The sequence below is a fragment of the Desulfovibrio sp. Fe33 genome (genome assembly GCF_028532725.1).
In the GTDB taxonomy this organism is placed as follows: Bacteria; Desulfobacterota; Desulfovibrionia; order Desulfovibrionales; family Desulfovibrionaceae; genus Pseudodesulfovibrio.
Genome location: NZ_JAQKGU010000008.1, coordinates 1 through 115,343 on the forward strand (window position 1 = coordinate 1; position 115,343 = coordinate 115,343).

Genomic DNA, 115,343 nt, shown 5'->3' on the forward strand with positions numbered 1-115,343 from the left:
CGAGAACGTGTGAGTTTGGTTTGTTGATTCCCCAAAGGGGAGAACTCCTCTTTATCTCCTTGAGGAGGAAAATCAGGTTGTGAAAGCCGCTTCGCGGCGGTAGTCGGGTGATTTCGCCTCCGGCGGGCAAGGGCTCGCACCCTTGCATCCCCTTTTGCGCCTTCGGCGCGGGCTTTTCGCTCTGCGGCGTTCTGCCGAGAACGTGTGAGTTTGGTTTGTTGATTCCCCAAAGGGGAGAACTCCTCTTTATCTCCTTGAGGAGGAAAATCAGGTTGTGAAAGCCGCTTCGCGGCGATAGCCGGATGATTTCGCCTCCGGCGGGCAAGGGCTCGCACCCTTGCATCCCCATTTGCGCCTTCGGCGCGGGCTTTTCACTCTGCGGGAGTTCTGCCGCGAAAGTTGGGGAATATGTAAATCCCAAAAAAAAGGGGCCCGGCATATGCCGGGCCCCATGTCTTTCGCGAGTTCGCGTCTGTGTGATTACAGGACGCGGAACTTTTTGACGTTACCGGTCTTGTTGTCGATGACGTGCACGCCGCAGGCGATGCAGGGGTCATAGGAGTGGACGGTACGCAGGATCTCGACCGGGCGTTCCGGATCGGCGATCGGGGTGTTGTCCAGCAGAGCCTCTTCGGTCGGGCCGGGCACGTTCATGTCGCAGCGGGGACCGAGGTTCCAGGTGGACGGGACCACGAGCTGGAAGTTGTCGATCTTGCCGCCCTTGATGTTGATCCAGTGGCTCAGGCCACCGCGCGGGGCGTTGACGAAACCGACACCCTGAGCTTCGGAGGGCATATCCCAATCCTTGCAGATGTCGAGGTCGCCCTTGGCGATGTTTTCCTTCAGATCGTTGACCATGTCTTCGGTCTTCAGGCAGGTGATGAGGCACTCGATACCACGGGCGCCGGTGCGGCCCAGGGTGGAGAACAGGGCCTCGGGGCCGACTTCCAGTTTGCCGAGGACGAAGTTGACGTACTTGACGAACTCGGGATGGCCCAGGCCGTAGTTGACCAGGCAGGTGGCCAGGGGGCCGACCTCGGTGGCGCGACCGTCATAACGGGGAGCCTTCATCCAGGAGTACTTGGTCTTGTCGTCCAGGCTGGTGTACATGGGATCCGTGACACCGGCGTAAGGATGCTTCGGAGTGTCGTCCTTGTACCAGGAATGCTTGACGTGCTCCTCGATCTTGGAAGGATCGAAGGCCATCACGTTCTTGATGTCGCGGTCGAAGATGACACCGGGCTTGACGTAACGGGAGTTCAGGTCGGCTTCGCCGCCCTGAGCCGGGTATTCGCCGAAGCTCATGAAGTTGGTGGTGCCGCCGATGGAGGCCCAATCCTTGTAGTAGCTGGCCACGGCAATGAGGTCCGGGATGTAGCAGTCAAGAATGAAGTCCTTGATGTCGGCGTACAGGGCCAGGAAGTCATTGATGTACTTGTCGGTCAGGGCTTCGTAACAGGTCACGCCGCCCATGACGGTGAACTGGGTGTGCGGGTTCTTGGCGCCGAACACTGCCATGGCGCGAGCGGCCTTGACCTGCAGATGCAGGGCGTTCAGGTAGTGGTTGGTGGCAAGCAGGTTGACCTCGGGCGGCAGCACGTAAGCCGGATGGCCGCCGAGGAAGTAGGCGTTGGTGAAGATGCCCAAACGGCCGGACTCGACGATGCCCTTGACGGTGTCCTTGGTCTTCTGAAGCTCTTCCTTGGAAGAGACGATCTTCGGATTCGGACGCACGGTCTTGGCGACGGCGACGGCGATTTCAGCGGTCTTGTTGACGTCGGCGGACAGGCAGCCGGCCACGTCGACGAAGTCCAGGGCATGAAGATGATAGAAGTGCACGATGTGGTCATGCATGAACTGCGCGGCCATCACCAGGTTGCGGATGATGGTTGCGTTGTGGGGCAGCACTTTATCCACGCCGACGGCGTTGTCGACGCAGCGGATGGAAGCGAGCGCGTGCGTGTAGGTGCAAACGCCGCAGGAACGCTGGGTGAAGTGCTGGGCATCGCGGGGATCACGACCCTTGAGGATGATCTCCAGACCGCGGAACAGCTGGGAGCTGCTGCGGACATCAACGATCTTGCCATCTTCGACCACGGCTTCAATGCGCAGGTGACCCTCGATCCTGGTGACCGGATCAACTACGACATCGTGTTTCCCGTGCGCCATCGGGGCGGCTTTAGGGGAGCAACCGGACATATTGTATCCTCCTTGAGAATTCTGATTCTGTCTGCGTTAGTTGAACGAAACCCGTACGGACGACCGATTAAAGTTCGGTCAGATCGGCGTACATGTAGGTTTCGCCGTCCCAATCGGCTCCATCCCAGAAATCGGGCTGCGAGCAGCCGATGCAGGGATGACCGGCCTGGACAGGCCAGTTGTACTGGTTGAACTTGACCGTGGGGCAGTTGTTGAAGGTCTCGGGACCACGACAACCGAGTTTACGCAGACACCAGCCCTTGCGAGCCTCTTCGGAACCGAAGGAAGGTGCGAATTCGTCCATGTCGAAGTGCTCCTGCCTCGGGCAGTTGTCGTGTACGGTCTCGCCGTAGAAGGGGATCGGACGCCCGACATCGTCGAGCTCGGGGATGCCCTTGGTGAGGAAGTGCACGATGGTGCCGACCAGGGAGAACGGGTTCGGCGGACAGCCGGGAACGTTGATGATGGCCTTGCCGGGGAACAGCTCACCGACGCCCTTGACGGCGGTGGGGTTCGGAGCGGCTTTCTGGACGCCACCGTAGGAGGCGCAGGTGCCGTACGTGATGGTGGCGGCGGCCGCGTTGACTACCTTGGTGGTGGTCTCCAGCATGGTGTGACCGCCGACCTTGCCGTAAGCGCCGGGCTCGTTGGCGGTGCCGGCCGGAGCGGTGGGCACGCCACCCTCGATGACGGCGACGAAATTGCCGGCGTTGACCGTATCCCACAGGGCCTTCTCGGCGGCGTGACCCGCAGCGGCCATGATGGTCTCATGGTAGTTCAGCGAAATGTAATCCAAGATGAGGGCATCGATATAAGGCTCGACGGTCCTCAGGATGGATTCGGAACAACCGGTACATTCGGCGTTGTGCAACCAGATCACGTTGGGCCTGTTGTCGGCCGTGAGGGCTTCCGCAATTCTCGGGGCAAAAGCAGGCCCCATGCCCATCACTGCGGCCACGGTTCCGCAGAACTTCATGAAATCACGGCGAGAAACGCCGCGTTTTTCCAGCCGTTCCACGGCTCCTTCCTTGCCATGACCTACGGAAAATTTCATAGAACACCTCCGTAATAAAATGAGTCTGTTATGAAGAGAACACCGTTATTCCCAGCATAACCGTCGGGCACACGCCCGAACTCGCACCTAAGCCATCTCCTTGCCACGAATACCGTATGCGTGACACGATTCGCATTCTTTTTCCAAGTTCGTGCTATAACCCCCCGGAAAAATTAATTAACAAAGTCGTATCGCGCTTTACAAACAAAATCAATAGGCAACTTCAAAAAACTTTCAAGCGAATCGGCAAACTAGGACTTGACAAGAACACGTGACAAAAATCACAGAATGCTTTCCTCTCAAGCGTCAGCGGACAAAACCTTGCTGCCGGGCCGCTCCCAAACAGAGCGTCGCGGCCGCCCCTTCGCAACGACGGGTGACGGCTTCTGCGAATAATCTATAATTGAATGCATTCTTCCACTAAGGATAATATTCCGATACGAATAGAAGACTAACCCTCGACCCTTTGGGAGGTCTTCCGCTTGGCCGTCATCTTCGCTCTTTCCGCTTTTCCCATGAACAAGGGGGGCTCCACATCGTGCATCCGCGAGCCCCTCGCCTCGAACGCCGCCTCGCCATCGAATCTGAGGAACCTCCGCCCTACTGATTTGGGCTTCAATACCGGACGGAAGCAAACCGTGAAAACGACCGGCGGCGGGCATGGACGGCCCGCCTTCGGAATCCGTAGATTCCACGGCGTGGTAAACACGCAGGCTTGAGGAGAGCGTCCGCCCCATGACCGCCGAAAACAAAAAAACCGAACGGGCACAGGCCCATGAACGCAGGCCCCCGACCAGGTTCGGCGCAAAATCCCTGATCTTCAAGGCTCTGGTGCGCTTCCTGCCCCTCGCGCTCGCAGCCGCCCTGCTGCTCATGCTCCTCACATGGCATTTCACCCGGCGTGATCTTCTGGCCGATATCGACACCGAGGTCGGTATCTTCGCCACAGCCACCTGCCGGGTCCTGGACGGACTCCTTTGGAACTTCCATACAGAGGAAATGGTCAGCGCCCTGGGAGCCATTTCGAGCCATACCGCCATACTCGGAGCCGAGGTTTACGACGAAAACGGCAAGCTCTTCCTTGCCTACGGCATAACGCCCGAAGATCGCGTCGGGGGCCTGCTGACCGTTTGGCGGGACATCTATCGCCGACAACCGGACGGAAGCCGCACGGACATGGGCAAACTGGCCATCCATTACACATACACCTTCGCCGAGGAGCGGCTTAAGCTGGCCCTCCTGCGCGACATGGCCCTGGTTACGCTCATCATAGTACTCACTTTCTCCGGGGCCGCCTACGCCTTCAACAGAGCGGTGAACCGCCCGCTCAAAGCCCTGCGGAAGGCCATCCGGACCACAACCGAAACCGGCCGCCGAACCGAGGCCGAATGGCGAAGCGACGATGAAATCGGCGAGGTCGTCCAGGCCCACAACGACATGCTCGAACGCCTCGCCGACCGGAACGCGGCCGTAATCAAGAGCGAAAAGGTCTATCGCCAGCTCTTCGAAAACGCGCAGGTCGGCATCTACGTGACCAACTCAAACGGCGTCATTCTCGGAGCGAACAAAACCCTGGCGGCCATACTGGGCTATGAGTCCATCGACGAGCTGCCGGAAATCGACGTATCGTCCCATTATGTCGATCCCGACGACCGAGTCAGGCTCTGGACGCGCCTGGGTGAAACCGGCGAGATATCCCGCTTCAGGCTTCGTTTGCGCCGGGTGGACGGAGGGCTCATATGGGCGGAGATGTCCGGCCGGATGAACCCGGACGGCACATTCAACGGCATTCTCCAGGACATCACCGACCGGGTGGAAGCTGAACGGGCCATGGAGGAACGCGACGAGCTGTACCGCGCCTTTTTCGAGGAAAACAAGGCGGCCATGATTCTCCACGATCCCCTGAACCTGTCCATCCAGTTCGCCAACCCGGCCGCCTGCCGGTTTTACGGCTACTCGAACGCGGAGATGACCTCCATGACCATGCGGGAGGTGGACTGCATGACCGACGCCCAGGTTTACCAGGAACTCAAGGAGGCCACCGAGGAGCGGCGCAACTACTTCAAGCACGTGCATACCCTCAAGGACGGCACCCGCCGGCACGTGGAGGTATTCACCGGACCCGTTTCGCTGGGGCGACGCCAGCTCCACTACTCCATCGTCCACGACGTGACCGACAAGCGGCGTCTCGAAGCCAGGCTGCAACGCATGGCAACCCGCGACCAATTGACCGGATCGTACAACCGCCACGCCTTTTTCCAGCGCGCCAAAAACGAATTGGCCCGCGCGAGAAGATTCTCTCACCCGTTGTCCGTACTCATGTGTGATCTCGACTTCTTCAAGGAAATCAATGATACATACGGGCACGCCGTCGGCGACGAAGTCCTGCGCGCCTTCGCCTTGCGCTGCCGGGCCGACTTCAGACAAAACGATATCTTCGCCCGCCTGGGCGGAGAGGAATTCGCCGCCCTGCTGGTGGAAACCGACGCCGGGCAAGCCATGACGGTGGCCGAACGCATCCGGGCCACGGCCGAGGCCATGGTCATCCCGACCGACGCGGGGGACCTTACCGTCACCGTTTCCATCGGGGTCGCGGCCCTGCGCGCCTCGGACTCCGTCAACGACCTGCTCAAACGGGCCGACGATGCGCTGTACGAAGCCAAGAAATCCGGCCGCAACGCCGTGGCCGGGCGATAGGCCGCCCTGTTCATTCGACGCCCGGCGCGATGCGCAAGGAGAACAACCGTTGTGAACGAATTCATGCTGGTCGAGATAAACACGGAACGCTGCCTGTTGCGCCCATGGAGAGTGGAGGACATTCCCCTGGTGCCGCCATTGGCCGACACCCGCGACATATCGTGGAACACTTCCTTCCGGTTCCCCTACCCCTATGACGAGGAGGCGGCCAAACGCATGATCCAATGGAGCCGCGACGGAGCGGGCGAGAACAAATGGCAGTTCGCCGTGTCCAGCGACGGGGAGCTTGCTGGCGGCTGCGGGGCCATCCGGGGCGTCGGCGTGGAGGCGCACACAGCGACCGTGGGATACTGGCTCGGCACCGCATGGTGGGGCCGGGGCCTGGCCACCGAGATGGTCGCCGCGCTGATCCGCTACATGCGGGAAGAAACCGACGTGGAGCAACTCTCGGCCAGTTGCTTCGGCTGGAATCCGGCTTCCCGCCGGGTGCTTGAAAAAACCGGCTTCGCACATGAGGGAGTGCGCCGGGGCGTGGTCCGCAAATGGGGAAGAACCACGGACCTGTGGATGTACGGCCGCCCCCTCTAATCGAGAGCCACCAGCTCAAGGTCGCCCCACACGGCCACTTTGGCGTCATACTGGGCGAAAACTCCATCCAGCCCGAGGGGAGCCAAATCCCGCGCCCGGCGAAGCACGCGGTCCAGGTCTCTCCCGGTATTGAGCATGTTGCACAGGGCCGTGGCCGCTGCATCGGCCAGCCGCGCATCCCGCGAACGCACCGCCACGAGGTCGCCGGACCCCAGGCTCAGGGAGTGGCCGATAGTGCCGCTCGAGGCGCACAGGGCGACGGGAAAGGCCCCGGCTTCGATGCGAAGACCCACGGACGCCCCGGAACCCGGATCAGCCAGCAGGGCCGCAACCCTTTCGCGCGTGGACCGAAGATAGGCGTCCCCGCCGTTTTCCACCAAAATGTTCGGGCTGTGTTCGGCGAACGCATCGCCCACGGCCTGGGCCACCGCACCGGCAACGGCGGCCATTGGGCCGACTCCGCAGACCTCGGCGGCCGAAGCCATGGCCCGAACGATCTCCGGCGCATCGCCCGGAACGGCCACCGGCTCCAGACTCTCGGCAAACTCGGGATGAAACAGTATCCAATTCTTGATCTCGCCGCGTACCTGCGAGACGAATGCTGCGATTTCATTGTGTAAATCGATTTCGGCCACCACAAGCAAATCCGTCTGCTCAACCGCAACCTGAAAACGGACCTCGCCCTCACGCGGACGGATCGCCCTGCGGTACCCCCGATCTGTGGAAAGATGCCTACCGGCCGCCATCAACCCCTCCAACGCCTTGTTCCCAATACGGAACAACTTACGAACACCATTACAAACACCTTATCCACAGTCGGAAAAACAACGAACAAGAAACGAACATACTTTCCACACACGCTTCAGCGGAGCCGAAACGTTCCGGAGAAAGATCGGGAAAGAGAGCCAACGCCCCCCTTCCCGTCCCTAGAACCCCTCGTCCGAGTTGATGAGAACAATCTTGATGCGTCCCTTGGGGAAGGACTTTTCCGTAATCGCCCAAACGTTGCAGATGCGGTCCGGGGAGGAGCAATCCATACAGTAGCCGGTCTTGACGCAGGGCGTCTTCGCGTCCAGCCGCATGGTATTGACCGGGGCCACGTACTCCTTGATCCGCTCCATGGCCCGCTCGAGGTCGGGAACAAGCTTGTTGCGGCCGACGAGAAGGACCACGTTGCGCGGTCCGAAAGAGATAGCCCCGGTGCGGTTGCCGCACTTGTCGAGGTTGACCAGGTGGCCGTCGCGCGTAACGGCGTTGGTGCCCGCAAAAAAGCAGTCGACCAGCAGAGATTTTCGGCGCAACTCGTACTTCTCCTCGGGAGAAAGGGCCTTGTCCCAGGTGTCCAGCGCCTCGAAGTCGGGACAATCGCGCAGGTACTCGTAGAGCCCGGAAGCGGCCAGCGTGGCTGACCCGCCCCATGAAACCGTCTTCGGCGCGAGCGCGGGCAATATTTCGTCGATCACGATGGCGCGCGCGTCGTCCAGAGACGCGGCCAGATAGGCGTCGAAGCCGTTATTCTCAAGCTGCTCCATGAGATCAGCAAGGTTCAGACTCCAATAATTGTCCATGGGTTTGTCCATGAGGCCTCCGGGATATATTCCCTAACTATGGTTAAGATCGGAACAATCGCAAAAACGGGCATTTTTTCGCTCGCCAAGCGAAGGAAAAACTTGTAGCAGAAAAGCCGCTCGGCCGAAAGTCGGCAGTCGGGATCGTTCCCAAAATACAGCTTGACGACCCTCATGACAGCGGTTATATGCTTCCGTTCGACGCAACTTCTAGCATAATATCACTCTTTAGGAGATAATTGGATATGAAACGTACTTACCAGCCCAGCAAATGCCGTCGCAAAAGAACCCACGGATTCCTGGTGCGTTCCCGCACCAAGAATGGTCGCAAAGTGCTTGCGCGCCGTCGCGCCAAAGGTCGCAAGAGATTAGCCGTCTAACTTGGAACAAGGAGCGCCGGCTGCTCCGAAGCCCTGAATTCACAGCTTGTTACGAGCAGGGCAAGAAGCATTTCACGAAAAGTTTCATCCTGTTCATCCTCAAGCGCAGCGACCTCTCAGGCGGATACCGCCTGGGTCTGACTGTCAGTAAAAAGATGGGGCACGCGGTGGCGCGCAACCGTATAAAGAGGGTGGTGCGCGAGTATTTCAGGCTGCATCAATTCGATTTTGATTTGCCTCTGGATATTGTCATTGTTCCGAAGCGGAACCTTGAGGCCAAGCAGCTGACCCTCGCTCTCGCCACGGAAGAGTTCACCCCGCTTTTGGGCCGCTTGTGCTCGAAAGCGGAGGCCTCTTAGAGAGGAAATGATGCGCTCGCTATTCTTGGCGCTCATTTGGTTTTACCAGAAACTCATCTCCCCCTTGCTGCCTCCGGCCTGCAGGTTCTATCCGACGTGCTCCCAGTACGCCAAGGAAGCCCTGATCAGACACGGCGTCATCAAGGGGTGCCTTCTTACGCTTTGGCGTCTCCTCCGTTGCCAACCTCTTTGCCGCGGGGGATATGACCCCGTCCCGGCCGTTTGGCCCGACTCCACAACCAAAGCGAGATTCACCCCATGGAGAAGAAGGAGCAAATCCGTCTTGTAATTGCCCTGGTCCTGAGCTTCATTGTCCTCTTCGGATGGCAATACATCACTGGACCCTCGGCGGAAGAAAAGGCGGAAATGGCCCGCAAGGCCGCCGAAGCCGAACAGAAGACGGCCGCCCTCACCGAGCAGTCCCAAGCCGCCAAGGCCGCTGCGGAAACCGCTCCCGTTCCCGAATTCATTCCCACCGACGGTGTGCCCGTGACGGTGGACACCCCGCTGTATACCGCCGTGTTCACTTCCCAGGGCGGCGTGCTCGAAAAGTTCATACTGAAGAACTACCGCGAGACCATCGACGCGGATTCCCCCAATGTCGACCTGGTGGGCGCCAACGCCTTCGCCAAGGGACCGCTGGGTCTTATTCTGACCCTGAACGACAAGGAATACCACACCTGGAAGCGCGGCAACTGGGCCTTCACCGGTTCCGACCTGACCCTCGCCGAGGGCGACGGCACCAAGACCCTGACCTTTACCGGCCAGGTCGACGGCTATCGCGTGGAACGCGTCCTGACCTTCCATGCCGACACCTATCTCATCGACGAATCCGCCACCATCACCAACCTTAACGCGATCGGCGCGGAGGGCGCGATGTCCTTCACCGCCGCCGCCAAGTCCATGTCCGATGAGGACGACCGGTACAATCCGACCAAGGTCGCCTTCCTGACCAGCGACACCCGCAAGGAAGTGAGCGACCGCGACGACCTGCGGGATGAAGGGCTGTCCGCGCCCGGCGGCCTCAAGTGGGGGGCCATCGAGTCCAACTACTTCCTGTTCGCGATCATGCCCAAAACCGAGGACGCATCCATGTCCGCGGGCCTTCAGGACAACGTCTTCCGCATGGCCGTGACCGACAAGGCCACGTTCCTGCCGAACGTCGCCAAGACCTTGAAGACCTCCTATTTCGTCGGTCCCACGGATCGCAAGATGCTCGCCCAGATGCCCAACGATTTGAGCGACGCGGTCAACTTCGGCTGGTTCGACTTCCTGGCCAAGCCCCTGCTGGTCGGTCTGAACTTCTTCTACGGCTTCATCGGCAACTACGGCGTGGCCATCATCATCCTGACCATCATCATCAAGCTGCTCTTCTGGCCCCTGTCCCAGAAAAGCTACGCTTCCATGGAGCAGATGAAGAAGCTTCAGCCCATGGTCGCCAAGCTGCGCGAGAAGTACGGCGACGACAAGCAGCGTCTCAACCAGGAGACCATGGCCCTTTACAAGACCTACAAGGTCAACCCGATGGGCGGCTGTCTGCCCATGGTCGTCCAGATCCCCGTCTTCTTCGGCCTCTACAAGGCCCTGCTCGGCGCGGTGGAACTGCGACACGCTCCCTTCATCGCCCATGTGCCCTTCACCGACCTTCCCTGGCTGGCCGACCTGTCCGCCAAGGACCCGTATTACGTCACGCCTATCATCATGGGCGCGTCCATGTTCCTGCAGCAGAAGATGACCCCGAGCGCGGGCGATCCCACTCAGCAGAAGATCATGCTGTTCATGCCGCTGGTCTTCACCTTCATGTTCCTGCAGTTCCCGTCCGGCCTGGTCATCTACTGGCTCTTCAACAACCTCCTGTCCATCGGGCAGCAGTTGATGATCGCCAGAAAGTCCAAAGCCAAAACGGCCAAGAGCAACGACTAACGCCTCCGGGGGGCTTATCCGCCCCGGCTTGATAAGGATATGAGAATGAGCGACTTCAAGGAATTCCAGGGAAAGGACCTGGACGAAGCGATCGAAAGCGCCTGTAACTATTTCAACTTGCAGCGCGAACGCCTGGAAATCGAAATCCTGTCCGGAGGCTCCTCCGGAATCTTCGGCCTCATGGGCGTGAAGAAGGCCAAGGTCCAGGCCCGGCCCCGTGCCCAGGTGAACGCTTCCGACATCCTCAACGGCGAGGCCAAGCAGTCCAAGCCCGCGCGTCAGGCCAAGCCCAGACGTGAGAAAGAACCCGCACCGGCTCCGGTCGAGGTTGCGGAACCCGAGGAGACCTTCGAAGAGGAGCCCAACGGCAACCTCATCGAGGAGGAAGTATTCAACGACATCAACGGCAACGTGGCCGAACCCGAGCCGTCCGACGAGGCCCCCGCACGCAAGCCGCGCGAGAAGAAGCCCCGCCAGCCCCGGAACGAGAAGAAGGGACGCGAACGCAAGCCGCGCGAAAAGAAACAGCGCGAACCCCGTGACCCCCGAGAGCCCCGTGAGCCCCGCGAATCCAATGAGTTCGATGAGGCCCACGAGGAGCATCCCCGCACCGACATGTCGGCGTTCGATCCGATAGCCCTGGAAAACGCCGTACGCGAGGTCATGAACGAAATGCTGACCCCCATCGTGGGCGAAACCTCCGTGGAAATCACCCTGGAGTCCGACCGGGTCAAGGTCTTCATCGACGACGAAGAGAACTCCGGCCTGATTATCGGCCGCGAGGGCCAGACCCTCTCCTCCATCCAGTACCTGGTCAACCGCCTGGTCTCCCGCAAGATGGGCGACTCGGTGCGCATCCAGGTGGACACCGGCGACTACAGGGAACGTCAGGACGACAAGCTGCGGCAGATCGCCTGGCACCTGGCCGAGAAGGCGGACTCCCTTGGCAGGACCCAGTCCACCAAGCCCCTGTCCTCCTATCATCGTCGGGTCATTCATCTGGCCCTGCAGGACAACGAGACGGTCTTCACCCGCTCCAAGGGTGACGGTCCCATGAAGCGCGTGCTCATCGTCCCCAAGAGCCGGAAGAGCAACGGCCGCGCACGCTACTAGCGGCGTCGGCTTCGGACGACGGCTTCACGGCTTCCGGACTACTCCGGTCGGCGCGGACCTCCGCGCATCGGATCGGGCATGTCCGGGAAAACGAATGCGCCGCCGGATTGAAAGTCGTATATTTGAAGGGCCGCTCCCTGTAGCGGCCCTTTTCCTTTTTGCCATTCCCCCGAAGCTCCTGTAAGGAATCTCCATGCTCGATCCCAGGCTTTCCAAGGACACCATCGCGGCCATAGCCACCCCGCCCGGCGACGGCGGCGTGGGCATCGTCCGCATCAGCGGCCCGCGCGCCCGCGACATCGTCCGGGCCATGTTCCGGCCCGCGCGGGAGACCTTCACGGACTTCCGGCCCTACCGGCTGCACTACGGGCATGTGACCGACGCGGACGGCGCGGTTCTGGACGACGCCCTCTGCGCCTTCATGCCCGGTCCCAACTCCTACACGGGCGAAGACGTGGTCGAGGTCAACTGCCACGGCGGCCGCGCCGTGCTCGGAGCCGTGCTCCAGGAAGCCCTGGACCGTGGCGCACGTCTGGCCGAACGCGGCGAATTCACCTATCGCGCCTTCATGAACGGCCGGATGGACCTTTCCCAGGCTGAAGCCGTGGCCGAGATGATCCACGCTCCCACCAAGGCGGCCATGCACCTGGCCCAGGTCAAACTCTCCGGCCTGCTCGGCAAAAAGATAACAGATCTTCGCGCCAGACTTGAAACGTTGCGCGCCCAACTCGCCGTGGCAGTGGATTTTCCCGAGGAAGAGCTGGAATGCCTGTCCCCGGAACAACTGATCGGGACCGTGGGGGAAGTGCGAGATGAAATCGGCTCGCTGCTCAAGGCGGTGGACCGCACCCGCGCCTGGCGCGAAGGGGCGCTGGTCGTCCTGGCAGGCCGGGTCAACGCAGGCAAGTCGAGCCTCATGAACGGGCTGCTCGGCCGCAACCGGGCCATCGTCACCGACCAGCCGGGCACCACCCGCGACTATCTCGAGGAAACCCTGAACCTGGACGGCCTCACCGTGCGCCTGGCCGACACCGCCGGCATCCGCGCCACAGAGGACGCGATCGAAGCCGCCGGTCTGGAAATGGGTCGCGAACTCATGGACCGCGCCGACCTCGTCCTTATCCTCGCCGACGGGTCCGTCCCTGTTGACGGCGACACCCTGGAAACGGCACGGCGTATCGGCCCTGAAAAGGGACTGGCCGTGCTGAACAAGGCGGACCTCGGCGCTTTCGACGCGAATAACGGCGAAGCGCTTGCCGAACTCGGTCTGGAGACCGTCTCCGTCTCGGCCAAGAGCGGCGCGGGTCTGGACCTTCTGTCCTCCCGCATCCGTGAACGCGTCCTTGGGAACGCGGGCCAGCCCGATCCCGATGAACTCGCCCCAAACGCCCGCCAGGCGGCCGTGCTGACCGAAGCCAACCGCGAGCTGGCCTGTCTGGCCGAAGACACCGAGGCCGGAATCCCATACGATCTCCTGAGCGTGCGGCTGGAAACAGCCTGCAACGTGCTCTCCGGCATCACCGGCGAAATCGCGGCAAACGACATCCTCAACTCCATCTTCGACTCATTCTGCATAGGTAAATGACATGACTACGGAACCCGAACTCATCGATGTGCAACATGTGACCTGCGGCCTCGTGCCGCTCATGCAGACCTATCTGGAGGGGACCGAACCCGAGGTTGAATCCGTGTCCTTCAAGGTCAGGCAGGGCATCCAGACCGAACTGTGGAACTCCTTCGGCACGGGCAGCCGATGGAGGCTGACCGAGATAACTTCGGACCTCTTCTTTGACGTGGCCACCTTTGTGCGCGTGGAAGTCTCCGCCCTCGACCCCCTGGGTCTGATGGAATTCTAGACGCCAAACGTCACCGTCGATTCACCGCCCCGTCACCGGGCGGTGCTACGCTACTCCTCCACCGACATTGAACGCATCACAGGAGGATGGAATGCATCGACTATTCTTCGCCGTCTTGAGCGTCATGCTCATGGCCGCCTCGGCCCATGCCCTCGAACTGACTCCCGCCGGGACGTATTCATCCGGCATCTTCAACGAATCCGCAGCCGAAATCGTGGCCTTCGACCCAGAGGGGAAACAGGTCTACGTGGTCAACGCCCACAAGAACGTGGTGGACGTCCTCGACGTTTCGGACATCGCAAAACCCGTCAAAAAGACCAGCTTCGACTTTTCCCGATACGGCAAGGGGGCCAACTCGGTGGCCTACCATGACGGCATGATCGCCGTGGCCGTCGAGGCCGATCCCAAACAGGCACCCGGACACGTCGTCGTGGTGGACCGCATGGGGCGCACCCTGGCCGCCTTCCGCGTGGGCGCGCTGCCGGACATGGTCACCTTCTCGCCGAACGGCAAGTACATCCTGGCCGCCTGCGAGGGCGAACCCAATGACGACTACTCGAACGACCCCGAAGGCTCGGTCAGCGTCATCGACATCTCCGCCGGACTGGACAAGGCCGTCAACCACAGTGTCCGGTTCACCGCCTTCAACCCGGTCAAGGAACACCTCCAGGCACAGGGCGTGCGTATTTCCCACCCCGGCTCCACCGTGGCGCAGGACCTTGAGCCCGAGTATATCGCGGTGTCCCCTGATTCCCGCCTCGCCTTCGTGACCTTGCAGGAGAACAACAGCGTGGCCGTGGTGGACATCGCCGAAGCCCGCGTGACCAAGATACTGCCCCTCGGCCTCAAGGACTGGTCCGGACTCGTCATGGACGCCAGCGACAAGGACGGCGCCATCAACCTGAAGCACTGGCCCGTATACTCGGCCTACATGCCCGACGGCGTCTCCGCCTTCGCCATGGACGGTCGCAATTATTTCATCACCGCCAACGAAGGCGACTCCCGAGAGTACGGCGACTATGCCGACGAAAAGCGGCTGGGCAAGGCGGACCTCGACTCCAAGGCGTTCCCCGACGGCGAAGCTCTCAAGGACAAGAAGGCCCTGGGCCGCCTCAAGACCATTCCCGATCTGTCCGACACCGACGGAGACGGCGACTACGACCGCATCGTGGCCTTCGGCGGACGCTCCTTCTCCATCTGGGACGAAAACGGCGGCCTGGTCTTCGACTCCGGCGACATGTTCGAGCGTTTCCTGGCCCGCGACCATGCGGAATGGTTCAACGCCACCAATGACGAAAACAAGTTCGACGACCGTTCGGACGACAAGGGGACCGAGCCGGAATCCGCCGAGATCGGCGTCATCGACGGCCGCACCTATGTCTTTGTGGGCCTTGAGCGGATGGGAGGCATCATGGTCTTCGACATCACCGATCCCCGCAAGCCCGCCTTCGTCACCTATAGGCTGGACCGCGACTTCTCCGGCGACCCGGGAAAAGGCACCGCAGGCGACCTCGGCCCCGAGGGACTTCTTTTCGTGCCCGCCTCGGAAAGCCCCTCCGGGACTCCCCTGCTCATCGTCGGGAACGAAGTCTCCGGGACCACGACCATCTACACCGTGCAATAATCCCGCCCCCGCCCGCGACACGAAAAGCCCCCGCCGATCATCCGACCGGCGGGGGCTTCATTTTCGCATATGGCCGCTAGGCGTCTGTGGGGAGTTCCTCCTGGCCGTCCTTCCCGACATCCGGGGCGAGGAATCTGAGGACCAGATAGCCGAGCACCCCCGAAACCAGGGAGGCGAAAAGAATGGCGATCTTGGCCAGGGCCACCAGGTTCGTGCCCTCTTCAAACGCAAGATTGCCTATGAAGATGGACATGGTGAAGCCCACGCCGGCGAGGCAGGACGCGCCCCATAGATGGACCATGGTGGTCCTGTCCGGGAACGAGGCCAGCCCCAACTTGTTGATAATCCAGCACGCCCCGGCGACACCGACCTGCTTGCCCACCACGAGGCCGATGAACACGCCAAGGGAAACCGGCGTGAGCAGTTCCTGGAAGACGTTCGCATCCAGCAGCACGCCCGCGTTGGCCAGGGCGAAGACGGGCATGATGAAGAAGGACACCCACGGGTGCAGGGAATGCTCGATGTTCTGCAACGGCGTGGTGGCCGCATCGTATGCGTGCTCCATGGAGTGCAGGGCCATCTGCTGCTCCTTGTTGGTCAGCACGGTCTTGCCGGGCGTGATGGCCATTTCGAAGACCTCGGCCGCTTGGCGCAGTTCCTCGACGAAGGTGGAGCAATTCATGCGAGTTCCGGCCGGGATGGTCATGGCCGCCAGCACGCCCGCGATGGTGGCGTGAATGCCGGACATGAGGAAGGCCAGCCAGACCACGACGCCGAGCACCATGTACGGAATGGAGTTGCGGATGCGCCAGCCCAGGTTGAGCATGAGCATGAAGGCGAGCGCGGCCAGCCCGATGAAGAGGGCCAGCAGATTCAGGGTGTCGGTGTAGAAGACGGCGATGACCAAAATGGCCCCGATGTCGTCCACGATGGCCACGGCGGTCAGGAAAATCTTGAGCCCAACAGGCACCCGGCTGCCCAGCAGGGACATTATGCCCAGGGCAAAGGCGATGTCCGTGGCCATGGGGATGCCCCATCCTGAAGCCGAATCCAGGCCGTTGTTCAGGGAAAAGAAGATGAGCGCGGGCACGGCCATGCCGCCCACGGCAGCGGCCACGGGCATGATGGTCTGGCTCGGCGTGGACAATCCGGCCACCATCAATTCGCGTTTGATCTCCAGCCCGACGAGAAAAAAGAAAATGGCCATGAGGCCATCGTTGATCCACAACAGCGCGGGTTTGGACAGAATCCAATTGCCCACGCCCACAGTCAGCTTGGTCTGCCACAGCGCATGGTAGCTTGCCGCCCAGGGCGAGTTGGCCCAAACCAGGGCGGCAACGGTGCAGACCATCAGCGCGATGCCGCCTGCGGCCTCCATACGGAAAAATTTATCAAATGAACTCAGTACGTAATGGACCGGCAATGGCCTGTCCTGGGGTCGCCTCATAGGTCGCTCCTGTTGCGGTTACGGTAAATATTATAACACCATTCGCCCCGAGAGCAACACCCCGTGATAATTTCGCCGATATTTCCAAGAGGTTTCCGCATTGCCGCCCCATTCCATCCGCTCGGCCCAAGCCGTTCGGCCGGGGCGAATCCCGCGCCGGAAAGCTGCTCCAGCGCATACCGTCCCCGCGTCCACAGCGGCCCGGTTGAGGAAATGGCGCGTGCGAAGCTTGCCTTCGGCCCCATGGAAGCTTACTAGTCTGTTTTCCGTTTTTGATTAAATTGGAGGAACCATGCGCAAAGACGTAACCCAAGACAAGTCCGTGATCTCCGACATTCTGGACAGAGCCGAGGTCGTCTGGCTGGCTCTTTCCGACAAGGACGGCCCCTACTGCGTCCCCGTCAATTTCGCCCGGGACGGCGACACGCTCTACATCCACTCCGGCATGAAGGGCCGCAAGGCCGCCTGCCTAAATTCGGGCGCGCCCCTGGCTTTCTCCGCGGCCGTGGACATAGAGCTCCGGACCAGCGACGAAAACGCCTGCAAATGGGGATACCGCTTCCGCTCGATAATGGGCGGCGGCACGCCCCGCGCACTGGACGGCGACGATAGAATGCGCGCCCTGGACCGCATCACCCGCAAGTACGCGGGCCGGGAACTCCCCTACAACGAACAGGTTTTGGGCATCACCGCCGTGTACGCCATCGATATCACGTCCGCCACCGCGCGGATCAAGTAACGAGAGGAAACCATGATTACCTTTTTCATCGGCGACTCCCTGACGCTGGGCTGCGGCGACGCGACCGGGCTCGGCTGGCCCGGCAGAATCGCGACCGCGCTCATGCGCGGCGGCCAGGACCTCACCTGGTACAACCTGGGCGTCCGGGCCAACACCACCATCAAGATTCTCAACCGCTGGCGGGACGAATTCGCTCTCCGCTTCCTGCCGGGCCAGAACACCCGCCTGATATTCTCCTTCGGCGTGGCCGACATCGCCAACGACGTTCCCACACAGACGTCCTTCGACAACGCCGAGGCGATCCTGTCCGAGGCCAAGGGCATAGGCCCCACCCTGTTCATCGGCCCCACGCCCGTGGGCGACCAGGACAGGACAGAGCGCATCACGCGGCTCTCAATGGGATTCGAGTCCCTGTGCGACCGGCTCGGCGTGCCCTGCGTCCCGGTAATCCAATCTCTCAAGGACTCAGCGCCCTACGCGTCCGCGCTGGCGGCCTACGACAACGTCCATCCCGCGGCCGGGGGCTACGAAACCCTTGCCGAGCTTCTTCTCAAATCCGACACGGTGCGTAATTTCTTCGATCTGGAGAACGACAATGACTGATCTGAAATCCTTTGCCAGCGACAACAACGCGGGCGCCCACCCGGCCGTAATGGAGGCCGTTGTCCGGGCCAACACCGGATTCCGCAAATCCTACGGCGACGACGAACTGTCCATCCACACCGACGAGGTGTTCAAGGAATTCTTCGGCTCCCAGGCGCGCATCCACTACGTGACCACCGGCACAGCGGCCAACGTGCTCGGCCTGCGCTCCGTCACTCATACCTACAACTCCGTGCTCTGTGCCGCCCAGGCCCACATCAACAACGACGAATGCGGAGCGCCCGAGGCGTTCGGCGGCATCAAGCTGGTGCCCATTCCGTCCAAGGACGGCAAGCTCACGCCGGGTATGGTCGCCCCCTATCTCGGCCACATCGGCTTCGTCCACGCATCGCAGCCCAAGGTCATTTCCATCACCCAGCCCACGGAACTCGGCAAGCTCTACACCTTGAAGGAGATCGAGGACCTGGTGGAGTTCGCCCATGACCGCGACCTGCTCGTGCACATGGACGGGGCGCGCCTTGCCAACGCCTGCGCCGCGCTCGACTGCTCCTTCTTCGACATGACCACCGCGCTCGACGTGGACTTCATTTCCTTCGGCGGCACCAAGAACGGCTGCCTCATGGGCGAGGCCGTGCTGTTCCTCAACCCGGACATAGGCGAAGGGTTCCCCTACCTGCGCAAACAGGCCATGCAGCTGGTCTCCAAGATGCGTTTCGTCTCGGCCCAGCTCGAAGCCTACCTGGCCGACGACCTGTGGCTCAAGAACGCCACGCACGCCAACGCCATGGCCAAACGGCTGGCCGACAAGGCGGGAGCCATCGAAGGCGTGGACATCAAGGGAACCGTGGACTGCAACTCCCTGTTCGCGCACATCCCGCCACGGGCCACGGAAATCCTGCTGGAAAAGTATTACTTCTATGTCTGGGACGAGCACGACCACACCGTTCGCTGGATGACCTCCTGGGCCACCACCGAGGAAATGGTCGACGAATTCGTGGCAGACCTGCGCAAAGCCGTGGAGGCCGCCAAGTGACCAGGGAGCTGAAACGAATCTGCGTCTACCTGGGGTCCAACCCCGGCAACAACCCGGCATATGTGGCCGCCGCCGTGGCCCTCGGCCGCGAACTGGCCGCCCGCCACATCGGACTGGTCTACGGGGGGTCCTCCACCGGTCTCATGGGCCGGTTGGCCGACACCTGCCTGGCCGAGGGCGGGGAGGTCATCGGCGTCATCCCCAAGCGTCTGGTGGAAAAGGAAATCGCCCATAAGGGGCTGTCCGAGTCCCATGTGGTCAATTCCATGCACGAGCGCAAACAGCTCATGGCCGACTTCTCCGACGCCTTCATCGCCCTGCCCGGCGGCATCGGCACCCTTGAGGAGTTCTTCGAGGTCCTGACCTGGAACCAGCTCGGCTACCACGCCAAGCCGTGCGGCCTGCTCGACGTGTCCGGGTACTACGCCTGCCTGACCGACCATCTCAACCGCATGGTCGACGAAGGGTTCCTCATGGCCGACCACCGCCGCATGGTCCTTACCAGCCCGGACCCGGGCGAGCTTATCGATCGCTTTGCGAATTACGTCCCGCCGCAGGTGGATAAATGGATTGAGATAAAGAAGGGGTTGTAGCCTGCGGCAGGTAGAGTAAAAAAACTACCCGTAAGTTGCTTGAAACAACTCCCTTTCTTCTCTGCTTGCAGGACGAACAGGAATCACCCGAACGGTTTCATCGGGGCGCATAGTCGTGACCATGAATACCACGTTGTTTTGGTCATCGTAGCAAAGATGGTTGTGCCTAACTTCATCACCGTACTCGTTATTTGCGACAACTTTTTTTCTGGTCATCATTGGTGATAACGAGAAAGGTTGTATGATTCTGTTCAAAAAATCGACTCCGCTTTCTAGAGCGTATCCATGCTTTTTACGGTTTATTTCGTCCTTGTCCGGGTCGTAGTCTATCTTTGTACTTCCAAAAACAATGCGGAAGTCCTCGTCTTCAATTCCAAGTATGTCGACGATGTTCATGGTCACCTCTTTTGTTACAGACTCGGTTCTCCAGAGCAGTAGCCGCAAGCCAAACAGTGCTCCTCAGCTTCTTTTAGGCTCAAAGCGAAATCTCGAACTGCACCAAAACCTACGTCAAAGAGATTTGGAGAGTCGTGGCTTAACTCATTGATTAGGTTGTCGACTCCAAAAACTCTCATGACCAATTGCTCTGCCCGTGCCTTTTCCAAGGCTGGATGTCCATTTTGTGAAGACATCAACGCTCCTGCCAACACTTGTTTAAGTTTAGTCGGGTTGTTCAGACCATTCTCTGCGCAGGCTTTCTTGGCAGCTCTGTAATAGGCGTTGCTTTCAGATGGCTTTGAAAAATCGAGCAAATCTTTAATGGTGTATCGATTGTCGACCTTATAAGGGAGATACATCTGGAATCGGACGATCATCCTTTTCATAAAGGATTCAGTGACTATTCGTAAAAGACTTCCAAGAGTAAGATATCTTTCCTCTGTCAATGCAGTCTGAATGTGATCCCAATTCCCATTGAGTGTTGTAAGTGTTGGGCCAGTCTCAGGAGTCCACGAACCATACTTAGTTGCTTTCCAGGACTTCTTCAGGCCGAGCGCATCGGCTTTGTTGAGTAGAATCTTTCCCCATCGTTCATCGTGGGTAGTCACCAATAGTTGATAGTCTTGGAACTGATGCACAAGCAACTCCGCAATCCTGTCTTGATGATCACGGTCAATGCTGGAGACGACATCGTCTAGGACCAGAAGCGTCCCTTTGGGATTGAATTCTTGGACAGCGGCAAGATAGACAGCCAGTCCAAGGGAATCCAAATGGCCCTCGCTTAAGAAAAGTTCGGGGTTGGCGTCAACGACACCAAGAAAGTCAACTCCTAGTCTAAGGAGCCATGCCCTCCCCTGTTGGGGAGTGATGAATATGTCTTTACACTCTGGAGCTTCCCCACAACCTTCGTGCAGAAAATTATATATTTTTAAAACCCTACCCTTAAACCGCTGTAGGCTGTCTGCTAATGATTTTGAGTAGGCTTTATTATAGGTCTTTTTGATTCTGTCGGCCAAGCTCGCAAATCTTATCGCTGCAGCAACTTCCTCTTCAAGGGACTCGATAGCTTTTGCATGCTTATTAAGCATTGTGAGAGACACATGTAGCCCAACAATATCTCTGTCTAATCTCTTCTCTAAGATATCCTTTTCATTCTGTAATTTCTCTTGAAGTTTTTCGGCGATGCTCCTGTTAAGCTGGCACCCATCTGCAAACTGGGTGAATGCTTCATTGTTATCTCCGATGAATTGTTCAACGCCTTCCAGAACAATGTGCTTTAGCCAAGCGTATGTTGCACTCCATAGTTCTTTTTCTCCGTCAGAACTGAAGTGTTCAGCACAGCTTTCGAGGACTTCGAGGTAGTTGTCTCTTGCTTTCGCGAGCGCATCGGTGAATCTAGCCAGCATCATCCTTTTTCGACTTTGCGCTGACCTGAGGTTGGCAAGACTTTCTTCCCGTTGACGTAAATCATCAAGCAATTCAACCGGAGAAACCCCGTTACCACATAACGGGCAGAGATTTTCATTTGGGTGTTTCTCAAAAAAGCTTATTCCTTCGTTAATAATTGCCCATTTTTCTCCATCTACCGAATTTTTAAGAGCCTGTTCTACATCCGAGTATGCCTCTTCCAATAGAATTAATTCTTCTTCGTAGTTCGGAGGGAAGGTTGGGCTGAGGCTTGCAAGTCCTAAACAGACTTTATCCAAAAGAACCTGGTCGGCTCCTCCAATTTTTGGGGAGAGAAGTTCTATTGCCGTCGGAATGTCATCGACTGAGTTGATTGCAGGCAGGTCTATTCTTACAGCTAATACAGATGCCGCTTGAATGCCTTGTATGAGTGATTTTGGCACATCGCCATCAGGCAGGGAGCATTGCTCCAACTTCCCTTGCAATAGCTGCTGAACTCTATCTAATTCGAGTTTGGCTTCATTGTGAGCCTCATTGAACGCCTCTTTCTGGCGTTCTAAATTATCCATGCCCAACAGTGCCATAAACGCTTTAAATCTATCGCCCGGACGAGCTTGAATGAAAGCGAGCAAACGATTCCGCCTGAGAATAAAACTCTCAACAGAGGGATAGCCAGCAAAGCCTCCTTGCCCTGGTGGTGTCCAAATCGGTGCCCCCCCCTTGGGGATGTCTACAACAGATGGGTCTCCTGAGCGTGGCCAAATAGAAATTTTGGGGTCGTTAGTCGCATATACGTTTGGTAAAGAGGATGCGTCTTCTAAATGAGAAACAGCTCCTTGGAAAAAAAGCTCAATGCCGTCGGCTATGGATGATTTCCCCTTTCCATTGCCGCCGACGATGAGGACATTGTTCCCGTCAAATTGAACGGTACAAGTGTTAGCTCCGAGTCCGCGGAACCCTTGGAATTGGATGGCCTTGATTTTGGAGAAGATCATCCTTCACCCTCCAGACCTTCTTCATAGTCACACAGAATATTAAGAATTTTATGAGGGTCGGGGTATTTTTCATTGAGGTAAGCAGTGAGCTTGTCCCTGACTTGATCACAAATAGCTTGCTCTTTCTTTAGCCCGCCATCGAAATTGCTTGCCAGCTCATTCATCAGATAGCTTTTTAAACCAGCTGCTTCAGCCTTCTCCTCGGGGGAGAGTTCCTTGACATCATCTCCTTGCATGTTTCAACTCCCGAATGTTTGTGAATTCAATGGTGCATTTTGGTCTATACATGTTTTATGAATTGCATACACTAAAGTTGATTTTACTCAATAAAGTCAACGATTATCTTTGCTAGCTGCTTTTTGAAATTAGCTCGTTATAAATTTATTGTTGAGCTGGTCAAGTTCTGCCTATAGACGATTCCGGCTCTGGGTTTGGGGAATACCCATCAGGCACCCCAGGATATCCCCTTGCACTCAAATGTATATCAAGCGCGTATATCAAAGCCTTATGGAGTGAACTTGGCTGTCGCCGTAGATGTTCAATAAGACGCTGATATTATGTATAGTTTTGCAGTGGGCGAACGAAGGCCATGTGCTCCTTGAGCATTTGACCTGGAACCAGCTCGGCTACCACGCCAAGCCGTGCGGCCTGCTCGACGTGTCCGGGTACTACGCCTGCCTGACCGACCATCTCAACCGCATGGTCGACGAAGGGTTCCTCATGGCCGACCACCGCCGCATGGTCCTTACCAGCCCGGACCCGGGCGAACTTATCGATCGCTTTGCGAATTACGTCCCGCCACAGGTGGATAAATGGATTGAACTGAAAAAGGGCCTCTAGAAGAGGCCCTTTTTTGTTCATTAGGTCGGGAGCCTTCCGCCCCCCGGATTCCCGGCACCCGTTATTGCAAGTGCCCGGGGTTGTGGAGTTGGCGCTGGTCCGCCGGAGGCGGGCTCCATTGGTAGGTCCAGGTCTCGGACAAGGCCCGCCCGCCGGATTTGAGGACCAGCCGCAGATTGATCGGGCGCTCGCTCTCGTCAGGCGGGACGAGATCGAAACGGACACGGTATCCGTTGGCGGAATGCAGCGGCAGGACCGAGGTCAGCTCGATCTCACCGGCCGAAGTCTCGATGGCGGCGGTGACCTTTTCGCCTTTGGCCAACCCGGTAAGCGGACCGCCGGAAAAATCCACCACGAATCGCTTGCTGTAGTGCGTGCGCCGTTTGCCCACTTCGCCGCCGAGTCCGGTGAACGTGTCCGCGACATGGGCCAGTTCTTCGGGGCCGGGCAAAGCCGTACCCCAGAGCAGATCATAGCTGAAGAGCAATTCCTGGCCCGGCTCCACTGGTTTTTCCGGATTCCAGAAGGCCACGATATTGTCGAAAGTCTCGTCCAGGGCAGGAATCTCCACCAACTGCACCGTCCCTTTGCCCCAGCCGCCTCGCGGGACGACCCACAGGCCGGGCCGCTTGTCGTAGTATACGCCGTCGTCCTGATAATGATCGAAATCCTGGTCGCGCTGGAGCAGGCCGAAGCCCTTGGGATTCTCGTCCATGTATGCGTTGAAGCGGAGGTTGCGCGGATTGTTCAGAGGCCGCCAGATCCATTCCCCCGTCCCGGTGTGCATGGCCAACCCGTCCGAATCGTGAATCTCGGGCCGCCAGTCGTAGCCGGTGCGCCTGTCGTTCTCTCCGACCATGAACATGCTGGTCAACGGAGCGATGCCGAGACGTTCAACCGCAGTGCGCGGATAGAGCGCCGTGTCCACGCGCATGGACAGCGTGTCGCCGGGGGTTATGTCGAAGCGGTAGGCCCCGGTGATGCTGGGTGAATCGAGCAGCGCATAGACCGTGGCGGTATGGCTGCCCGGCTCCGGGCGCTGGAGCCAAAAGGCGGTGAAGGTCGGAAACTCCTCGGGCCTGGGCAAGGCGGTGTCCACCGCCAGACCGCGCGCGGACAGGCCGTACTGCATTTCCTTACCCACGGCGCGGAAATAGCTCGCCCCGAGAAACGCGACAACATCGCGCTCCCAATCGGGACTGAATTGCATACGGAAGCCCGCGAACCCCATGTCCTTGGGCAGCTTGTCCGGGTCGATGCCGGACTTGCCGTAGTCGAACAGCCCGGCATCGTAGCCGACCATTTTCACCTTGCCGCCGTTCAATTCATAGATGGCCACAGGCCGCTTGAAATACAGGCCGAGGTGAAAAAGCGTGGCCTGGAATTTCGAATCCCGGTCGCGCCACAGGGCATGATCCTTGTTGAAGCGGATGGCCTGGTATTGATCCCAGGTCATGTTCCCGACAGCCTCGGGAACCTCGCCGTCATGGTCGGCGTACGGCTGCTGGGCCAGGGCGCGGGCCATGCCCTTGAGCGCGGCGTAGTCGAAGGAAGCGGCGGGAGGCGAATCGGCAAAGGCGCAGCCCGAAAAGACGGGCAGCAGCAGGCCCGCTGCGACGAACAGCAAAACGGCCAGGGACCGAATGCGGCGCGGGGCGGGCGTCGTGGTAGATGAAATGGCCATGGGGCTATCTCCTTGTATTGAGACTGGTGCGAACCACCCGGGCACCCGAATTGTTCCGGGGGAATGGCAAAAGATAAAATGTAGGGGGAATCGATGGTCGAAGCATAGCTCAGGCATCCTGACAGTTCCTCGGTGGACGGCAACGGTTTCCCCTTCTATGGGAATGCCGGAGAACCTGCAAGCAAGTCCAATGGGACCGAGGCCGCAAGGCGTTTTTAAGCCTAAATCGGCCGAGACACGATCATTTGCACATACCGGCCCCTTCGAGCACCTTGAGCCAGACGCCGGGGCCGAAACCCAGAACAACGCTGTCGCCCGCCACCAGAATGGGGGTGCCGGGGAGATGGGCCGCTTTGGAGAGTTCGGCGCTTTCCAGCACGTGGACCTCATGGTCCTTTTGAAGCCGCAAATACAACGCATCGAGCGTCGTGCCGTCGAGCAGTTCGGGAAAGGCCTCGGTGAACTGGGCCAGCACGATCATGCGCGCCTCCATGAGGTCTTCCGCCTTGGGCTGCCGAAGGTCCTCGTAGGCGAAATCGACCAATTTGCGCAGACGCTTCGTGCCTGCCGCGTCCTCCATGATCCAGGCGGCCATGTCGGAGCCGATAAAGCTTCGGCGCGGGAAAAAGGAAAGGCGAAGCTTGCCGTACAGCTTGGGATACTCGCCCAAAAGCTTGTGGGCCAGTCGGCAATGCCAGCATAGGGGATCGGTGACCACTACCACGTCCAGCTCGCCCTGGCCGCGCATCTCCACCACAGCATGGTCGAAGAGCGCACGGAACTCGGGCGAACAGCCGTTCGGAGCCCCGGCCTTCTTGTGGTCACGAGCCCTATCCCGGCTCTCGCTTTCGGCATGAGCGGCGGGGTTGTACTTGTCGGGCGGCAGGTCGCCGACCCGCTGACAACCGGCAAACAACCCCAGGGCAACGATCAGCAACGGCAGAAGTGTAAGCTTGGTTCGCATTTGCTCAACATATGCTCTAAACGCCGGAAAGCCAAGCCCGGGGCTGCAATACGGACGGCCCTCCGCCGCCCGTGGTCAGGCGGCGGCGTTGCCGATCCGGCTTACCGGCGCAGGCCGGTTGGCGTCTTGGAAACGGGCCGTACCCTCGCGTCCCATGAACCGGGACAGGACCTTGGGGTCCGATTTGTGAAGATCCACCAGGATGAGCCCGTCCATGCAGTTGCCGAAATCCGGGTCCATGTTGAAGCCGATGATCTTGCCGCCCAGCTTGAGGTACTGTTTGAGCAGCACCGGAATGGACCGGCCGTCCTCCACGTCGCGCACGAAGTCGGCCACGTCCTCGGGGTTGTCGAAAACCGCCTCGGGCAGGGAGAAGTCGAGCCTTTTCAATTTCTTGACCTTGGGCGGCCGCTTGGGAAGGGCCATCCGGGCCAGCTCGGGCATGGAGCAGTGGCGTTCCATGAAGCCTACGATAAGTTCCCGGGCGATCACCGAGTATTCGCTGGAAATGGACACGCAGCCGAAGAGCCTTGAATAACGGGGATTGCGGACCACATACTCGGCCAAGCCTTTCCACAGCATGAGCAACGGCTGGTAACTGCGCTGGTATTTGGGAATGACGAAGGAACGGCCCAGCTCCAACGCGGGTCCAAGCCCCTCGAGGAAGCCGGGGCGGTAGTCGAAGAGCGTGGAAGTGTACAGCCCGGAAGCGCCCTGCTCGGCAATGATCTCGTCGGTCCTGGCGAAACGGTACGCCCCGGCCACCTCCCGCTCCTTCCGGTTCCAGAGGACCAGGTGGTGGTAGGTGTCGTCGAACTTGTCGATGTCCATGGCCCGGCCGGTGCCCTCCCCAACCTGGCGGAAGGTCTCCTCGCGCTGTATTCCGATCTCGCGCAGCAGCCGGGGAATCATGAACGCCTGGGCGTGGAACACGATGAAGTCGGCGCTTTCGAGCAGGATGTTTTCATCCGGCAGGGTAGCCACTTCGGAGGCGAGGATATGCTTGCCGCGGGAATTGGCGATGGGTTCCATGCGACGCCTGGATTCGCGGGGCTTGAAATTGAAACGGGGCTTGCGCTCGCGGCGCAAAAGATAGGTGCGGAAACGAAGGTAGTCCACAACCGCCTGGTCGTCGCCGTGCTCGGCCAGCTTGTCGTGGCCGATGACCGTGCCCAGGCGCACGCCGATAACGTCGCGGGAGGCGTGCTTCAGGTTCTCATGGGGCAACAGCACGGTGCGCAGCCGGGGATGGATAAGGCCCAAGGTCTGAAACAGGCCCGAGTTGCGGCCGTCGAAGAAGACCGGCAGGGCTGCGGCCCCGGTCTTGCGGATCATGCGGCCGATCATGGGACTCCAGTTCGGGTCGCCCACGCGCCGTTTCTTGACCTTCAGGCTCGACACTTCGCCCGCCGGGAAAACCACCAGCATACCGCCGTCCTTGAGCCAACGCATACAGGCCTTTAGACCGGCGATGTTCTTTCGCGAGGACTCGGCGCCCCCGAACGGGTCCACCTGAATGATGAGGTCGTCCATCTCCGGGATCATGCCGAGCATGAAATTGGCCATGATCTTGATGTCGGAGCGGACCTCCCGAAGGATGCGGACCAGCAAAAGCCCCTCAAGCACGCCGAAGGGATGGTTACAGACAGCCACCAGCGGCCCGGTGCGCGGCACCCGGCTGACGGGCTGGCCGTCGACGGAGAAACGCACCCCGAGCAGATCGAGGGCCTTGTCCACAAAAGAGCCGTCCCCTCCATCCTGCAACGTCGAGTACAGGGAATTGAGGGTGTCGAGCCTGAGGACTTTGGCCAGCGGCCTCCTGACCATGGAAAAAAGGGTGTGGCGAACGGGGTCGTTGAAAGGCGAATCCAGATTGAACAGCGGACCGGCTAGGCGATCTTCCATTTTCATCCTCCTAAATATGGTTGCCAGACCATACTCGGGCAGCCGCCCTCCCTTCGCGCCACATCCATGACATTTCAGCGCATTTTGGTGACGTCTTTCAGGCGGTGGTGTGACGCCGCCGACCGGCTCGCACTTGCCTGCTCCCGGTTACCATTTCCATGGAAAAGGATTTGAGAACAGGTGACATATTTTCGGATTCCCGGTATGGGGAATGTAAAAAAACAACCCGCGTTACAGGAGAAACGCATGTCAGCCAAATCGAAACCGGCCGGATATCCGCCCATCATGGCCCTGGGCATTCCTGAAATCGACGAACAACACGAAACCTTCTTCGCCATGCTCGGCCGCATCGACACGGTGTCGCCGGACATGTATCGCCAGCTCGATGACGACGAAACCGACAACATGCTCGACATCATGAGCGATCTCAAAGACTTCGCCATGCAGCACTTCAGTTTCGAGGAAAACCTCATGGACGAGGCCGACTACCCCGGCCTGGACGGCCAGCAGGATTCCCACGAACGGTTCCTGGACGATATCACCCGCCTGGAAGCCGAGCTCATGAACGGCACCTCCGTGCCGCCCGTCAAGCTCCACGGATTCCTTGCCGACTGGTTCGCCGAACACGTCCGTGAGATGGATCTGCCCTTCGCGGAATTCAGAAAAAAATCCGCAGAATAGGGGCCGCCGCCCTCCGCTTTTCCCCATTCCTCCGTCGGCCGCAGGCGGACCATATTTTTTTTGTCCGTTCGGGTTGACTCCTGCCATGCCGTGTTTATCTAACAGCAAGCCGGGCGGCTCATGTCGCTCGGCGCAAACATTCAAAAAATCCATTTTGGAGGTATAAGAGGATGAAATTGAAACCGCTGAACGACCGAGTCCTGGTCAAGCGTCTGGAAACGGAAGAGAAAACCGCGGGTGGCATCTACATCCCGGATTCCGCAAAGGAAAAGCCCATGAAGGGTGAAGTCGTGGCCGTCGGCCCCGGCAAGCTGGACGAGGCCGGCAAGCGCGTGAACACCACCGTCAAGGCAGGCGATCTGGTCCTGTTTGCCAAGTACGCCGGAACCGAAATCAGCATTGACGGCGAAGAGCACCTGGTCATGCGCGAGGACGATATCCTCGCCATCGTCGAATAGCTCCATATCCGGTACCAATACACTAAACACAATTTTTATATTTAAGGAGAATACACCATGGCGAAAGATATTCTTTTCGATGCCAAGGCCCGTGAGAAACTGAAAGCGGGTGTGGACAAGCTGGCCAACGCGGTCAAAGTCACCCTCGGACCCAAGGGCCGCAACGTCGTGATGGAGAAGTCCTTCGGCTCCCCCGTCATCACCAAGGACGGCGTGTCCGTCGCCAAGGAAATCGAGCTGGAAGACAAGTTCGAGAACATGGGCGCCCAGATGGTCAAGGAAGTCGCCTCCAAGACTTCCGACGTCGCCGGTGACGGCACCACCACCGCTACCGTTCTGGCCCAGGCCATCTTCACCGAAGGCGTGAAGCTGGTTGCCGCCGGACGCTCCCCCATGTCCATCAAGCGCGGTATCGACAAGGCCGTCGAAGCCATCGTCGAAGACCTCGAAAAGGTCGCCAAGCCCACCCGCGATCAGAAAGAAATCGCCCAGGTCGGCACCATCTCCGCCAACAACGACGCCACCATCGGCAACATCATCGCCGAGGCCATGAACAAGGTCGGCAAGGAAGGCGTCATCACGGTCGAGGAAGCCAAGGGTCTCGAAACCACCTTGGACGTCGTCGAGGGAATGCAGTTCGACCGCGGCTACCTCTCCCCCTACTTCGTCACCAACACCGAGCGCATGACCTGCGAAATGGAAGAGCCCCTCATTCTCATCAACGAGAAGAAGGTCTCCAACATGAAGGAACTGCTGCCCGTGCTGGAGCAGTGCGCCAAGATGTCCAAGCCCCTGGTCATCATCGCCGAAGACATCGAAGGCGAAGCCCTGGCCACCCTCGTGGTCAACAAGCTGCGCGGCACCCTGAACGTCGTCGCCGTCAAGGCTCCCGGCTTCGGTGAACGCCGCAAGGCCATGCTGAAGGATATCGCCACCCTGACCGGCGGCCAGGTCGTTTCCGAAGACCTGGGCATCAAGCTGGAAAACCTGACCGTCAATGACCTCGGTTCCTGCAAGCGCATCGTCGTTGACAAGGAAACCACCGTCATCGTCGACGGCGCCGGCAAGGCCGCCGAAATCAAGGGCCGCATCCAGCAGATCCGCGCCGAGATCGCCGACTCCACCTCCGACTACGATCGCGAGAAGCTCCAGGAGCGTCTGGCCAAGATCGTGGGCGGCGTGGCCGTCATCAACGTCGGTGCCGCCACCGAGACCGAGATGAAGGAGAAGAAGGCCCGCGTGGAAGACGCTCTGAACGCCACCCGCGCGGCTGTCGAGGAAGGCATCGTGCCCGGCGGCGGCGTGGTCCTGGCCCGTGCAGGCAAGGCCGCTCTCAAGGTCAAGGCTGCCGATGACGACGAGCAGGCCGGTATCAACATCATCGCCCGCGCCGTGGAAGAGCCGCTGCGCCAGATCGCTGCCAACGCCGGTCTGGAAGGCTCCATCGTTGTCGAGAAGATCAAGGAAGGCAAGGCCGGTTTCGGCTACAACGCCGCCACCGACAACTACGAAGACCTCATCAAGGCCGGTGTCATCGACCCGAAGAAGGTCACCCGCACCGCTCTGCAGAACGCCGCTTCCGTGGCCGGTCTGCTGCTGACCACCGAGTGCGCCATCGCCGACAAGCCCGAGAAGAATGACGCTCCCGCCGGTATGCCCGGCGGCATGGGCGGCATGGGTGGCATGGGCGGCATGGGCGGCATGTACTAAGCCTCCCGGCGCTTTCAGCCCAGCTTACAAAACCCGGCCCCGATCCGCATGGATCGGGGCCGTTTTTTTGAGACCTATATATTCCCCCGCGCCGAAGGCGCATACCGGGATGCAAGGGTGCGAGCCCTTGCCCGCCGGAGGCTAAATCACCCGGCTATTGCCGCGAAGCGGCCTTCAACGCCTGATGTTCCTCTTCAAACAGTAAAAGCGTCGATGGCACATACACCGATCGCGAAAGGACGCCGATTGTCCCGGCGCGTCCCTATTTGGTCTCTCCGCAAAGCTCTTTGGGAGCAGGAACACATTGCTGCCGCCTGAGACTCCATGTCTGGCAGTCCGGGCAGGGAACCGGCGCGACCCACTCGGGGCAATCGAAATCCGCGGTCCGGGCATTCGGGCCAATGGCGGAACTCGCCCGCTCCAGGCAATCCCGGCAGCACATGAGAGCCTTGAGGCCTTCCAGCGATTCACATTTCCTGGTGCAGGCGACGTAGCCGTCGAGAACGGCCCGCTCCTCCTCCGAAGAAAACGCTTCGGCGCAACAGTTGATGCACTCGGCATCGCCGGGCCGACATCCGGACAGACAGACCGTCAGCGGCCCGGACTCGGCCAGTGCGGACGGAGCCGGGCCGCATATGGCCAATAATCCGATCAACGCGGCCAAAAACGTAATCAGTGACTTGCGCATGACGCACCCTCCTTCATTGCGGGTTTGGGTGCAGCATACAACACGAACCTGTCCAAAAACAGGTTTTCGCACAGATTATAACATTCCCGTTCCTAACCGACCTTTCGGAATGCGCGGACTACTTCGAGGAATTTCTGCAATATTGCGGATTGATTTGTTTTTTTCCAAAGAGCGGTAATCTCCCACTGGGGCAGATCGCCGGAAAGCGGCTTGAAGACCACACCGTTCCGTCCGCCCGACGCGCTGGAAGCGGGCACTAGGGCGCAGCCCAGGCCGGTGGCGACCAAGGCCACGGTGGATTGCTCGGTATTCACTTCCTGAACGATGTTGGGCATGAACCCAGCCTTGTGGAAGGAGCCTACCAGCGACCGGTACAGGGCGGGCTGCGCGATACGCTGGTTGAAGATGAGCGGCTGGCCTTCGAGGTCGGTTATATCCAGAGCCTCCCGTTCTGCGAAGGGATGTCCGTCCGGCACAGCCAGGACATACGGCTCACGCAGGAACAGCAGGGAATTGAGCCCGCCGGTGTCGTGGCCGAACAACCGGACAAAGGCGATATCGATGCGGTCGCCGCGCAGAAGCGGCAATTGCTCCGAGGTGGATTGCGCCGAAAAATCCAAGCGGATGCGCTGGTTGCGTTCCCGGAAGGCTCGGATCGCCATGGGCAGCATGGAGAGCGACGCAGGACCGATGAACCCCACGCGCAACTGGCCCTCCAACCCCTTGGCCATATCCTGAACGCAGACGACCGCCTCGGCCAGCCTGTCGCGGACGTCCTTGCACCGCTTGAGAAATTCCTTGCCCTCCGGGGTCAGTGACACCCTCCGGCTGGTCCGCTCAAGGAGCGTGACGCCTAGCTCGTCCTCAAGACGCTTGATCTGCTGCGACAGCGGAGGCTGGGCGATATGGCACCGTTCGGCGGCCCGGCCAAAATGCAGTTCCTCGGCCACGGCGATGAAATAGTTGATCTGTCTCAATTCCATTATTCAGACCTAATCCATATTAATCTTCGTGTAAATATGTATTGGACATATTAATGACACATTTCTACCGTGGCTCCAACGCAAAGGAGGCACGATATGCAGAACGGTTCGCGTATCAAGACATTTTTCATGGCGTTCATCCTCATCTCCATCCTGCCGGGAACGGTCCTCCCAGCACTTGGGGGCGAGGAAGGACAAACGATCTGCTCCGACCTGCCGGGCTCCGCCGGGCTGGTCCTGGACGGACGAGGCAATGCCTACACTGCGGACTGCGCGGCAAACGAAGTGCTGTGCGTTCCGCCAAACGGCGACCCGGTGGTCTACGCCAGGGTGGAAGCGCCCACGGCCCTCGCCATTGACCGGACGCGCATGGTTTTCGTGGGCACGGCTTCCGGCTTGATCTTCATGATCGCCGCCGACGGCGCGGTCAAGCGAACGTATGACTGCGGCAGCCCGGTCTCCGGCCTGAGCTTCGACCGTGACGGCAATCTTCTCGCGGCCACGGGCAAGGGATCGATCCTACGGCTGGCCCGCAAAAATCTCAACGTCCCGAACTAGCCTCCACCAAACCGGACGGGACCAGGGCGTGCCTGATGAGCGTTCCCGGTCCCGCCCGCATTCTTCACGCGCACCGGCTCCGGACGGCGCAAAGCATCCGCGAAAAAAAGCCCCTCGATCGGGGGGGGGGAAAATGGGCAGGGCCGGCCTAGAAATTCAGGTCGTGCGTTTTTTTCACGGCGCGGCCCTTGGAAGAGGCGAATATCTTGGGCTCGGCCTGCTTCATGAGCGCGGCCGCTTCGGAGTTGAGCGGATTGCGGTCCCGGGCGGCCTTGGCGTTGTTGAAGACCTCTCCCCACTCCCTCTTGGTCAGGTACAGCTTGGCCAGACGCAGGTAGAGGTTCTCGCCGGGGCCGAGCCAGCGCATGGCGTCCTTGATGGCGGCTATGGCCTTGTCCACCTCATGCATTCCCTCGTAACAGAGGATGAGCGCATTGTGGGCGCGCACGTCGTTGTTCTGGATTTCCAGGGCCCTGTTCAGGTAGGGCACGGCCTCGGCAAAAAGGCCGAAGGCGGCCATGCGGTTGCCGATATCCGAATGAATGCCGTCGATATCCTGAAAATACTCGGCGATCTTGCTGTAGAGCTTGCGGGCTTCAAGCGGCTGACCCGCCCGAATGAGCCGCGCGGCCTTGATGAGGTTGTCGTCCAGCACGGCCAGACGCTTGCGCAGCTTGGCCACACGGGCCTTTTCCATGGCTTCCCCGAGTTTGCGGTGCAGCCGCATGAGGGTCTGGAAAAACGCCTTTTCCCTACCCTTCCGATACGTGAGGCCGTCCGGAAATAGCTTCTGAATCATCTTCATCTTGTTCAGGTCGCGCAAAGCCTCGTCCAGATGGGCCTGAATCTCATACTTTTCCACCCCGTAGACTTGGCTGGTGACCATTCCCCGAATGGCGTTGGCCAGGCACTTGAGGGTCCGCAGGTAATCGTTTTTCTTTGCGTAGGCGCGGGCGCGCGCGATGTCTTCGCGGATTTCCTTGGCGGTCATGGGGCTTCCTGACATGGCTTCCTTCGTTTCGGGAAAAGCGGTAAGCAACTTCCGTAAATTAATACAGCCACGGGAAATAGGCAAGCACGCTCCCGATTATCCCGCATTTCCGAGCCTCTAGGCGACACTCAGCCGCCTCCGGTTGACGACCGGAGACGAATCCGTATAGCGTAATCATTCAACGCGATCCGTCTCAGCCCCGGGAGGGCTTCATGAACATCTATCTCGTCATCATCATCGGTTCCCTGATTGCGGCCTGGTTTCTGGGCATGTTGTCCGACAGGCTTTCCGCCAAGGCCATGCAGCCGACACCGCCCGAGGAACTGTCCGATGTCTTCGACGAAAAAACCTATGCCGAATCACGGGCCTACACCTTGGAATCCATGAAATTCTCCACGGTGTCCGAAACCTGCAACACCGTTGTGCTGGTGGCCGCAATCCTGTTCGGCGGTTTCAATCTCCTGGACCTGATCGCGCGCGCCGCCGATGTCGGCCCCATTCCTACCGGCCTCCTGTTCATCGGCGGGCTGGCATTGATCGCGGGCCTCATCGGTCTGCCTTTCGAAACGTATCATACCTTTATTCTGGAAAAACGGTTCGGGTTCAATACCACCACCGTTTCCACCTTCATCATGGACAGAATCAAAGGCATCGTCCTGACCGCGCTCATCGGCGGAGCGCTTGTGGCGGGCATCCTGCTCTTCCTGCGCGAGACCGGCTCCTACGCCTGGCTCCTGTGCTGGGGGTTCGCGGTGATCCTCTCCCTGGGGCTGACCTATGTGGCGCCCACCTGGATTCTGCCGCTGTTCAACAAGTTCACCCCCCTGGAAGACGGCGAACTGCGCGACAAACTCGAAGCCTTCGCCGACAAGGCCGGGTTCGAGCTGTCCGGCATCTTCGTCATGGACGGTTCCAAACGGTCCACCAAGGGCAACGCCTTTTTCACGGGATTCGGCAAACGGCGGCGTATCGCCCTGTTCGACACGCTCATCAAGGAAATGAGCGCCGACGAGATCGTGGCCGTGCTGGCCCATGAGGTGGGCCACGCCAAGCTCGGACACATCAAGAAAGGTCTCGCCTTGGGCATCCTCAAGACCGGGGTGATCTTCTACCTCATGTCCCTGTTCCTGGAATCCGAAGGACTGTTCGCGGCCTTCGGCATGGAGCACCAGTCGCTATACGCGGGGCTGGTCTTCTTCGTCCTGCTCTACACCCCGCTTTCCCTGGCCCTTTCCATCGCGGCTAACCGGCTCTCCCGCAAGCACGAATTCGAAGCCGACGCTTTCTCGGCCCGGACCACGGGCCGCCCGGACACCCTGATCTCGGCCCTGAAAAAGATGTCCGCCTCCCACCTCTCCAATCCGACCCCGCATCCGCTCACGGTCTGGCTCGAATACAGCCACCCTCCGGTTCTCGCCCGCATCAAGGCGTTGGCCGCCGTGAACACGCAGCCCCGATAAGACGAGAAAAAGCCGCCTCGCATCCCGCGAAGCGGCACCAAATAGTTTAGGGAAAAGAGAGGATGGGGGCCGGAGGCTTCCCGCGCCCCCCTTGCACCGGGCTCCGCGCTACCCCGCGGCACGGGCGGCCACGAGAGCGGCCTCCTCGCCTTTGCCCTGCGCTTCGAGGGCTTCGACGAGGGTTTCCCAGTAGGCCTTGACGCCGGGGGCCAATGCCGAGGACTGGCGGGCCAGGACTTCGGCGATCTGCGGGTCTTCGCCCTGGTCGAGATAAAGCTTGGCGAGCATGTGCATGGCCTGATGGTCGTTGTGGTCGGCGTTGAGCGCCAGATGGAGATATTCGCGGGTCCCCTCGATGTCTCCCAGACGATACGCCACACGGGCCAGGGGCCGGAGGACCATGCGTTCGCCGCCGGGCTGTTCCGCGGCCTTTCTGTAGAGATTCCCGGCCTTCTTGAGATGATTGGCCTTCTCCTCGATGGAGCCGAGCCGCATGAGGGAATAGACATGCCCCGGCTCCGCCTTGAGGCACTGGCGGTACGCCTTTTCCGCACTCTCAAGGTCGCCGAGACGATGATTCGCCCACCCGAGGTTGTAGAGAGCGAGGATATCCTTCTTATCCAGCTCCACCACCCGCTCGAACTCATGGCGGGCCTCTTCGAACTTGCCGAGCTGGGCATAGCAGATGCCGAGCGAATTGCGGGCCAGCAGGTTGTTGTCGTCGTCGAGCAGGGCGAGCTTGAATTCCTCGATGGCGCCGTAGATGTCGCCATCCATAAAACGGCGGTCGGCAGAGAGATTGAGGGAAATGGAATCGAAAACGGCCACGCGGGGGTCGGGCAAAAGCAGGGCGTGCTCCAAGGCCTTGCGGCAATTTTCGAGCATGTCCGCCCGATCGAAATTGAGGAACGGGAAACGCGAGGAGCCCACGGCGAGCTTGAGGCCGAAGGTTCTGAGGGCGACCTTTTCAAGTTCCAGGGACCGGTCCATGAGAGTCTGCCGGTCCACGCCCTCCGTGAAGAAAATCATGCCGTTGAGACCGAAACGGCCGCCGGTTGCCGAGTCGCCGAACACGCCCTTGGCGAGTCTGGCCACGTCACGGGCCATGTGATCCATGCCATCCTGATAGCGGTCGCCCTCCTCGGGCTGATCCAGTATGCGGATGAGCGAAAGGCCGAAGGCCTCCGGCTTGAGGCGGGCCTTGGAAAACCAGGAAACGAATTCGCCATAGCGGAGGAGCTGGGTCGCGCCGTCGTGGCTCGGCATGGACTCGTCGCGAATCTCCTGCTCGGGGGAGAACAGGCTCTCGTCGCCCTCGATGAGATTGAGCCGGTCGCCGGGCTCCACGGACCAAGCCGCGTCCCCGAGATGCAGGGCCTCGGCAAAGGCGATGTCATCCTGAACTTCCACCAGCACCACCTCGCCCTTGTACATGGCCGGATAGCGGCCGGAAATACGTTCGTCCTCGGTCAGGGAAGCGGAAGCGACCCCGCCGGACTTGGGTGAACGGACCAGAAAACGCTGGCCCACCTTGGCCCCCGACGCCTCGCCAAGGGAGACGACCATGCGGTTCATGGGCAGGATTTCGAGGACCCGGCCGCCCTTGGACAGGATGTCGGCATAACCGAATACCCGGTTGCGGCCCTGATCCTTGGCCACGGCCACGCCCTTGCGCGCCTTGCGGACGATCATGCGGGCCTGCTCGGAAGGAGTGCGCCGGAACTGCGCGCCCTCCAGGCCCTGCGGATAACAGACATACCCCAGGCTGCCGGTGACGGTAATGGTGTCGTTGGTGATGTCATCGGTGAAGGAGAGCTTGCTCAGCCCCGAGCGAATGACCTCGGAAAGCTGGAAACACGCGTGGGGCTTGGCATCGGGCACCAGGATGGCGAACTTGTCGTTGGCGAAGCGCGACACGGTGGTGTACTTGGGGCAAACCAGATGGAGCAGCCGCCCCACTTCGCCCAGGATATCGTCGCCCTTGAGGTAGCCGTACCGTTCATTTATGGGCTGGAACGTGTCCAGATCAAGGAAGATGACCCCGAACGTGCCGGAAAAGGTGATTTCCGGTTCGCGGGCCTCCACGGCCGCCCGGCAACTGCCCGCGGCCAGGCAGTCCTGAACCTGCTCAATGGCCTGCTCCAGCTCCTCGAAAAAAAAATTCCGCGAATACAGGCCGGTAAGAGGATCGGTCACGGCCTTTTTGTACAGGGCCAGCTTTTCGAGCACGGACGAAGCCAGCGCCATGAGATACTTGGGGGCCGTGGACGGGGCTTTGAGCCGCACGCCCTTGGCGATGAAATAGCACATCATCTCGCCCTTGAAGACCATGGGCAGGATCAGTTCGTTGTCTTCGCGGCGGAACTCGGGATCGGGAATGACATCCGACCGTTCCCGGGGGAAGAACAGGCTGTAGGAGGAAAAGGGAACGAACTCCGCCATGCAATCCTTGATGGTGTGCTCGAAGTCGATCAGCTCCTGGGGAGTGAGCGACGTGGCCCGGTCCGAGAAGATGTCCTTATTTGTCCTCATAATATGGCAGGGTACTACGGGGGCTGTTTTTTCACAAACAAAAGTTTGGGGATTCGAGTGTGACAACTCCCGTTTTTACTTCCCTTTCCGCCCTTCTTCGAGCAACTATATCAATGTATCCAGATATAAACATTTTGTTTGACTCCCGACTTCAAATCTGTCAGGTGTTCACCAAGATTCGAGGCAAACCATGAAAATCATCACAAATCCGACTGAATTGCAGCGCCAATGCCTGGCTTGGCGCAAGCAGGGCCTTTCCATCGGTCTCGTTCCGACCATGGGCTACCTGCATAATGGACACACCTCCCTCATCGACCGGGCGCGGCCCGAGTGCGACAGGCTGGTGATTTCCGTCTTCGTCAACCCGGCCCAGTTCGGCGCGAACGAAGACCTCTCCTCCTATCCCCGCGACTTCGAGAGCGACTGCGCCAAGGCCGAAGCCCACGGCGCGGACCTCGTATTCGCCCCCGAACCGGGAGCCATGTACGCGGACAACCACGCCACCTGGGTGGAAGCGCCGAAACTCGGCGAACACCTCTGCGGCGCAAGCCGGCCCGTCCATTTCCGGGGTGTATGCACGGTGGTGACCAAGCTGTTCATGCTCACCCAGGCCGAAACGGCCGTGTTCGGCGAAAAGGACTGGCAGCAACTCGCCATCCTCCGCCGCCTGGTCCGCGACCTGAACATCCCGATCCGACTCATCGGCCATCCCATCGTCCGCGAAGAGGACGGCCTGGCCCTGAGTTCCCGCAACGCCTACCTGACCGGCGTCGAGCGCGCAGCCGCCCCGAACATCCGCAAGGGGCTGCTCAAGCTGGCCGGAAAAGTCCGCGAGGGTGAACGCGACGCCGAAACCCTGAAACGGTTCCTGACCGAAGAGTACGCCGCCGCCCTGCCCATGGGCGTGGTGGACTACATCGAGATCGTGGACCCCGACGAAATTTCCCCCGTCGAGACCATAGCCCGCAACGCGCTGGCCGCCGTGGCCGTGCAAATGGGCAAGGCCCGGCTCATCGACAATATACTCTTAGAGGTATAATAATCGTGGCTCAAAGATGTTTTTTGAGCGCCAAGATTCACGGCGCCACCATTACCTGCGCTAACCTGGAATACCGGGGAAGCATCTCCATCGACACGAAACTGATGAAGTCCGTCGGGCTGCTGCCCTACGAGCAGGTCGACGTGTACAATTTGGACAACGGCGAACGGTTGACCACCTACGCCATCCCCGGCGCGCCCGGCGAAATCTGCCTTAACGGGGCTGCCGCCCACAAGGGCGGAGTCGGTCAGCGCGTTATCATCGCGGCCTTCATGTGGCTGGACGAGAACGAGGCCAGGACCCGCAAACCCAGAGTCGTGGTCGCCGGCAAGAACAACACTATCGACGAAATCCTCGAGTGCGAGCTCATCAACCAGGATTTCCAGGCGTAGCACGCAGCATCCCTGAAGGAGGACCCGATGCAGATCGAAGGCAAATACCTTTTCACTTCCGAATCCGTGACCGAAGGCCACCCCGACAAGGTCGCAGACCAGATTTCCGACGCCATCCTGGACGCCATCATCGGCCAGGACCCGAATGCCCGAGTTGCCTGTGAAACGTTGGTCACCACTGGGCTGGCCTTCATCGCCGGTGAGATTTCCACCACCGCTTTCGCCGATTTCCCGGAGATCGTCCGCGAGACCATCAAGGGCATCGGCTACAACAGCTCCGACACCATGGGCTTCGATTGGCAGACCTGCGCGGTCATCTCGTCCATCGACAAGCAGTCCCCCGACATCGCCCAGGGCGTCGACCGCACCAAGCCCGAGGAACAGGGCGCGGGCGACCAGGGCATGATGTTCGGTTTCGCCACCAACGAGACCCCGACGCTCATGCCCACTCCCATCTACTACGCCCACAAGCTGTCCCGCCGCCTGACCTACGTGCGCAAGGAGGGCATTCTCGACTTCCTGCGCCCGGACGGCAAGACCCAGGTCTGCGTGCAGTTCGAAAGCGGCAAGCCCGTGCGCATCGACAACGTCGTCGTCTCCTCGCAGCACGACGAGCACATCGCCTACGCCGACCTCAAGGAAGCCATCCTGCAGGAAGTCATCATGAAGTCCCTGCCCGAGGAGCTCATCGACGACAAGCTCAAGACCTACATCAACCCCACCGGCCGGTTCGTCATCGGCGGCCCCGTGGGCGATTGCGGCCTGACCGGACGCAAGATCATCAACGACACCTACGGCGGCGCGGGCGCGCACGGCGGCGGCGCGTTCTCCGGCAAGGACCCGTCCAAGGTGGACCGCTCCGGCGCATACATGGCCCGCTATGTGGCCAAGAACGTCGTCGCTTCCGGCCTGGCAGACATATGCGAAGTCCAGATCGCCTACGCCATCGGCGTGGCCGAGCCGGTTTCCGTGGTCGTCAGCTCCAGGGGCACCGGCCAGGTCTCCGACGAGCATCTGACCAAGGCCGTGACCGAAGTCTTCGACATGCGCCCCTACTTCATCCAGGAACGGCTCAAGCTGCGTCGTCCCATCTTCCGCAAGACCACCAACTACGGCCACTTCGGCCGCGAGCTCCCCGAATTCACCTGGGAAGCGACCGACGCCGTGGACGATCTGCGCACCGCCTGCAAGATCTAGCACCAACCATACGGCAGACATACCCTTGGGGGTGGGAGCACGGCTCCCGCCCCCTTTTTCCCATCCTCCGCCCGGCGGCGACCAGTCATTGCGCCCGCCACGACACATCGCCGCCCGGCACGGCCCCTCGCCTTCCGCACCAGTCCCCCTGTTTCGTACAAAATGATAAAAAAATACTATTTTGTAGCCTATTGTTACCCAAAAATGGCATTTTTTAATGACTTTCCTACATCTTCCTGCTAGGGATTTTCACCTTTATTACAGACTTGTTCAATTTCAACTTACTCTTGATTCCATTTGGAGCTCGAATGAACAACTACCCCAAAAGCAATGACGTCATCGGCAGCGTCAACCGAGGCAACGCCATTGAATCCGGACTCTGCACCCTGTGCAGGGCCGACTGTCAGGGCAAATGCGAGACATGGCTCTCGTCAATGCGCGGACGCGAAATCCTCTACCCCCGCGATTTCGGTATGGTCACCGCGGGCAGCGGCAACACCACCCATGTGGGCGTGTCCTACAATTCCCTCAGAATTCAGGGCCTGAACTACGGCGCGATGGGCGCGGCCAACACCGATGCCGACCTGCTCTTCACCGACGTCAGCCTGGAGACCTCCTTCGGCGCGCATGAAATCACCAAATGCAAGGTGCCCTTCATGACCGGTGCGCTGGGCTCCACCTTCATCGCCGCCAAGTACTGGGACGCCTTTGCCGTAGGCTGCGCCCTGGTGGGCGCCCCCATCGTCATCGGCGAGAACGTCGTCGGCGTGGACCGCGATGCCGAGATCAGCAACGGACGCATCCGCAAGGCCCCGGAACTGGAACGCCGCATCGACACCTACATGCGCTACTATGACGGCTACGGCGCCATCATCGTGCAGATGAACGTAGAGGACACCCGCAACGGCGTGGCCGAATACGTGGCCGAAAAGTACGGCGACAAGGTCATCATCGAGCTCAAATGGGGTCAGGGAGCCAAGAACATCGGCGGCGAGATCGAAGTTTCCAGCATCGAATACGCCCAGTTCCTCAAGAAGCGCGGCTACCTCGTCGACCCGGACCCCGAGAAGCCCGAGGTCAAGGACGGCTACGCCCGCGGATCGATCAAGCATTTCGCCAGGCACAGCAGGCTCGGCTACACGAACCTGTCCACCTACGAGCAGGTGCGCGACGAGTTCATGAACTCGATCAAGTATCTGCGCAAGCTCGGCTTCAAGCGCATCTCCCTGAAGACCGGCTCCTACGGCATGGAAGCCCTGGCCATGGCCATCAAGTTCGCCTCCGAGGCCGAACTCGACCTGCTGACCATGGACGGCTCCGGCGGCGGCACCGGCATGAGCCCCTGGAACATGATGGAAAGCTGGGGCGTGCCCTCCATCCTGCTCCACGCCAAGGCCCACGAGTACGCTTCCCGCCTGGCGGCTCGCGGCAAGCGCGTGGTGGACCTGTCCTTTGCCGGAGGTTTCGCCAAGGGCAGCAACATCTTCAAGGCGCTGGCCCTGGGCGCACCTTACGCCAAGATGATCTGCATGGGACGCGCCATGATGATACCCGGCTTCCTGGGAGCCAACATCGAAGGCGCGCTCTTCCCCGAACGGCGCGCCGCCGTCCACGGCAACTGGGACAAGCTCCCCGCCTCCGTCACCAATTACGGCAAGACTCCCGAGGAAATCTACGCCTGCTACCAGGACGTTGAAAAGTACGTCGGCGCGGACGAGATGAAGAACATCCCCCTCGGCGCGGTCGGCATCTGGAGCCTGGTGGACAAGTTGTCGGCAGCCCTGCAGCAGCTCATGTGCGGAGCGCGCAAGTTCCGCCTCGAAGAAATCAGCCGCGCGGACATCGCCTCGGGCAACCGCGAAACCGAACGGGAAACCGGCATCGGCTTCATCACCGACATCATGGACGAGACCGCCAAGAAGATTCTCGACATGTAACGTCGAATCACTCGCGTTGAAAAACGAAGGGGAGGACCGAACGGCCCTCCCCTTTTTCGTCGTTTCCGCTCCGCGAACCGACTTTACGGGCAGCAGGCGGGCTCATCCTCGCGCGACATGTCCACGCAAAGAATACGATGCCTGCCGCTGCTCTTGTGATAGAAGACGTGTGAGATGGTGATGCACAGATTGCCGGAGGCCAGGGAGATGTATGGCCGGGTGGTGAACTTTTCGAGCCCCGCCTGGATGGGCAGGAAATATTCCTTGAGCGAATGGTCTGCCCCCACCTCGGCGGGTTCATAAAGGAACCGCTTGCAGGTCGTGAGCCGCCGCTCATCGCAGACAGTTTCCGATATCTGGTTCCCGCGCATGTCGAGAACGTAAAGGCATTCCACCACATCATAGGTTTCGATGAAACCGGCCAATGCCGGCCCCGTGTCCTTGGCGGGCGTTTCGGCCAGCGACTGGCACATGGTCAGCACGATCAGGTCGTAGCTGGAATAGAGCCGCTTGGCGTCGGCAATCTGCTGGGTGCGGTTCTCCCGATGCCGCTCAGCCAGCGCATCGACCTTGGAGGACATGCCGGGCACCGCGTCCAGCCCCGGCGCGGGCCGGGCGAAATAGAATCCCTGGAACACGTCCACCCCGTTGGAGAGCAGGCACATGGCCTCCTCGGCCGTCTCCACTCCCTCGGCCAGAACCAGGCAGCCGAGTCGGTTGGACATCTGAACGAAGCTGCGGACCACCTCCAGTTTGTGGAAGTGCCGGTCCACGGCGCTTACCAAAGAGCGGTCCAGCTTAATGACGTCCGGCTTGAGAATGGGGATGCGGTCCAGATTGGAAAATCCCGCCCCCACATCGTCAAGCGCGATAAGGAAGCCGCGCTCCCTGTAGAATCGCACGAAAGTTATGAGGGCTTCGATATCCTCGCATCGGGACTCGATGATTTCGATGATGACGTTTGCGGGACTGATTCCGCAGCGGGCGACCAGGTTGAGCAGATGGCAGGAGCCGCGCGTCTCCTCGTTAATGCAGGAGGCGTCGATGTTCATGGAGAGCATCAACCCCTTGTCCCTTCTGTGAAGAGCGGCGAAGGATTCCGCCGCGTTGGTTCGGCAGGCCCGGTCCAGGGCGAGCCGGGATGCCCTGTCCCGGGCCTGCTCGAACAGCAGGGTAGGAGGTATGATTTCTCCGCTTTGGGGGTCGAACCCCCTGCTCAGCGCCTCCAGCCCGACGACCGCCTTCCTCTTGAGGGAGACCTGGGGCTGGAAATGCGTGACCAGGAAGCGATTTTCAATGATCTCTTGTATGTCAGGCACTTCGGTCAACCTTGAAATATCTTGCCTGTCGGCCGTTAACGCTTTTGGTTCCGTGTGCCTTGCCGCTTTTTTGCCGGGGCGGCCCGATCGGGCCGCCCCGGCTATATTGTCGCAATCCGCTCTAGAGAATCCCGTCCTCACCGGTCCTGATGCGCAGGGCCTTGGTCAGTTCGGTTACGAAGATCACGCCGTCGCCCTCGGTGCCGGTCTGCCCGGAGGCCAGGATGGCTTCGATCGCCTTGGCTTCGAAATCGTCGTTCACGCCGATTTCGAGACGGACCTTCTTAAGCAGGTTCACTTCCATCTGCACGCCGCGGTAGGTTTCGGTGAACCCCTTCTGGCGTCCGGAACCGAGGATGTTGGTCACGGACAGGGAATAGATTTCCTTGGCGTACAGGGCCTGCTTCACGTCGTTGAGCTTTTCGGGCCTGATGTATGCAATGATGAGCTTCATTTTATTATTCTCCTTGAATGATCTCTGGTTGCGCTTCGACTACTCGTTGCTGAAGAGCTGGAAGCCGTTGTAGGACTCGGAGCCGTGCTCGGCGATGTCCAGACCCTTGAGCTCCTCTTCCTTGGTCACGCGGATGCCGAAGATCGCCTTGACGATGTTCATGAGGATGAAGCCGCAGCCGAAGGCCCAGACGAAGAAGGTGCCCGCGCCGATGAGCTGCACGCCGAGCTGTCCCATGCCGCCGCCGAAGAACAGGCCGCCGTCGGTGTTGAACAGGCCGCAGGCGATGGTGCCCCACGCGCCGCAGACGCCGTGAACCGAAGCCGCGCCGACCGGATCGTCGATCTTGAGGACCTTGTCGATGAACTCGATGGACATGACGACCAGCACGCCCGCCACCAGGCCGATGAGGATCGAGGGGCCGGGAGTGACGGTGGCGCAAGGTGCGGTGATGCCGACCAAACCGGCCAATGCGCCGTTCATGGTCATGGAGATGTCGGGCTTGCCGTAGCGGAACCAGGAGATGAACATGGCGCCGAGGGTGCCGCCGCAAGCCGCCAGGGAGGTGTTCATGGCGATCAGGCCGATGGTGTCGTCGGCGGTGGTGGTGGAGCCGGGGTTGAAGCCGAACCAGCCGAACCAGAGGATGAAGACGCCCAGGCCTGCCAGCGGGATGTTGTGACCCGGAATGGCCTTGGCCTTTCCGTCCTCGGAATACTTGCCGATGCGCGGGCCGAGCACCAGGGCTCCGGCCAGGGCGACCCAGCCGCCCACGGAGTGGACCACGGAGGAACCGGCGAAATCACAGAAGCCGAGGGCTTCCAGCCAGCCCGCACCGTCATCGCCCAACCACAGGGAACCCCACGCCCAGTGGCCGGAGATCGGGTAGATCAAACCGGAAATGACGATGGAAACGACGATGTAGCTGCCGAACTTGGTGCGCTCGGCCATGCCGCCCGAGACGATGGTGGCGGCGGTGGCGGCGAACACGGACTGGAAGAACCAGAAGGTGTAGGTCCACATCATGTCGCCCTCGGCCACGCCGCTCAGCGCGTATCCGGAGGTGCCTATGAACCCGCCCGCATCCAGGCCGAACATGACGGCGAAGCCGAACAGGAAGAAGACGATGGACCCCGCCGCGAAGTCCAGGAAGTTCTTCATCATGATGTTGCCTGCGGACTTGGCCCGGGTGAATCCGGCCTCGACACAGGCGAATCCTGCCTGCATAATCATGACCAGGCAGGCGGCGATCAACGTCCAAAGGATGTTGGCGTTGGACTGGGTGAGCAGCTCCACGTCCTGGGCATAGGCGAAGGTGGGGGCCAGGGTTGCCGCCAATACGGCCGCGCCGATGGCGAGCCTCTTGGAAACATGGGTCGGGGACTTTCTCGAAAACATTGCGATACTCCTCTTTGAATGGAATGCGTTTCTAACCTGCCCTCCTTCTATCAAGAGTCGTGCCAAATACGTTTTTTGTCGCTATTCATGTAAAATCGCCACTTTCCAGCGATTAAAAATAGCTCATTTTTTGCATTTTTGTCATAAAGTACATTTTTGCAGGGTGGAAAATGCATCAAAATTGTCAATTTGTAAAAAAATGTCAAACCACACAAAAATGACCGCCGGTCGCGAACTTATAATACATATAACGCTATCTCCTTGAAATCGTAACATATCTTTTTGTTGACAGACTGGCCCCATGGGTGTAGCTCTAGAAGCCATGAAAACCTCCATCGTTACCTCCGCATACTTTTCCAACTTTTACTTTTGGTATTGGTATAGCCACGCTCGCGGGCTTGGAAGAGGCGCTGTGTAACCTTTTGGTGGATCACACAACCGATAGATAACTTCTTCAAGGGCCGCGGGCGAAAGCCGGCGGCCCTTGTTTTTTTCACCGGCCGCCGGTCCAGCCCGGCTCCTTGAGGAAACAAACTTCAGAGGAGAAACAACATGCACATCGGAAAAGCCATCAGGTTGGAGCGCATCTTCAACCGCAACACAGGCAGGACCATCATCGTCCCGATGGACCACGGCGTGACGGTCGGCCCCATCGACGGACTGGTCGACATGCGCGAGGCGGTAGGCAAGGTCGTCGACGGAGGGGCCAACGCCGTCATTGAACACAAAGGTCTCGTCCGCTGCGGCCACCGCGCCGAAGGCAAGGACATCGGCCTCATCGTCCACCTCTCCGCCTCCACATCCCTCTCCCCCTTCCCCAATGCAAAATCCCTGGTCGCATCCGTAGAGGACGCCATCCGGCTCGGCGCGGACGCCGTGTCCATCCACTGCAACCTCGGCGACGAGACCGAAGCCGCCATGCTTAACGATTTCGGCAAAATATCCTCCGACGCATCCAACTGGGGCATCCCGCTCCTGGCCATGGTCTACGCACGAGGCCCCAAGGTGGACAACGAATACGCCCCCGAGATCGTGGCCCACTGCGCCCGCGTGGGCACCGAACTGGGCGCGGACGTGGTCAAGGTCAACTACACCGGCGACATCGAGTCCTTCTCCCGCGTATGCGACGCCTGCTGTGTCCCGGTAGTCATCGCGGGCGGCCCTAAACTCGACAGCACCGAGGCGTTCCTCCAAATGGTGCACGACTCCCTGGAAGCCGGAGGCGCAGGCCTGTCCGTGGGCCGCAACGTCTTCCAGCACGACAATCCCACCCGCCTGGTGGAGGCGCTGAACATGGTCGTCCACAACGACGAATCCGTCGAGGCCGCCCTTAACCATCTCAACGCATAGCGAAGCAGCCATGAAAAAAATCATCCTCAAGTCTGTGCCCTTCGACAAAAACCTCGTAACCCTGGCGCTCGAATCCGGCGTGGACGCCGTCATGGTCGAAAAGGACCACGCTGAAGCGGTCAGGGCGCTCGGCCGCGTCACCGTCATCACTCCCGAGGACATGCCCGTCGTGGAACTGACTGAAAAGGCGGACGAAGACGCGGCGGTCAAGGCGATCAAGGCAGGCAAGGACGTCGTCCTCAAAAAAGGTTGGGAAATCATCCCCGTGGAAAACATCCTCGCCCAGGTGGAATCCCTGGCCCTGGAATGCGAATCCCTCGACCGCGCCCTGCTCGCCGCCGGAATCCTCGAACGCGGCTGCGACACCATCGTGGTCCTGCCCGAAGGCGGAGCCGACCTGAAGCGGATCATCGCCGAACTCAAACTCTCCCAGGGAACCATGGAACTGCAAACCGCCATCGTCACGGCCATCGAGCCCACCGGCATGGGACACCGAGTCTGCGTGGACACCATCTCCATGCTGAAAAAGGGACAGGGGATGCTCATCGGCAACTCCAGCGCCTTTTCCTTCCTCGTCCATGCCGAAACCGAGTCCAATCCCTATGTGGCCGCACGCCCCTTCCGGATCAATGCGGGCGCGGTCCACGCCTATGCCCAGATGCCCGGCGACAAGACCACCTATCTTGAGGAACTCGCGGCAGGCACGGACGTGCTCATCGTGAACGCGAACGGGACCACCTCCCTGGCCACCGTGGGCCGCGTCAAGGTCGAAGTCCGGCCCATGCTGCTCATCACCGCCGAGGTGAAGACCGGCGACAGGACCAAGACCGGCCAGGTGTTCCTGCAAAACGCAGAGACCATCCGCGTGGTTTCGGACAAAGGCGAGCCCGTGTCCGTGGTCACGCTCAAGGTCGGCGACAAGATTCTGGTCCGCACCGACGAGGCCGGACGCCACTTCGGTATGCGCATCAAGGAAGATATCAAGGAAGGCTAGGCCAGGCCCCATTTCCCTGGTTCCCCTGACGATTCGGTGAACGCGGGGATTGAGAAAATGCGTTCGATGACGCATTATCGTAATGAGTGACACGAATCCGCGCAAAGACATGGCGATGCCGACGGCGCACGGACTCGACGAAAGCGCGAAAACACCTATTGGAAGGGTCGGAGAAAGCACCCGCCGCCCAAGGCGGTACACAAACGCCCGAAGGCGCTCCTGGAGAAGACATGGCTGACACGAAAGACCAAAACGATATTCCCGACCTCGGGGAACTGCGGGATTCCATCGACTCGCTGGACAAGCGGATCGTGGACCTGCTCAATCAGCGGGCCAGGCTGTCCCTGAGCGTCGGCCGCTACAAGGCGGCCAAGGGCGAATCCATATACAAGCCGTTCCGCGAGCAGGAAGTGATGGACAAGATCGCCAATTCCTCGCCCGGCCCGCTGCCGGACAAGCACCTGCGCACCATCTACCGCGAGATCATGAGCTCGTCGCGCCACCTCCAGCGGCCCGAACGGGTAGTTTATCTCGGCCCGGAAGGCACCTTCTCCTATTTCGCGGCGGTCGAGCATATGGGGTCGTCCGCCTCCCTGACCCCCAAGAACAACTTTGAAGAGATATTTCGGGCCGTGGCCGAAGAAGGAGCCGAGTTGGGGGTCATCCCGCTCGAAAATTCCATCGAAGGCACCGTTGGGCAGGTGGTGGACCTGTTCATGAAATACAAGGTCTACATCCAGGCCGAGGTTTTCAGCCGCATCAGCCATTGCCTCATTTCCCGGGCCGATAAGGTGGAGGATGTGGAGGTTATCTACTCGCACCCGCAACCCCTTGGCCAATGCCGGGAATGGCTCCACTCCCATCTGCGCGACGTCCCGACCATCCCCATGGAGTCCACGGCCGAAGCGGCCGAAGCTGTGGCGGGCAAAAAGGCCGCCGCCGTGATCGGACACCGCAAGCTGGCCGACATGCACGCCATGAACATCCTGGCCGAATCCATCGAGGACTTGCCGGACAACTGGACCCGCTTTGTCATCATCGGCGCGGCCCCGTCCCAGGAGGACAAGCGCGACAAGACCTCCATCCTGTTCACCACGCCCAACCGGCCGGGCGCGCTGGCCCGCGTGCTGACCACCCTGGCCCACCAGGGCATCAACGTGACCAAGCTTGAATCCCGTCCCTTCCGGGGCGAAAAATGGAAATACGTCTTCTTCGCCGACCTGGCCTGCGATCTGGGCGGCGACCGTTACCAGGACGTATTGGACGACATCCGCGACCAATGCCTTACACTGCGCGTGCTCGGCACCTACCCCACTCAGGAGGAACTCCAATGACCAAAGATCCGATCATCGTCAACGCTCCGGCCAGCAAGTCCCTCTCCCACCGCACACTGATCGCCGCCACCCTGGCCAAAGGCGTGTCCCATATCAGTTCGGTCCTCGACTCCGAAGACATACACCGCACCCGCGACTGCCTCACGGCCTGCGGGGCCGTCATCGAGGAAAAGGACGGCAAGCTGGTGGTCACGGGCATGGAGGACGGCCCGAAAGGGGCCAATGCGGACGGCAAGCACAAGGATGAGACACCTCGGGAACTGTTCATGCACGAGTCCGGCACCACCTGCCGGTTGATGACCGCCGTGGCCGCCGCGGGCAAAGGCGTTTTCCGGGTTCACGGCGCGCCGCGTATGCATGAACGCCCCATGGCCGAACTGACCGACGCCCTGTCGAGCCTGGGAGCCAAATTCGATTTCGAGGGGAAAGAGGGATTCCTTCCCTTCATCATGACCGCCGGGGGATACCGGAAGAAGAGCGTGGACATAACCCTTGAGGAAAGCAGCCAATACCTGTCCGGCCTGCTCCTGGGAGCGCCCATGGCGGACCACGAGACGACTATTTCGGTAACAGGCAAAAAGGCCGTGTCCTGGCCCTACGTGGCCCTGACCCTGCGGATCATGGAAGACTTCAAGGCCGGATTCGCCGTGGAGATCAAGGAGGACCGCGCCTGGAAGGAGGTGCCCTGGCGTTCGATCAAGGGCGTGACCCCCGGCCAGGTCCGATTCATCGTCAAGCCCACCGGCTACGAAAACACCGGCTACATGGTCGAGGGCGACTGGTCCAACGCCAGCTATTTCCTGGCCGCCGGAGCAGTCGGTTCGCGTCCGGTGCTCCTCAAGGGGTTGGCCGCCGACTCTCTCCAGGGCGACCGGGCGATCATGGATATCCTCAGCCAGATGGGCGCGTCCATCAAGGTCAATTTCGACGGCATCCTGGTGGAGCCGAGCCGGTTGCGCGGCATCCGGGTCGACATGGGCCGCTGCCCGGACCTGGTGCCCACCGTGGCCGCCGCGGCCGCCTTCGCCTCCACTCCGACGACCATTGAGAACGTGGCCCATCTCCGCCTCAAGGAGACGGACCGGCTGGCCGCCTGCGCCGCCGAACTGACGCGCGCCGGTTGCGAGGCCGAAGCCTCCGACGATTCGCTCTCCATCCGCCCGGGCCGCCCCCTTCGGGACGGTGAAGTGGAATTCAAGACCTACAACGACCACAGAATGGCCATGGCCATGGCCCTGTTCGAACTGGCCGGGGCCAAGGTCGGTTTCGACAACCCGGAATGCGTCAACAAATCCTTCCCGGGCTTCTTCGACGAGTGGAAAAAGATCGTCGGCTAATCGCGCAAGGACCGAAATAAATCATGGCAACGGAAATACACAACATCGCCGTCGTGGGCGCAAACGGGCAGATGGGCGGCCGCTTCTCGGCGGACTTCGCGGCCCTCGGCCTGAACGTCGCGCGCCTGGACCGGGAATCCTCGGACGAGGACGTGCGCGCGGCCCTCGACGGCTGCGACCTGCTCCTGCTCAGCGTGCCCGTCACGGCCATGGACGCCGTGCTCGACCGTATGCTGCCGAGGCTTGGCCGAACGGCCATCCTCTGCGACGTAGGCTCCGTGAAGGTCATGCCCGTGAAGGCCATGACGGCCCGCTATGAAGGGCCTGTGGTGGGCACGCACCCTCTGTTCGGCCCCGTCGTTCCCGAGGGATTCGAGCCCAGGGTGGCGGTCATGCCCGGCCGCGACCGCGATGCGGACGCCGCGGCACTGGTGGCCGACCTGTTCACCCGCTGCGGCTACCACTGTTTCGCCTCCGACCCGGAAGAACACGACCGGGCCATGGCCTACATCCAGGGCCTGAACTACACATCCACCGTGGCCTTTCTGGCCGCGGCCCGGGATGTGGAGGGCATCAGCAATTTCGTCACCCCGTCCTTCCGGCGCAGGCTCGATGCCGCCGCGAAAATGCTGAACCAGGACATGGAGCTCTTCGAGATCATCTCGGAGGCCAACCCGTTCCTTCAGGAAGTCAGCCGCAAGTTCATGTCCTACCTCAGCCTGGCCGCCGGCGGCGATCTCGATCTGCTCGCCGACCGGGCGCAGTGGTGGTGGCGCAACGAAAAGTCTTATTGATGGGGTGCGGCGTTTCGCCGGGCACACGATTACACCTGTAACCGAAGCCGCACCCCGACCAAGGGTGCGGCTTTATTTTTAAGGAGAATATGATGAACGGAACGTGAAAGAAATGGGAAAACCACAAGAAGATCAAAGGGTGGCAGGTCATACCCAGGCCATATCATTAATAGAACAGCCAAAACCGGCACCATTGCGAGTGGAGCGCACGCTCTGCGCGCCTGAAGTGCGAAGGATACAAAATGCAGAAAATAACCATCACGCAGCACGGCAAATGGATGCCTGCCGACGTGCAGACCACCATCTCCCTCTACATGGGACTGGTGGGCGACCAGCCCGGCATTCTCCTGGAATCCGCCGAGGTTGACGGGCGGCTCGGCCGCTATTCCCTCATCGCCTTCGACTACCGCCTCATGCTCCACCCCGTGGACGGCAGGCTGGTGGTCGAGGCCTCCGACGAGCGTCTCGCGCCCCTCAAGGAGTTCGAGGGCATGGACTTCCTGGCCGGGATCAAGGAAGTCGTCAAACATCTCTCCATCGAACAGGAGGCCACCGGCACCTCCCCGGCCATCGGCCGCGACGGGCTGCCCGGACTGACGCGCGGCCTGTACGGCTATTTCGGCTACGGCGTGGCCGGGATGTTCGAACGCAAACTGAAAGATGTGTGCAGGCCCGAGGACGCCGAGGCGTGCCTGGTCCTGCCCGGCCAAATGGTCCTCTTCGACCACCTGCGCCACTCCTGCTGCTATCTCTCCCTGGACGAGGGAGCCACGCCCATGCCCGCACCGATCCAGTGGGGCGGCGACCTGGCCGCGCCCGAGACCGGCGCGCCCGAGGTGCATCCGGGCAAGGAGGAATACATGGCCGGGGTGGCGCGGTGCAAGGAGCTCATCGCCGAGGGCGAATGCATCCAGGTGGTCCTGTCCACCCGGTTCTCGATGCCCCTGCCCGACGAGCCGTTCCGGATCTACCGCCGACTCCGCCAGGCCAACCCCTCCCCGTTCATGTTCTACATGAAATTCCCGGACTGCCCGTCCATGGGCAAGACCTGCGGCACCACCCTGCTCGGCTCCTCTCCCGAGATGATGGTCCGCTCCGCGCGCGGCAGCCTTGAAGTGCGCCCCATCGCAGGCACCCGCTGGCGCGGAGAAACCGAGAAGGAGGACATCCGCCTGGAGCAGGAACTCCTGTCAGACCCCAAGGAGCGGGCCGAACACGTCATGCTCGTCGACCTGGGCCGCAACGACCTGGGCCGAATATCCAAGCCCGGCACCGTGACCGTGGAAAAGTTCATGAACGTGGAAAGATTCTCCCACGTCATGCACCTGACCTCCTACGTGGAAGGCGAACTCAAGGACGGGCTCGACGGCGTGGACGTGCTCCAGGCCACCTTCCCGGCAGGAACCCTGTCCGGCGCGCCCAAGATTCGGGCCATGGAGATCATCGCCGACCTGGAACCCGAAGCGCGCGGCCCTTACGGAGGCTGCATAGGCTGGATGGGCCTGGACGACGGCGAGGTCAGTCTCGACACCGGCATCACCATCCGCTCCATGTGGATCAGGGACAACGTCTGCCACTGGCAGGCGGGCGCGGGAATCGTCTACGATTCGAACCCCGAGGCCGAATGGGTTGAATGCAACAACAAGGCCCGTGTGATTCTCGAAGTCATCACCGGCAAGGGAGGCACCGATGTTTTTGCTGATCGATAATTTCGACTCCTTCACCTTCAATCTGGTGCAGGCGTTCCAGCAGCTCGGAGCCGACCCCGTGGTCATCCGCAACGACCGGAAACGAATCCTGGAACTGGCCGAAAGCGGCGAATTGGAGCGCGTCTGCCTCTCCCCCGGGCCGAGCAACCCGGAAAACGCGGGTTTCTGCCTGGAGTTCCTGGCGCGGCTGCCCAAGGAAACGCCGGTCCTCGGCGTCTGCCTGGGCCACCAGACCCTGGGCCATTTCGCGGGCGCACCCGTGGAACGCGCCGGGCGGATCATGCACGGCAAGACCTCCGAGGTTTTCCACGAAGGCCGAAGCGTATTCGAAGGACTGCCTTCCCCGTTCACGGTCTGCCGCTACCACTCCCTCATCGTCCCGGCCGAGAAGGCCGCCGACAAGATCGAGGTCACGGCCCGCACCGAACAAGGCGAGGTCATGGGATTGCAGTACAAGGACCGGCCGTGGCACGGCGTGCAGTTCCATCCGGAATCCATCCTCACCCCCGAAGGCCCCAAGCTCCTTGCAAACTTCCTCAAAATAGAAGGATAGAATCATGACCGTAGCCGAAATACTTGAAATACTGGCCCAGAAAAAAGCCCTGACCGACGACCAGGCGGACTTCATGTTCGCGGAACTGATGACCGGCAACCTGACCGAAGCCCAGGCCGGGGCATTCCTCATGGGGTTGCGCGCCAAGGGCGAAGACTCCACGGACCTGGCCGCGGGCGTGCGCGCCTGCCTGGCCCACGCCCGGACCATTCCCGGCGTCAAGGCCACGCCCGAGAACCCCATCTTCGACACCGTAGGGACCGGCGGCGACGGCCAGCACTCCTTCAACAACTCCACGGCGGTGTCCCTGTTCCTGGCGGACATGGGCTGCACCGTGGCCAAGCACGGCAACCGCGCCCTGTCGTCCTCCTGCGGCTCAGCCGACGCCCTCGAAGGACTGGGCATCCCGCTGGAACAGACCCCGGAGGAAGCGGCGGAGGGACTCGCGAAATACAACTTCGCCTTCCTGTTCGCCCCGGCCTACCACCCGGCCTTCAAGCACATCATGCCCGTGCGCAAACAGCTCGGCATCCGCACCCTGTTCAACTTCATGGGACCGCTGCTCAACCCGATCCGCCCGTCGCACCAGCTCATAGGCGTGGGAGATCCCGAGCGGCTGTTCCTCATGGGCGAGACCCTGCTCCTGACCGGCGTGCGCCGCGCCCTCATCTTCGCGGGCGCGGGCGGCTTCGACGAGCTGACCACCTGGGGCGTAAACCGGGGCTACATCATCGACGACGGCCGCATGGACAAGGCGGTGGTCGATCCCGGAACCCTGGGCTTCCCGCGCCACTCTCCCGACGACGTGCGCGTTACCGGCAAAGAGGACGCCGTTGCCAAGCTCAGAGCCATCCTGGCGGGCAAGGGGCCGGAGGCCATGATGGACATGGTGGCCCTCAATCTGGCAGGGTGCCTGAATCTGCTGGACAAGGGCACCATGGCCGAATGCGCCGATATCGCCCGCGACGTGGTACATGCCGGACTGACAAAAGGAATCCCCTATGCTGAATAAATTCCGTGAAGCCAAGCGGCTCGAAATCGAGTCGCTGCACAAGGACTTCGCGGCGGGACGCATTCCCGCCGCCTTCCGGGGCGAACGCCCCTCCTTCATCGACGCCATCCGGGCCAAGGGGCCGGGCGCAATCATCGCCGAGTTCAAACCGGCCAGCCCCAGCCGGGGCGTATTGCGACCGGACGCCAACCCCCTGGACTTCGCCGACGCCTATGCGAAAAACGGCGCGGCCGCCATCTCCGTGCTGACCGAACACAAGTACTTCAAGGGCACCCCGGACTTCCTCTTCATGATGAACGGATCGGGACTGCCGCTCCTGCGCAAGGACTTCATATTCGACCCGCTCCAGGTGGCCATGACCGCGTCCAGCCCGGCCTCGGCCGTGCTGCTCATCGCCCGCATGTGCGACGACGCCGCCCATCTGAAGCAGCTCGTCGACATCGCCAGGATGCCGGGCCTGACCCCTGTGGTCGAGATATTCGACCAGGCGGACCTGGACCGCGCCCGCGAGGCCGGTGCCGACGTCATCCAGGTCAACAACCGCGACCTGGACACCCTGCAAACCTCCCTGGACCAGGGCCGCGCCTTCATCCGGCAGAAGCGCGACGGCGAGCTGTGGATCTGCGCCAGCGGCGTATCCACCCGCGCCCAGGTGGAGGAAATGGCGGCGCTCGGCTTCGACGCCATACTCGTCGGCACCTCCCTGATGGAAGCCGAAGACCCCGGCGCCATGCTGGCGGAACTGACGGGAGCGCGATAAAATGGCACGCCCCCTGGTCAAGGTCTGCGGCATGACCCGCATGGAAGACGTGGAACTCTGCGTGAAGCTCGGCGTGGACCTGCTCGGCTTCATCTTCCACGAAAAAAGCCCGCGCAACGCGGACCCGGATTTCGTGGCTTCGGTCAAGACCGGCAAGGTCTCCAAGGTGGGCGTCTTCGTCGACCAGACCGCCGACGAGGTCATCGAGACCATGGACCGCTGCGGGCTTCATGCGGCGCAACTGCACGGAGGCCAGGATTCGATCTTCTGTTGGAAGATCGGACCCGACCGGGTCATCCGGGCCTTCTGGCCCGCCGCGTACTCATCGCCCCACGCCCTGGAGCGCGACCTCGACGCCTATACCGAGGTCTGCGGACATTTCCTTCTGGACGCGGGCGCGAAAGGCCAGGGCGGGACAGGCCGAACCATTGATCTCGCCGCTTTGCAACATATTGAAATACAAACGCCTTGGTTCCTCGCTGGGGGACTTGGACCGGACACACTCAGGGCCGCCCTGGCCGTGAATCCCCCGGGCCTGGACTTCAACTCCGGCGTGGAAAGCGCACCGGGAATCAAGGACGAAACCAAACTGCGGGAAGTCTTTCGGATTCTCGCGGAATTGGAATAAGGAATCATCATGAGAAAAGGATACTTCGGCGACTTCGGCGGGCAGTTCATCCCCGAACTGCTCATGCCGCCGCTCATAGAACTCGAAGAGGCCATGGAGACCATCCTCCCGAGCGAAGCGTTTCAAACCCGCTTCGCGGCCATGCTCAAGGAAAACGTGGGCCGTCCCTCGGCCATCACCTACTGCCCGAACCTGTCAAAGGACCTCGGCCTGGACCTCTGGCTCAAGCGCGAGGACCTCAACCATTCGGGCGCGCACAAGATCAACAACACCCTGGGCCAGGGACTGCTGGCCAAGATGATGGGCAAGAAGGTGCTCCTCGCCGAAACCGGCGCTGGAATGCACGGCGTGGCGACCACCGTGGCCGCGGCCATGCTCGACATGAAGGCGGTCATCTACATGGGGGCCACCGATGTGATCCGCCAGGCTCCCAACGTCAACCGGATGCGCCTCATGGGCGCGGAAATCATCGCCGTGGAATCGGGCACCAAGACCCTCAAGGACGCCATCAACGAGGCGCTCAGACGCTGGCTGGCCGACCAGGAGACCACCCACTACTGCTTCGGCACCGCCGCCGGACCGCACCCCTTCCCCACCCTGGTGCGCGAATTCCAGCAGATCATCTCCAAAGAAGCGCGCGAACAGTTCATGGCCCGCAACCAGGGCAAACTGCCCGATGTGGTCGTGGCCTGCGTGGGCGGCGGCTCCAACGCCATCGGCATGTTCCACAACTTCGTCCCCGACGAGTCCGTCAAGCTCGTCGGCGTGGAGGCCGCAGGCACCGGCGAGCCCGGCTGCTACAGCTCCGCGCCCATCGACCACGGCACGGAAGGCGTGCTGCACGGCATGAAGACCAAGCTCTTGCAGACCCCGGAAGGCCAAATCGAGCCCTCCCACTCCGTGGCCCCCGGCCTGGACTATCCCGGCGTCGGCCCCGAACACGCCTATCTCGACGCCATCGGCCGCGCCGACTACACGACCATCAACGACGCCCAGGCAATCAATGCCTTCAAGGTCCTGTCCCGGCGCGAAGGCATCATCCCGGCCCTGGAATCCTCCCACGCCGTGGCCTACGCCATCGAAAACAAGGATAAGCTCCAGGGCAAGTCGGTGCTCGTCTGCCTCTCCGGGCGGGGCGACAAGGATTTGGGGATACTCGACGAGATCATGTGAGGAACGCTTCCGGCGGCGCTTGATCGACGAACCGTCCCCGACGCCCCAAGGACCTCCCGAAAAAGGTCCTTGAGAATCTCCGAAACTTTTTGTGCGCGCCTCGCGCAGGAAGCGCACGGACAAGGTAAATGATATGAATGCAATGCAGAGAAAAATAGAAGAGGCCAGGGGCAAGGGAAAGGTGGGGTTGATCCCCTTTCTGCCCGCAGGGTTCCCGGACCGCGAGCGGTTCTGGAAGGAGCTTGAGGAACTGGACGCCGCAGGCGCGTCCGTCATCGAGATAGGTATGCCCTTTTCCGACCCGGTGGCCGACGGCCCGGTCGTGGAAAAGGCGTCCCTCCGATGTCTCGCGGACGGCGTCAACCTGGCCTGGATTCTCACCGAGCTGCGGAAGCGCAAGGGGCAGTTCAACGCTGCCCTGCTGCTCATGGGCTACCTCAATCCTGTCTACCAGTACGGTCTGGACCGATTTGCCGAGGACTGCGAAGCGGCGGGCGTATCCGGCCTGATTATCGCGGACATGCCCCATGAGGAATCCCGATTCGTCAGGGACGCCGTCGAGCCGCACGGCATAGCCCTGGTCCCCCTGATCGGCCTGAACACCTCGAAGGAACGCATGAAGCTCTACGCCGACGGGGCGCAGGGATTCTGCTACTTCGTGTCGGTGCTCGGCACCACAGGACAGCGCGACGCCCTGTCCGCGCGCATCAAGGAAAAACTCGCCGAGGCCAGGGAAGTCTTCGACATCCCCATCGCGCTCGGTTTCGGCATCAAGCACCCGGACCAGCTCACGCAGTTCGACGGACTCCTCGATGCCGCCGTGTTCGGCTCCGCCCTCATCTCGCACATAGAATCCGGCCGCTCCAGCGACTCCTTTATGGAGCCGTGGAAGTAGGGCGGCCTCCGGCGGCCGGGGGAAGGGAGAGAAAAACCCTTTGAAAAGGGTTGTTTCTCTCCCTTCCCCCGGACCCCCATCCCTCTCTTTTCCCAAACTTTTTGGCGCGCCTTCGGCGGGTGGCTGACTTATGTCTTTGACGGGTTCGAAGGGTGGTGCTATCATTATTAAATGAGTAGCACGAAGGGTCTGCAAGCTGACGAATCGTCCCGCAAGGGATATGGGCCGACCAGTTTCTGGTTGCAGGAACCCGGCGTGGTCTTTGCCCATCTGGACCTGCAAGCGGGCCAGGTGTTTCTGGACGCGGGTTGCGGCGCGGGAGAGTATTCCCTGTACGCGGCTCCCCTGCTCGGCGAAACGGGCAAAGTCATCGCCGTGGACAACATCCGCATCTCCACCGACGCCCTCAACGCGCTGCCCGCCAGGCCCGGCGAAGCCCCCATCACCGCCTTTGCCTGCGACATCACCGCCACTCTGCCCATTGAGACGCACTCCGTGGACGTGATTTTCCTGTCCACGGTCCTGCATATAAAGAAGGTCCGTGACCGCGCGGGGGAAATGTTCCGCGAATTCCACCGCGTCCTGCGCACCGGCTCCACCCTGGCCGTACTCGAATGCAAGAAGGTCGAAGCAAACTTCGGACCGCCTCTGCACTCCCGTCTCTCCGAAGACGACGTCCGCACCCTGGTGGAACCCCACGGCTTCCGCCACGCCTCCACCCTCGACACCGGCCACGCGAACCTGATCTGTTTTCAAGCCGAATAAACGACGACGCCGAAGACGAAATCAGCCGGTTAAACCGCGAAAAGCGGCATCCATGCCCGATTTCATGATGCGGCGATCTGGACGCCGCGGCTTCTTTCTTGCCTCTCTCCACCGAATAATATATTTGGTGTCGGTTATGACCATGCCTCGCGACACCTATACTCCCAGGCTCGATGTCCTCGCCTTTTTCATCATTTTTGCGTCCTTTGCGGTACGTTACTGGTTCGTGGCATCCGGCCAACTGAACCTGGTGCAGGACGAGGCGCAGTATTGGGATTGGATCAGGCGGCCGCAATTATCCTATTATTCCAAGGGGCCGCTCATCGCCTGGGTCATCACCCTATGGACCCAGATTTTCGGGAATACCGAGTTGGGCGTGCGCTTCGGGTCCATCATCGGCATGACCGGCATTCAGGCCGCGCTTTATATCGGGGTGTCGAGAGTCTGGCGGGAATACCGGCTGGCCATCTTCGTACTTTTCGCGGCGGCGACCATGCCCATGCTCAACGCATTGGGTATCCTGGCCACCACCGATTGCCCGCTGATTTTCTGCTGGACCGTGGCCTTCTTCGCCCTGGCGGCGGCCACGCGCAACGAGCCGGACCGGCCCGTGTCCAACATCCCCTTCATAGTTCTCGGCGTGTGCATGGCCGTGGGAATCCTCGCCAAATACATGATGCTCACCTTCATCGCCCTGGCCGTGATTCACGCCCTCATCCTCCAATGCCGGGGACAGATGCCCGAACGGTTCTGGACGCGTTTCGTCGTGGCCGCGATCGCCGGTTCGGTGGTGGGGCTCACCCCCATTATCCTCTGGAACATGAGCAACGATTGGGTGGCCTACAAGCATGTGGCCAAGCTTACCTCGGGCGTGGGCGGCAGCGACTGGCTGCCCGACCGCATCGGGCCGTTCTTCGAAATGCTGGGCGCGCAGATCGGCCTGCTGGCCCCGTGGTGGGCCTGGTTCCTGGCCATCGCCTCGGTCGGCGCAATGCGCAAGGCGTGGGTCGGCCCGGTGGGACGTTTCGACGCCGATTACCGGCGCGACCTGATGACCATGCTCTTCTTCTGGCCTCTGTGGACGATCATTACCTTCAAGGCGCTCTTTTCCAAAGTCGAGGCCAACTGGACCGCCGTGACCTTCTCGGTGGGAGCCGTCCTGGCGGGCATGGCCCTCAAAGCCTGGTGGGACGCGCCCAACCGCAGAACGCGCGGACGCGCCGTCCTGACCTCCTCAGCCGTGGCCCTCACCCTGGCCATATTCGTCTCGCCGCTTCTCCCGCTCCCGGACTCCATGAACCCCACCCTCCGCCTCAAGGGTTGGGCCGACCTGGGACGCAAGGTGGATGAAATCATCCGCACCGAATTCGACGACCCGGCCAAGGTCTTCGCCATGTCCGACAACTACGGGTTCACCTCCGAACTGGCATTCTATCTTGAAGGGCAACCCCTCACCTACTGCACCTGGACCGAAAACCGCCGGATGAACCAGTATGACCTGTGGCCTTCCCCGGCTGAAGACAAAATCGGCTGGGACGCGGTCATGATCCGCAAGCGGTTCACTTCCGCCAACGTGCGGGGCCTGAAGAAGATGTTCGCGCACGTGTCCGACCCAATCCACTACCAATCCTCCTTCAACGGTGGAGAAGGCCGCAAGTTCACCATCATCGTGTGCAAGGGATTCACGGGCTTCTGGCCCCGCCACGAAGGCAAGTTCTAGCGGCTTCAAAGTCCACTTTTACTGGACGATTCGCCCCATCCCCCGATCGGGAATCCACATATTGTAGATTGCCGATTCGCTTTCCCGAAAGCCCCCGACATTGCAAAATCTTTGTCCTCCATGGGCTGTACGGACCGCCTGCCGTTTCCCGAGAAACTGGCAGGCTTTTTGCTTTTCCCCACGCAGGGGTGGGGCCTGAACACTTTACTTTTCCTGGGGGGACGGTGCTCAAATTCGTTTTCAAACTGCTGATCGCGGCCTCGCTTTTCTTCCATTTGCCGGGATGCGCCATGGTGCCCATGGGCATCGGGCTCATCCCGGGCGCGCCCGCCTATGTATCTTCACTCATAGGAGGAGGCCAATCCGTGTATGAAGCCACCATGGACGAACGGACCACCGAGCAACAGATGCTGGACGCCATCGTGGCCGGGCACGCCCAGGCCGAGCTGTACAAGGCCAAAGGCATCGAGCCCACGCAGATCACCCCCTACTGCTATTTCGGCAAGCTCTACCTGGTGGGAGAATACGACTCCCCGGATCAATTGAAGAAAATCTATCAGTGCGTGGACAAGGTCAACGGCAAGCGGGCGGTCATCAGCCGCCTCTACCTTCGCGACGCGGACGCCAAGAACACGTTTTTTCATAACCAGGCCCGGTACGCCGAACTGAGGGCGCAGCTCATGGCCGACTTCGAAGTGACCAGCACGCCCATCGAGGTGGAGATAGTCCAGGGCGACATCATTCTCCTCGGCGCCGTCCAGAACAAGGAGGAACGCGACCGCATCGTGGGCCACGCCATGGACATGGACGGCGTGCACAGGGTGGTCTCATACCTCTATCACCAGGAAAACGCGGCAGAGCCCAATATCATGACCGCCCAGATTGCTCCTGCTCCCGAGCCGCCCAAGGAAATCCCGCCGCCGCCCGAGACCAAGCCGAAAAGCTCCAAGACCCGGCCAAAGGTGGAAAAAAAGAAGAAGCCGCAGGCGAGTCCGTCGCTGGCCGTCACCAACCCCGACAGGGGAAGGTAGTTCTCCTTCCCTCCAAGCGAGAACACGGCATATTGCGAAAAACCGTCCGCGCCATCCGGGCGGTTTTTCCGTTGTGCGAGAGAGCGGCCGGGCGGCCTAGATATCCAGCCAACGCATGATCTGCGGGCCGTAGAGCAGGTAGAGCAGGCAGCCGAGGCTCAGGAAGGGGCCATAGGGAATACGGCCCCGAATGCCGCCCTTGCCGGGGCGGAGCATATAGAAAACGGAACCGGCCGCCCCGGTCACGCTGCCCACCAAAATTGTCAGGGGCAATCCGCCCAGCCCGGTCATGGCGCCGATCATGGCCATGAGCTTGACGTCGCCTGTGCCGAGCCCCTCCCGTTTGCGCCACAGGCGGTAGAGCTGCTGCACGACCCAGAACAGTCCCGCGCCCACGGCCGCGCCGAGCAACGCATCCTGCCAGCCCGGGCCTTCCTCTAGCACGAAAGAGGCCGCCAGCGCGACGGCCGTCCCGCCTAAGGTGATGCGGTCGGGCAGCAGAAAGGTTTCGAAATCGATGAAGCTACCCGCGATGAGCATGACCCCGAGCACCAGATACACGCCCCATTCCGGCGATGGCCCGAAGGTGTGGGCCGAAGCCAGGGCCCAGGCCATGCAGGACAACTCCACCAACAGGTACTGCGGTCCGATGGGCGATCCGCAATGGCGGCACCGCCCCTTCAGAAGCAGGAAGCTGAGCAGCGGGATGGTGTCGCGCCAGCCGAGCCGGGCTTCGCAGGCGGGGCACTTGGACCCGCCCGGGCGGCAGATGGGCTCCTCGTCGATCCAACGCTGAATGAAGATGGTGGACAGCCCGCCGAGTTCGAGACCGGCCACGGCGGCGGCGAGGAAAAACGCCCAGATGGGGATGGTGTCCATAGGCTCCTTGGGGCTTGAAGATTAGCGGCTTTTGCTGCATGAATACCGCTGGCGCAATATTACGGACGCTACCGGATTTCCCCTTCCGGCACAAGGGACGCGCCGCCTCACACGCATCAAGGGAGCCCCAGATGGACCATCGTTTCATACCGAATTTGACCGAGGACCAGATCGCCGACATTCAGCTCGAAGGCCTCAAATGGACCGTGGGCCACGCCTACGCCAATTCCCCCTTCTACCAAGACCGCCTGAAGGAAGCGGGAGTTGAACCCGGCGACATCGCCTCCCTGGACGATCTCGGCAAGCTCCCCTTCACCACGGCCGAAGACCTCAAGGACGGCTACCCCCTGCCGCTGCTGTCCGTGCCCGAGCGGGACGTCGTCCGCATCCACGGGTCCAGCGGGACCACCGGCAAGCGCAAGATCCTGGCCTACACCCAGAACGACGTCGACGTCTGGAAGGACATGTTCGCCCGCTGTTACGAGCTGGCCGGACTGACCCGCGAAGACAGGGTCCAGATTTGCGTAGGCTACGGCCTGTGGACCGCGGGCGTGGGCTTCCAGCTCGGCTGCGAACGGTTCGGGGCCATGGCCCTGCCCGTGGGTCCCGGACTTTTGGAAATCCAGCTCCAGATGCTCACCGACCTCAAACCCACCTGCATGTGCTCCACCGCCTCCATGGCCCTGCTCATGGGCGAGGAGGTCCAGAAACAGGGATTGGCCGACAAGATAAATCTCAAGAAGGCCATCTTCGGGTCAGAGGCCCACACTCCCAAGATGCGCCGCCAGTTCGAGGAGGCCCTGGGGCTGGAGGACAGCTTCGACATCATCGGCATGACGGAGCTGTACGGGCCCGGCACCGGCCTGGAATGCGAGGCCCACGACGGCATCCACTACTGGGCGGACATGTTCATCACCGAGATCATCGATCCCGAAACGCTCCAACCCGTGGCACCCGGCGAGGTGGGCGAGATGGTCGTCACCTCCCTGCGGAAGGAGGCGTCCCCGCTCATCCGCTACCGCACCCACGACCTGACAAGGTTCATCCCCAGCCAATGCGCCTGCGGCGTGACCATGCCGCGCCTGGACAAGATCATGGGCCGGTCCGACGACATGTTCATCTTCCGGGGCGTGAACATCTACCCCGGCCAGATCGGTTCCGTGCTCGAACATTTCAAGGAACTGTCCGCCGAATACAAGATTTTCCTCACCCGCAAGGACGGCCTGGACCACATGTCCGTGCATGTGGAGCGAGCGCCCGGCACAGCCTCCGGGTGCGACGACGACCTGGCCAAGGCCTTGGCCGACGAAATCCGCAAGAACATCCTGGTGCGAGGCGAAGTGACCATTCTCGGCCCCGGCGAGCTGCCGCGCAGCTTCTCCAAGACCAAAAGAGTGGAAGACTCGCGCGGGGAAGAATAGCCGGAGGCGCTTCGTGCCAACCCTTTCGGACTGCGCCGACCGCCATGTGGTCATCGACCGCAGGGACGGTTGCTATCTCGCCTTTCCGGATGTGATCCGCGCTGCGGACGGCACCCTTGTCGCGGCATACAACGAGGCGGACCGCCATGTGCGGCCGACCCGCCGCGTCCTGGTGGTGAAAACCAGCCACGACAACGGGCGGACATGGTCCGAGCCGGTCTACCCGGACTCCCCGCGCAGCCACAGCCCGCGCCTCAAGCGCTTCCCGGACGGCTCCCTGCTCATTTCCGACAGCTCGCGGTTCTTTTTCGAGAGCCGCGACAACGGACGCGTCTGGCGCGGCTTCGAAGCCAAGGGGCTGACCCACGACATGCTCGACCGGGTTCTGGTTTCCGGCGACGGAAGCTGGCTGACCGCCGGGCACCGACACGTGGGCGGCGAAGAGCTCTCGGCCATCCGGCAGCCCCCGACCGAACAGATGGTCTTCCGCTCAACCGACCGGGGCCGCAACTGGTCGCGCCTGTCGATCCTGGCCGCCGAACGCAACCTGGTCCTGTGCGAAGCGTCCATGACCAGGCTCCGCTCCGGGCGCATCCTGGCCCTGCTGCGGGAAAACAGCTTCGTGTTCGAGCCCATGTACCTGACGCACAGCGACGACGGCGGGCGGACATGGTCGCCCCACGCGCCCACGGTACTCATCGGGCACAGGCCGACCATGGGGCTCCTCGACGACGGACGGCTGCTCGTCACCTACCGCAACACCGGCCCGGACTGGGGAACCTGCGCCTGGGTCGGCACGCCGGAAGAGCTGGCCTCGGGATTCCGGGTCCACGGACGCGCCGTCGATCCAGCCAATCCCTCATTCACCGCAGAGGGAATGCGCGTACGCAACGAAGCGGGCGGCGGCTCGGTGGTTCGTTACGCCCTGCGCCCAATGACCGACCCGCGCACGGCCTCCATGACCCTGGAAACCGAGGTCAAAGTGGATCTCGCCGGGCCCAACGGCTGCGCCGTTCGAGCAGGCTGCTGGTGGCGCATCACGCCCGAGCGCATGATCCCGGACGCCGCCCCGGAAACGGCGGTTTCCCTGCCGCGCGGACGGTTCAACCGCCTCCGTTTCGAATACGCGGCGGGCAGGGTGACGGTTTTCGTCAACGGCGAACGCCGGTCCGAAATCCGCGTGGAACCGGACCACGCCGAGACAAGGCCGGTCATGTTCGGCGCGCCCTACCCCTTCGAGGACAACGCGGTGGATTGCACCTGGAAGCAATTTTCCCTGAACATCCTTGAACCCGCCCATGACGCGTGTATGCTTGGAACTGGACCGCTGCGGACGGATTGCCGGACGCCTGCGCGCGCGGCAGCATACTGGAGCTGCGCAACGACCGGCACGCGGCGGCGCCGGATTTCGGTTACTCTGGTTGGACGGGGCTGGCGGACGGCAGTTTCTTCTGCGCCTACCACCACGGCGGAGCCGAGACCCCCGGCTACGAGCCCCTCAAGACAGCGCACGTGGCCGGAACCCATTTTTCCCTGGAAGACTTCAAAAGAGGGTGACACATGGAACGCGCCGACATCGAACGGATCTTCGAGGCCTATTTCGAAAAATACAAGAAAACCGAGGGAGACCGCTCCTCCTGGTCCGCCTTCTGGACGGAAATGACCGGTGAGGGCGTTCTGGAAATCAACATGACCAAATGTCCCAGGGGGACCATTTTCAAGATTTTCGTGGATAAAAGAAAAGTCGCCGAAGTGTCGGGCTGGGACGAATACTTCAAGACCATGGAAACCCTGGCCGCGGAAAGGCCCGGCCTGTACGCGCCGGACAGGATTTTCTCTGATATGGAGGCTATTATCTAAGATATATGCCTTCTTAAATTATTTTTTTCTTGACGTATCCCCCTCCTCCCACGTAAGGCCCTCTACTACAGTGGTCGGTGGTATCCACGGGGATACAGCCGGTTTCGGCCGGTCCGCACCGACAAGGGTGGAATGGCTTCAGGTTCTGGAAAGCTTGCGCGCTTTACGTTTCCTTGATCTAGTTTCACCGGGCGTAAATCGCCTTTTTTTCAATTTTTTTCGGAGTTTGGTACTCATGGCTAAGAATATCTATGTGGGCAATCTGCCCTGGAGCGCCACGGAAGAGGATGTACGCGCTGCGTTCGAGACCTTTGGAGAGGTCATTTCCGTCAAATTGATCAACGATCGCGAGACCGGCCGCCCCCGTGGCTTTGGTTTCGTGGAAATGGAAGACCAGGGCGCCCTTGCCGCCATCGAGAGCCTGGACGGCTCCGATTTCGGAGGCCGCAACCTCAAAGTCAACGAAGCCCGTCCCCGTCCCGAGCGCCCGCGCTGGTAGCGCGGCCGCCCGTCGTTTAGAAGACATAACCCAGCCCGCCCCTCCCCGGGGCGGGCTTTTCCAGTCTCCCCCAACATGAGGTAAAGCAGTATATGTCGAAAGAAGAAGGAATCGTCGTCCAGGGCGTAGTCGAGGAAGCCCTGCCCAACGCAATGTTCCGCGTTGAACTCGAAAACGGCCACACCGTGCTCGCCCATATCTCCGGTAAAATGCGCAAGTTCCGCATCCGCGTCATGCCCGGCGACACCGTCACCGTTGAACTTTCCCCCTACGATCTCACCCGGGGCCGCATCACCTTCCGTCCCAGGTAGCCGTCGAGCCGACGGCCGGGGGGAAAGGGAAGCGGGGAACCCCCCAAGGCTCTTCTCCCTTTCCCCTTCCCCCGGGCTCCCCTTCTCCTCCTCCCTCCCGAGACCTTTCAAAAGCGCAGGCCTGCCGCGCCGCCGTCATGTTGCGGCGTTCCGGGGAGCCTCATCGATCATTTTTTAACAAAGGCATATCATGACCAATTTTCAGGAACTTGGGCTGTCCGACACCATTTTGACCGCCCTGAAGTCCAAGGGGTTCACCGCCCCCACCCCCATCCAGGCCCTGACCATCCCGAGGCTGCTTTCCGGCTCCCGGGACATCGTGGGCCGCGCCCGGACCGGAACGGGCAAAACCGCGGCATTCGGCCTGCCCGTCATCGAAGCGGCCGTTGAAGGGGAACGCCGCGTCCAATCGCTCATCCTGACCCCTACCCGCGAACTGGCCATCCAGGTGGCCGAGGAAATCGACTCCCTCAAGGGGAACAAGCGCATCCGCGTGCTGCCCGTCTACGGCGGCCAGGCCATCCACCTTCAGCTCAAGGCGCTCCGGCAAGGAGCCGACGTGGTCGTGGGCACGCCGGGCCGCATCATGGACCATCTGGAACGCGGCTCCCTGCGCATCGACGACCTGACCTATTTCATCCTCGACGAGGCCGACGAGATGTGCAACATGGGCTTCGTGGACGACGTGCGGGCCATCCTGGCTTCAGCCAACGAAGACCGGCGCACCCTCATGTTCTCGGCCACCATGGACCGCCAGGTCATGGCCATCGCCTCCGAATTTCTGCACGACTTCGAAATCCTGTCCGCCGAGCCCGAAACCGCCGACGTCCCCCTGACCCGCCAGGTCTTTCACGAAATAGCCGATTCGGACAGGTTCGAGGCCCTGTGCAGGGTCATCGACGCCCGCCCGGACTTCTACGGCCTGGTTTTCGTGCGCACCCGGGCCGACGCCGACAAGGTGGCCGAACGACTCACGCTTCGCGGCTATCCCGCGGAACCCATCCATGGCGACCTGAACCAGAACCGGCGCGAGCAGATATTGAACGGTTTCCGCGCCCGCAAGGCGACCATCCTGGTGGCCACGGACGTCGCCGCGCGCGGCATCGACGTGCCCGACCTGACCCACGTCGTCAACTTCGCCCTGCCCCAGGACCCGCAGACCTTCGTTCACCGCACCGGACGCACGGGCCGGGCCGGAAAGAAGGGCGTGGCCATCTCCCTGATATCTCCTAGTGAATTCCGGAAACTCATGTTCATCGCCAGAAGCTCCGGCATCGACATCGACAAGGAGCCCCTGCCGCGCATCGAGGATGTCATCCACTCCAAGAAGCGCAAGGTGGCCGCCGAATTGAATGCCATATTCGAAGAGGAAGGGCACGACGCCTACCTGGCCATGGCCGGCGACCTGCTCAACGACAGGCCCGCCGAGATCGTGGTCGCCGCCCTGCTGCGCCACGCCTTCGGCGAGGAACTGGTGGAGTCTGGCTATCGCGAGATCAAGGCTGTCGGTCCCATGGCTCAGGGCCGGGTCGACATGGTCTGCGCGCTGGGTCGGGCGCACGGGATGCACCCCAAGCGGTTCGTGGAATTCATCACCTCCGCGGCCAAGATCAAAGCGTGGTCCATCCAGCACGTCCGCGTCCAGGGCGAACGGACCACCTTCACCGTCCCGGCCGCCGAGGCTGATATGGTCATCGACCGGGTCAACACCCGCGAAGGCTCGCCCCTGGTGAGCCGCGCCGGACAAAAACGCAAGCCAGGCAGAAACTTCGCCGGAAAGGGCGCGAAGCCCGCCGGAAAGAGACCCTTCAAACCGCGCCGCAAACCTGTCCAGGGGAGATAAAACCTCCCCTGGCCCAGGCCGGTTTATACAGACAATGCTCTGTTTTATCATTGCTTCTTTTTCGGGTCCCCTGTACCGTAACAAGGTCTTCAGGAGAACCGATGAAAGGCGACGAACGCAAGACCAAAGCTGAGCTTATCGCGGAGCTCGACGAGCTCCGCGCCCACCTCGACGACATGCGGAACCGGGGTGGAACTCCCATAGCGGACGAACTCCCGCTGTTCATCTTCGAGCTCGACCGCAACGGCTTCTTCCGCCATGTCAACGAATACGCTCTTGAGGTTTTCGGCTACACGCAGGAAGACATCCGGGCCGGACTCTCCCTCCACGACATCATCCACCCCGACGCCATCGAGCTTATTTTCCGCAACCTCGCAAAAACGTTGGTATCCGACTTCTTTGAAACGGAGGAGTATCCGGCCCTGCGCAAGGACGGCTCCTCCCTGCCCATCAAGATATTTTCACAACCGCTGAAACGGAACGGAGAAGTCGTGGGCCTGCACGGCGTGGCCATCGACATGTCCGAAATCCGCCAGGTGGAAACCGCCCTGCGTTCCAGCGAATGCCACTACCGCACGCTGTTTGAAACCACCGGCACGGCCATGGTCCTCATGGACAAAGACTCGGTCATCAAAAGCTGCAACTCCCAGTTCTGCGTCATATCCGGTTTTCGCCGCGAGGAAGTAGAAGGCCGCATGACCTGCATGGATTTCATGCCCCCCGAAGAAGCGATGCTCATTGCCGGACACAGGGAAAGCCTGACCGAGGGAATGCCCAACCACCCCCTCAGCGACTACGAGTTCAACTTCCTTCCCAGGAACGGCGAGCCCCGCCGCATCCACGTATACATCCGCGACATCCCCGACACGAACGACCAGGTTTGCTCCCTCATCGACGTCACAGTGCGCGACGAGGCCCTGCACGCGTTGCGCAAGAGCGAAGAGCGATACCAGCTCATGGCGCGCGGAGCCAACGACGGCCTTTGGGACTGGACGCTGTCCAGCGACGAAGTCTTCTATTCCCAACGCTATCGCGAGATTCTCGGCTACACCGAAGAGGAATTTCCCAATCACGCGAGTTCCTGGCTGAACAGCTTGCATCCCGACGACCGAGAAAGGGTCATCGCCGCCAACAAGGAATGCGCCGAAGGCAGGATCGAACAATTCGAACTGGAATTCCGCCAGATTCACAAAGACGGCTCCATTCGGTGGATACTCGGCAGGGGCGCCAGCTCCCGGGACAGTCACGGCAATATCTACCGGATATCCGGGACCCACTCGGACATAACCCAGCGAAGGCAGGCCGAGGACGCCCTGCGCGAAAGCGAGGAACGCTTCCGGCTGATGATCGAGCACGCCAGCAGCGGCATCTTCCAGTCCACCCCGGAAGGGAAGTTCCTGACCGTCAACCCGGCCCTCGCCGCCATGCTCGGCTACAATTCGCCCGAAGAAATCATCGCCGACGTCGACAACATCGGTACGGACATCCTCATTTCCGCCCGGAACCCCGAGACGTTCCTGGACGAAATGCGCGCCGGGGGCGAGCTGCTGAACCACGAATACCATTGCAGGCGAAAAGACGGCGCCGCCATCTGGCTGGCCGGCAGCACCCGGCTGGTCCGCGACCCGAACGGCGAAATAGCCTATATCGAAGGGTTCCTGCAGGACATCACCGCGCGAAAACTCAACGAGCGCACCACGCACGCCCTGTACGCCATTTCCGCCGCGGTCAACACCACCCGGAATCTCCAGGACCTGTACCAGACCATCCACGCCATCATAGGCGAAGTCATCGTGGCCAAGAACTTCTTCATCGCCATGCTCGACGAAGAACGGGACATGCTCCGCTTCGTCTATTTCCGGGACGAGATGGACGACTATTACGACATCCCCAATATCAGCGACCCCGCCCAAAGCAGCCTGGCCATCCACGTCTTCAGAACCGGCGCGCCGCTGTTCCTGTCCATTTCCGAGTCGGGCATGGATGCGCGGCTTGCCGCCATCGGGGTGATCGGCACCACGCCCGCCACATGGCTGGGCGTGCCGTTGCGGCAGGGCGACAAGGTGGTCGGGACCATGGTCGTGCAGGACTACGACAATCCCCGGCAGTACTCCGAGGAGGCCGTGACCTTCATGACCGCCGTGTCCGAACAGGTGGCCCTCGCCATCGAGCGCAAAACCATTGAGGAGGCGCTGACCCGGCTCAACGAAGAGCTTGAGGACAAGGTGGAGCAACGCACCGCCGAAATCGAAACCCGCAAGGCCGAACTCGAAGAGGCCAACCGGCGGCTGATGACCCTCGACGAGGTCAAGTCATCCATGGTCTCGTCGGTCTCCCACGAACTGCGCACCCCGCTGACCTCCATCCGGGGCTTCGCCAAGCTCTGCGCCAAGGACTTCGTCCGGTATTTCCACCCACTGGCCGACAGCGACAAGCTCACCGCCAAGGCCCTGCGGATTCGGGACAACCTGGGGATCATCGACACCGAAGGCGAGAGACTCACCCGGCTGATAAACGATTTCCTGGATATCAACCGCATCGAATCGGGCAGAGAGTGCTGGAACGACGCCCGGCTCAACCCCTGCGAGGTAATCCGCGAAGCCGTGGCCTCGGCCGCCGGAGGCTTCAACGGGTCCAAGGACGTGGAGCTCTTCACGTTCCTGCCCGAGACCTGCCACGACATCCACGCCGATCCCGACAAGATCAAGCAATTGCTCATTAATCTCCTCAACAATGCCTACAAATTCACCAGAAAAGGCCGCGTCACCGTGTCCATGGCGGAAAACGAAAAGGCCCTGACCGTGTCCGTCAGCGACACCGGCCTGGGTATCCCCTCGGACGAACTGGACAAAATTTTCGAGAAGTTCCACAAGTCCCGGCTGGGCGACACGGTCCGCAACGGCGAAAAAGGGACCGGCCTGGGCCTGGCCATCTGCAAGGAGATCGTGGAGCACTACGGCGGCGCAATAGGCGTCCAGTCCATCGAGGGCAGCGGCAGCGTCTTCACCTTCAGCCTCCCCACCGCCCCCTAGGACGCCCGGCCGCGCCGAACGGTCGGAAAAAACACGACAAAACAACCCGGTCCGCAAATACGGAATCCGGCCTCCCGGGCGTACGGTTTACCGCCCGCGAAACCTTTCACCCGGCCCTCGAACGCCCGGCGTCAACTCCCTTCGCCAATAATAACCGGTTACGTCTTGTTCAATATTGCACAAGAGCGATTTCCCCCGGTCTTCCGCACAGGACGCCTGTACGTTTTTTCGGACTGAACAGAGATCGCCGTATCTTGGGATTTTTTTCCCAAGCCAAGCCGTCCGGCTTTTCCGCAATAAAAACGGTCGGCCCCGGCCGTTAAGAGCGCAACTTGTTGATTTCACATTATAACACAAAATTATAGCTCATCCGATCTGTCCTTTTTTTCAGACACTTTCGCACAACGCCATCACGGCCGAACCGTTCCCTTCGGGAAACGGACGGGCGCAGCCGGGCGACAAAATAAATTTTGCTCGGCACGCAGATATTATTCCCATTATTTCAGTATGTAATTGACCTGTCGCCGCCCGGCCGATTTTCCGGACATCAATCATGGCACGCTCCATGCTCATGTCTTTTTCAAGTTGATTGATCGATCAACCCAATACTGATTTTCAGCTCCGAACGGAGCGCGCCGGGTGGGCGCCGTATTGGGCCTGACACAAACCATTAGCAATACTGAGGTTTCCGTTGCAAAGCAGATACTTCCCCATTGCCGTCTTAATCGCAGTGTGCATCGCCACGGCCGTGGCTGGATACGCGATTTTCCCGCCGGACAAAAACGAACCGGTGCGGGTTGTCATGGACAACACGGGCGGAAGGGTCATTTTCACTCACAACGCCCACTTGGACGACTACGGTTTCGACTGTACCGACTGCCACCACGACGACACCGGCCTGGACACGTTCCTGCCCTGCGGCTCCTGCCACCCGTCCGAATTCGACGAGCGGTTCCGGAAAGAGCATCCCAACAACTTCCCGGACACCGAAGCCTGCCTGCGCTGTCATGACGAAGTTCCCGAAGGCCCCCTGAACGAAGACGAGCGTCCCGACATCGCCAACATTCCGTTGCGCGCCGACGCATTCCACGGCCAGTGCATGGGATGCCACGAGGAAAACGGCGGTCCCTTCGGCGACGACTCCTGCAATGAGTGCCACGCGAGGTAGACATGCTCAAGATACACTACTCCCTTGACTCCGGTCTGAACGAGTCCATCACCCCCATCGACGCTCCCAAGGTCCTGAACATCCAGAAGCGCAACCTGGTGTTGCAGGCCAAGAAGGGTCAGAGCGTGCGCCGGGGAGAAATCCTGGCCAAGCACCCTTCCCCCTTCGGCGGCGCGTACCACGCCGCGGCTTCGGGCAAGGTGACGGCCATCAACGAGCATAATCTGACCATCTCATGCGACGGCGGCGACGAGACGATCGATGCCGTGGACGTGCGATCCATGGGCGTGGGCAAGGACCTTCTGCGCACCCTCCAGGACCTCGGCATCGACGTGGCACCCTATTCGGGCAAGGCCGAGACCCTCGTCATCAACGGGCTGAACCCGGAACCGGGCATCTCCGTAGCCCAGCAGTTGCTCATGGATGAAAGCGATATCATCCAGGCCGGACTGGACATGGCCCGCAAGCTCCTGACTCCCGGCCGCACGGTCCTGGCCGTGGGCAAGGGAGAAAAATTCAAGCTGTCCGGAGCCGAGACCGTGGGCATCAAGCCCAAGTATCCCCGCTCGCTGGACGCGCTGGTCGTGCGCGACATCACCGGCAGGGAATTTCCTGCCGACACCAAGATCGTCAGCGTCATGGACCTCCACGACCTGGGGCGCGTGGTCCTCACGGGCCTGCCCGTCATGGACACGGTCCTGACCATTGACGGCAGGAACTACCGCGTTCCGCTCGGGACCCCCATCAGACATCTGCTGGACACCGTCGGCATACAGCCTTCCTCCGGAGACATCGTGGTCCTCGGCGGCCCCTTCCGGGGCGAGGCCGTATACAGCCTCGACGAGGGCGTCACCAAGAACGACTACGGCCTCTTCATCATCCCCTCGAGCCGCTTCCCCAAGGTGCAGGACGCCCCCTGCATCAACTGCGGCGAATGCGTGCTCAACTGTCCGGCGCGGGTCCAGCCGCACCTCATCAGCCGATGCGCCGAGTACGACAAGTTCGAAATGGCGGAAAAACACGGCCTGCACAGTTGCTTCGAATGCGGCCTGTGCGCCTTCCACTGCTTCGCCAGGCGGCCGCTGCTGCAATACATCCGGTTCGCCAAGGCCCAGCTCAAGGCCAGCAGGCAGACTGAACAGGCATAGGCCCCGGACAACCCCGAAATTTTGACTCGAACTCCAAGGAAGATATAGAGAATGACCCCTCCCATCATCAAGGCGATGTCCGACATCGCAGTGCGCCTGACGGTCTCTCCGCCGCCATATTGGCGAAACGGCAGGACCATCCGGAAAATGATGCTGGCGCACCTGCTCGCCCTCGCCCCGGCGGCGGTCATGGCCGTCGTCATGTACGGCCTCCCCGCGGCTTCCGTCATCGCTCTCGCCGGAGCCACGGCGACGCTGGCCGACGCGGCGTTCCTCAAGCTGCAACACCGCGACATCGACGTCGACGACTTCACCGCATTTTACGCGGGCGTGCTGTTCGCCTTCCTGCTCCCGGCCACCGCGCCCTGGTGGCTGGTCGCCATAGGCGCGATCGTGACCATCGGCCTGGGCCGCACCGTGTTCGGCGGCTTCGGCTGCAACCCGGTCTGCGCGCCCCTGGTGGCCTGGGCCGTGTGCCGCCTTTCCTGGCCCGCCGAAATGGACATCGACCTGAATCTCATCCACTTCGCCATCAACAGCCCGGTGGACCAGCTCATGTACTTCGGCGTCGAGCGCCTCGACCAGTTCAACACCCTGGACCTGCTGCTCGGCCGCCAGCTCGGCGGACTCGGCTCCTCACAGGTCCTGGCCCTGGCCGTCGGCGGCGTGTTCCTCCTGGCCACCCGCTGGATTCGCGTCTTCATCCCCGCCGCCTTCCTCTTCGGCGTGGCCGGGACAGCCGCTATCTTCTGGTACATCGATCCCACCGTCTACGCCTCGCCTGTCTTCCACCTGGTGACGGGCAGCACGGTGTTCGGCGCGTTCTTCCTGGCCACCGACACCGCTTCCAGCCCGGTGGGCAAACTGCCCCAGATCGTGTTCGGCCTCATTGCGGGCGCCATGGTGGTCCTCATCAGGGCCTACGGCGTCTACCCGGACGGCGTTCCCTTCGCCGTCATGACCGCCAGCCTTCTCAGCCCCCTGCTGGAACGGCTCCGGCCCAAATTCTTCGGAGTCAAGTAGTCATGCGCGAAATACTTCATATGCTCGTGGTCCTGTCCCTGATCTGCGCGGCGTCGGGCACCATCCTGGTCAACCTCAAGCAGGCGACCAAGGGGCAGATCGAACAGCAGGTCCTGACCTATGTACAAGGCCCGGCCCTCATGTCGGTTCTCAAGAACTGCGACAACGACCCCATCGCCGAACGGATGCAGGTCGGCGATGTGACCGTGTTCCCGGCCAAACGCGACGGCAAGCTCGTGGGCGTGGCCCTGGAGACGTTCGCCCCCGGCTATTCCGGCGACATCGGCGTCATCGTCGGTTTCGACCTGGACCAGGACCGCCTCCTCGGCATCGGCGTCACCACCCAGACGGAAACCCCGGGACTCGGCACCAAGGTGGCCAAGCCCAGCTTCACCAAGCAATTCACCGCCCACGGCCTGGATTCCATGGACCTGGCCTCGCGCGGCGGCGACATCGACGGCATTTCCGGCGCGACCTTCTCCTCCGGGGGAACCGTGGACGCCGTGCGCAAGGCCATCGACATCTACCGGACCATCAAGCCCCAGCTCGCCACCCTGTGGCAGGCTTCCTAGGGAGGAGCACCATGAGCGACATCAAAAAGGAATTCCTCAAAGGCCTGTGGGACGAGCTGCCGCCCTTCCGCGTGCTGCTCGGCCTCTGCCCCACCCTGGCCGTCACCTCCACGGCGGAAAACGGCCTCGGCATGGGCGCGGCGGTCATCTTCGTCCTGACCCTGTCCAACATCATCATCTCGGCCATGCGCAAGATCATTCCGCCCAAGGTCCGCATCGCCTGCTTCATCGTGGTCACGGCCTCCCTGGTCGTCGCGGTTGAACTGCTCATGCAGGCGAACGCCTACCCCCTGTACCAAAAGCTCGGCATCTTCGTGCCCCTCATCGTGGTCAACTGCCTGATCCTGGGCCGCGCCGAAGCCTTCGCCTCGCGCAACGCCATCCTCCCGTCCATCGCCGACGCGCTGGGCATGGGCATCGGCTTCGCGGCCTCCCTGACTTTCCTCGGAGGCGTCCGCGAGCTCTTCGGCAACGGCACCGTGTTCGGCATCCCGGTCATGTGGGCGAACTTCAAGCCCGCCCAGTTCATGGTCATGGCCCCCGGAGCCTTTGTCTGCCTCGGTCTCATCCTGGCGGGCATGAACGCCTTCAACCGCCGCCAGAGCCGCAAGAAGGGCGAAACCGAGTCCGCCGTCCAGAATTCCACCTGCGCCTCCTGCGGGGCGTGCAACGCCTGCGACGGCCGATAGGAGCGTTCGGAAATGGAATACTTCATGCTCTTCATCTCGGCGATATTCATCAACAATATCGTCCTGGTCCAATATCTTGGAACGTGCCCGTTCATGGGCACCTCCAAGTCCACCGACGTGGCCCTCGGCATGGGCGGCGCGGTCATCTTCGTCATCATGATGGCCACGGGCATCACCTGGCCCCTGCATCACTACGTCCTCGTGCCCTACGGCATCGAGTACCTCCAGACCATCGTCTTCATCCTGGTCATCGCCTCGCTGGTGCAGTTCCTGGAGATGTTCCTCCGGAAGCTGGTGCCGCCCCTGTACAAATCGCTGGGCCTGTTCCTGCCTCTCATCACCACGAACTGCGCGGTGATGGGCGTGGCCATCATGGTCCAGCGGAACGGATACTCATTCACCAAGTCCATGCTCTACGGCCTCGCCTCGGGCATCGGTTTCCTGGTGGCCCTGGTCATCATCTCCTCCATCCGCGAACGGCTCGACTTCATGCCCGTTCCCGCCGTGTTCCGCGGCGTGCCGGTGGCCCTGATTACGGCCGGAATCATGTCGCTGGTCTTTTTCGCCTTCAAGGGCATGGCCGCCTAACCAAAGCCAAGGAAAACTGAACATGGTTACTTCCTCCATACTCGTATTGTTTATTCTGGGACTGAGCGCGGCCGCCGTGCTGGCCGTCGCCTCCCGCGTTCTCCATGTGCAGGAGGACCCGCGCATAGCCAGGGTCGAGGGTTGTTTCCCCGGCGCAAACTGCGGCGGTTGCGGATACCCCGGCTGCTCGGCTGCGGCGGCCGCCGTCGTGAAGGGCGACGCCGCCCCGGAAATCTGCGTGGCGGGCGGCCCGGAAATCGCCCGGAACATCGCCTCCATCATGGGCACCGAGGTCGCCTTCAAGGAACCCAAGGTCGCCAACAACATCTGCACGGGCGGCTCCCGCGCCAACCTCCTCTTCGATTACGAAGGCATCAACGACTGCCGGGCCGAGGCGCTGCTCCACGGCGGCGAAAAGTCCTGCGGCCTCGGCTGCATCGGCATGGGCTCCTGCGTCAAGGTCTGCAGTTTCGACGCCATCCGCCTCAACAGCCAAGGGCTGCCCGTCGTGGACTGGCACGCCTGCCGCTCCTGCGGCAAATGCGCCGAAGTCTGCCCCACCGGGGCCATCCGCGTATCCGGCATGACCATGGACCTGCTGCACCTCAACAAGGTCGACGACTGCCTGGCCCCCTGTATGCAGAAGTGCCCGGCCCAGATCGACGTTCGCAGCTACATCCAGCAGATGAAAAAGGGCGACATGCGCGGCGCGCTCACCACCATGAAGGAACGCAACCCGCTTCCCCTGGCCGTGGGCCGTCTCTGCCCCGCCCCATGCGAAAACATCTGCCGCCGCAAGATTGCTGACCACGGCGTGGCCATCCACACCCTGCACCGCTTCGTCGCGGACTGGGAAATGAACTCCGGCAGCCGCGTCAAACTGAAATGCAACCCCTCCTCGGGCCACAAGGTCGCCATCATCGGCGGCGGCGCGGCGGGCCTGACCTGCGCCTATTTCCTGCGCCGCATCGGCCATGATCCGGTCATCTTCGAAAAACGCGAGCGCGTGGGCGGCATGATGCGCGGAGTCATTCCCGAGTACCGCCTGCCCCACAAGGTGGTGGACTGGGAAGTGCAGACCATCCTGGATCTCGGGGTGGAAGTGCGAACCGGCATGACCTTCGGCACGGATGTGACCCTCGACACCCTCAGGGAAGAAGGATTCGAAGCCGTATTCATGGCCACCGGAGCCTGGACCGTTCCCCCGCTGGGCATAGAAAACGACAATGCGCGCGGCGTGATGGACTCGATCACCTTCCTGGACGGCGTGGGCGAAGCCTTCTCCGACCTCAAGGGCAAAAGGGTCGTGGTTGTCGGCGACACCAACACAGCCATGGATGTCGTCCGAAGCGCCGTTCGCCTCGGCGCGCGCGTGACCTCGCTCATCGGCTGCGCCGAGCGCAAGATGGACGCCAACAAGAACGAAGTGCAGCGGGCCATGGAGATCGGAGCGGACCTCATGTTCCTCACCGCCCCCGCCCGCCTGCTGGTCGAAAACGGCGCGGTCACTGGCGTTGCCTATCACGAACTGGCCTATGCCGATCCTGAAAAATGCGCGGGCAAGCTCTCGCCGGTAAAAGACTCCGAAGGCGCTCTCGAAGCCGACCTGGTCATAACGGCCACTGACCGGCTGGCCAACGGCGCGGCCTTCACCGACGAGCACGGCGACCCCCTGTTCGACCTGGACAAGAAGACCGGTGCCATCAAGACGGACCCCGCCTCCCTGCAAACCAGCATTCCGTACGTCTTTGCGGGCGGCGAGGCCGCCACGGGCCGCAACATCCTGATCCAGGCCGTTGCCGACGCCCGCCGGGCCGCCCGGGCCATCCACCACTTCATTACCGAGGACGCCATCCCCGAGCCCAAGAACCCGCAGCTTCGCGTCATCCCCGAGTCCATCCTCAAGAACATGGAAGTGCACTACACCATTCCGCGCATTCAGGTCCCCGTGCTCAGCGTGGCGGACCGGAAGCACACCTTCAAGGAAGAAGTGCAGGGCGGCATCACGTACGAGGCGGCCCGCAAGGAGGCCAGCCGCTGCCTGCGCTGCGGCCTGACCTGCTACGACTCCGAGGCCGGAGCCGAATACGCCCAGGACGCCGACGTGCACCCCTTCAACGAAGCCGACGGAAAGTAGAAGATGAAAGACAATTCACTCTCCAGACGCACGCTCCTGCGCACCCTCAGCCTGCTGGGGCTGGGCGCGGCCTGCGCACCCGCCCCGTCCCTGGCCGCGGTTTGCCTGACCGAAACCGGCCCCGATGCCGGCAACCGGCGCATGGTGGTCGAGAACCGCTTCCTCATGGGAACCTTCGTGGCCATAACCGCGGTGCATGACTCACGCTCCCGGGCTGAGCATGCCATGGGGCTGGCCTTTGAGGAAATCGAACGCCTCAGCGCGATCTTCGACCGCCACCGGAGCGACACGCCGGTCTCGCATCTCAACGACACCGGCGTATTGCGCGACGCCGACCGCGAGTTGCGCGAGGTGGTGCAAGAGTCCCTGGCCTACGCCCGGCTCTCCGGCGGGGCCTACGATCCCACGGTGCTGCCCGCGGTCGAGCTGCTCAAGGCCAAGGCCAACCCCACCGGCCGGATGGACCTTTCCGACGGCGAACTGCGCGAGGCCCTGGCCCTGGTGGACAGCACCGCCGTGCGCGTCTCCGGCAACGATATCCGCCTGACCAGGCGGGGCATGGGCCTCACCCTGGACGGCATGAGCAAGGGATACATAGTGGACCGCGCCTCGGAGGTCCTGTCCGCCAACGGCGTGACCGACCACCTCATCAACGCGGGAGGCGACATGCGGGCCTGCGGCGAGCGCGCTCCGGGCAAGCCCTGGACCGTGGCTATCGAGGACCCCAGGGGCCAGGGCGACTACCCCGCGCTGGTGCATCTCCGGGATGCGGCCATCGCCACTTCCGGCGGCTACGAAGTCCGCTACGACGCCACAGGCTCCCACCACCACGTGGTCGATCCCCGCACGGCCAAATCCCCCACGCGCAGTATCAGCGTCTCGGTGATCGCGCCCTCCGTCATGCGGGCCGACGCCCTTTCCACAGCCGGATTCGTCCTGCCGCCCCGCGAGGCGGTACGCATGATCGACGCCGTGGAAGGAGCCGAGTGCATGATCGTCGGCAACACGGGAGCCAAAACCCGATCCGCCCGCTGGCGGGCGATCGGCTGAACCGAATCAAATCAAGAGCACCATACCCCAGCCATGAGGGGCGACACCTCCTCCCCTCACCCCATCGCGCCCCCGGTTTCCACAGACCGGGGGCGCACCCTTTTCCGGGCCCGGCCACTGCGCGGCAAAACCGCAGTCCCCATGGGAAATACCCATAAAAAAAGGACTTATGCGAAAAGCATAAGTCCTTTTGATTGCATGGTGACCCCGGCAGGAATCGAACCTGCGACACCGAGATTAGGAATCTCGTGCTCTATCCTACTGAGCTACGGGGCCACGTCCCGGCGTGTGCCGGGGAATCGTTCCTAGCCGACGACGATTGAAAAGGCAAGCCTTTCGTTATGCCGGGCGGCTTAATGCGTGTGCTCGGGATAATACATCTCCAGCGCCTGCACGGCCGCTCCGAGTTGCTCGACCACATTGAGATCGGCGGTCTGCTTGGCCTTCATGGCCAGCAGGACGACCGCGTGGTGCTTCGCGAGCCGCTCGGCGTAGTCCTCCTGCGACGGCTTGACCCGCTGGGTCAGGAAGTAGTCCGAGATGGTGGCGATGATCTTCTGGGCGTGCATCTCCTTGTTGTTCACCCAGCGGACGAACTGCTGCCGGGACTGGAGATCGGTCTTGTCTGCCAGGGCCATCATCTCGGTCACGGATTTCTTGACGGTCTCCACATCCTCAAGCATGGACATGACCCGGGCGTGGTCGTCGTAGATGCCGCACGGAATCTGGCAATGGGCCGATGCCGGGCGGGGCGTGACCAGCACGGCCAAGGCGAAAAGCATCAGGAAAACGGTTTTTTTGCCTATGCGCATACAGGGCCTCCTTGAACGGTTTTGACGGTTTTTTCACGGTTATATTCCTTATACACGGCCTGACGAAATTTTGAAACCTCCCCGGGAGGAATTGCCGCCTTCCACGTCCTCGCAAATGCGTGTGCAAATGCAGGCACACTATTTACAACAGAAAAAAAAGGGCTATATAGCTATGAAGGCGGTACAGGCCGCCATCCTGTTTTCCGCATCCTTGCATGGAGGCAAAATGAATCGTAAGGCTTATTTTCTCACTCTCGTCCTGACCCTTGCGCTGGCCGTGCCGATGGCCGCTCAGGCGCGCGACCTGCCCGTGTTCACGGAGCTGGCCGCCAAAGCGGGCAAGGCCGTGGTTTTCATATCCACGGAAAAAACCGCCCGGGGCGGCTCCATGGAGCAGTTCCGGCAGCAGCTTCCCGAAGGACACCCGTTCTACGAGTTCTTCAGGCGCTTCGACCAGTTCTTCGGCCCGCAGCAGGGACAGCAGCCGCGCAAGATGCTCGGTCAGGGGTCCGGCTTCGTCATCTCTCCTGACGGCCTCATCGTCACCAACAACCACGTCATCAACGGCGCGGACAAGGTGACCGTGCGCTTCCAGGACGACAAGAAGGAATATCCGGCCGATGTCGTCGGAGCCGACCAGGAAACCGACCTGGCCGTCATCCGCATCAAGGCCGACCATCCCCTGCAAACCCTGAAATTCGGCGATTCCGACGACATCCGGGTGGGCGAATGGGTGCTGGCCATCGGCAACCCCTTCGGCCTGGACAACACCGTCACCGCCGGCATCATCTCGGCCAAGCACCGGATCATCGGCGCAGGGCCCTTTGACAACTTCCTGCAAACCGACGCATCCATCAATCCCGGCAACTCCGGCGGCCCGCTCCTGAACATGGACGGAGAGGTCATCGGCATCAACACCGCCATCAACGCGGCCGCCGAGAACATCGGCTTCGCCATCCCGTCCACTCAGGCCGCCAAGGTCATCGACCTTCTCAAGGAGGGCAAGTCCCCGCAGCGCGGCTGGCTCGGCGTGACCATCCAGCAGGTCAGCGAGACCCAGGCCAAGGCGCTCGGCCTGCCCGAACCCATGGGCGCGCTGATCGCCAACGTGGGCAAGGGCGCTCCGGCCGACAAGGGCGGCGTCAGACAAGGCGATGTGATCCTTGAGGTCAACGGCCAGAAGATCGAGGACAACAACGCGCTCCTCAAGAAGATCGCGGGGCTCGCTCCCGGCGACAAGGCCCGTCTCGTCCTGTGGCGCAACGGCGAAAAGGTGACCAGGACGGTCGTACTCGGCCAACGCAACGAAAAGGCCATGGCCGCCATGTCCCCGGACCGCCAGGAACAGGGCGAAGCCGCCACAGTGCTGGGCTTGGCCCTGAAGCCGATCAACGACCAGGAGGCCCAGGCCCTCGGACTGGACAAGGCCCAGGGCCTGCTCGTGGTCAATGTCGATCCCGAGTCCGCCGCAGGACAGGAAGGAATCCGTCAGGGTGACGTCGTCCTCCAGGCCAACCAGCAGGACGTGAACTCCGTGGCCGACCTTGAGACCGTCATCAAGAGCGCGGAACAGCGCGGCGCGATCATGCTCCTGGTCAAGCGACAGGGACGAAGCAGCTTCGTGGCCCTGCCCCTGGACAAGTAATCCATCAACGGGGGGCTCCGCAGGGAGTCCCCCTTTCCTTTTTCACACATCCCCACATGCAAGCAGCCACCCTCTCCGCCCCGGCAAAGATCAACCTGCACCTCGAAATCCTCGGCCTCAGGGACGACGGATACCATGAGTTGCGCACCCTCTTCTATCCCGTGCCCGCGCTGAGCGACACCATCGAGGTCGTTCCCGGCCCCGACGGGGACTTCTACATTCGCTGTCCCGAACGCCCGGAGCTGGAAACCACCTCCAACCTCCTTTACAAGGCGTGGAAACTGTTTGCCGAAGCCACGGGATTCCAGCCCGGCATCTTCGTCACCCTGACCAAACGCATCCCCATGGGCGGCGGGCTCGGCGGCGGCAGTTCCGACGCTGCGGCCCTGCTCCGATGGCTCAACGCCGAGGCGGGGGAAAAGGGGCTGGATATGGAGGCCATGATCGAACTGGCCGCGCGGCTCGGCGCGGACGTGCCCTTCTTCCTTTTGGACGGCCCGGCCTGGGCGGAAGGCATCGGCGAAAAGCTCACTCCCGCCGATCTGGACCTGTCCGGAGCGACGATCATCCTAGCCTGCCCGGACATCCACGTGAACACGGCCTGGGCCTTCCGGGCATGGGATGAAAAATACGCCGCGGTCAATCCCCATGAATCCTTGACATCCGCAAGACGTGATACTAAGAATCCATCTCCCGTTTCGCCCCGGGAAATGGCGAACGACTTCGAGTCGGTCGTCTTCGAGGAGCATCCATCCCTCAGGGATATAAAAGAAACGCTCCTCCTCCACGGGGCCGAGCACGCCGCCATGAGCGGGTCTGGAGCGTCCCTGTTCGGCATTTATCGCGACAGGGATTCCGCCGCGTCCGCAGCACGGGCTCTCGAAAAAATGGGAATTGATTTTTTCCGGGCGGACTGTCTCTAGGGCAGAAAGCCGGACAAGGCCGGGACCAAAACGACGTCGCCGCCCCATGCGATCCGCTGAGGGGCACACTATCCGAAAGCGACAGCCCCACCGGGGCCGAGCGTCGAAATGGTCGAAACGAATGCGAATGGCCGCCGATGGACACGTCCGAAGCCGACGACCGATCCCCGCGATGCGGGCGGACGAGACGGCGCTTCCGAAGAGGAGCAGGGGCGGAATGTGTCCGGGCAAGGCCAGGCATCCGAACCAGGCGCGCGAAATGGCGCGCAGGCCCATTCCCGTATCGCAACGCGGCTGTCGGTCGCATGGGAACAATTTTCGTTGGGGCGTCGTCAAGCGGTAAGACATCAGGTTTTGGTCCTGACATTCGGGGGTTCGAATCCTCCCGCCCCAGCCAGTATTTAAACTCGATTGCATAGAGGATAGTCATGCATGGCGAACTGAAGATCATCAGCGGGTCCGCAAGTCCGAAACTGGCCGAAGCCATTTGCGAGCATCTCGGCACCAAGGCGTCGCCGGTTCTGCGCGAGCGTTTCTCCGACGGCGAAATCCGCATTGAGATCGGAGAGAACGTCCGTGGCGACGATGTCTTTGTCGTCCAGCCCACCTGCTCCCCGGTAAATTTCCACCTCATGGAGCTGTGCCTGATGCTCGACGCGCTCAAGCGCGCCAGCGCGTCCCGCGTGACCGCCGTTGTCCCCTACTTCGGCTACGCGCGCCAGGACCGCAAGGTCGTGCCCCGCGCTCCCATTTCCGCCAAGCTGGTGGCCGACCTGCTGTCCACCGCCGGTATGCAGCGGCTGGTGACCATCGACCTGCACGCCGGGCAGATCCAGGGATTCTTCAACTGCCCCGTGGACAACCTTTTCGCCGCGCCCGTGCTCATCGAGCAACTGCGCGACAGGGACGACGACTTCGTCATCATCTCCCCCGACGCGGGCGGCGTTGAGCGCGCCCGTTCGTACGCCAAGCGCCTCGGCGCGACCCTGGCCATCGTGGACAAGCGCCGCGACGCTCCCAACCAGGCCAAGGCCATGCACATCATCGGCGACGTCAAGGACAAGGTGGCCGTGGTCATCGACGACATGATCGACACTGCGGGCACCATGTGCGCCGCGGCCAACGTCATCATGGAAAACGGAGCCAAGGACGTCCTGGCCTGCGCAACCCACCCCGTGCTGTCCGGCCCCGCCTGCCAGCGCCTGGAGGAATCCGCCTTCTCCGAGGTGGTCGTCACCGACACCATCCCGCTCGGCGGCAAGCAGGACCAGTGCAGCAAGATCAAGACCCGCTCCGTGGCCTCCCTGCTGGCTAAAGCCATCAACAACGTGCACACGGAATCGTCCGTGTCCGTACTGTTCGTATAAGGTATTCCAAGGCCCTCCGGCCGCAACCATTTAAAGCGCGAGCGTCCGTCCATAGTGGACGGCCAGGGCGTAAAAAGGAGAAACTCTTATGGCAGAACTGCTGAAACTCAACGTCCAGGAACGGACTGAGCTGGGCAAGGGCCCCAACCGCCGCCTCCGTGCCTCCGGCATGGTTCCGGGCATCTACTACGACGCCAAGGGCGCCAACATCCCGGTCAAGGTCCTGATGGTTCCCCTGCAGAAGGCCTACGCGGCCGTGGGCAACTCCCAGGTCTTCGAACTGGCCCTGGAACGCAACGGCAAGATCGAATCCATGCCCGCCATGATGTGGCGGCTCCGCAACGAACCCGTGAAGGGCGTTCCCGAGCATGTCGACTTCTTCGGCGTTGACCTGAGCAAGGAAATCAAGGTTGCCGTTCCCTTCGAAATCACCGGCGAATCCAAGGGCGTCAAGCTCGGCGCAATGCTGGTGCAGTACCGCGAACACATCGAAGTGGTCTGCAAGCCCATGGACATCCCCGAGTCCATCGTCATCGACATCACCGAGATGGAGATCATGGATCACGTCCACATTGAAGACGTAGCCTTCCCCGAAGGCGTCACCCCGATCTTCGAAGAGAACTTCGCCGTTCTCGCCGTCCTCCCCATGCATGAGGAAGAAGAGAGCGAAGAGGGCGCAGAAGGCGCCGAAGCCGCCGAAGGAACCGAGGCTTAATCGCCCGGCTCCGACCAAGACACTACCTCCCGGAGCGCGCGCGATCGTGCTCCGGGATTTTTTTTGCTTCCGGTCGAATAGACTGATATACTGCGTTCCGCAGCGCGAGATCGCCGCACGGACAACGGACCCTACTCATGGATTTCAAAGGCGCCATAGTGGGACTGGGCAATCCCGGTCCCGAATACCAGGACACCCGGCACAACATCGGGTTCATGCTGGTGGACCATATCCTCCACCTGGCCGAAGAACGCCAGTCCATGCGGCTGGAAAAGATCGAGGAATCCGGCGACTACGACCTATGGCGGTGCAAATTCGCCGGAGCTTATCGCCTCCTGGTCAAACCCCTTACCTACATGAACCTGTCGGGCAAGGCCGTGGCCAGAATATGCGGTCGCCACGCCATCGACCCCGCCGATCTGGTGGTGGTGCATGACGAGCTTGATCTGCCAGTGGGGCGGATGAAGTTCAAAAGAGGCGGAAGCGACAACGGCCACAACGGGCTCAAGTCCATCCAGGAACGGCTCGGCTCCCCGGATTACAATCGCCTCAGGCTCGGCATCGGCCGCCCCGACGACCGGTACAAGCCCATCACCGACTGGGTGCTGGAGCCTTTTGACGAGAAGTCCCGCGCCGCACTGCCGGAAATCATCGGCCACGCGGCCAAGGGCCTGGATATTTTTTTCCGTCGCGGCATGGGCTTTGCCCAGCAGCACTTCAACTCCTTTTCGGTCCCGGAAGATGAATCGGAGTAATCGTGGACTCTTCCCGCTGTTTTCGGTATGATGTCCTTCTGTCGTATATTTTTCTGTAGTCTTTTCAAGAACTGAGGTCCAAGTGTTCAAGGTCAATGAATTGGTTGTGTATCCCTCCCAGGGCGTGGGACGTGTCGAACGCGTCGAATCCCAGGAGATCGGCGGCATCAAAGCCGATTTTTACATAGTCCGGATCTTGAGCAACAATGTGACTCTCATGGTGCCGGTCGCCAACGCCGAGAATGTGGGTTTGCGCGGCGTGTGCCCCGCCAACGTGGGGCAGGAGATCTTCGAATCCCTCAAGGACCGCACCGGATTCACCGGCTACACCGGCCAGAACTGGAACCGGCGTTACCGCGAATATTCCGAGAAGCTCAAGAGCGGCGATCTCGCCGACGTGGCCTACGTTCTCAAAGAACTCTTTCTTATAGGAAAAGACAAGGAACTCTCCTTTGGCGAACGTCGCCTGCTGGAACAGGCCATGGGCCTCGTTTCGATGGAGCTGGCCTACTCTCTGGGCCGCGACCAGGAGACGATCAAGGACGATATCAACGAAATGTTCGCCGACGTCATCGCCGCGCAGGAGAAAAACGACTAGCAGGGCTTGTCAAGGTCCTTTGTTTAAGGTAACTGGCTCTTTGTGCCGCATCGCGGCGTTCAGTTCATCCCACTCCCATTTGGTTTTTGAGTCGTTCCCGAGGCTGTTAGCGCAACTTCTAACGAGAGGTATGCTCCCGTTTCCTCACACCCGAACCATCCGGCCGGACAGGTTCGCACGCGACATTCCGAGATCGACGTCCAACGCGGCGCGTACGCCGCGCCACAATATCGTTTACCTTCGTTCCAATTGATTTAATTCAGAAAACCTCAACAAGAATTTCCGACATGGTCACTAAAAAGACTGATACTGAAAGCAAAGGCAAAGGCGCCGCCAAAAAAACCACCCGCAAAAAAACCGCCAAGCCAGCCCCCGAAGCAAACGGCAACGGCGGCAGCCTGAACCTCACCGAACTCAAGCAAAAATCCATGCAGGATCTGACCGATCTTGCCATGTCCTTCGAGGTGGAAAACCCGAGCACCATGCGCAAGCAGGAGCTCATCTTCGCGCTCCTGCAGCAGTGCGCCTCCCAGAACGGACAAATATTCGGCGAAGGCGTTCTGGAAATCCTGCCCGACGGCTTCGGCTTCCTGCGCTCCCCCATGTACAGCTACATGGCCGGTCCGGACGACATCTACGTCTCCCCCTCGCAGATTCGCCGTTTCGGACTGAGAAAGGGCGACGTGGTTTCGGGCCAAATCCGGCCGCCCAAGGAAGGGGAACGATATTTCGCACTGCTCCGCGTGTCCGAAATCGGCTTCGAAGACCCGCAGCACTCCAAAAACCTGGTTCTGTTCGACAACCTCACTCCGCTTTATCCCGAAGAGCAACTCAAGCTCGAAAACGGCTCCACCAACTACTCCGCCCGGATCATCGATCTTCTCGCTCCCATCGGCAAGGGCCAGCGCGGCGTCATCGTCGCCCCGCCCCGGACCGGCAAGACCATCATGCTCCAGACCATCGCCAACTCCATCAACGCCAACCACCCCGAGGTGGACCTCATCGTCCTGCTCATCGACGAGCGGCCCGAGGAAGTCACCGACATGCAGCGCACGGTAAAGGCCGAGGTGGTCTCCTCCACCTTCGACGAGCCGCCGACACGGCACGTACAGGTGGCCGAAATGGTCATTGAAAAGGCCAAGCGCCTGGTGGAGCGCAAACGCGACGTGGTCATCCTGCTCGATTCCATCACCCGGCTCGGCCGGGCATACAACGCCGTGACCCCGTCCTCCGGGCGAGTGCTGTCCGGCGGTATCGACGCCAACGCCCTCCAGCGTCCCAAAAGGTTCTTCGGCGCGGCCCGCAATATCGAGGAGGGCGGCTCCCTGACCATCATCTCCACCGCGCTCATCGACACCGGTTCCCGCATGGACGAAGTCATCTTCGAAGAGTTCAAGGGCACCGGCAACATGGAACTCTATCTCGACCGCCATCTCTCCGACAAACGCGTCTATCCCGCCATCGACATCAACCGCTCCGGCACCCGCAAGGAGGAACTGCTCCTCGAAGAGGACGTCCTCAACCGCGTCTGGATCCTGCGCAAGCTCCTCTCCCCCATGAACTCCATCGACTCCATGGAATTCCTGCGCGGCAAGATGAAGGGCACCAAGAACAACAGGGAATTCCTCGACTCCATGTCCAAGTAGGAAAGCCCCGGCAGAGGACCGCCCGGTTGTTTTCCCGGCCGTTCCGCTCAAGACAAACAGTTTCAAGGCTCCGCCGTTTTTCGGTGGAGCCTTTTTTCGTGTGGGGACTCACCCTTTGATTCTTTCAGAGGGGAATCAGGTGTTGAAAGCCGCTTTGCGGCAATTGTCGGGTGATTTCGCCTCCGGCGGGCAAGGGTTCGCACCCTTGCATCCCGTGTATGCGCCTTCGGCGCGGGCTTATCCGCTCCGCCGCGTTCTCCGGCTAAAGGGGGAATTACGTATATAGGGGTGTTTTTTCGGGGCTCTCATCGCGCCCGGGGGATGAAGAGGAAAAGCCAGTTTCCGAGAGGGGATGGCGTGCAAAGGGCGCGGATTGCGCCGCATCGGCCAATGGTTGCCTTAAGCCGACAAATGGTTACTATGGCGACATGCGTATTCCCTTCGGCTTATTTCCGGCCATGCTGGCCGCCCTGCTGCTGGTGTTGACCCCGGCCGCGACCGCCCGCGCCGACCTGCTGGGCAACAAGTTGACCCTGCGCGACGAGAACAAGATGGGCCGCGACTTCGACAAGATCATCCGGGCCCAGCAAAACATGGTGGGCGACACGTACATCACCGGCTACGTGAGCGAGGTGGTGGCAAGGGTGGTCACAGGCACACGGCCCATGCCGTTCCACGTCAAAAGCGCGGTCATCGCCAACCCGCTCATCAACGCCTTCGCCATTCCCGGCGGATACATCTACATCTTCACGGGATTGATCCAGTCCGTCGACACCGAGTCCCAACTGGCGGGCGTCATAGCCCACGAGTTGGCGCACGTTTCCCAGCGGCACGTGGTCAACCGCATTGAAAAGCAGAAGAAAATCGCCCTGCTCTCAACGGCCGGCATGTTGGCCGGACTGTTGCTGGGCGTTGCCGCCGGAGGGGACGCCGTCCAGGCGGGCCAGGCGATCGTGCTCGGCTCCCAGGGAGCGGCCACGGCGGCCATGCTTCATTATTCCCAAGAGGATGAGCGCGAGGCGGACCACGTGGGCCTGAACTCCCTGGTCAAGGCGGGATACAACCCCGAGGGAATGCCCCAGACCTTCCAGATCATGCTCAAGAACAAGTGGTACGACAACAGCGCGGCCATGCCGAGCTACCTGTCCACCCACCCCGGGACTGAGGAGCGCATCACCTACCTGCACGACCGCATCGCGCGAATGCCCAAGGAATTCCTCGACCGCAGGGACGACAATACCCGGCTGAAGCGTGTCCAGGTCCTGATCCGGTCGCGCATGTCCCCGGCAAACACGGCCCTCGCGTACTGGGACGACAAGAAGGAAAGCGACTACACGCCCATGGACTACGTTGGCCGGGGCATCACGCTGGAGCGGCTCAAGAAGATCGACGAGGCCGAAAAGGCCTTCACGACGGCCCTTTCCCTGGCCAAGGACGACCCCCTGGTGGTCCGTGAAGCAGGCATCTTCTTCTTCAAGACCGGACACCCCGACCGCGCCGTCGGCCTGCTGCAAAAGGCGGCCATCCTGGACAAGGACGACGCCATGGCCCTGTTCTACCTGGCCCGCCTCCAGGCCGAAGCCAAGCAATTCGGCCAGGCCGAGAAGAACATGCGCAAGGTCAACGAACTGGTGCCCGAAGACTGGGAAGTCCATCACCACCTGGGCATGATCCTCGGCGAGTCCGGGGACGCCTTCGGCGGGAACCTGCATCTGGCCTACGCCGCCGTCTATTCCATGAACCTCAAGCGGGCCAAGGAATTCATGAATCGAGCCGATTCGCTGGCGCAGACCCAGGAACAGAAGGACCGCGTCAAGGAGCTGGACGACGCCATCAAGGTCCGCACCGAGCTGGGCAAATAAGCGGCCCTTGTGCCCCGTGGGGTTTTGGCGTAGGTTGCACTTTTTTTACACAGGAACGCCCATAACATGATCGTCGCAAGGACCATTCAGGATATCCGGGACGTCATCGCCGGGTCATGCGTGACCATCGGCAATTTCGACGGAGTCCACAAAGGCCACCAAAAGCTCATCGCGTTGACCTGCGAGCGCGCCAAGGCCCGTGATCTTACCAGTGTCGTAGTTACTTTCGACCCGCATCCGCTGCGGGTGCTTCGCAATGACCGCACGCCGCCCTTCATCACTCTGACCGAGCAGAAGCTGGAGCTCATTTCCCAGTACGGGCCGCAGGTCTGCCTGCTGCTCGAATTCACCATGGACATGGCTCGCCTGTCCCCCGAGGAGTTCGTCAAGACCTACCTGGTGGACGGGCTGAACGTACGGGACATGATTATCGGCTACGACTACCATCTGGGCAAGGGCCGGGCCGGAAACTTCGAGACCCTTTGCGGCCTCGGCGACAAATACGGATTCACCGTGGACAGACTCGACCCCGTGACCATCGACAACGCCATAGTCTCCTCCACCCGCATCCGCGACCTGGTCCAGGCGGGCCACGTCTGGGCCGTGCGTCCCCTGCTCGGCCGATTCTACCAGGTCAAGGGTGAAGTGGTGCACGGCATGAACCGGGGCGGCAAACTCCTCGGCTTCCCCACGGCCAACCTCAAGCTGGTGGACGAGCTCTTCCCCAAGCTCGGCGTTTACGCCATCTGGGCCGAAGTGAACGGCGCGGTGTACGAAGGCGTGGCCAACATCGGCAGGAACCCGACTTTCGGCAACGACGCCATATCCGTGGAAGCGCATCTGCTCGACTTTTCCGGCGACATCTACGGAACCGATATCCGGGTCCATTTCGTGCAGCGCATCCGCGACGAGAAGAAATTCGGCAGCCTGGAAGAACTCAAGGACCGCATCGCCAAGGATACGGAGCTCGGCCGCCAGATTCTGGCCCAGCCCGAAGCGGCCATCAAACTGACCCACCCGGTTTTCGGCCGCGGCCCGGAGGTCCGGTAAGTCTCATGCCCTTCCTCCGCCTCATCAATTACTGGAAAGAATTCGTCAAATCCTACCGCACGGTGACCTCCTTCCGCTGGCTGGTCATCGGCGTGGTCGTCGGAGCCCTGTCAGGCCTTGTGGCCGTGGGCTTCTTCTGGCTTGTGGAGGCGGGCAAATTCTTCATCCAGCACAACTTGGCGGGCATCGTCTCTCCGGAACCGGCGGGCGAGGGAATTTTCGAAGGCCCGGCCGGGCAATACCGGCCCTGGGTCATCCCGGCATTCACCACGGGCACGGCCCTGCTCACCGGCTGGTTGGTCAAGACCTTCATCCCCGAGACCATCAACGGCGGCACGGACGGCACGGACGCGACCATCAACGCCTTCCACAACCAGGGCGGCATCATCAAGGCCCGCGTGGCCATCATCAAGGGACTGTGTTCGGTCCTGACCATCGCCTCGGGCGGCTCGGCCGGACGTGAAGGCCCCATCACGCAGATGGGAGCGGGCGTCGGCTCATGGCTGGCGAAACTCCTGGACATGTCCGCGAAGGAACGCCGGATGCTCCTGCTCTCGGGAGCGGCGGGCGGCCTGGGCGCCATCTTCCGCGCCCCGCTGGGCGGCGCCTTGACCGCCGTTGAGGTCATCTACCGCGAGGACTTCGAATCCGAGGCCATCCTGCCTTCGGTCATGAGTTCGGTGGTATCCTACTCCATTTTCACGTTCTTCTACGGCACCGATCCCATTTTCGCCATCCCGCGCTTCACCTTCCACGACCCGCGCGAACTGATCTTCTACGCCTTGCTCGCCTTTGTCTGCGCGGGCGTCGGCTGGCTCTACGTCAAGACCTTCTACACCATCAAATACCATGTCTTCTTCCCCCTCAAGGAGAAGATCGGCCTGGTCTGGTCCATGGGGCTCGGCGGACTGGCCATGGGACTGTTGGGCATCCTCTACCCCTATACCGCCACCAACGGCCTGGTTACAGGCGGCATCCTGTCCGGCGGTTACGGCTGGCTCGAACTGGCCATCCTCGGCCAGATTCCCGCCCTCGGCATGTGCTACATCATCATCGGCAAGACCCTGGCCACCTCCGTGACCATCGGCTCGGGCATGTCCGGCGGCATGTTCGCGCCCGCCCTGTTCGTGGGCGGCATGTCCGGCGGTTTGGTCGGCAAGATCGGCCACCACTTTTTCCCGAACATCGTCACGCAGCCCGGCGCGTACATCCTGGTGGGCATGGCCGCCTTCTTCGCCGGTGTCGCCAACGCCCCCATCGGCCCGCTCATCATGGTCACCGAGCTGACCCAGGGCTACGGCCTGCTTGCCCCGCTCATGCTCGCCTCGGCCCTGTGCATCGTGCTCGGACGCAATTACTCGCTTTACGAGCACCAGGCCGAAAACAAATTCGATTCTCCGGCCCACGCCGAAGACGCGACCATCAACATCCTGGAACAGATGCAGGTTTCGGACTTCTACTCCCCGGGTGACGTCATCGTCCTGGAGGAAGGCACCACCCTCAAGGCCCTGACCGACATCATCGCCAACTCGGACCAGTTCTACTTCCCGGTTCGCGGCGAGGACGGCAGCTATGTGGGCATGGTCTCCATCCACAACGTGCGCAACTGGATGTTCGAGGAGGATCTGCACGACCTGGTGGTGGTCCGCGATCTCATGTCGCGGCCGGTCTACGTCCGTCCGGACTACGACCTCTACCAGGCCCTGCTCCGCTTCGTGAACACGGACTACGGCCAGATTCCGGTGGTGTCCAAGACCGACACGTCGGACATCCTCGGCCTCATCAACCGCGACGACGTGTTTCTGGCCTATGCCGAGGCCATCGCCCAAGTGAAGCACGAAGGACAGGCCGAGGCCGCTTTGAGCGCGGAATTGCAGCCGCCCGCCAAGGGCTAGGACGCATTCAGGCCAGGGGCAGATCGAGCAGGACCGACGTTCCCGGCCCGCCGTCTTTTCGCGGAGACGCCGACGGGGACTGCACGAGCAGACTCCCGCCGTGCTCATCGCAGACGATCCGCTTTACTTTGGTGAGTCCCATTCCCACGCCCCGCGCCTTGGTGGTAAAAAAGGGATCGGTCACGTAGGGCAGTATCGCGCCGTCGATTCCCGGCCCGTCGTCGCTGACGCGAATGGTGTAGCGGCCCCGATCGGGGCTGGCCCAATCCCTCTCCGCGTCCGCTTCGCCGCGGATGGTCAAATGCACTTCCCCGTCCCCGCCGAACTCGAGGGAGTTGATCGCGATCTCCGCCAGGGCCATGACCACGATCCTCTCGTCCACGCGGACCAAAGAGGGCTGCAATGTCCTCTCCACACGCAGCCGCTCCGTCCCCCCGACGGCTTCCCGCGCACGCTCCAGGGCCGCCTCCACGAGGCCGTCCACCCGCACTTCGCGAAACGCGCCGGCCGACAAGGCGACGTACTCGCTGACCTCGCCCACAAGACTCTCCAGCCGAAAGCTGTCCTCGCGCACGGCCTCCGCGTAATCGGCCAGAGGACTGCCCTCGGGCGCCTTGCGCCGCAACAGGCCCGCCATGCCGCCGATGGACATGACCGGATTGCGGATCTGATGCGCCATGGCGGCGGCGAAATGCTTGAGGCTTTCCACCCGCTCCCGCTGGGCCTCGACAACCTCGACGGTCCTTTCCCTGACAAGTTCCTCCAGGGCCGAGTTCTGTCGCTGCAACTGCTCCCTGGCGAGCTTGAGATCGAGGTGCGTCCGGACCCTGGCCTGAACCACCGGCGGGCTGATGGGTTTGGTGATGTAATCCGAAGCGCCCAGGCGCAGCCCCCTGGCCTCGTCGTCCGGGGCGTCCAGGGAGGTCACGAAGATAACCGGGATGTCCTGCGTCGCCGGGTTTTCCTTGAGGCGGCTGCAAACCTCGTGGCCGCTCATGCCGGGCATCATCACATCCAGCAGAATCAGGTCGGGCCTCGGCTCGCCAGCGGCCCGTTCCAGGGCGAAGACCCCGTCCGTGGCCGCAAGCAGAGTGTACTGCGAATGCAGCGCCTCGATCATTATGGTGATGTTCTCGGGCTGATCGTCCACCAGCAGTATGGTTTCGGTCTTGCTCATAGCCTTCGGCATAACACGATCCAAAGGCCGCAGAAAGGTTTTCCGCCCTGAGCCCTCTTGCCATTTCACACAGAGGCCTTACCTTTCGTACCGTCATGCAGAACACATGGAGCGCAGGCCCCGGACGGCTCTCCGTCCGCGAAGGCGACATCACCCGGCTCACCGTGGACGCCATCGTCAACGCGGCCAATTCCGAACTGGCCGGGGGCGGCGGCGTTGACGGAGCCATCCATCGCGCTGCCGGGATCAACCGGCTCCAGACGGCCTGCCGGGCGATCATCCGGGAAATCGGTTCCCTGCCGCCCGGCGAAGCGGTCATCACCCCCGGTTTCGACCTGCCCGCGCCCCACATCATCCACACCGTCGGCCCCATCTGGCGCGGCGGCGGCCACAACGAGCCCGGCCTTCTCCGCAACGCCTACCGGAACTGCCTGCGGCTCGCCAATCAACACGACATCCGAACCTTGGCCTTCCCGGCCATCTCCTGCGGCGTCTACGGCTACCCGGTCGAGGACGCGGCGCGCATCGCGCTCACGGCCCTCAAGGAGGGACTTGAAACGGAGCTGGTGAACGAGGCGGTCATGGTCCTGCACGGCGAAACGGCCTTCCGAACCTGGTCGCGCGTCGCCGAAGCCATCCTGTAAGGAGAATCCATGGAACTCAGAGGAACCACCATCGTTGCGGTCAAGGACGACAACGGCACCGCCGTGGCCGGAGACGGCCAGGTGACCTTGGGCCAGAGCGTGGCCATGAAGCATACCGCCCGCAAGGTGCGGCGCATCTACAAGGACAAGGTCACCATCGGCTTCGCCGGGGCCACCGCCGACGCCTTCACCCTGTCCGAGCGTTTCGAGACCAAACTCGAAACGTACTCCGGCAACCTGCTCCGCGCCGCCGTGGAGCTGGCCAAGGACTGGCGCACGGACAAATACCTGCGCAAGCTCGAAGCCATGCTGCTTGCCGCCGACGGTGAACACATCCTGATAATTTCCGGCACCGGCGACGTCATCGAACCCGACGACGGCGTGGCGGCCATCGGCTCCGGCGGCTCCTACGCCCTGGCTGCGGCGCGCGCCCTGCAACAGAACACCGACCTCCCGGCCGAGGCCATCGCCCGCAAGGCCATGGAGATCGCGGCCGACATCTGCGTCTACACCAACAACCACATCACCATCGAGACGCAGGCGAAGTAGTTTTAGATAACGATGCGAGAGGAAAACTTTCGAGAAAGTTTCCCTCTCGCGCTCTCCCTTCAAAGCGTTTTGGGCCACGCCGCCTGGAAGGGACGGACACACGGAATGACGACATGGCGGCGTGGAGGCACGTCCTCGAAAGGACAGGCCATATAATCGAGAACACTCCCACGCCGACAGGCGTGCGATAAAAAGTTTTGGAGATTCTCAAGAACCTTTTCCAAAAGGTTCTTGAGCCGCCGGAGGCATCCACATGAGCAATCTGACACCCCGTGAAATCGTATCGGAACTGGACAAATACATCATCGGCCAGGAAGCGGCCAAGCGGATGGTGGCCATCGCCATGCGCAACCGCTGGCGCAGGCAGCAGCTCGACCCGGAGCTGCGTGACGAAATCGCTCCCAAGAACATCATCCTGATGGGCCCCACGGGTGTCGGCAAGACCGAAATCGCCCGCAGACTGGCCCGGCTGACCAACTGCCCGTTCTTCAAGGTCGAAGCCACCAAGTTCACCGAGGTGGGCTACGTGGGCCGCGACGTGGAGTCCATGATCCGCGATCTCATGGAGATCGGAGTGAACATGGTCCGCAAGGAGGAGACCGCAAAGGTCCGCATCAAGGCCGAAAAGAACGCCGAGGAGCGCCTCCTCGACCTGCTCCTGCCGGGCAAGAAGCCGCAGTCCGTCGGTCCCATGGGATTCTTCGCGGGCGGCCAGAACGGCGAGGTTGAGAAGATCGAACCGCCCAAGGAAGACAACACCCGCGAAAAATTCCGCCAGATGTTCCGCTCGGGCCAACTCGACGAACGCGAAGTCGAGATGGAGGTCACGGTCCAGAGCGGGGCCAGCGTGGAAATCATGGCCATTCCCGGCATGGAGGAAATGGGCTCAAACCTGCAAAACGCCTTTTCCAACATGTTCCCCGGCAAGCGCAAGGCCCGCAAAATGAAGATCAAGGACGCCTACCAACTGCTCATCGACGAGGAGGCCGACAAGCTCATCGACCCCGACACCGTCAACGAGCTGGCCCGCGAACGCGTGGAGCAGCAGGGCATCCTGTTCATCGACGAGATGGACAAGATCGCTTCGCGCCACGACCAGGGCGGGGGAGGCTCGGCCGACGTGTCCCGCGAAGGCGTGCAGCGCGACCTGCTGCCCATCGTGGAAGGCAGTGTGGTCAACACCAAGTACGGCATGGTCAAGACCGACCACATCCTCTTCATCGCGGCCGGAGCGTTCCACTTTGCCAAGCCGTCGGACCTGATCCCCGAGCTTCAGGGCCGCTTCCCCCTGCGCGAGGAGCTCTCCTCCCTGCACAAGGAGGAGTTCTACCAGATTCTGACCGAGCCGAAAAACGCGCTGACCGTGCAGTACAAGGCCCTGCTCAAGACCGAAGGCGTGGAGGTGGACTACACCAAGGAAGCGCTTGAGGAGATTTCGGCCATGGCCGAGAAGATCAACGAGGAGACCGAAAACATCGGAGCGCGCAGGCTCTACACCATCATGGAAAAGATCCTGGCCATCCTCTCCTACGAGGCCCCGGACAAATCCGGCAGCAAGGTCGTCATCGACCGCGATTACGTGGTGGCGCAGCTCGACCATGTGGTCGAGGATCGCGACCTGTCGCGCTACATCCTCTAGCTCCGAGCCGCCATGAAGCGCATCCCCGTCATCGGCATCCCCCTGGACCGCAACTCCTCATACCTGCGCGGCCCGGCAAAGGGACCGTTCTCCCTGGTGGAGGCGTTGCATTGCGATTCGGCCAACCTGTGGTCCGAGACCGGCCATTGCCTGGACGGTCTCCTGGACCACAGGGGCGCGCTCGGATTGGGCGACGATGCCGACGCGGCCTTCGCGATCATTGAGAAGGCCGCTGCCGAAGCGGCGGAAAACGGCGCGACGCCCATATTTCTCGGCGGGGACCACTCCGTGACCTATCCCCTGGTCAAAGGACTCCGCCGGACAACGGGCGATTTCGCCGTCCTGCATTTCGACGCCCACCCGGACTGCTACCACGAATTCGAAGGCAACCCGTATTCCCACGCCTGTCCGTTCGCGCGGATCATGGAGGAAGGGCTGTGCACCCGGCTCGTCTCGGTGGGTATCCGCACGGCCAACGGCCATCAGCGGGAGCAGAAGGAAAAGTTCGGCATGGAATGGCTGGAGATGCGCGACCGTCCGTCCTGGCCCAAGCTCGCCTTCGACACCCCGGTCTACGTCAGCGTGGACCTGGACGCCCTGGACCCGGCCTTTGCGCCGGGGGTCTCGCATCATGAACCGGGCGGGCTCCCCACCCGGGACCTGCTGGACATGCTCCACGCCCTGGACGCGCCCGTCATCGGGGCTGACATAGTGGAGTTGAATCCGGACAGGGACCTCAACGGGGTCACGGCCATGACCGGCGCGAAAATCCTGAAGGAGATCGCCGGAATGATGCTGTCGGCAGGCTCCGGCCGCGAAATTCTCTCGTTCTAATCCTCTTTGCCGAATCCGGCCCGTCTGCTATGTCCGAGAGAAAGAGGCCGCAACCGGCCAGGAGAGCTTGAGCACATGCCCGCACGCGGACGCAAGGACAACACTACCCGCATCCCTCCCGGAGGGCTGCGCTGGCTTATTTTCACCCGGCAGAGCCGGGGCAGGCACAGTTATCCCCTGCTCGGCATCCTGCTCCTGGCCGTATTCGGAGCAGTGGCTCTCCCCCTGCTCAATTCACTCGTCATCTATCCGGCATACACCAAAATACTGGTCGGGACCTTCGAGGATGCAGCGCGACGGCTGGCCGTGCTGACCATCCCTCCCTCCATAAAGCATACCCGCCTCAACCGGACGGTCCTGGACACGCCCCGGTTCCTGGCCGACGTCTACCGGCTGGAGACGGACTTCGGCCTGCTCAAGGTCAGGGTATTCTCGCCCGGCGGAACGATACTCTACTCCACCGACACGCAGGAAATCGACAACGTCGAATCAGGGCCGCTCTTCACCGACCTGGTGTCCAAGGGCAGGCGATACGCCCATCTCGGCGTCCTGCACAGCAAGCCCATTCACGGCCAGACCGTGACCATCGACACGGTTTCGGCCTTCGTTCCCCTCATGCGCGGCGGGGCCTTCCTCGGAGCCTTCGAACTCGTCTTCGACGTAACCGAGCCGAAACAGCAGTTGGACCGGTTCAACGCCTACGCCACGGCGGGCACCTTCGCCATAAGCTTCTGCCTGCTGGCGGCGGTCCTCGTCCTGATCCGCCAGGAAGCGGCCAAGGAGCACAACCGACGCCAGGCCGAGAAACTGCGCGAGGATGTGGACCAGATCACGCGGCACGACATCAAGTCCCCGCTCCTGGGAATGCTCAACGGCATCACCTACCTGGAGAATTTCACCAACGTGGACCAGGAACAGCAGGAGATGCTCAACGACATGCGCCATGCCGCCAACACCGGCATGGACCTGATAAACAGGTCCCTGGACCTCTACAAGATGGAAGCGGGCAACTACGACTACGCCCCTGCGGAAGTGGACATTCTGTCCGTGTGCCGACGGGTGACGAACGACCTGTCGGATCTGGCCCGGAGCAAAGGCGTGACCGTGCGGACCTTGTACGGGGACGCGCCGCTGGCTCCCGAGGACGTTCTGACCCTGTCCACCGAGGAAAACCTGTTCTACTCGGTGCTGGCCAATCTGGTGAAGAACGCCGTCGAGGCGTCGACATCGGATGATACCGTCGAGCTGCGTATTCGGGCCCGGGAGGAATTCACCGTGGCGGTGCACAACCCCGCACAGGTACCCGAGGCCATGCGCGCCAACTTCTTCGACAAATACGCCACCGCCGGGAAACGGACCGGCACGGGACTCGGCACCTACTCAGCCCGGCTCATGGTCGAGGTAATGGGCGGCCGCATCAACATGCATTCTTCCGAAGAAGGCGGCACCATCGTGACCGTCGCCCTTCCCCTTTGATACCGCCCCGGACAAGCGAGGTAACCATGCCGTTCGTCAACATCCGCATCACCAAGGAAGGCGCCACGGCCGAGCAGAAAAAACGGCTCATTCAGGGGGTGACCGACCTTCTGGCCGACGTGCTCGGCAAAAACCCGAAGACCACCTTCGTCATCATCGACGAGGTGGATACGGACAACTGGGGCATCGGGGGCGAAAGCGTCACCGAGCTCAGAAAGCGTTGACGGCGTCCGGAATCTAGACGCTCAGGGTCATGCGCACGTCGGCCACCATGGCCCGTTCGTGGTTGACCAGGACCGGGTTGAACTCGGCCTCGAGCACCTCGGGCAAATCCAGCGCCAGCCGGGACATGACCATGATGATCCGCTCAAGCTCGGTTAAGTTCACGGGCTTTTCGCCCTTGAGTCCCTTGAGCAGCATATAGGACTTGATCTCCCGCACGATCTCGAAGGCGTCCTGCCTGGACAGGGGCGCGAGCTTGAAGGATATGTCCTTCATTATCTCAACGTACACCCCGCCCAATCCGAACATGAGCATGGGGCCGAACTGCTCGTCCCGCTTGAAACCGATGATGACCTCGCGCACGCCGGGGGGCGCCATCTCCTGGACCAGGCAGCCCGCGATGTAGGCGTCGCGGCGCATACGCTGGGCGCGGGCCGTGATTTCCTTGAAGGATTCCTCGACCTCGACCGCGTTGTAGAGGTTGATCTTGACCCCGCCCACGTCGGTCTTGTGCGAGATATTCGGCGAGGCGATCTTGAGGACCACGGGATAGCCGATCTCGTCGGCCGCGGCCACGGCCTCCTCCGAGGTGCGGGCCAGCCGGGTCTTCGGAGTGGGCAGGTTGTAGGCTTCGAGGACATGCCGGGCTTCGAACTCGACCACCTCGGCCTGCCTGCGGCGCAAATGGTCGTCGATGACCCGGCGCACGGCCTCCATGTCCCGCTCGACCTCGGCATACTCCGGCTCCGGTCGATTTTTCCACAAATAATACTGATACATGGTCTCGATGGAGCTAACAGCCGGTTCCGGGAAGGCGTAGCACGGAACGCCCGCCTCCATGAGCATCCGCCTCGCCTCGGCCATCCGGCTCTTGCCCATGAAGCAGGCGAAAACCGGCTTGGACCACTTGCGGGCCGTGCGGATGACCGCTTCGGCGGCCTTTTCGATCTCCACCGAGGCGGTGGGCGTGAGCAGAACCAGGATGGAATGGACCATGGGGTCCTCGCCGATCACGTCCAATGTCTGGCGGTACCGCCTGGCGTCGGCGTCGGCCACGATATCCACCGGGTTGTAGAAAGCGGCGTAGCTGGGAAGAAATTCCTGGAGCTTTTCAATGGTCCGGGGCGACAGCTCGGCCATGGACAGCCGGGAACGGTCCGCCGCGTCGGCGGCAAGGATGCCCGGGCCGCCCGCATTGGTGACCACGGCGAGGTTCGGCCCCTTGGGCAAAGGCTGGCTGGAAAACGCCTGGGCCAGGTTGAACAGGCTGGCGACATCCCCGACGCGGATGACTCCGGACTGATGAAAGGCCGTCGTGTAGCTCTGGTCCGATCCGGCAATGGCCCCGGTGTGGGAAGAAGCCGCCTTGGCTCCCGCCGCCGTGGTGCCCGCCTTAATCATGATTACCGGCTTGTTCAGGCTGGCGCGCCTGGCCTGTTTGAGAAACTCCTCGCCGTGCTCGACGTTCTCGATGTAGCCGAGGATGACCTTGGTGGCCTCGTCCCGGTTGAGGTATTCGAGCATGTCCGCCTCGTCCAGGACCGCCTTGTTGCCCAGCGAGATGAACTTGGAAAAGCCGATGTTCGCGCCCAGCGCCCAGTCCAGGATGGCCACACACAGGGCTCCGGATTGGGAAAAGAACGCGATGGAGCCCAGGCCCGGCTGACCGCCGGAAAAAGAGGCGTTGACCCCGGCCGCGCCGTTTATCATTCCCAGGCAGTTCGGCCCGAGCAGGCTGATGCCATACTCTTCGCACGCCGCCTTGAGCGCCTGCTCCAGGTCATGGCCTTCCTTGCCCGCCTCCTTGAAACCGGCGGTGATGACGATGGCCGACTTGGTCCCGATGGCGCCGAGTTGGCGGACGGACTCCACCACGGCCGCGGGCGGCACTGAAATAACCGCCAGATCGAGGCCGCGCGGCAGGTCGTTGATATCGGTGACGACGGGCAGGCCCTCGATCTCCCCGCCCTTGGGATTCACGGGCAGAAGCTTGCCGGTGTAACCGGCCGAAAGCATGTTGGTCACGACGGTATGCCCCACCTTGCCGGGTGTGGCGGACGCCCCGATGACGGCCACGGCATCGGGGTAAAAGAAAGCTTGAAGGTTGTCCTTGGGGGTCAAAGGCTGGGCTCCTGATGGTGTGGTCAATGGCGATGGGCCACCCTAACTCGAAAGAGGCCGCAAGAAAAGCCGCGATCAACGCATGAGCCAGGTCACGGCGGCCTCTTCGCTCCCGAACACCCGATAGCTCAGGGAACGGTTCCGGTAGACCGTCTCACAGGCCCGGTAGCGCTCCAATTGGTCGGGATTGCACAGACATGCCGACCGGCCGCCCAGTATCTGGACGTTATGTCTTTCAAGGTGGTCGGCCACCTGAATGATGTCGTGCAGCTCCAAACGGAAATCAAGATCGCGCTCGTTCATGAGAAAACGAACGACGTTTGAATCCAGCCCCTTGTGCACCACGGCGCGTATCTTGCGCAACAACTCATTCGGCGTGGCGATCCTTCCGACGACCGTACCCACGACATATCCGTTGCGCGTCTCAAACGACAGGTCGAACGACATGACTCTTCCCTGACCGTGCCGAAGCGGACGCCCCGGCACGCCCATTTATTTCTTTTTCTTCTTGGCGGCCTTTTCGTCGGCCAGGATCTGGGAAGCGGCGGCCGCCACATGCGCCTCTTCCTCCGGAGTCAACCTCTCCCGCTCGGGGATATGCACGGAAACCCTGGGCTTGGCGAACTCGATGCCCGCTTCCGCGAAGTACTTGCGCATCTTGGCAAGGACCAGCTTGCGCAGCGTGAACTGCCCGCCCGGCTTGGTCATGAACTTGACCCGCATACGCATACCGTATTCTTCCATGGCCTTGACGCCCTGGCTCTTGATATCCGAAAGCATGAACTCATTGAGTTCCGGCACCGCCCTGACTTCCTTGTTGATCTTCTTGATGATCTTCTTGATCTCGCCCAGGTCCGTGTCGAACGGGACCAGGTATTGCAGCTTCATCACCGCCCAATCGCGGGTCATGTTCTGGACTTCTTTGATGGAGCCGAACGGGATGGTGTACAGCGGCCCGAGATGATGCCGCAACTTGAAGGAGCGGACCGATATTTCCTCCACCGTGCCCATGGCGTTGCCCACAATGATGTAGTCTCCCACCCGGAAGGCGTCGTCCATGAGGAAAAAGATGCCTGAAATGATATCCTTGACCAGGGTTTGAGCGCCGAAGCCGATGGCAATGCCGAAGACCGACGCGCCCGCGATGAGCGGCCCGATGTCCACGCCGAGGGACGAGATGATTATCAGCACGGTAATCACGGAAATGCCCACGAAGATGAACTTCTTGACCAGTTGCAGCAGGGTGGAAAAACGGTCGCCGCCGGGGCCCCCGCCTCCTTCGCCCTCGCCGTGGCCATCTTCGCGCTTTTCCTTGGCCTTGAGCCGCTTCTCGATATACCCGGAAATGAAGACCCAGAAAATATAGGCCAGAACCAACGTAAGCAGGATGTCTATGCCCGCCCCCACCGTGGCCGTTCCGAATGCCAGGTTGACGCCCCATATTTTGAGCAGCAGGAAAGCGGCTCCGGCCAGCACCAAAATGCGGAAACCAAGAGAGAGGAATTGCTGGAATTTTCCGATACGAACCACGCCATCCACAGGCGAATCTCCGTCCGCATCATCCTCGGGGGCGTCCGCCAGCCCCACCGCGAAACCGACCAGCCGTTGGCAGGCCCAGTCCACCAGCAGGTAGGAGGGCACCAGGAGCAGGGTGTAAATGCCGGTAAGCATCGCGCCTTCGCCGAATACGAGCAGGGCCAGCACCCAGAAAAACCAGAAACCCATGGCGTAGACGATGACGCCCACATGCCACGCCCCGGCCAGTTGATGACGCAGGGATTGGGGCGGCACGGCCCTGCGGATGGCCTCTGCCACCCGCCGCTTGTTCCACAGGGCGAGCAGGCTGACCATGGCGGCCACCACGAATCCGGTCCCCGCCACGATGAGCAGGTATACGAGCTCGCTGCCCCGGGCCATGTTCACCAGGGAACTGCACAGGATGCCGACGGCCACCACCCAGGCGGCGCGCATGGTCCACTTGTAAAGATACTGGGCCACCTCGTCGCCCAAGGGCAAAAGCCGGATAGCCCCCATGCCCGGGGCAAGAACGAACCGTGCGGCCAACCGGATGACCTCCACCACAAGCATGGCCGCGAGCCAGACGAAGATGACCGGACGCCCCTTGTCCGGCTCGTTGAAGATCATGAGGTAGGGAATCAAGGTAATCAGCGCGACACACGACACGGCCAGCAGGCCGAAGGCTCCCCGCAACAACAGCCGCCCGAACTTGATCGGCAGGGAAACGCCCCCTTCCACATCCTCGATGCGGACGCGCAGCCCGGCCATGCGGCGGAACACGAACCAGCGAGCGAGAAACCAAAGCACCGTGACCGCGAGCAGGCCGATGCCCAGCTCTCCAGGCCGGCGCGCATCCCCGCCCAGCAGGGATTTGCGAAATGTTTCAGGCAGCAGCCTGGGGGCCTGGGCCGCGCCGGAAAAGAGATATGCGAAGCGCTCCCGGACCTTCTGGACGAACTGCCGGGCCTCGACGATGGCTCCGGCCACGCCGCCGGGACCCGGCTCCGGCGCGGGCGGCGTCGCGTTCCTGCGCAATTCCTCGATGAGCAGACGGCGCACCTGCTCGTCGCTCATGGAAGCCAGAATGGCGTTGAGCTGATCCGCGGTGGCGTCGGGAGGAATACCCGCCTCGTGGGATTTTTCCCCGACGGAACCGCCGGAACCGGCGAGAAGCATGGCCGACGACGAATTGCCGGATGCGAGGCCGGGTACGGCCAGATGGCAGAACAGGCACAGGACCACGACAAGAAACATGGTTCGTTGAGGCATGACGTCCCCCGCAAGAGTTGACCGAACAGTTACTTTTGCACTTCTAGCAAGCGCTCTAAATAGTTGTAAACTAAAAATAGAACTGCATCGAATCCCCCATTCCGGAGTAGGAAAACAATCGGGAGCCGCCCGATTCCGCATCGCCCGCCAAAACGGAAAACGCCGAGACGTCGCCGAAGGCGTGCATGGGCACGAACACGGACGCATTGATGATTCGGCGCGCCTTCAGGCCCCCGGCCAGATTGTCGAGCCTGGGATCGACATCGGCAAAGGCCACGTGCGGCCTGAAATCCCGCGCCCGCTCCATGGCCTCCCTGAAAAAACGTTCAGTAAAGGCCGCCTCGCGAGACGACGCGCCGGGCCAAATCCATTCGGCCAGGTCGCCGCCGTAGTAGAAACGAAAGCCCCCGTCTTCCACCAGGAAGGCCACCCCCAGATCGTTGGACATCAGAGTCTCCACGGCCATGCCATCGAAAACGCGGGCCTCGTCGGGCTCGATCAGGAGCGTTTCGCCGTTCCCCGGGAGAGCCTCGGGCCTGAGCTCGCCCACGTCGTCCGAAATGACGTAGCGCACCCGCGCGGCAGCGCCCGTCACCGAGCCGAGGTTCCCGTTGCAATGGTCTCCGTGGCCATGGGAGATGAATACGGCCAGATCAGCGCCGGACACGATCCGGCGGACCAGATCCCCCGCGCCCTCGGGCAAATGCTCGTCCTCGGGGTAATCGAACAGGAAGGTGCGCCGGTCCGTCCGCATGACAAACGCGTTGTGATGGATATAGATGATTTCGCACTGCATGGCCGGCCCCGTGTTTCCCCCACGTAGCACAAAGCGCACCCCATGTCCTCATTCGTCTCGGGAGTCGGGAATCCCCGGTTCTGGCGGACCGCGCCCGATTCCTGTATCGTCGCCGCTGAACGCAAAGCAGGAGGCTTCATGCTCACCATCGGCGTCGACACCGGCGGCACATTCACCGACTTCACCTTCTTCAACGGCCGGGAAACAGGCACGTACAAGACACTTTCCACGCCGCACAACCCGGCGGAGGCGGTTCTTTCCGGCCTGCGGCGCATCCTAGCGGAACAGATTCCCGGCGCGGCCCTCGGCCGGACGCCCATGGCCGTGGTGCATGGCTCCACCGTGGCCACCAACGCCATCCTCGAACGCAAAGGCGTTCCCACGGCCCTGGTGACCAATGAGGGTTTCACCGACGTCATTGAAATAGGCCGCCAGAACCGGGCCGCCCTCTATGATCTCCACTACCGGCGGCAGCCGCACATCGTGCCCGCGCACATGCGTTTCGGCGTACCGGGCAGGGTGACTGCGGAGGGAGAAATCCTGGACCCATGGGATGAAGAAGCGGCCGCTCGGGCCGTGGAAGAAATCAAGGCCTCGGGGGCCGAATCCGTGGCCGTCTGCCTCCTGTTCTCCTTTCTCGATCCAACCCACGAAAAACGCATGGGCGAGACCCTCCGGGGACTCGGCCTGCCTGTTTCTCTTTCCCATGAGATACTGGCCGAGTTCCGAGAGTTCGAGCGGACCTCGACCACCGTCGTCAACGCCTACGTGTCCCCCATCATGACCCGCTACCTGACCGCCCTGAAGAACGGCCTCAAGCGGGACGGCGGACATGGGCCGGGGCTGCGGATCATGCAGTCCAACGGCGGCTCCATCTCCGCGGACACGGCCATGCGCGAATCGGTGCGGACCATCCTGTCCGGCCCGGCAGGCGGCGCGGTGGGCGCGCTCTCCCTTGGCCGCGCCGCCGGATTCGACAGGTTGATAACCTTCGACATGGGCGGCACCAGCACCGACGTCAGTCTCATGGACGGCGAACTCCCACTGACCACGGCCTCCTCCATTTCCGGCTATCCGGTGAAGGTGCCCATGATCGATATCCACACCGTGGGCGCGGGCGGCGGCTCCATCGCCTCGCGCGATCCAGGGGGGTCACTGGCCGTGGGGCCCGAGAGCGCGGGTGCGGCCCCCGGCCCCATCTGCTACGGCCTGGGCGGGACCCGCGTCACAGTGACCGACGCCAACCTCTATTTGGGGCGCATCGTTCCAGAACGGTTCCTTGGCGGAGCCATGCCGCTTGACGCCGAAGGAGCGCGGCTCGGCATCGAGAAGCTGGCCCGGGAGCTGAACCTGCCGCCCGCCGAACTGGCCGAAGGCGTCCTGGCCGTGGCCAACGCCAACATGGAGCGGGCCATCCGGGTCATCTCCGTGGAAAAGGGATTCGATCCCCGGGAATTCACCCTCTTCTCCTTCGGAGGCGGCGGCGGTATGCATTGCGCCGAGCTGGCCGGACTGCTCGGCATGACCAGGGTTTTGATCCCGGTCGATCCCGGCATCCTCTCGGCCACGGGAATGCTCATGGCCGACGTGGTCAAGGACTACTCGCGCACGGTCATGCGCCCGGCCGGTGACTTTGCCGGGGATGAAACGGAAGCGGCCTTCGCCGAATTGGAGCGGGACGGGCTGAACGAACTCGCCGCAGAAGGCGTGGCCCCGGAACGAGTCGTTCACGAACGTTTTCTGGATATGCGATACAAGGGCCAATCCTTCGAGATCGTCGTTCCCTTCGGCCTGGACATGATCGAGGCATTTCAGGCCATGCACGAGCAGCGGTACGGCTACCGCAACCCGGACAAGCCCGTGGAGGTGGTCAATGTCCGGCTCCGCAGCCTGGGGCGTTCGGAACGCGAGCTGCCGAAACCCGGCGCGATGAGCGGAGAGGGGATATCGCCCGCAGCGCGTATCGGCGAACAGAGGGCGGTCTTTCACGGCGCGGAGCTGGACGCCGCCGTCCTCGACCGGACGAAGCTCAGACCAGGCAACAGATTCTCAGGCCCGGCCATCGTCACGGAATACACCTCAACCACCGTGATCCCGCCCGGCGTTGAGGCGCGCGTAGACCCGTGGGCCAACCTGATTCTGAACCTCGGCTGACGGGCTAGCTTCCTCCGCCGGGCAGGGAAACATGGAAAACAGCCCCGCCGCCCCTGCCGGAACTGGCCCAAACGCGGCCGCCCAGTTTTTCCACGACCATGCGGCACAGAGACAGGCCGAGTCCCGCCCCCTTGCTCTCGTCCACCAAGGTATCGCCGGTCTCCACCTGGTGAAACGGCTTGAAGATAGCTTCAAGCTCCTCTTCCGGAATCCCCTTGCCCGTGTCGGCCACGGTCACTTCCAGTCCGCTGCCGTCCGGGCTGGAAACGCGCACGACGATGCTCCCGTCGCGGGTAAAGTTGCAGGCGTTGCTCAACAGATGGCCGAGCACGCGTTCAAGGTTCTCCGGCAGCACGTTGAGCTCGGGCAGGTTCTCCTCCATCTCCAGGCCAACCGACAGATTGGTCCGGTTTCCGCATTCGGCGCGCGCGTCCGCCACTGCCCGCGACACGGCGTCGGCCACGGGATAGCTCTTTTCGGTGCGCAGATCGCCTCGCGCCTCCATATCGGCCAATTCCATGAACTGATTGACCAGCAGATTGAGACGCCTGCCCTCCTTCTCCATGACATCCAGATTGTGGAACGCCCGTTCCAGCCCGCTCTCGTTGTCCGCGAGCTTCCCGGTCCGGGCCAAGTCCCTGCGGACCAGGGTGGCGAAGCCGAGCACAGAGGTCAGCGGCGTACGCATGGCGTGGGACACGGTGGTCAGGAATGACGACTTGAGGTCGTCGAGGCGGGTCAGTTCCGCATTGGCCCGCTTCAACTCCTCCGCCTTGGAGGCCAGGGCCGAGGTACGCTCCGCGATGATCGCCTCCAGGTCCTCCTCGGCACGTTTGAGCGAAGTGATGTCCACCAGGGAAACAAGGTCGGCGGGTTTCCCGTCGACCGTGGTGGTCCGGGAGTGGATTTCCACCCACTTGACCCGTCCGGTGAACGTCACGGCCCGCCAGGAGTAGGACGCCACCGCCCCGGCCGCCCCGGCCTGTTTGAGACGGGCCTGGGCCATTACGTACTTGCTGTCGTCGGGATGCAGGAACCGGCTGAACCCGGCCGGAGGCAGGCCCATAAGCTCGCCCACCGAGGTCTCCAGGATGTCCGCAGCGGCCTTGTTGGCAAAAATGACCCGGTCGTCCCGCAGAACGCACAGGCCAAGCATGGTCTGCTCGGAAAAAGTCCTGAACCGCCCCTCGCTCTCGGTCAGCTTGTCGAAAATCAAGGTCGCGTTCAGCCCATCGGACAGACGCCGCCCCACTTCCGTGAACAGCCTGATCTCATCGTCGGTCCAGACCCGCGCGTCGCGGCAGCAATGCAACCCGAGAACCCACGGCTTGCCCACCCTCGGACGGATGGCGAACATGAGCTGGGAACGAACGCCGCACTCCTTCAGCAAATCGTCCTCCATGTCCTTCCCTTCGGCGGAATAAAAAGCCAAAGCCTTGCGGCCGTTGAGAAGGGCCCGGAAATCATCCTTCATCTTTTCGCTCGACGGGATTTCCCTGCCTTCCAGCCCATCGAGAGCATACCCCGCCGCGGCCCGCGCAACCTTGACGCGGGCGGAGTCGGCATTGGGATCGCACGGATGCACCAGCCAGGCGCGGTCCGCCCCGAAGGCATGGAGTATGGCCTCCACCGTAGCGCCGAGCATGTCCATGGTGCCGGTCCTTGTATGCATGGCCCGGTCTATTCGCTCCAGAGTTTCGAGGAAATGCAGATAGTTGTAGTATTCCTCCTCTGCGTGCTTACGAACGGTCACATCGAAGATCACGCCGTCCCTGCGGACAGGCTCCCCGTGTTCGTCATGGAGAATCCGACCGCGCTCGGAAAGCCACCGAACCTCGCCGTCACGGCGGATAATCCGGTAATCCGTCATATAGGTGCGTCCTTGTCCCAGCCGCTCGCGCATGGACCGGACCACCCACTCCCTATCTTCCGGATGAATGATGGATTGAAACGTCCGGCCGCCGCCCTGAACGAAATCGCCGGCGGGGTAGCCCGTCACGTCAAGGATCGTGTCGCTGACGAATCGGTTGACCCAGCCGTCCTTAAAGTCGCTGTGATAGATGATGCCCGGAATGTTCGACACCAACGAACTGAACCGCTCCACGCTCTCGGACAGGGCCTCCTGAACGGCCTGTCGCTCGCCGACCATGCGGTTCGCGGCCTCGGCCAGCGATTTGAACTCGCTGTAGTCCAGGGAATCGACGTCTATCTCGTCGCGGCCCGATGTCGCCCGTTCCCACACCTTGGTGAAGGAGGCGACATTATTCTCGATGTTCCGGGACAGTCGTCGGGAGAAATACAACGCCAGCAAACTGAGGAGAATCATGCCGGACAGGATAAGCAGGGCGCGGTCCAGGATATGCTGTTCGAGCAGCTTGCGCTTGAGTTCGATAACCCGCTCGACATCGCCGACAAAGGCCCCGGTACCGATGTACCAGCCCCAATCGGGAACCATCTTGACGTAGCTGACCTTGGCCTCGTTGCGCTGGCCGTCCAGGGGCGGCATGACGTAGGCCACAAAACCGCCTCCCTGCTTTGCGGCGGCGATGAGCTCTTGGACGATCTTCACGCCGTCGGCATCGGTGATATGCCACATGTTCCGTCCGCGCGCCGGGCCGAGCAGCGATTCGCCCTCCAAGGTGCCGGCGAACAGGGCGCCGTTCTTGGCGTAATGTACGGAGGACAGACGCCGAAGAGCCTCCGCCTTGACCGACTCCTCGGCCATTTCAAGACAGGCTCCGGCCACCACCCGCAGCCCCAGGGTTTCGGACGTGCCGACCTCGACAAGGAGGGTGTAGGGATTCATGCCGTCGGCCGCCTTGAGCACCAGCCTTCGTTGGCCGCTGTCCATGTCATTGAGCTCCGCGCTCACCCTGGACAGGGCTTCCTCGCGATCGACCCATTTGGGAAAGGGGGAAAGGAGATAGACGGTATCGCCGCGGATGGCATAGGAGCTGACCCCGTCGCGATCGAGAGCGGCCATGAGACGCACCATGGTGTCGCGGAATTCCGCAGCGTCGACACCCTTGGGCGCATTCCGGACCAGCGTCTCGGCCAGCGTCTGGACATCGCGTATCCTGGAATTAAGGTCGCGAGCCAGGGAATCAGCCGCAGAACGCCGGAGACCGGCCACGAATTCCACGACCTCCTCGACCTCATCGCGAACCAGATTCCGCCGTTCCTGAAAATGCTCTTCGCGAATCCGGGCGGCCTCCATCTTGAAATCGGCGTACATGGAATACAACCACACGCCCCCGATCAAGAGGATGGATATCCAGGAAACGGCCACCATGCCCAACAGTCCGGCTCCCCCGATGGACCTATCCTTGCTCACCCGACAAGCCTCCCCGTCAAAATCACTACGGCTATCCGTTGGTTTGATGAACAAACTCTACAGAATAGAGCACAATACCAAGCTCCCCAGGAAAAGCCACCTCATTGTTTTCCATCCTCCCCGCACCAAACCATCTCTTTTGCCTTGACCACCCCCCACAACCTGGTTTAAAAATCGATTCCCGTTTCGCCAGGATAGCTCAGTTGGTAGAGCAACTGATTCGTAATCAGTAGGTCGTCAGTTCGATTCTGATTCCTGGCTCCAACAAAATCAAGCGCTTATGAGAGACCATAAGCGCTTTTTTCGTGCCTTGGTATACGCCCTGGTATACAAATGGGGACAAGGGGATGCCCTGGGGTGGCTGGGGTGTATATCGACACCAAGATGCTCATCTTGATAAGAATCTCCGCCCTAAATATACTCCGTCATGCGTCGCTCCTTTTAATAAGAACAGTTGACGCATATCCTCATGCAACGATAAAGATACTTCAAAAATCTATCACTGCTAACGTCAAAAATGCTCATCAGTCCTAAACATTGAATATTCAACGGTGAATAATATAATGCCAACGGAAAACCATGCTGCACAATCCCCCGATGAAATTCTTGCATTCATCGAAGCTTTTGCCCGGATCACAGTAGGGAATATTAAAAACAGTCTGAGCACATCTATAAAAAATACTCATAGCGATTTGGGGAACCAGATTCCTCTCAATTGGACTGAATCATCTATTCTGAAAGCCTGCGGTCTTTCCGCCAAGCAAGTTGGAAATGATCCCGAACAAGCTGCGGAGCGATACCTTCATATTCAGACTGCATGCACTACCAGCAAATACGCCACAGCTATAAAAAAACACTTTCTAAAATGCACAGGGCTATCTAAGAAACAACAAAAAACGCTTTTCCCACAGCTTGTTGCAGCTAAGCCTTCCCAGGACACAAAGGCCATATCCCAGGAGGTAGCCCGATTAAACGAATGGTTGGATTGGGTTCGGGTTGGAGATTTTCAACCCGAAAATTTCGATGTCTACCGGCAAAATATCAAAACGCATGGGCAAACACAAAATGTGAGCGGTGCCATTGGAACGGCAGGAGCCGTTATTGCTTTTGTAGATGCAATAAGGCACTTAAATCCAAATGCAATTGTTGACAGTGTCGGAGAAATACCTCCCCCAAATGTACGATCACCACAAGAAATCTCAGATTGGCGAACTCGTATTGGAACTACCAAATCCATCACAAAGGCTCTGCTGCTTAAGAATGGCCGTTCGCTTGTGTTTGCTACAAGTAAAGATGCCAACATTTTTCAATCTCTTGACCGGCCTTTCACTGATGCCACTGAAGCTCTGAAAAAATTTAATAAAGTAAAAAACAACCAATCCGCTCGATCACAGACCTTGCATGAATTTGCTGTCGGTGAAATAAAAACAGCTACAGACCTCTCCAATCTACATGAGCGAATGGGGCTTGCATCCCGTGAAACGCAAACGGAACTGCGTACTGACCGTTTTTTAATGATGGCTGTACTGAATCGTGAGATACTAGAAGGAGGGATTCAACAGAGAAAAATGAACAGCCGCGACTTAACAAGGTTTAGCCACACATTTAATCTGCACCATTGTTGGGGATGGGATGGAGGTCGTGAACGCCATCCAACACATTGGAATTTCTTTTTAGATAACGTCAAGACATGGTGCGGCCTTTAAGCCACTTGGGATTCAGTTTCAACCTCCACCGAAACACGCTTTAAATCTGCTAGTTGAAATGTCGTTCCTGGCATTACCCACTTCTCGCGTCTAGGTTTACGTCCATCTAACATCCATTCGACACAAGCAGCGACCTGCCATGCGATTAGCGGCGGTACAGCATCGCCAATCACTCGATACTTATTCGCAACAGAACGGCCTGGGAAACGATATCCAAAAGGAAAGCCCTGCAAGGTGGCCATTTCTCGTACAGTCAAAAGCCGATTCAACTCCGGATGTGCGTATCTCCCGTTACCAACATGTGCACACTCTCGTTTGATTGTAGGAGCAGGCCGGTCCCACCACATACGACCATAAATATCGGGATGTGACCCTAAATCTTGGTCCTCCCATTTCTTTAAGCACTTAGGTGTGCATAAATGTCTAGTCGCATCATTCCTAGCGACATCCACCCACCCGCCGCCATCATGAGGTGTTGCGGCAAGGCGGTCTGACACCTTTCGGCCTGTATTAGGATACTTTGCACCCTCGAAATCATTCTCCAGTTCAACAGCCATATTGTTCAGCCGAGTAAGGGCAGTTCTAACCGTTACAGCATCTGGAGAGACTTCCCAACCTTCCCACAAATCTCCCAGGGCCCTTGCGGAACCAATACGAGATGCTATAATAAGAGCACGCTCCCGGACCTGTGGCAGTCCAAAACGATTCAAGAAATGAACCTCTTCGCGTACGTCGTATCCAAGAGACGTCAAACGCTGCTTAAGTCCCAACCAATGCTGTGGATGGTTTCCCGTAATCAACTCTCGGGCATTTTCCATTACGAACGTCTTCGGTAAAAACTCTTCCACAAAATCTCCTGAACGGCCAACTAAGGTATTTCTTTGACGATCGCTCAAATGATTAGTGGGATTCGCTCGCGAAAAATCTGTACAGGGGGCACAAGAAATCAAGCAGGTCAACTCTTTCTTTGCCAACCCTGTCATCTCCCGTAAAGTTTCCGGGGGAAACGTAGAAAGATCTGCAGAAAGGGGACGAACCCCGTGATTGGCTTCATAAATGGAATTACAACCAGTCTCACCCGAGGACCTTCCAGAAGGCTTTGCGACTTCCAAATCAACTGCCGCTACAATTTCCCACTCCGGTCGTCCGGAAAATCCAGCACTCATGCCACCGCCACATGAAAACAGATCGATAGCAGTTTTATGGGATGTAACCAATTTTTTATCCTCGAAAAATCGTTAATGCATTACTTTTCTGGGGAGAACCTTCACCCTGTCTTCGTATGCTAACAGTAAGTGGGAATTGGTAACTTGAAGTTTACCGTCCGTCAATGCCAAAGCCCGCATCAAAAACAATAAAACATTTTATTTCAATTAGTTATTTCGTAAACAGGCATTAACCGTATAGGCCCTCGATGGATGCCAACCGAGCCTCCAACTTAAAAACATCTTTAACCTGACATTCCCATATTACCATCACTCGCCACCCTAATTCCTCTAACTTCAGAACGTTTTCCCGATCTCTGGCGATATTGTCATCAAGTTTTTTATACCAAAAATCTGTATTTGAACTAGGCCTCTTGGCCTTTGGACAATTCGCATGCCCATGCCAAAAGCAACCATTTACCATAATGACGGTTTTATACTTTGGAAGGACAATATCCGGCGTACCTGGAAGGTCGCGACGATGTAAACGAAAACGAAACCCCATCCGATGCAGCAATGAACGAACTACAAGTTCAGGCTTAGTGTTTTTGCTTTTAATCTTTGCCATTAATTGACTTCTGGCTTCTGGTTTAAGCATATCCATACTGGTTAATTATTAAGCATCGTTACCAAATGCAAGGCATACCGCACCTTTCTTCAACGACCTACTCATTACGCAACCATGCACTCCTCCTTAGCCTGCCCTCACCTCCGCGATAACGTCCACAAACCGCTTCACCGTCTTCCTGCACAGAACCAACAGCCCCGACACGGTCAAAGCCATCTCCCCAATTGAGAAATACCCCCACTTGGCGTTTTCGAAGTCGCCGTCCAAAACGACGCAGCCGAAGTAAAGCCCCTTGCCGTTAGTCTCCACCGCCATCCAGTGGGAGTCTCCCTCAAGGGTAAAGAAGTGTAGCCATACCTCCTTGTCCTCGACGGGGACACCCTCGGATTCGCATAACCTGGGCATCTCAAACTCGTGCTTCCTCCATCCCTCAGCCACTCCATCCCCCTCCGTGCCGTTCCGACATGACCTCCTTGAACTCACGCACCCGCCACCCGTCCTCGACGCAGACCACGAACGGGCCCACCCTCAGTTCGGTCAGCTCTGCCAGCGAGAAGTATCCCCACTCCGCGTTCATCATGTCGCCGTTCAGTACCGCGTAGCCGAAGAACGTGTCCTTGCCGTCGAACTCGGCTGCGTACCAGTGGGAGTCCCCGAGGAAGAAGTGCGCCCAGATCAGCTTCTCGGCGGGGGGCGTGTCCTCGGTCTCGTACAGCCTGGGCATCATGGGGATCAGCCCTTTGGCCTTGCTCGTCATATAATGCTCCTGCCGCGCCGCCTGG

102 protein-coding genes and 3 tRNA genes are annotated in these 115,343 nt (G+C 61.0%); 74 read left to right on the top strand and 31 right to left on the bottom strand.

Annotation, left to right across the window (positions count from 1 at the left end; translation table 11 throughout):
* Positions 1-480: 480 nt before the first annotated feature.
* Together PSN43_RS11035 and PSN43_RS11040 are read right to left on the bottom strand one after the other, a co-directional pair.
* A complete protein-coding gene (locus PSN43_RS11035; RefSeq protein ID WP_272700781.1) occupies positions 481-2,199 on the bottom strand; it encodes a nickel-dependent hydrogenase large subunit in 1,719 nt (572 codons plus the stop codon).
* A 67-nt stretch (positions 2,200-2,266) separates the two neighbouring features.
* Positions 2,267-3,253: a hydrogenase small subunit gene (locus tag PSN43_RS11040; RefSeq protein ID WP_272700782.1), complete on the bottom strand. Its 987-nt coding sequence runs from the start codon at positions 3,251-3,253 to the stop codon at positions 2,267-2,269.
* 735 nt (positions 3,254-3,988) lie between these two features.
* Between PSN43_RS11040 and PSN43_RS11045 the strand changes: the two genes are divergently transcribed.
* Positions 3,989-5,950, top strand: a complete 1,962-nt coding sequence (locus PSN43_RS11045; RefSeq protein WP_272700783.1) for a diguanylate cyclase — start codon at positions 3,989-3,991, stop codon at positions 5,948-5,950.
* A 51-nt stretch (positions 5,951-6,001) separates the two neighbouring features.
* Positions 6,002-6,538, top strand: a complete 537-nt coding sequence (locus tag PSN43_RS11050) for a GNAT family N-acetyltransferase (protein ID WP_272700784.1) — start codon at positions 6,002-6,004, stop codon at positions 6,536-6,538.
* Here PSN43_RS11050 and PSN43_RS11055 read toward each other — a convergent pair.
* Complete coding sequence (locus PSN43_RS11055) at positions 6,535-7,284, bottom strand: UPF0280 family protein (RefSeq protein ID WP_272700785.1); 750 nt, start codon at positions 7,282-7,284, stop codon at positions 6,535-6,537. The genes PSN43_RS11050 and PSN43_RS11055 overlap by 4 nt on opposite strands.
* A 180-nt stretch (positions 7,285-7,464) precedes the next feature.
* Positions 7,465-8,118, bottom strand: a complete 654-nt coding sequence (locus tag PSN43_RS11060; RefSeq protein WP_272700786.1) for a lactate utilization protein — start codon at positions 8,116-8,118, stop codon at positions 7,465-7,467.
* A gap of 233 nt (positions 8,119-8,351) precedes the next feature.
* On the opposite strand from PSN43_RS11060, the gene rpmH reads away from it, so the two are divergent.
* The 8 genes from rpmH to PSN43_RS11100 all read left to right on the top strand — a co-directional run bounded on the left by rpmH (position 8,352) and on the right by PSN43_RS11100 (position 15,361).
* Positions 8,352-8,486 carry a 50S ribosomal protein L34 gene (rpmH, locus tag PSN43_RS11065; RefSeq protein ID WP_071546398.1) on the top strand — a complete coding sequence of 45 codons (135 nt, stop codon included), beginning with the start codon at positions 8,352-8,354 and terminating at the stop codon, positions 8,484-8,486.
* Positions 8,474-8,845, top strand: coding sequence for a ribonuclease P protein component (gene rnpA / locus PSN43_RS11070; protein WP_336314037.1), 372 nt, complete (start codon positions 8,474-8,476; stop codon positions 8,843-8,845). The genes rpmH and rnpA overlap by 13 nt, the downstream gene beginning before the upstream one ends.
* A 10-nt stretch (positions 8,846-8,855) precedes the next feature.
* The gene (gene yidD / locus PSN43_RS11075; protein ID WP_272700787.1) at positions 8,856-9,134 is read left to right on the top strand and encodes a membrane protein insertion efficiency factor YidD; all 279 of its coding nucleotides are present in this window, start codon (positions 8,856-8,858) and stop codon (positions 9,132-9,134) included.
* A complete protein-coding gene (gene yidC, locus PSN43_RS11080; RefSeq protein ID WP_272700788.1) occupies positions 9,104-10,768 on the top strand; it encodes a membrane protein insertase YidC in 1,665 nt (554 codons plus the stop codon). The genes yidD and yidC overlap by 31 nt, the downstream gene beginning before the upstream one ends.
* 45 nt (positions 10,769-10,813) lie before the next feature.
* Positions 10,814-11,881, top strand: coding sequence for a Jag family protein (locus PSN43_RS11085; RefSeq protein WP_272700789.1), 1,068 nt, complete (start codon positions 10,814-10,816; stop codon positions 11,879-11,881).
* Positions 11,882-12,074: 193 nt separating this feature from the next.
* Entirely contained in the window at positions 12,075-13,466 is a 1,392-nt protein-coding gene (gene mnmE, locus PSN43_RS11090) for a tRNA uridine-5-carboxymethylaminomethyl(34) synthesis GTPase MnmE (protein WP_272700790.1), read from the top strand.
* Between the two features lies 1 nt (position 13,467).
* The gene (locus PSN43_RS11095) at positions 13,468-13,737 is read left to right on the top strand and encodes a hypothetical protein (RefSeq protein WP_272700791.1); all 270 of its coding nucleotides are present in this window, start codon (positions 13,468-13,470) and stop codon (positions 13,735-13,737) included.
* Between the two features lie 91 nt (positions 13,738-13,828).
* On the top strand, positions 13,829-15,361 hold the full coding sequence (locus PSN43_RS11100; protein WP_272700792.1) for a choice-of-anchor I family protein: 1,533 nt from the start codon (positions 13,829-13,831) through the stop codon (positions 15,359-15,361).
* A gap of 76 nt (positions 15,362-15,437) precedes the next feature.
* Here PSN43_RS11100 and nhaA read toward each other — a convergent pair whose 3' ends face one another.
* Positions 15,438-16,808: a Na+/H+ antiporter NhaA gene (gene nhaA, locus PSN43_RS11105; protein WP_272700793.1), complete on the bottom strand. Its 1,371-nt coding sequence runs from the start codon at positions 16,806-16,808 to the stop codon at positions 15,438-15,440.
* A gap of 292 nt (positions 16,809-17,100) precedes the next feature.
* On the opposite strand from nhaA, the gene PSN43_RS11110 reads away from it, so the two are divergent.
* From PSN43_RS11110 to PSN43_RS11125, 4 genes are read left to right on the top strand one after another with little or no spacing between them, the layout of a single operon-like run.
* Entirely contained in the window at positions 17,101-17,547 is a 447-nt protein-coding gene (locus tag PSN43_RS11110; RefSeq protein ID WP_272700794.1) for a pyridoxamine 5'-phosphate oxidase family protein, read from the top strand.
* 12 nt (positions 17,548-17,559) lie between these two features.
* Positions 17,560-18,150 (top strand): GDSL-type esterase/lipase family protein, encoded by a 591-nt coding sequence (locus tag PSN43_RS11115; protein WP_272700795.1) that lies wholly within the window; start codon positions 17,560-17,562, stop codon positions 18,148-18,150.
* On the top strand, positions 18,143-19,183 hold the full coding sequence (locus PSN43_RS11120) for a threonine aldolase family protein (protein ID WP_272700796.1): 1,041 nt from the start codon (positions 18,143-18,145) through the stop codon (positions 19,181-19,183). The genes PSN43_RS11115 and PSN43_RS11120 overlap by 8 nt, the downstream gene beginning before the upstream one ends.
* Positions 19,180-19,776: a TIGR00730 family Rossman fold protein gene (locus PSN43_RS11125; RefSeq protein WP_272700797.1), complete on the top strand. Its 597-nt coding sequence runs from the start codon at positions 19,180-19,182 to the stop codon at positions 19,774-19,776. Before PSN43_RS11120 ends, PSN43_RS11125 begins: the two co-directional genes overlap by 4 nt.
* 24 nt (positions 19,777-19,800) lie before the next feature.
* On the opposite strand, the gene PSN43_RS11130 is transcribed toward PSN43_RS11125, so the two are convergent.
* Genes PSN43_RS11130 through PSN43_RS11140 form a run of 3 tightly spaced genes read right to left on the bottom strand, consistent with a single transcriptional unit; the run spans position 19,801 to position 22,852 of the window.
* A complete protein-coding gene (locus PSN43_RS11130; RefSeq protein WP_272700798.1) occupies positions 19,801-20,172 on the bottom strand; it encodes a hypothetical protein in 372 nt (123 codons plus the stop codon).
* A gap of 14 nt (positions 20,173-20,186) precedes the next feature.
* Positions 20,187-22,616 carry an AAA family ATPase gene (locus tag PSN43_RS11135; RefSeq protein WP_272700799.1) on the bottom strand — a complete coding sequence of 810 codons (2,430 nt, stop codon included), beginning with the start codon at positions 22,614-22,616 and terminating at the stop codon, positions 20,187-20,189.
* Positions 22,613-22,852 (bottom strand): hypothetical protein, encoded by a 240-nt coding sequence (locus PSN43_RS11140; RefSeq protein WP_272700800.1) that lies wholly within the window; start codon positions 22,850-22,852, stop codon positions 22,613-22,615. Before PSN43_RS11140 ends, PSN43_RS11135 begins: the two co-directional genes overlap by 4 nt.
* A 298-nt stretch (positions 22,853-23,150) precedes the next feature.
* Here PSN43_RS11140 and PSN43_RS11145 point away from each other — a divergent pair, with 298 nt between their 5' ends.
* The gene (locus tag PSN43_RS11145; protein ID WP_272700801.1) at positions 23,151-23,456 is read left to right on the top strand and encodes an LOG family protein; all 306 of its coding nucleotides are present in this window, start codon (positions 23,151-23,153) and stop codon (positions 23,454-23,456) included.
* A gap of 61 nt (positions 23,457-23,517) precedes the next feature.
* Here the strand turns inward: PSN43_RS11145 and PSN43_RS11150 are convergent, their stop codons facing one another.
* The 3 genes from PSN43_RS11150 to PSN43_RS11160 all read right to left on the bottom strand — a co-directional run bounded on the left by PSN43_RS11150 (position 23,518) and on the right by PSN43_RS11160 (position 28,009).
* A complete protein-coding gene (locus PSN43_RS11150; protein WP_272700802.1) occupies positions 23,518-25,140 on the bottom strand; it encodes a glucan biosynthesis protein in 1,623 nt (540 codons plus the stop codon).
* A 241-nt stretch (positions 25,141-25,381) separates the two neighbouring features.
* The gene (locus PSN43_RS11155) at positions 25,382-26,104 is read right to left on the bottom strand and encodes a DsbA family protein (protein ID WP_272700803.1); all 723 of its coding nucleotides are present in this window, start codon (positions 26,102-26,104) and stop codon (positions 25,382-25,384) included.
* A gap of 75 nt (positions 26,105-26,179) precedes the next feature.
* Complete coding sequence (locus PSN43_RS11160) at positions 26,180-28,009, bottom strand: lysophospholipid acyltransferase family protein (RefSeq protein ID WP_272700804.1); 1,830 nt, start codon at positions 28,007-28,009, stop codon at positions 26,180-26,182.
* Between the two features lie 246 nt (positions 28,010-28,255).
* Here PSN43_RS11160 and PSN43_RS11165 point away from each other — a divergent pair, with 246 nt between their 5' ends.
* The 3 genes from PSN43_RS11165 to groL all read left to right on the top strand — a co-directional run bounded on the left by PSN43_RS11165 (position 28,256) and on the right by groL (position 30,858).
* A complete protein-coding gene (locus tag PSN43_RS11165) occupies positions 28,256-28,690 on the top strand; it encodes a bacteriohemerythrin (RefSeq protein WP_272700805.1) in 435 nt (144 codons plus the stop codon).
* A gap of 170 nt (positions 28,691-28,860) precedes the next feature.
* On the top strand, positions 28,861-29,148 hold the full coding sequence (gene groES / locus PSN43_RS11170) for a co-chaperone GroES (protein WP_272700806.1): 288 nt from the start codon (positions 28,861-28,863) through the stop codon (positions 29,146-29,148).
* A gap of 57 nt (positions 29,149-29,205) precedes the next feature.
* Entirely contained in the window at positions 29,206-30,858 is a 1,653-nt protein-coding gene (groL, locus tag PSN43_RS11175; RefSeq protein ID WP_272700807.1) for a chaperonin GroEL, read from the top strand.
* 262 nt (positions 30,859-31,120) lie between these two features.
* Here groL and PSN43_RS11180 read toward each other — a convergent pair whose 3' ends face one another.
* On the bottom strand, positions 31,121-31,546 hold the full coding sequence (locus tag PSN43_RS11180; protein WP_272700808.1) for a hypothetical protein: 426 nt from the start codon (positions 31,544-31,546) through the stop codon (positions 31,121-31,123).
* Between the two features lie 92 nt (positions 31,547-31,638).
* Positions 31,639-32,529 (bottom strand): LysR family transcriptional regulator, encoded by an 891-nt coding sequence (locus PSN43_RS11185; RefSeq protein ID WP_272700809.1) that lies wholly within the window; start codon positions 32,527-32,529, stop codon positions 31,639-31,641.
* 96 nt (positions 32,530-32,625) lie between these two features.
* On the opposite strand from PSN43_RS11185, the gene PSN43_RS11190 reads away from it, so the two are divergent.
* Entirely contained in the window at positions 32,626-33,087 is a 462-nt protein-coding gene (locus PSN43_RS11190) for a hypothetical protein (RefSeq protein WP_272700810.1), read from the top strand.
* A gap of 148 nt (positions 33,088-33,235) precedes the next feature.
* Here the strand turns inward: PSN43_RS11190 and PSN43_RS11195 are convergent, their stop codons facing one another.
* Positions 33,236-34,078, bottom strand: a complete 843-nt coding sequence (locus PSN43_RS11195) for a hypothetical protein (protein ID WP_272700811.1) — start codon at positions 34,076-34,078, stop codon at positions 33,236-33,238.
* Between the two features lie 212 nt (positions 34,079-34,290).
* On the opposite strand from PSN43_RS11195, the gene PSN43_RS11200 reads away from it, so the two are divergent.
* Positions 34,291-35,538 (top strand): M48 family metallopeptidase, encoded by a 1,248-nt coding sequence (locus tag PSN43_RS11200; RefSeq protein ID WP_272700812.1) that lies wholly within the window; start codon positions 34,291-34,293, stop codon positions 35,536-35,538.
* Between the two features lie 108 nt (positions 35,539-35,646).
* On the opposite strand, the gene PSN43_RS11205 is transcribed toward PSN43_RS11200, so the two are convergent.
* Positions 35,647-38,070: a tetratricopeptide repeat-containing diguanylate cyclase gene (locus PSN43_RS11205; RefSeq protein WP_272700813.1), complete on the bottom strand. Its 2,424-nt coding sequence runs from the start codon at positions 38,068-38,070 to the stop codon at positions 35,647-35,649.
* 190 nt (positions 38,071-38,260) lie between these two features.
* On the opposite strand from PSN43_RS11205, the gene panC reads away from it, so the two are divergent.
* The 4 genes from panC (at position 38,261) to PSN43_RS11225 (ending at position 42,635) form a co-directional block, all read left to right on the top strand.
* Positions 38,261-39,109, top strand: a complete 849-nt coding sequence (gene panC / locus PSN43_RS11210; RefSeq protein WP_272700814.1) for a pantoate--beta-alanine ligase — start codon at positions 38,261-38,263, stop codon at positions 39,107-39,109.
* Positions 39,110-39,114: 5 nt separating this feature from the next.
* Positions 39,115-39,501 carry an aspartate 1-decarboxylase gene (panD, locus tag PSN43_RS11215; protein WP_272700815.1) on the top strand — a complete coding sequence of 129 codons (387 nt, stop codon included), beginning with the start codon at positions 39,115-39,117 and terminating at the stop codon, positions 39,499-39,501.
* Positions 39,502-39,528: 27 nt separating this feature from the next.
* Complete coding sequence (metK, locus tag PSN43_RS11220; protein ID WP_272700816.1) at positions 39,529-40,698, top strand: methionine adenosyltransferase; 1,170 nt, start codon at positions 39,529-39,531, stop codon at positions 40,696-40,698.
* Positions 40,699-41,006: 308 nt separating this feature from the next.
* Positions 41,007-42,635, top strand: a complete 1,629-nt coding sequence (locus tag PSN43_RS11225) for a glutamate synthase-related protein (RefSeq protein WP_272700817.1) — start codon at positions 41,007-41,009, stop codon at positions 42,633-42,635.
* Between the two features lie 83 nt (positions 42,636-42,718).
* Here the strand turns inward: PSN43_RS11225 and PSN43_RS11230 are convergent, their stop codons facing one another.
* The 3 genes from PSN43_RS11230 to PSN43_RS11240 all read right to left on the bottom strand — a co-directional run bounded on the left by PSN43_RS11230 (position 42,719) and on the right by PSN43_RS11240 (position 45,806).
* Entirely contained in the window at positions 42,719-43,954 is a 1,236-nt protein-coding gene (locus PSN43_RS11230; protein WP_272700818.1) for an EAL domain-containing protein, read from the bottom strand.
* A 121-nt stretch (positions 43,955-44,075) separates the two neighbouring features.
* Complete coding sequence (locus PSN43_RS11235; RefSeq protein ID WP_272700819.1) at positions 44,076-44,408, bottom strand: P-II family nitrogen regulator; 333 nt, start codon at positions 44,406-44,408, stop codon at positions 44,076-44,078.
* A 39-nt stretch (positions 44,409-44,447) separates the two neighbouring features.
* Complete coding sequence (locus PSN43_RS11240) at positions 44,448-45,806, bottom strand: ammonium transporter (protein ID WP_272700820.1); 1,359 nt, start codon at positions 45,804-45,806, stop codon at positions 44,448-44,450.
* A 552-nt stretch (positions 45,807-46,358) separates the two neighbouring features.
* Between PSN43_RS11240 and PSN43_RS11245 the strand changes: the two genes are divergently transcribed.
* The 15 genes from PSN43_RS11245 to PSN43_RS11315 all read left to right on the top strand — a co-directional run bounded on the left by PSN43_RS11245 (position 46,359) and on the right by PSN43_RS11315 (position 61,861).
* Positions 46,359-47,156 carry a 2-amino-3,7-dideoxy-D-threo-hept-6-ulosonate synthase gene (locus PSN43_RS11245; protein WP_272700821.1) on the top strand — a complete coding sequence of 266 codons (798 nt, stop codon included), beginning with the start codon at positions 46,359-46,361 and terminating at the stop codon, positions 47,154-47,156.
* Between the two features lie 10 nt (positions 47,157-47,166).
* Entirely contained in the window at positions 47,167-48,150 is a 984-nt protein-coding gene (locus PSN43_RS11250; protein ID WP_272700822.1) for a 3-dehydroquinate synthase II family protein, read from the top strand.
* Between the two features lie 230 nt (positions 48,151-48,380).
* Entirely contained in the window at positions 48,381-49,484 is a 1,104-nt protein-coding gene (gene pheA / locus PSN43_RS11255; protein WP_272700823.1) for a prephenate dehydratase, read from the top strand.
* Complete coding sequence (gene aroA, locus PSN43_RS11260) at positions 49,481-50,821, top strand: 3-phosphoshikimate 1-carboxyvinyltransferase (protein WP_272700824.1); 1,341 nt, start codon at positions 49,481-49,483, stop codon at positions 50,819-50,821. Before pheA ends, aroA begins: the two co-directional genes overlap by 4 nt.
* A gap of 23 nt (positions 50,822-50,844) precedes the next feature.
* Positions 50,845-51,615, top strand: a complete 771-nt coding sequence (locus PSN43_RS11265; protein ID WP_272700825.1) for a prephenate dehydrogenase — start codon at positions 50,845-50,847, stop codon at positions 51,613-51,615.
* Between the two features lie 242 nt (positions 51,616-51,857).
* Complete coding sequence (locus tag PSN43_RS11270; protein WP_272700826.1) at positions 51,858-53,324, top strand: anthranilate synthase component I family protein; 1,467 nt, start codon at positions 51,858-51,860, stop codon at positions 53,322-53,324.
* Positions 53,305-53,877: an anthranilate synthase component II gene (locus PSN43_RS11275; protein WP_272700827.1), complete on the top strand. Its 573-nt coding sequence runs from the start codon at positions 53,305-53,307 to the stop codon at positions 53,875-53,877. Before PSN43_RS11270 ends, PSN43_RS11275 begins: the two co-directional genes overlap by 20 nt.
* A gap of 4 nt (positions 53,878-53,881) precedes the next feature.
* The gene (gene trpD, locus PSN43_RS11280; RefSeq protein ID WP_272700828.1) at positions 53,882-54,889 is read left to right on the top strand and encodes an anthranilate phosphoribosyltransferase; all 1,008 of its coding nucleotides are present in this window, start codon (positions 53,882-53,884) and stop codon (positions 54,887-54,889) included.
* Entirely contained in the window at positions 54,879-55,649 is a 771-nt protein-coding gene (locus PSN43_RS11285) for an indole-3-glycerol phosphate synthase TrpC (protein ID WP_272700829.1), read from the top strand. Before trpD ends, PSN43_RS11285 begins: the two co-directional genes overlap by 11 nt.
* A gap of 1 nt (position 55,650) precedes the next feature.
* Positions 55,651-56,277 carry a phosphoribosylanthranilate isomerase gene (locus PSN43_RS11290; RefSeq protein WP_272700830.1) on the top strand — a complete coding sequence of 209 codons (627 nt, stop codon included), beginning with the start codon at positions 55,651-55,653 and terminating at the stop codon, positions 56,275-56,277.
* Between the two features lie 9 nt (positions 56,278-56,286).
* Positions 56,287-57,450 (top strand): tryptophan synthase subunit beta, encoded by a 1,164-nt coding sequence (gene trpB / locus PSN43_RS11295; RefSeq protein WP_272700831.1) that lies wholly within the window; start codon positions 56,287-56,289, stop codon positions 57,448-57,450.
* Positions 57,451-57,583: 133 nt separating this feature from the next.
* Positions 57,584-58,345: a tryptophan synthase subunit alpha gene (trpA, locus tag PSN43_RS11300; RefSeq protein WP_272700832.1), complete on the top strand. Its 762-nt coding sequence runs from the start codon at positions 57,584-57,586 to the stop codon at positions 58,343-58,345.
* Positions 58,346-58,516: 171 nt separating this feature from the next.
* A complete protein-coding gene (locus PSN43_RS11305) occupies positions 58,517-59,110 on the top strand; it encodes a class I SAM-dependent methyltransferase (protein WP_272700833.1) in 594 nt (197 codons plus the stop codon).
* Between the two features lie 136 nt (positions 59,111-59,246).
* Complete coding sequence (locus PSN43_RS11310; RefSeq protein WP_272700834.1) at positions 59,247-60,830, top strand: ArnT family glycosyltransferase; 1,584 nt, start codon at positions 59,247-59,249, stop codon at positions 60,828-60,830.
* Between the two features lie 224 nt (positions 60,831-61,054).
* Entirely contained in the window at positions 61,055-61,861 is an 807-nt protein-coding gene (locus tag PSN43_RS11315; protein WP_272700835.1) for a BON domain-containing protein, read from the top strand.
* A 96-nt stretch (positions 61,862-61,957) separates the two neighbouring features.
* Here PSN43_RS11315 and PSN43_RS11320 read toward each other — a convergent pair whose 3' ends face one another.
* The gene (locus PSN43_RS11320) at positions 61,958-62,740 is read right to left on the bottom strand and encodes a prepilin peptidase (RefSeq protein ID WP_272700836.1); all 783 of its coding nucleotides are present in this window, start codon (positions 62,738-62,740) and stop codon (positions 61,958-61,960) included.
* Positions 62,741-62,871: 131 nt separating this feature from the next.
* On the opposite strand from PSN43_RS11320, the gene PSN43_RS11325 reads away from it, so the two are divergent.
* The 15 genes from PSN43_RS11325 (at position 62,872) to PSN43_RS11395 (ending at position 80,081) form a co-directional block, all read left to right on the top strand.
* Complete coding sequence (locus PSN43_RS11325; protein ID WP_272700837.1) at positions 62,872-64,161, top strand: phenylacetate--CoA ligase family protein; 1,290 nt, start codon at positions 62,872-62,874, stop codon at positions 64,159-64,161.
* A 13-nt stretch (positions 64,162-64,174) separates the two neighbouring features.
* On the top strand, positions 64,175-65,824 hold the full coding sequence (locus tag PSN43_RS11330) for a sialidase family protein (RefSeq protein ID WP_272700838.1): 1,650 nt from the start codon (positions 64,175-64,177) through the stop codon (positions 65,822-65,824).
* 26 nt (positions 65,825-65,850) lie between these two features.
* On the top strand, positions 65,851-66,021 hold the full coding sequence (locus tag PSN43_RS15945) for a hypothetical protein (protein ID WP_336314035.1): 171 nt from the start codon (positions 65,851-65,853) through the stop codon (positions 66,019-66,021).
* Positions 66,022-66,256: 235 nt separating this feature from the next.
* Positions 66,257-66,520 (top strand): RNA recognition motif domain-containing protein, encoded by a 264-nt coding sequence (locus tag PSN43_RS11340; RefSeq protein ID WP_272700840.1) that lies wholly within the window; start codon positions 66,257-66,259, stop codon positions 66,518-66,520.
* Between the two features lie 92 nt (positions 66,521-66,612).
* Complete coding sequence (infA, locus tag PSN43_RS11345; RefSeq protein ID WP_272700841.1) at positions 66,613-66,831, top strand: translation initiation factor IF-1; 219 nt, start codon at positions 66,613-66,615, stop codon at positions 66,829-66,831.
* A 190-nt stretch (positions 66,832-67,021) separates the two neighbouring features.
* A complete protein-coding gene (locus tag PSN43_RS11350) occupies positions 67,022-68,674 on the top strand; it encodes a DEAD/DEAH box helicase (protein WP_272700842.1) in 1,653 nt (550 codons plus the stop codon).
* 101 nt (positions 68,675-68,775) lie between these two features.
* A complete protein-coding gene (locus tag PSN43_RS11355) occupies positions 68,776-71,706 on the top strand; it encodes a sensor histidine kinase (protein ID WP_272700843.1) in 2,931 nt (976 codons plus the stop codon).
* A 748-nt stretch (positions 71,707-72,454) separates the two neighbouring features.
* Positions 72,455-72,874, top strand: a complete 420-nt coding sequence (locus PSN43_RS11360; RefSeq protein WP_336314036.1) for a cytochrome c3 family protein — start codon at positions 72,455-72,457, stop codon at positions 72,872-72,874.
* Between the two features lie 2 nt (positions 72,875-72,876).
* Positions 72,877-74,022 carry an electron transporter RnfC gene (locus PSN43_RS11365; protein WP_272700845.1) on the top strand — a complete coding sequence of 382 codons (1,146 nt, stop codon included), beginning with the start codon at positions 72,877-72,879 and terminating at the stop codon, positions 74,020-74,022.
* A gap of 51 nt (positions 74,023-74,073) precedes the next feature.
* Positions 74,074-75,045, top strand: coding sequence for an RnfABCDGE type electron transport complex subunit D (locus tag PSN43_RS11370; RefSeq protein WP_272700846.1), 972 nt, complete (start codon positions 74,074-74,076; stop codon positions 75,043-75,045).
* A 2-nt stretch (positions 75,046-75,047) separates the two neighbouring features.
* Positions 75,048-75,617 carry an RnfABCDGE type electron transport complex subunit G gene (rnfG, locus tag PSN43_RS11375; protein WP_272700847.1) on the top strand — a complete coding sequence of 190 codons (570 nt, stop codon included), beginning with the start codon at positions 75,048-75,050 and terminating at the stop codon, positions 75,615-75,617.
* A gap of 11 nt (positions 75,618-75,628) precedes the next feature.
* Entirely contained in the window at positions 75,629-76,306 is a 678-nt protein-coding gene (gene rsxE / locus PSN43_RS11380) for an electron transport complex subunit RsxE (protein WP_272700848.1), read from the top strand.
* 12 nt (positions 76,307-76,318) lie between these two features.
* Positions 76,319-76,894, top strand: a complete 576-nt coding sequence (locus tag PSN43_RS11385) for an electron transport complex protein RnfA (protein ID WP_269941554.1) — start codon at positions 76,319-76,321, stop codon at positions 76,892-76,894.
* A gap of 22 nt (positions 76,895-76,916) precedes the next feature.
* Positions 76,917-79,031, top strand: coding sequence for an FAD-dependent oxidoreductase (locus PSN43_RS11390; protein ID WP_272700849.1), 2,115 nt, complete (start codon positions 76,917-76,919; stop codon positions 79,029-79,031).
* Between the two features lie 3 nt (positions 79,032-79,034).
* A complete protein-coding gene (locus PSN43_RS11395; RefSeq protein WP_272700850.1) occupies positions 79,035-80,081 on the top strand; it encodes an FAD:protein FMN transferase in 1,047 nt (348 codons plus the stop codon).
* Positions 80,082-80,280: 199 nt separating this feature from the next.
* Here PSN43_RS11395 and PSN43_RS11400 read toward each other — a convergent pair.
* Positions 80,281-80,357: transfer RNA gene (locus PSN43_RS11400), tRNA-Arg, on the bottom strand.
* A 77-nt stretch (positions 80,358-80,434) separates the two neighbouring features.
* Complete coding sequence (locus PSN43_RS11405; RefSeq protein WP_272700851.1) at positions 80,435-80,893, bottom strand: superoxide dismutase, Ni; 459 nt, start codon at positions 80,891-80,893, stop codon at positions 80,435-80,437.
* A 226-nt stretch (positions 80,894-81,119) separates the two neighbouring features.
* On the opposite strand from PSN43_RS11405, the gene PSN43_RS11410 reads away from it, so the two are divergent.
* From PSN43_RS11410 to PSN43_RS11460, 11 genes are all read left to right on the top strand, one after another.
* Positions 81,120-82,538, top strand: coding sequence for a Do family serine endopeptidase (locus tag PSN43_RS11410; protein ID WP_272700852.1), 1,419 nt, complete (start codon positions 81,120-81,122; stop codon positions 82,536-82,538).
* Between the two features lie 56 nt (positions 82,539-82,594).
* Positions 82,595-83,461 (top strand): 4-(cytidine 5'-diphospho)-2-C-methyl-D-erythritol kinase, encoded by an 867-nt coding sequence (gene ispE, locus PSN43_RS11415; protein WP_272700853.1) that lies wholly within the window; start codon positions 82,595-82,597, stop codon positions 83,459-83,461.
* A gap of 322 nt (positions 83,462-83,783) precedes the next feature.
* Positions 83,784-83,858 (top strand) — tRNA-Gln (locus PSN43_RS11420).
* A gap of 31 nt (positions 83,859-83,889) precedes the next feature.
* Positions 83,890-84,828, top strand: a complete 939-nt coding sequence (locus PSN43_RS11425) for a ribose-phosphate diphosphokinase (RefSeq protein WP_272700854.1) — start codon at positions 83,890-83,892, stop codon at positions 84,826-84,828.
* Positions 84,829-84,916: 88 nt separating this feature from the next.
* Positions 84,917-85,543: a 50S ribosomal protein L25 gene (locus PSN43_RS11430; protein WP_272700855.1), complete on the top strand. Its 627-nt coding sequence runs from the start codon at positions 84,917-84,919 to the stop codon at positions 85,541-85,543.
* A gap of 137 nt (positions 85,544-85,680) precedes the next feature.
* On the top strand, positions 85,681-86,298 hold the full coding sequence (pth, locus tag PSN43_RS11435; RefSeq protein WP_272700856.1) for an aminoacyl-tRNA hydrolase: 618 nt from the start codon (positions 85,681-85,683) through the stop codon (positions 86,296-86,298).
* Between the two features lie 82 nt (positions 86,299-86,380).
* Entirely contained in the window at positions 86,381-86,896 is a 516-nt protein-coding gene (locus tag PSN43_RS11440; RefSeq protein ID WP_272700857.1) for a CarD family transcriptional regulator, read from the top strand.
* 287 nt (positions 86,897-87,183) lie between these two features.
* Entirely contained in the window at positions 87,184-88,542 is a 1,359-nt protein-coding gene (gene rho, locus PSN43_RS11445; RefSeq protein ID WP_272700858.1) for a transcription termination factor Rho, read from the top strand.
* A gap of 428 nt (positions 88,543-88,970) precedes the next feature.
* Positions 88,971-90,404 carry a beta-barrel assembly-enhancing protease gene (locus PSN43_RS11450; RefSeq protein ID WP_272700859.1) on the top strand — a complete coding sequence of 478 codons (1,434 nt, stop codon included), beginning with the start codon at positions 88,971-88,973 and terminating at the stop codon, positions 90,402-90,404.
* Positions 90,405-90,470: 66 nt separating this feature from the next.
* Positions 90,471-91,454 carry a bifunctional riboflavin kinase/FAD synthetase gene (locus PSN43_RS11455; RefSeq protein ID WP_272700860.1) on the top strand — a complete coding sequence of 328 codons (984 nt, stop codon included), beginning with the start codon at positions 90,471-90,473 and terminating at the stop codon, positions 91,452-91,454.
* Positions 91,455-91,459: 5 nt separating this feature from the next.
* The gene (locus tag PSN43_RS11460; protein ID WP_272700861.1) at positions 91,460-93,349 is read left to right on the top strand and encodes a chloride channel protein; all 1,890 of its coding nucleotides are present in this window, start codon (positions 91,460-91,462) and stop codon (positions 93,347-93,349) included.
* A 7-nt stretch (positions 93,350-93,356) separates the two neighbouring features.
* On the opposite strand, the gene PSN43_RS11465 is transcribed toward PSN43_RS11460, so the two are convergent.
* Positions 93,357-94,526: an ATP-binding response regulator gene (locus PSN43_RS11465; protein ID WP_272700862.1), complete on the bottom strand. Its 1,170-nt coding sequence runs from the start codon at positions 94,524-94,526 to the stop codon at positions 93,357-93,359.
* A gap of 95 nt (positions 94,527-94,621) precedes the next feature.
* Here PSN43_RS11465 and PSN43_RS11470 point away from each other — a divergent pair, with 95 nt between their 5' ends.
* The 6 genes from PSN43_RS11470 (at position 94,622) to PSN43_RS11495 (ending at position 99,892) form a co-directional block, all read left to right on the top strand.
* On the top strand, positions 94,622-95,170 hold the full coding sequence (locus PSN43_RS11470; protein WP_272700863.1) for an O-acetyl-ADP-ribose deacetylase: 549 nt from the start codon (positions 94,622-94,624) through the stop codon (positions 95,168-95,170).
* A 9-nt stretch (positions 95,171-95,179) separates the two neighbouring features.
* Positions 95,180-95,719: an ATP-dependent protease subunit HslV gene (gene hslV, locus PSN43_RS11475; protein ID WP_272700864.1), complete on the top strand. Its 540-nt coding sequence runs from the start codon at positions 95,180-95,182 to the stop codon at positions 95,717-95,719.
* A 253-nt stretch (positions 95,720-95,972) separates the two neighbouring features.
* Positions 95,973-97,358, top strand: coding sequence for an ATP-dependent protease ATPase subunit HslU (gene hslU, locus PSN43_RS11480; protein WP_272700865.1), 1,386 nt, complete (start codon positions 95,973-95,975; stop codon positions 97,356-97,358).
* Positions 97,359-97,370: 12 nt separating this feature from the next.
* Positions 97,371-98,192 (top strand): agmatinase family protein, encoded by an 822-nt coding sequence (locus tag PSN43_RS11485; protein ID WP_272700866.1) that lies wholly within the window; start codon positions 97,371-97,373, stop codon positions 98,190-98,192.
* A 75-nt stretch (positions 98,193-98,267) separates the two neighbouring features.
* A complete protein-coding gene (locus tag PSN43_RS11490) occupies positions 98,268-99,668 on the top strand; it encodes a sensor histidine kinase (protein WP_272700867.1) in 1,401 nt (466 codons plus the stop codon).
* Positions 99,669-99,694: 26 nt separating this feature from the next.
* Positions 99,695-99,892, top strand: coding sequence for a 4-oxalocrotonate tautomerase family protein (locus PSN43_RS11495; protein WP_272700868.1), 198 nt, complete (start codon positions 99,695-99,697; stop codon positions 99,890-99,892).
* A gap of 13 nt (positions 99,893-99,905) precedes the next feature.
* Here PSN43_RS11495 and PSN43_RS11500 read toward each other — a convergent pair whose 3' ends face one another.
* The 4 genes from PSN43_RS11500 to PSN43_RS11515 form a co-directional block, all read right to left on the bottom strand.
* Complete coding sequence (locus PSN43_RS11500) at positions 99,906-102,011, bottom strand: acetate--CoA ligase family protein (RefSeq protein ID WP_272700869.1); 2,106 nt, start codon at positions 102,009-102,011, stop codon at positions 99,906-99,908.
* Positions 102,012-102,086: 75 nt separating this feature from the next.
* Positions 102,087-102,458 (bottom strand): hypothetical protein, encoded by a 372-nt coding sequence (locus PSN43_RS11505; protein WP_272700870.1) that lies wholly within the window; start codon positions 102,456-102,458, stop codon positions 102,087-102,089.
* A 45-nt stretch (positions 102,459-102,503) separates the two neighbouring features.
* The gene (locus PSN43_RS11510; protein ID WP_272700871.1) at positions 102,504-104,798 is read right to left on the bottom strand and encodes a mechanosensitive ion channel domain-containing protein; all 2,295 of its coding nucleotides are present in this window, start codon (positions 104,796-104,798) and stop codon (positions 102,504-102,506) included.
* A gap of 70 nt (positions 104,799-104,868) precedes the next feature.
* The gene (locus PSN43_RS11515; RefSeq protein WP_272700872.1) at positions 104,869-105,594 is read right to left on the bottom strand and encodes an MBL fold metallo-hydrolase; all 726 of its coding nucleotides are present in this window, start codon (positions 105,592-105,594) and stop codon (positions 104,869-104,871) included.
* A 138-nt stretch (positions 105,595-105,732) separates the two neighbouring features.
* Between PSN43_RS11515 and PSN43_RS11520 the strand changes: the two genes are divergently transcribed.
* Positions 105,733-107,748 carry a hydantoinase/oxoprolinase family protein gene (locus PSN43_RS11520; RefSeq protein ID WP_272700932.1) on the top strand — a complete coding sequence of 672 codons (2,016 nt, stop codon included), beginning with the start codon at positions 105,733-105,735 and terminating at the stop codon, positions 107,746-107,748.
* 4 nt (positions 107,749-107,752) lie between these two features.
* On the opposite strand, the gene PSN43_RS11525 is transcribed toward PSN43_RS11520, so the two are convergent.
* The gene (locus tag PSN43_RS11525; RefSeq protein WP_272700873.1) at positions 107,753-111,082 is read right to left on the bottom strand and encodes a cache domain-containing protein; all 3,330 of its coding nucleotides are present in this window, start codon (positions 111,080-111,082) and stop codon (positions 107,753-107,755) included.
* Positions 111,083-111,270: 188 nt separating this feature from the next.
* Between PSN43_RS11525 and PSN43_RS11530 the strand changes: the two genes are divergently transcribed.
* Positions 111,271-111,346, top strand: a tRNA-Thr gene (locus PSN43_RS11530).
* A 299-nt stretch (positions 111,347-111,645) separates the two neighbouring features.
* A complete protein-coding gene (locus tag PSN43_RS11535) occupies positions 111,646-112,788 on the top strand; it encodes a hypothetical protein (RefSeq protein WP_272700874.1) in 1,143 nt (380 codons plus the stop codon).
* On the opposite strand, the gene PSN43_RS11540 is transcribed toward PSN43_RS11535, so the two are convergent.
* The 4 genes from PSN43_RS11540 to PSN43_RS11555 all read right to left on the bottom strand — a co-directional run bounded on the left by PSN43_RS11540 (position 112,785) and on the right by PSN43_RS11555 (position 115,318).
* Entirely contained in the window at positions 112,785-114,005 is a 1,221-nt protein-coding gene (locus tag PSN43_RS11540) for a DNA cytosine methyltransferase (protein ID WP_272700875.1), read from the bottom strand. The genes PSN43_RS11535 and PSN43_RS11540 overlap by 4 nt on opposite strands.
* Positions 114,006-114,183: 178 nt before the next feature.
* Entirely contained in the window at positions 114,184-114,597 is a 414-nt protein-coding gene (locus PSN43_RS11545; protein WP_272700876.1) for a very short patch repair endonuclease, read from the bottom strand.
* Positions 114,598-114,687: 90 nt separating this feature from the next.
* Positions 114,688-114,999: a hypothetical protein gene (locus PSN43_RS11550; protein WP_272700877.1), complete on the bottom strand. Its 312-nt coding sequence runs from the start codon at positions 114,997-114,999 to the stop codon at positions 114,688-114,690.
* Positions 114,992-115,318, bottom strand: coding sequence for a DUF2958 domain-containing protein (locus PSN43_RS11555; RefSeq protein ID WP_272700878.1), 327 nt, complete (start codon positions 115,316-115,318; stop codon positions 114,992-114,994). The genes PSN43_RS11550 and PSN43_RS11555 overlap by 8 nt, the downstream gene beginning before the upstream one ends.
* Positions 115,319-115,343: the final 25 nt, after the last annotated feature.

Bases quoted from the DNA above. Each gene is read 5' to 3' on its own strand.
- PSN43_RS11035 (WP_272700781.1), bottom strand. From the start codon at position 2,199: ATGTCCGGTTGCTCCCCTAAAGCCGCCCCGATGGCGCACGGGAAACAC.
- PSN43_RS11040 (WP_272700782.1), bottom strand. From the start codon at position 3,253: ATGAAATTTTCCGTAGGTCATGGCAAGGAAGGAGCCGTGGAACGGCTG.
- PSN43_RS11045 (WP_272700783.1), top strand. From the start codon at position 3,989: ATGACCGCCGAAAACAAAAAAACCGAACGGGCACAGGCCCATGAACGC.
- PSN43_RS11055 (WP_272700785.1), bottom strand. From the start codon at position 7,284: ATGGCGGCCGGTAGGCATCTTTCCACAGATCGGGGGTACCGCAGGGCG.
- PSN43_RS11060 (WP_272700786.1), bottom strand. From the start codon at position 8,118: ATGGACAAACCCATGGACAATTATTGGAGTCTGAACCTTGCTGATCTC.
- rpmH (WP_071546398.1), top strand. From the start codon at position 8,352: ATGAAACGTACTTACCAGCCCAGCAAATGCCGTCGCAAAAGAACCCAC.
- yidD (WP_272700787.1), top strand. From the start codon at position 8,856: ATGCGCTCGCTATTCTTGGCGCTCATTTGGTTTTACCAGAAACTCATC.
- yidC (WP_272700788.1), top strand. From the start codon at position 9,104: ATGGAGAAGAAGGAGCAAATCCGTCTTGTAATTGCCCTGGTCCTGAGC.
- PSN43_RS11085 (WP_272700789.1), top strand. From the start codon at position 10,814: ATGAGCGACTTCAAGGAATTCCAGGGAAAGGACCTGGACGAAGCGATC.
- mnmE (WP_272700790.1), top strand. From the start codon at position 12,075: ATGCTCGATCCCAGGCTTTCCAAGGACACCATCGCGGCCATAGCCACC.
- PSN43_RS11095 (WP_272700791.1), top strand. From the start codon at position 13,468: ATGACTACGGAACCCGAACTCATCGATGTGCAACATGTGACCTGCGGC.
- PSN43_RS11100 (WP_272700792.1), top strand. From the start codon at position 13,829: ATGCATCGACTATTCTTCGCCGTCTTGAGCGTCATGCTCATGGCCGCC.
- nhaA (WP_272700793.1), bottom strand. From the start codon at position 16,808: ATGAGGCGACCCCAGGACAGGCCATTGCCGGTCCATTACGTACTGAGT.
- PSN43_RS11110 (WP_272700794.1), top strand. From the start codon at position 17,101: ATGCGCAAAGACGTAACCCAAGACAAGTCCGTGATCTCCGACATTCTG.
- PSN43_RS11115 (WP_272700795.1), top strand. From the start codon at position 17,560: ATGATTACCTTTTTCATCGGCGACTCCCTGACGCTGGGCTGCGGCGAC.
- PSN43_RS11120 (WP_272700796.1), top strand. From the start codon at position 18,143: ATGACTGATCTGAAATCCTTTGCCAGCGACAACAACGCGGGCGCCCAC.
- PSN43_RS11130 (WP_272700798.1), bottom strand. From the start codon at position 20,172: ATGAACATCGTCGACATACTTGGAATTGAAGACGAGGACTTCCGCATT.
- PSN43_RS11135 (WP_272700799.1), bottom strand. From the start codon at position 22,616: ATGATCTTCTCCAAAATCAAGGCCATCCAATTCCAAGGGTTCCGCGGA.
- PSN43_RS11140 (WP_272700800.1), bottom strand. From the start codon at position 22,852: ATGCAAGGAGATGATGTCAAGGAACTCTCCCCCGAGGAGAAGGCTGAA.
- PSN43_RS11145 (WP_272700801.1), top strand. From the start codon at position 23,151: ATGTTCAATAAGACGCTGATATTATGTATAGTTTTGCAGTGGGCGAAC.
- PSN43_RS11150 (WP_272700802.1), bottom strand. From the start codon at position 25,140: ATGGCCATTTCATCTACCACGACGCCCGCCCCGCGCCGCATTCGGTCC.
- PSN43_RS11155 (WP_272700803.1), bottom strand. From the start codon at position 26,104: ATGCGAACCAAGCTTACACTTCTGCCGTTGCTGATCGTTGCCCTGGGG.
- PSN43_RS11160 (WP_272700804.1), bottom strand. From the start codon at position 28,009: ATGGAAGATCGCCTAGCCGGTCCGCTGTTCAATCTGGATTCGCCTTTC.
- PSN43_RS11165 (WP_272700805.1), top strand. From the start codon at position 28,256: ATGTCAGCCAAATCGAAACCGGCCGGATATCCGCCCATCATGGCCCTG.
- groES (WP_272700806.1), top strand. From the start codon at position 28,861: ATGAAATTGAAACCGCTGAACGACCGAGTCCTGGTCAAGCGTCTGGAA.
- groL (WP_272700807.1), top strand. From the start codon at position 29,206: ATGGCGAAAGATATTCTTTTCGATGCCAAGGCCCGTGAGAAACTGAAA.
- PSN43_RS11180 (WP_272700808.1), bottom strand. From the start codon at position 31,546: ATGCGCAAGTCACTGATTACGTTTTTGGCCGCGTTGATCGGATTATTG.
- PSN43_RS11185 (WP_272700809.1), bottom strand. From the start codon at position 32,529: ATGGAATTGAGACAGATCAACTATTTCATCGCCGTGGCCGAGGAACTG.
- PSN43_RS11190 (WP_272700810.1), top strand. From the start codon at position 32,626: ATGCAGAACGGTTCGCGTATCAAGACATTTTTCATGGCGTTCATCCTC.
- PSN43_RS11195 (WP_272700811.1), bottom strand. From the start codon at position 34,078: ATGACCGCCAAGGAAATCCGCGAAGACATCGCGCGCGCCCGCGCCTAC.
- PSN43_RS11200 (WP_272700812.1), top strand. From the start codon at position 34,291: ATGAACATCTATCTCGTCATCATCATCGGTTCCCTGATTGCGGCCTGG.
- PSN43_RS11205 (WP_272700813.1), bottom strand. From the start codon at position 38,070: ATGAGGACAAATAAGGACATCTTCTCGGACCGGGCCACGTCGCTCACT.
- panC (WP_272700814.1), top strand. From the start codon at position 38,261: ATGAAAATCATCACAAATCCGACTGAATTGCAGCGCCAATGCCTGGCT.
- metK (WP_272700816.1), top strand. From the start codon at position 39,529: ATGCAGATCGAAGGCAAATACCTTTTCACTTCCGAATCCGTGACCGAA.
- PSN43_RS11225 (WP_272700817.1), top strand. From the start codon at position 41,007: ATGAACAACTACCCCAAAAGCAATGACGTCATCGGCAGCGTCAACCGA.
- PSN43_RS11235 (WP_272700819.1), bottom strand. From the start codon at position 44,408: ATGAAGCTCATCATTGCATACATCAGGCCCGAAAAGCTCAACGACGTG.
- PSN43_RS11240 (WP_272700820.1), bottom strand. From the start codon at position 45,806: ATGTTTTCGAGAAAGTCCCCGACCCATGTTTCCAAGAGGCTCGCCATC.
- PSN43_RS11245 (WP_272700821.1), top strand. From the start codon at position 46,359: ATGCACATCGGAAAAGCCATCAGGTTGGAGCGCATCTTCAACCGCAAC.
- PSN43_RS11250 (WP_272700822.1), top strand. From the start codon at position 47,167: ATGAAAAAAATCATCCTCAAGTCTGTGCCCTTCGACAAAAACCTCGTA.
- pheA (WP_272700823.1), top strand. From the start codon at position 48,381: ATGGCTGACACGAAAGACCAAAACGATATTCCCGACCTCGGGGAACTG.
- aroA (WP_272700824.1), top strand. From the start codon at position 49,481: ATGACCAAAGATCCGATCATCGTCAACGCTCCGGCCAGCAAGTCCCTC.
- PSN43_RS11265 (WP_272700825.1), top strand. From the start codon at position 50,845: ATGGCAACGGAAATACACAACATCGCCGTCGTGGGCGCAAACGGGCAG.
- PSN43_RS11270 (WP_272700826.1), top strand. From the start codon at position 51,858: ATGCAGAAAATAACCATCACGCAGCACGGCAAATGGATGCCTGCCGAC.
- PSN43_RS11275 (WP_272700827.1), top strand. From the start codon at position 53,305: ATGTTTTTGCTGATCGATAATTTCGACTCCTTCACCTTCAATCTGGTG.
- trpD (WP_272700828.1), top strand. From the start codon at position 53,882: ATGACCGTAGCCGAAATACTTGAAATACTGGCCCAGAAAAAAGCCCTG.
- PSN43_RS11285 (WP_272700829.1), top strand. From the start codon at position 54,879: ATGCTGAATAAATTCCGTGAAGCCAAGCGGCTCGAAATCGAGTCGCTG.
- PSN43_RS11290 (WP_272700830.1), top strand. From the start codon at position 55,651: ATGGCACGCCCCCTGGTCAAGGTCTGCGGCATGACCCGCATGGAAGAC.
- trpB (WP_272700831.1), top strand. From the start codon at position 56,287: ATGAGAAAAGGATACTTCGGCGACTTCGGCGGGCAGTTCATCCCCGAA.
- trpA (WP_272700832.1), top strand. From the start codon at position 57,584: ATGAATGCAATGCAGAGAAAAATAGAAGAGGCCAGGGGCAAGGGAAAG.
- PSN43_RS11305 (WP_272700833.1), top strand. From the start codon at position 58,517: ATGAGTAGCACGAAGGGTCTGCAAGCTGACGAATCGTCCCGCAAGGGA.
- PSN43_RS11310 (WP_272700834.1), top strand. From the start codon at position 59,247: ATGACCATGCCTCGCGACACCTATACTCCCAGGCTCGATGTCCTCGCC.
- PSN43_RS11320 (WP_272700836.1), bottom strand. From the start codon at position 62,740: ATGGACACCATCCCCATCTGGGCGTTTTTCCTCGCCGCCGCCGTGGCC.
- PSN43_RS11325 (WP_272700837.1), top strand. From the start codon at position 62,872: ATGGACCATCGTTTCATACCGAATTTGACCGAGGACCAGATCGCCGAC.
- PSN43_RS15945 (WP_336314035.1), top strand. From the start codon at position 65,851: ATGACCAAATGTCCCAGGGGGACCATTTTCAAGATTTTCGTGGATAAA.
- PSN43_RS11340 (WP_272700840.1), top strand. From the start codon at position 66,257: ATGGCTAAGAATATCTATGTGGGCAATCTGCCCTGGAGCGCCACGGAA.
- infA (WP_272700841.1), top strand. From the start codon at position 66,613: ATGTCGAAAGAAGAAGGAATCGTCGTCCAGGGCGTAGTCGAGGAAGCC.
- PSN43_RS11350 (WP_272700842.1), top strand. From the start codon at position 67,022: ATGACCAATTTTCAGGAACTTGGGCTGTCCGACACCATTTTGACCGCC.
- PSN43_RS11355 (WP_272700843.1), top strand. From the start codon at position 68,776: ATGAAAGGCGACGAACGCAAGACCAAAGCTGAGCTTATCGCGGAGCTC.
- PSN43_RS11365 (WP_272700845.1), top strand. From the start codon at position 72,877: ATGCTCAAGATACACTACTCCCTTGACTCCGGTCTGAACGAGTCCATC.
- PSN43_RS11370 (WP_272700846.1), top strand. From the start codon at position 74,074: ATGACCCCTCCCATCATCAAGGCGATGTCCGACATCGCAGTGCGCCTG.
- rnfG (WP_272700847.1), top strand. From the start codon at position 75,048: ATGCGCGAAATACTTCATATGCTCGTGGTCCTGTCCCTGATCTGCGCG.
- rsxE (WP_272700848.1), top strand. From the start codon at position 75,629: ATGAGCGACATCAAAAAGGAATTCCTCAAAGGCCTGTGGGACGAGCTG.
- PSN43_RS11385 (WP_269941554.1), top strand. From the start codon at position 76,319: ATGGAATACTTCATGCTCTTCATCTCGGCGATATTCATCAACAATATC.
- PSN43_RS11390 (WP_272700849.1), top strand. From the start codon at position 76,917: ATGGTTACTTCCTCCATACTCGTATTGTTTATTCTGGGACTGAGCGCG.
- PSN43_RS11395 (WP_272700850.1), top strand. From the start codon at position 79,035: ATGAAAGACAATTCACTCTCCAGACGCACGCTCCTGCGCACCCTCAGC.
- PSN43_RS11405 (WP_272700851.1), bottom strand. From the start codon at position 80,893: ATGCGCATAGGCAAAAAAACCGTTTTCCTGATGCTTTTCGCCTTGGCC.
- PSN43_RS11410 (WP_272700852.1), top strand. From the start codon at position 81,120: ATGAATCGTAAGGCTTATTTTCTCACTCTCGTCCTGACCCTTGCGCTG.
- ispE (WP_272700853.1), top strand. From the start codon at position 82,595: ATGCAAGCAGCCACCCTCTCCGCCCCGGCAAAGATCAACCTGCACCTC.
- PSN43_RS11425 (WP_272700854.1), top strand. From the start codon at position 83,890: ATGCATGGCGAACTGAAGATCATCAGCGGGTCCGCAAGTCCGAAACTG.
- PSN43_RS11430 (WP_272700855.1), top strand. From the start codon at position 84,917: ATGGCAGAACTGCTGAAACTCAACGTCCAGGAACGGACTGAGCTGGGC.
- pth (WP_272700856.1), top strand. From the start codon at position 85,681: ATGGATTTCAAAGGCGCCATAGTGGGACTGGGCAATCCCGGTCCCGAA.
- rho (WP_272700858.1), top strand. From the start codon at position 87,184: ATGGTCACTAAAAAGACTGATACTGAAAGCAAAGGCAAAGGCGCCGCC.
- PSN43_RS11450 (WP_272700859.1), top strand. From the start codon at position 88,971: ATGCGTATTCCCTTCGGCTTATTTCCGGCCATGCTGGCCGCCCTGCTG.
- PSN43_RS11455 (WP_272700860.1), top strand. From the start codon at position 90,471: ATGATCGTCGCAAGGACCATTCAGGATATCCGGGACGTCATCGCCGGG.
- PSN43_RS11460 (WP_272700861.1), top strand. From the start codon at position 91,460: ATGCCCTTCCTCCGCCTCATCAATTACTGGAAAGAATTCGTCAAATCC.
- PSN43_RS11465 (WP_272700862.1), bottom strand. From the start codon at position 94,526: ATGAGCAAGACCGAAACCATACTGCTGGTGGACGATCAGCCCGAGAAC.
- PSN43_RS11470 (WP_272700863.1), top strand. From the start codon at position 94,622: ATGCAGAACACATGGAGCGCAGGCCCCGGACGGCTCTCCGTCCGCGAA.
- hslV (WP_272700864.1), top strand. From the start codon at position 95,180: ATGGAACTCAGAGGAACCACCATCGTTGCGGTCAAGGACGACAACGGC.
- hslU (WP_272700865.1), top strand. From the start codon at position 95,973: ATGAGCAATCTGACACCCCGTGAAATCGTATCGGAACTGGACAAATAC.
- PSN43_RS11485 (WP_272700866.1), top strand. From the start codon at position 97,371: ATGAAGCGCATCCCCGTCATCGGCATCCCCCTGGACCGCAACTCCTCA.
- PSN43_RS11490 (WP_272700867.1), top strand. From the start codon at position 98,268: ATGCCCGCACGCGGACGCAAGGACAACACTACCCGCATCCCTCCCGGA.
- PSN43_RS11495 (WP_272700868.1), top strand. From the start codon at position 99,695: ATGCCGTTCGTCAACATCCGCATCACCAAGGAAGGCGCCACGGCCGAG.
- PSN43_RS11505 (WP_272700870.1), bottom strand. From the start codon at position 102,458: ATGTCGTTCGACCTGTCGTTTGAGACGCGCAACGGATATGTCGTGGGT.
- PSN43_RS11510 (WP_272700871.1), bottom strand. From the start codon at position 104,798: ATGCCTCAACGAACCATGTTTCTTGTCGTGGTCCTGTGCCTGTTCTGC.
- PSN43_RS11515 (WP_272700872.1), bottom strand. From the start codon at position 105,594: ATGCAGTGCGAAATCATCTATATCCATCACAACGCGTTTGTCATGCGG.
- PSN43_RS11520 (WP_272700932.1), top strand. From the start codon at position 105,733: ATGCTCACCATCGGCGTCGACACCGGCGGCACATTCACCGACTTCACC.
- PSN43_RS11535 (WP_272700874.1), top strand. From the start codon at position 111,646: ATGCCAACGGAAAACCATGCTGCACAATCCCCCGATGAAATTCTTGCA.
- PSN43_RS11545 (WP_272700876.1), bottom strand. From the start codon at position 114,597: ATGGATATGCTTAAACCAGAAGCCAGAAGTCAATTAATGGCAAAGATT.
- PSN43_RS11555 (WP_272700878.1), bottom strand. From the start codon at position 115,318: ATGACGAGCAAGGCCAAAGGGCTGATCCCCATGATGCCCAGGCTGTAC.